This window comes from Arthrobacter sp. Leaf69 (assembly GCF_001422645.1).
In the GTDB taxonomy this organism is placed as follows: domain Bacteria; phylum Actinomycetota; class Actinomycetes; order Actinomycetales; family Micrococcaceae; genus Arthrobacter.
On sequence record NZ_LMLR01000010.1, the window covers coordinates 1 to 115,343 of the forward strand.

Below are 115,343 nucleotides of genomic sequence, written 5' to 3' on the forward strand. Positions count from 1 at the left end.
CCCACCGTCGTACCTCCCAAAACCAGCCAAAAACACCAGACCACACCACGGGGTGGCGGGCCCGGCAAATTCAACCAATTCAATACAATAAATTGGTATCAACAAACTTGGCACACTATTGAGTTCTCAAACAACAGACACACCCGGCACCACCACAACCAATCGGTCGCGGATCGCTCCGGAGCAACTTTTCAAACTTACCGGGCCGCTTCACCCTTGTCAAATCCGCGTTCCGACTCAGTCTCGCCGTGAGGCATCTGGGTCGTCGTGGCGGATCAACTCCGGGGAGCAGCGCGGAAATAAACTCTACCACCACTTTGCCCTGGTGACAAAGGGGCGCCGGCGGGCCCTCCGGTCGAGCGCTGGAAAGCCCGGAATCACGGGGATTCCGGGCTCTTCAGCGACACCCAGGCCAGCGCCCGCAGGGACCGCGGGCCGGCGTCAGCTCACCGGCTTGAAGAACGCGGCTCCCAGGGGAGGCAGCGTGACGGCAAGGGTCGCGGGCTGGCCGTCGGTGCCATCCTCCGTGGCCGTCAGCGTGCCCCCGTTCAGGACACCGGAGCCACCGTACGTGTCGGCGTCGGTGTTCAGCACTTCCTGCCATTCCCCCGCCACCGGGACGCCGAGGCGGAAGTCGGCGTGCGGTCCCCCGGAGAAGTTGAAGGTGCACACCAGCGGGTTTCCCGCGGCATCCCGGCGGATGAAGGTCAGGACGTTGCGGTCCGAGTCCCCGCCGTTGATCCACTGGAAGCCGGCGGGGTCGTTGTCTTGTTCGTAGAGCGCCGGGGTGGCGCTGTACAGCTCATTGAGGTCCTTGGTCAGGAGCTGCATTCCGCGGTGCGCGGGGATTTCGGCCAGCCACCAGTCCAGACCGTGCTGCTCGGACCATTCGGCTTCCTGGCCGAATTCGGTGCCCATGAAGATCAGCTGCTTGCCCGGGTGGGCCCACTGGTAGCCCAGGAAGGCGCGCAGGTTGGCCAGCTGCTGCCAGCGGTCACCGGGCATCTTGCGAAGCATCGAACCCTTGCCGTGCACTACTTCGTCGTGGCTGATCGGCAACAGGAAGTTCTCCGTGTAGGCGTAGACCATGGAGAACGTGATGGTGCCGTGGTGCCAGCGGCGGTTGAACGGGTCCTCGGAAATGTACTTGAGCGAATCGTGCATCCAGCCCATGTTCCATTTGATCCCGAAGCCCAGGCCGCCCTGGCTCGTGGGTGCGGTGACACCCGGGAACGCGGTTGATTCCTCGGCGATCATGACCGCTCCGGGGTGGGTCTTGTAGACCGTGGCGTTGACTTCCTGCAGGAAGGAGATCGCCTCAAGGTTTTCCCGTCCGCCGAAACGGTTCGGCTGCCACTGCCCTTCCTCGCGGGAGTAGTCGAGGTAGAGCATCGAGGCGACGGCGTCCACTCGCAGGCCGTCGATGTGGAATTCGTCGAGCCAGTACAGCGCGTTGGCGACGAGGAAGTTCCGGACTTCGCTGCGGCCGAAGTCGAAGATCAGCGTTCCCCAGTCCGGGTGTTCGCCGAGGTTCGGGTCGGCATGCTCGTACAAGGCTTCGCCGTCGAACCGGGCGAGCGCCCATTCATCCTTGGGGAAGTGCGCCGGGACCCAGTCCAGCAGCACGCCGATGCCGGCCTGGTGGAGTTCGTCCACGAGGTACCGGAATTCGTCGGGATGGCCGAAGCGTGATGTCGGGGCGAAGTACGACGTGACCTGATAGCCCCAGGATCCGCCGAAGGGGTGCTCGGCCACCGGCATGAACTCCACGTGCGTGAAACCGAGCCACTTGACGTAGGCCACCAGCTCCTTGGCCAGTTCCCGGTAGCTGAGGCCTACCCGCCACGAGCCGAGGTGCACTTCGTAGACGCTCATCGGCGAGTTGTGCGGATCCCGTCCGGCCCGGGCCTCCATCCACTCCGCGTCCTTGAAGGCGTAGGAGGGTTCGACGACGCGCGACGCCGTCAGCGGCGGAACCTCGGTGCCGAAGGCCATCGGATCCGCTTTCTCCACCCAGTAGCCGTCTCTGGTCCGGATTTCAAATTTGTAGCACGCCCCTGCTAGAACGCCGGGGAGGAAGAGTTCCCAGACCCCGGAGGAGCCGAGGGACCGCATGGAGTGCTGCCGTCCGTCCCAGCCGTTGAAGTCGCCCTTGACCCGGACCGCCTGGGCGTTCGGGGCCCACACGGCGAAGGACACACCGTCGACGTCGCCCATGCCGGACTTGTAGTGCTGGACGTGCGCGCCGAGCACATCCCAGAGACGCTCGTGGCGGCCTTCACCGATCAAATGCAGGTCGAGCTCGCCAATAGTGGGCAGGTAACGGTAGGGGTCATCGGCCGGCTGCGGCGCCTGGCCCTCGTACGTCACTTCCAGCCGGTAGTCCGGCACATGGCCCTGCTCCAGCGGTTCCAGCACGGCAACCCACACGCCGCCGAACTCATGTGTCATCGGGAAGGTGCCGGCAGCGGTCACAACAGCGACGGCTTCGGCGAGGTGCTTGACCGTGCGGATGGTGACATGCCCGTGGTCATCGAGGTGCGCGCCCAAGACCGAGTGGGGGGCGTGGTGCTCGCCGGCGGCGACCCTCGCCAGGGTCTCCGCATCCACCTGGAGTGGACTTCCGGGACGATCGATACGTGCTGAACCTGTCATTTTGATACCTTCCGCTGCGGCTTCGGCCGGAACGCCGGAGCCTGTACTGCCGAGGAGACGACGTGATGCGTTGACCGGAATGGAGAGCCAGTCCGGCCTGTTCCGTAGTTCGTAGATGACTTCGTAGAGTGCCTTGTCGAGCCACAGTGCCACGAAAAGAGGCGAATCGCGGTCGATACTGCCGGGAATGACGTCCGCGTAGCCGGCCAGGAAGGCCTCGGCGCAGTCGTCGACCCAGGTTTCCGGGACGTCTGCGTCCGGGTGCTCGCGGACGGCCGCGCCGGCGGCGTAGTCAAAGGACCGCAGCATTCCGACGACGTCACGCAGTGGGACGTCCGGGAAATTCCGTTCCGAAATCGGCCGGAGCGGCTCCCCCTCAAAATCGAGGATGGCCCAGCGGGGCGACTTCCCGCGGCCACCCGGAACCTGGAGGATCTGGCCCAGGTGGAGGTCACCGTGGATCCGTTGCAGGGAACCGGCGCCGCTGCCCTCAAGCCGCAGGAGGAGACGGTCCAGCGCGTCGTCGTAGGGGCCGACGGCGGCCCCGGCCTGGGCCCAGGACTGCCGCACCCTCTGGGCGACGCCGGGCGCGATGTCACTTCCCGGGGCGGATTCGGACGCGACGCCAAGCGCCTCGGCCAAGCGGCGGTGCACCGTCGCGGTGGCGGCGCCGAGTGCGTGTGCCTCGGCGGTGAAATCCTGGCCGCGGCTCGCCGCGTTGACGGCCAGCCGCCAGGCGTCCAGTCCGCCGGCGAGGAACTCGTGCGCCACGGCCAGTTCACCGCGAGCGGGGCGGTCGCGTTGTTCCCCGGCCGGCGCGTCCCACTCCCCGGTGACCCACCCCAGGGTTGCCGGCACTTCAAAGGTGCGCCCGGCGGTCAGGGCTGCGCCGATTTCCACTTCCGGGTTTTGGCCCTCGGAGAGCACCCGGAAGAACTTCAGGATCGCGGCCGACTGGCCGTCTTCGACGATCACCGAACTGTTGGACTGCTCGCCGGAGAGGACCTTCACGACGCCGGTGGCCCGTGGCAGGATGTAGCCGGACTCAACGAGGTGGCCTGAGGCGTTCCCGGTCGGAATGGTGCCGCCGAGGCGCATCAGCTCCAGCCACGCGGCGATGAACTCGGGGTCGTGGACGCCGTCGTAAATCCACCGGGCGTCGGGCGCCCCCACGGCGTCGGGCGCCCCGGCGGCCCCGGCGGGGCCCGGTACGGATATCCGCCCGATCAGCCCTGCTTCCGCCCCGCCTAGCGGGGAACGCCGAATGCTGAGCGGGACCTGGACGACGTCGGTACGGGAGCCGTCCGGCGTCGGGTAGCTCACGGCCAGCAGCAGCACCTCGAGTCCGGCCGCAGCTGGTGCGCCGCCGGGTTCGCCGGCCAGGCTCAGGCGCCCGGCCGGCTCGAAGCTGAACGCCGCGCTTTTGACGGGGAACCATCGCTGGCGCGGGAGCCAGCCGCCGAGCAGTCCGCTCAGGGCAGGGGTAAGGGTGGGTCGGGTCATCTCAGCCTTCGATGGACAGGATCGGCATGGCCTGCGTGTAGGGCGACGCCGGGTTGGAGGCGGCCGAGCGGATCCGCAGCCAGAAGAAGTCGTGGCTGCCCAGGGTCAGCGTCAGGGTTCCGTCGTCGGAGATCCCCGGGAACGCCTGGCCGCCGAACACGTCCCGGAGGCCCCGGCCGGCGAACCTCGGTACCCGCAGGGTGGTGGCCACGGGGTGCTGGGACAGATTGAAGGCGCACAGGATGGTCTCACTGTCCTCGCCGGCTGAGTTGCCTTCCTTCAGTTCCCGCAGGTAAGCGAGGACGACGTCGTGGTCTGCTTCGACGTGCTCGAAGCCGCCCAGGCCGAAGGCCGGGTGGTTCTTGCGGACACTGAGGATCTGGCGCGTCCAGCGCAGCAGCGAACCGGAATGGGCTGCTTCAGCTTCGACGTTGGCCATGCTGTAGTTGTAGACCAGCGACTGGATCACCGGGAGGTACAGCTTGCCGGGATCCGCATGGGAGAACCCGGCGTTGCGGTCCGGGTTCCACTGCATGGGCGTGCGGACGGCATCGCGGTCCTCGAGCCAGATGTTGTCCCCCATGCCGATCTCGTCCCCGTAGTACAGGAACGGGCTGCCGGGCAGGGAGAGCAGCAGGGCATTGATGAGCTCGATCTCGGAGCGGGAGTTGTCCAGCAACGGCGCCAGCCGGCGCCGGATGCCGATGTTGGCGCGCATACGCGGGTCCGGCGCGTACCAGCCGAGCATGGCGGCGCGCTCGTCGGCGGTAACCATTTCCAGGGTCAACTCGTCATGGTTCCGCAGGAAAGTGCCCCACTGGGCGCCGTCCGGAATGTCCGGGGTGTCCTTCATCGTCTCGATGATGGGCGCGGCCTTCTGGTCGCGCAACGCGTAGTACAGCCGCGGCATGATCGGGAAGTGGAAGGCCATGTGGCATTCCGGTTCCTCCTGCGTGCCGAAGTACTCGACGACTTCAGCGGGCGGCTGGTTGGCCTCGGCGATGATCACGCGGCCCGGGTAGCTTTCGTCGACCATCTTGCGCAGCTTGCGCAGGAATTCGTGGGTCTGGGGCAGGTTCTCGCAGTTGGTGCCCTCTTCCTCGAAGAGGTACGGGATGGCGTCCGCACGGAAGCCGTCAATGCCCTGGTCCAGCCAGAAACGCACGACGTCGAAGAGCGCGTCGATGACTTTGGGGTTCTCAAAGTTGAGATCCGGCTGGTGGCTGAAGAAGCGGTGCCAGAAGAACTGGCGCCGGATCGGGTCGAAGGTCCAGTTGGATTCCTCGGTGTCCACGAAGATGATGCGGGCGTCTTCGTACTTCTCGTCCGTGTCGCTCCAGACGTAGAAGTCGCCGAAGGGTCCGTCCGGATCCTTGCGCGATTCCTGGAACCAGGGGTGCTGATCCGAGGTGTGGTTCAGCGGAAGGTCAATAATCACGCGCACGCCACGGGCGTGGGCCTCCGCGACGAGGCGCTTGAAATCGCTGATGGTGCCGAATTCGTCAAGCACGGAGTTGTAGTCCGAGATGTCGTAGCCGCCGTCCCGGAGCGGCGACTGGAAGAACGGCGGGAGCCAGAGGCAGTCGACGCCGAGCCACTGCAGGTAATCCAGCTTGTCGATCAGCCCGTGGAAATCGCCGGAGCCGTCACCGTTTCCGTCGGCAAACCCCCGGACCAGCACCTCGTAGAACACCGCCTTGCGGTACCAGTGCGGATCATGCTGGAGGCCGGGCGCGTTCAGTTCAAAGGTCCCCTTCGGGCTGAAGTGCTGGTTGGGGTTTGTCGGGCCGAAACTCACTCGTTCTACCTCCGGATGCTAAGAATGTGTGCGGGTTCTACATGGGCGTCCAGTCGAACGTAGTTGTACTCCCCCCATTCCCAGCTCTCGCCGGTCAGCAGATCATCCACCATAAAACGGCCATTGTGCGTCAGGTTCTCCGGATCCAGCTCGAGCGCTGCCAGGTCCAGGGTCACCGTGCTCTCACGGATGCCGTGCGGGTCCACGTTGACGACGATGATCAGGGTGTCCTTTGTGCCGTCGGGAAGGGTCTTGTGCTTCGAGAAGACCACCGTGGCGTTGTCCGTGCTTGCGTGCACCGTCAGGTTCTGCAGGTCCCCCAGGGCGGGGTGGGCGCGGCGGATCGCGTTGAGCCGGGTCAGGTACGGGGCCAGGCTGCGGCCGGATTCGGCCGCGGCGTCCCAGTCGCGGGCCTTGTACTCGAACTTTTCGTTGTCGATGTACTCCTCGGCGCCGGGCCGGGCCACATGCTCGTAGAGTTCGAAGCCGGCGTAGACGCCCCAGATGGGACTCGCCGTGGCAGCCAGCGCCGCCCGGATCTTGAACGCGGGCGGCCCGCCATACTGCAGGAACTCGGTCAGGATGTCGGGGGTGTTGACGAAGAAGTTCGGCCGGAAGAAAGCCGGCGACTCGTGGCTGACCTCCTGGAAGTACTCCTCCAGTTCCTCCTTGGTGTTCCGCCAGGTGAAGTACGTGTAGGACTGCTGGAAGCCGGCGCGTCCCAGTGCGTGCATCATGGCCGGGCGGGTGAACGCCTCGGCGAGGAAGACGACGTCGGGGTGCTTCTTGTTGACCTTGGCGATCAGCCATTCCCAGAACCACACCGGTTTGGTGTGCGGGTTGTCGACGCGGAAGATCTTGACGCCGTGGCTTACCCAGAGGAGGACGATGCGCAGGATCTCGTTGGACAGGCCTGCGGGATCGTTGTCGAAGTTGAGCGGGAAGATGTCCTGGTACTTCTTCGGCGGGTTCTCCGCGTAGGCGATGCTGCCGTCGACGCGGGTGGTGAACCACTCGGGGTGGCTCGCGACCCACGGGTGGTCCGGCGCAGCCTGCAGCGCCAGGTCGAGGGCGACTTCCAGCCCCAGCTCCCCGGCCCGCGCCACAAAGGCGTCGAAGTCCTCAAAGGTGCCGAGGTCCGGATGGATGGCGTCATGGCCGCCCTCCTTGGCGCCGATGGCCCACGGGGAACCGGGATCGTGCGGTCCGGCCAGCAGGGTGTTGTTCGGGCCCTTGCGGTGCTGGATGCCGATCGGGTGGATCGGAGGCATGTAGATGATGTCGAAGCCCATGGCTGCGACGGCGTCGAGCCGCCTGGCGGCGGTGCGGAAGGTGCCGGAGGTCCACTCGCCGGTGGCGTGATCCTGGACGGCGCCCTCGGACCGGGGGAAGAATTCGTACCAGGAGCCCCGGCCTGCGAGCTCGCGCTCCACCAGCAGGGGGTAATTTTCGGAGACGGTGACCAGTTCGCGGATCGGCTGGCGGTCGACGACGGCGGCCACCTCCGGGCTGAAACCGGCGGCGAGCCGCTCCTCGGGCGTCTTGCCGGCATCGTTGAGCCCGACGACGGCCATCCGCAGCGTTCGCCGGTCGGCGGACGGGCGCGAGGAGTCCTCGGACGCTTCGGTGAGCAGTGCGGCGCCTTCGGCCAGCATGAGTTCTACGTCGATGCCGGCTTCCACCTTGACCTCGGCGTTGTGGTGCCAGGTGCCGTAGCGGTCGTGCCAGGCTTCGATCACGAAGGACCAGTTGCCCGTGGTGGTCGGGGTCAGCAGACCTTCCCAGCGGTCGGTTCCCTTGCCTCGGTCGCCGCGGGGCGGGGCGAGACGGACGCGCTGGCGTTCCTTGCCGCGGGGATCCAGGAGGACGGCGCTGACGCCGAGCAGGTCGTGGCCTTCGCGGAAGGCGGTGGCGCCCACCACCAGGGTTTCTCCCACAACGGCTTTGGCGGGGAATTTCCCGCCGTCAACCGCCGGCTGTACGGCGGTGATCGGAAAACGGCCAAAGCGAAGGCCGTCCGTGATCAGGGCCTTCGGCTTTTGCTTGGACACGGCACTGGTTCGCGAGTTAGTCACAGGCTCGACGTTATCGACAAATCGGCCAGATTGCTAAGGCTGCTCCGTTTTTCCAATGGTTTTCCGGAAGCCTGTCCGTCATTTATACAAAAGAAACTTAAACCGGTTCCGGGCCTCCGACTTGTCCGTTAGTGTTTCGCAGGTGAAGGCAATCCGCAGATTTACCGTCCGAACCGTTCTTCCCGAGCCGATCCGGCCGCTTGCTCGCCTCGCCACCAATCTCCGGTGGTCCTGGCACCGGCCCACCCGGCAGCTGTTCGAGAGCCTGAATCCGAAGATCTGGGCCGAAAGCTCGCACGATCCGGTGAGCTTCCTCGGCCTTGTCAGCCGGGAGGAACTGCAACGCCTCGCCGCGGACCAGGACGTGGTGCGCCGGGTCCATGCTGCCGCCGAAGACCTCGACCGGTACCTCGAGCAGCCCCGCTGGTACCAGAGCCTTGGCGACGGGGCACCGGCGTGCATCGCCTACTTCTCCCCCGAGTTCGGCATCACCGAGGTGCTGCCGCAGTACTCCGGCGGCCTCGGCATCCTGGCCGGCGATCACCTGAAGGCAGCATCGGATCTGGGCGTGCCGCTGATCGGCGTCGGGCTGCTCTACCAGGCCGGCTATTTCAAGCAGTCACTGTCCCGTGACGCCTGGCAGCAGGAAACCTATCCCGTCCTTGATCCGGACGGGCTGCCGCTGACCCTCCTGCGCGAGGCCTCCGCGGACGGCAACGGCAAGCCCCTCCAGATCTCGCTTCCGCTCCCCCACGGCCGCCGGCTGCTGGCGCACGTCTGGCGCGCCGACGTCGGGCGTGTCCCGCTTCTGCTCCTGGACTCCAACGTTCCCGGCAACGACGAAGCCGCGCGCGGCATCACCGACCGTCTGTACGGCGGCGGCGGCGACCACCGCCTCCAGCAGGAACTCCTGCTGGGCATGGGAGGCGTCAAGGCGCTGCGCGCCTTCCAGAAGCTCACCGGCAGCCCCGCGCCTGAGGTGTTCCACACCAACGAGGGACACGCCGGTTTCCTGGGAGTGGAACGCATCCAGGAATTGATGTCCGGGGAGAGTCCGCTGAGCTGGGACGAAGCACTGGCCGCCGGGCGCGCCTCCACCGTATTCACCACCCACACGCCGGTCCCTGCCGGCATCGACCGCTTTGAGGTCTCGCAGATCCAGCACTTCTTCGACGCCGGCCTGGCTCCGGACGTGCCGGTGGCCAAGATCCTGAACCTGGGCCGCGAGGACTACACCGACGGCAATCCGTTCGTTTTCAACATGGCCGTTATGGGCCTGCGGCTGGCACAGCGCGCCAACGGGGTGGCCAAGCTGCACGGCGTGGTGTCCCGCGGAATGTTCTCCGCGTTGTGGCCCGGATTCGACCACTCCGAGGTTCCCATCACGTCGGTCACCAACGGCGTGCATGTGCCCACGTGGGTTGACCCGCGCGTTTCCGCCCTGGCCCGTGACCAGTTCGGTTCCGACGCCGAAGAGCCGGGCCGCTGGGACCTCACCTACAACGTCAGCGACGAGGACGTCTGGGCCCTCCGCCGCGAGCTGCGCGTGTCCCTCGTGGAGGACGTCCGGCGCCGGCTCCGGGCCGCCTGGAAGAAGCGCGGCGCGGCCGACGCCGAGCTCGCCTGGACGGATTCCGTGCTGGACCCGGACATCCTGACCATCGGCTTCGCCCGGCGGGTGCCCACCTACAAGCGGCTCACCCTTATGCTCCGCGAGCCCGAAAGGCTCAAGGCCCTGCTGCTGCACAAGACCCACCCGATCCAGCTGGTCATCGCGGGCAAGTCGCACCCGGCCGACGACGCGGGCAAGAAGATGATCCAGGACCTCGTCCGGTTCACCGACGACCCGGCCGTTCGGCACCGGATCGCGTTCCTGCCGAACTACGACATCGCCATGGCCCGGACCCTGTTCCCGGGCTGCGATGTGTGGCTGAACAACCCGCTGCGTCCGCTTGAGGCGTGCGGCACCTCCGGCATGAAGGCCGCCCTGAACGGCTCGCTCAACCTCTCCGTCCTGGACGGCTGGTGGGACGAGATGTACGACGGCGAGAACGGCTGGGCGATTCCGACCGCCAACAATGGAGCATCCCCCGAGGAACGCGACGACATCGAGGCTGCGGCGCTGTACGAGCTGCTGGAGACGCAGGTGGCACCGCGCTTCTACGGCCTGACGGTGTCCGACGGCGCCGGCGCCGCCGGACCTTCGCAGCCCGGACCGCAGGCTGTCCCCACGCATTGGGTCTCGATGATCAAGCACACCATGTCCCACCTGGGTCCGGCAGTCTCCGCAGACCGGATGCTCAAGGACTACGTCAACGTCCTGTACCGGCCGGCCGCCGTCGCCGGCCGGCGGGCCGTGGCGGACAATTTTGCCGAGGCCAAGGCCCTGGCGTCGTGGACTTCCGCGGTCCGCGCCGCGTGGCCCCAGATCCAGGTGGAGCATGTGGACTCGGTGGGTGTGTCGGAGGACCCGCAGATCGGCGACATGCTCCAGGTAAACGCCTACGTGGCCCTGCACGACCTCACCCCGGATGATGTGTCCGTCGAGGTGGCGTACGGCAAGGCTGAAGACAGCGACGAGCTGGCCGATGTCACGGTGGCGGAGCTGAAGGCGATTGAAGACCTCGGCAAGGGCCGGCACCTTTTCAGCGGAACCGTCGTGATCGACCGGTCCGGTTCCTTCGGCTACACGGTCCGGGTGCTCCCGAAGCACACGGCCCTCGCGTCGAAAGCCGAACTGGGCCTGATCGTGAACGCCTAGGGCCGCCGTTCCGCTAGAGGCAGACGGCGGTGACGGCCAGGTTCTCTCCGGCGTAGCGCTCGGCGTCCTGCAGGACTTCGCAGATCACGCCGAAGGAACGGTCGGCCCGGAAGGCGGCCGGGACCTCCCAAATGAAGGTGATGGGGGCCTGGCCGTCGTCGGCGACGGCATCAGCGAAGTCGTGCAGGGTGTCGTTGAGCGCGTCGAAGTCCACGCCGTAGTCCTCCGGAAAGTCCAGCGTCTCCGCGAACGTCTCCAGGACGGCCCGCTTGGTATCGGCGGCTGGGACCAGCAGAGTCCGCCGGCCGGCGTCGGCCGCCAAGGCCTGCAGCTCCTCGATGGTCCAGGTGTCTGCGGAGTAGATCTTCATGGGTTCCTTTGTTTTGCCTGTTCCGCGTGCCTGGGTGAGCACCGCCGGACTACGTGCGGTAGATGTTGATGGAATTGGCCTGCACCACGTCCCGCTCCCCGGAAGCGACGCGAACGCCCTGGCGCCGGTCGTGGAGCCCGGAGGTGGTCAGACGGAGTTCGAAGATCCGGTTGCCGGTCCCGTCCTCATTGCTCAGCTGCGGCAGCGTGACCTTGATGTCCTTGGCGCCGCCGTTGACCACCACGAGTCCGTCCACGTGGCCGTCGTCGGAACCGAGCAGGAGCTGCACCACCCGGTGTCCCGGATCCTGCCAGCGGTCCCCGGCCATGGGCTCGCCGCGCTCGTCGAACCAATGGAAGTAGGACTGCTTTTCGCGCGTCGGGTAGTCATGCGGCTGCCCGGCAAGAAACTCCTTCCGGAGCCGTATGACGCGCTTGGTGGTGCGCAGCATCGAGTGCGACTCGGGAGTGCTGGTCCAATCGATCCAGGTGATGGGGTTGTCCTGGCAGTAGGCGTTGTTGTTGCCCTGCTGGGTGCGGCCGATCTCGTCGCCGGCGGTGATCATGGGCACGCCCTGGGAGATCATGAGCGAAGCCATCAGGTTGCGGCTGGACTGGGCCCGCCGGGCGAGGATGTCCTCGTCCTCGGTGGGACCCTCGAAGCCGTGGTTGTAGCTGCGGTTGTCGCCGTGGCCGTCACGGTTCTGTTCACCGTTGGCCTCGTTGTGCTTGCGGTCGTAGGACACAAGGTCGGCCAGGGTGAAACCGTCATGGGCGGTGACGAGGTTGACGGAGGCGAGCCGGGACCTGCCGGACGGCTCAAACAGGCTTGCGGAGCCGGAGAGGGCGTCCGCGAGGCGGGCCACCGAACCGCCCTGCCCGCCGGCGTCGATCGAGGCGCGGTCTGCGAGCCAGAAGGTGCGGACGGCGTCGCGGAAGTGGTCGTTCCAGTCCACCCATCCGGCGGGGAAACGGCCGGTCTGCCAGCCCCCGTAGCCGATATCCCACGGCTCGGCGATGAGCTTCGTGGCGGACAGTACCGGGTCGGCGCCGATCGCGACCAGGAACGGGTGCCGGGGATCGAACTCGTTGGCGGCGTTGCGGGCCAGTGTCACCGCGAGGTCGAAGCGGAAGCCGTCGATGTGGAACTCGGTCACCCAGTAACGCAGAGAATCCAGCACGAGCTGGATCACGCGGGGCTCGCCGAAGTTCAGGCTGTTGCCGCAGCCGGTGGTGTCCACGTATCTGCCGTGGCCGTCATTTCGGTAGTAGGTCATCTCGCCCAGGCCGCGGAAGCTGAGCGTCCGGCCGTCCGGGCCGCCCTCCGCGGTGTGGTTGTAGACGACGTCGAGGATGACCTCAAGGCCCGCGGCATGCAGCAGCTTGACCATGCCCTTGAACTCATCCTGGACGGCCTGCGCGCCCTTGGCCTGCGCCGCCTCGGTGGCATAGCCGGGGTGCGGGGCGAAGAACGCGGCCGTGTTGTAACCCCAGTAGTTCGTCATGCCGAGGTTCTGCAGGTGCGGTTCGTCCACGTGGAAGTGCACCGGGAGCAGCTGCACGGAGGTGATCCCCAGCGCAATCAAGTGCTCGATCATGGCCGGGTGCGCCAGTCCGGCGTAGGTGCCCTGGAGGTCTTCGGGGACGTCGGGGTGCAGCTTGGTCTGGCCGCGGACGTGCGCTTCGTAGATGATGGTGTTGCGCCACGGAATCCTTGGACCGCGGTCGGCACCCCAATCGAAGTCGCTCTCCATCCGGACGCTCGTGATGAAATCCTCGCGCTCGTCCACCGCCCGGCCGTAGGGGTCCAGCAGCAGCGGCTGCACGCTGCCGGCGTCGAAATCCGTGGCGGGCATGGACAGCGGGAGCGCCTCGTGGTCCGGCGTCGCCCGGAAGCCGTACCGCGAACCGGCCGGCATGCCTTCAACGATGCCGTGGTGCACGCCGTCGGTCACGTTCGGCAGGGTTTTCACTTGCCAGACAGCCCCCGGCGCCCGGTAGGCGATCTCCAGTGTGGTCACGCCGGGCGCGTAAACAGCCACATTCGCGAAGGCACCCCGAGGATCGTCCGTTGCCGGCGACCCGGTGACCGGAACGCTGATTCCCAGCGGAAACGCACGCGAGGCGTCTACGGTGGAAGCTGTGTCTACGTAGGGCATAACCATTGCTTCAAGTTTAGCCGGGCCGAACAAATAGCCCCGGATTCTGTTTTCCTGACGAAGTGCAGTGTACGGAATAGCGGCGTTGCATACTGGAACAAGCGCCGAAAATGGAGGTAATAGTGCGGATTGCACTCGCTCAAATCATCACCGGACGCGATCTGGCCGGAAATCTGGACCTCGTCGCGGACTATGCGGCCCGGGCAAAATCAGGCGGCGCCGAGCTTGTGGTGTTTCCCGAGGCCACCATGCGCTCCTTCGGCAACTCGCTGCGGGACATCGCGGAGCCGCTGGACGGCCCCTGGGCATCGGCGGTGCGCGCCATCGCGGCGGAGCAGGACATCGTGATCGTTGCGGGGATGTTCACCCCGGGAACGGCGGACGACGGCGGGAAAGTGCGCAACACCCTGCTGGTCACCGGCCGCGGCATCGAGACCAGCTACGACAAGATCCACCTGTTCGATGCCTTCGGCTTCGCGGAATCGGATACCGTCGACGCCGGCACCACGCCCGTCACGTTCGAGTTCGACGGCGTGACGTTCGGCTTGGCCACCTGCTACGACATCCGGTTCCCGGGCCTGTTTACCGAGAACGCCGACCGCGGCGCCGAGGTCAATATTGTGTGCGCCTCCTGGGGTTCCGGTCCCGGCAAGGCCGAGCAGTGGAAGCTCCTCGCCCGGGCTCGCGCCGCGGATTCCACCACCCTGGTCCTCGCCTGCGGCCAGGGCGATCCGGCCAGCCAGGGCATCGAGCCGAAGGGTGCGGCGCCCACCGGCGTCGGGCACTCCGCCGTCGTCTCCCCCTTTGGCGAAGTCCTCGAAGAGCTCGACGGCGCCCCCGGCCTGCTGTTCGCCGACCTGGACCCCGCCGTCGTCAAACAAGCCCGAACCAAGCTCCCGGTGCTAGCCAACCGCCACAAGTTCTAGGCTGCTCCGGTCGTTTCGTTCGCGGTCACCTTCGCCGAGGTCACCGTCCGCGGTCAGCGGCGCCTTGCCGTCGCTTAGCGGTCTGCCCCTTCCTCCCGACGCTTCCTCCGGCCGCGGGCGGCCTGCGAAAGCTCTGGTCGGCGATGCGCTCCTGGCAAGACCCCGCCGCCCGCTCGTATTCGGCCCACCCCGCATCGAGGTACTGCAAAGAAACGACGCTCCCTCACCTTTCGCGATTTATCCGGCAACGCTTCCTCACCTTTCGCCGTCTAAAAGGCAACGCTCCCTCACGAGACGTGAGGGAGCGTTGCCGTAATTTCACCGTAGGCGAGGGAGCGCTTGCCCAATCACCGCAAAAGGTGAGGGAGCGTTGGCTATCCACCCGTTAAAGGTGCGGGAGCGTCAGAGCCGGTACCGGAGTTTTGCAAGGAGCGCATCGCCGACCATAGCGGAGTGAGGCCGTCCGCGGCCGACCGGAGCGTCGGGAGGAAGGGGCTGACCGCTAAGCGACGCCAAGGCTCCGGTTCCGGCGGACCCAGCCACAACTGCGCGACGGCAATGCTCCGGGTTCCGGCGCACCAAACCACGACTTAGGCGACTGCAAACTGAACCGCCACCTGAAGCGAAGTTTACTTGGCGGCGCGCTGGCGGGAGATCTCGTAGAGGGAGATGCCGACGGCCATGGAGGCGTTGAGCGATTCCATCGCCGAGTCGATCGGGATGGAGACGATCTGGTCGCAGTTTTCGCGGACCAGGCGGCTGAGGCCCTTGCCCTCGGATCCCACGACGATGCAGACCGGCTCGGTGGCCAGGGCGAGATCGGGCAACGAGACGTCGCCGTCGCCGTCGAGCCCCAGAACATAGATGCCCATGTTCTTGAACGCCTTCAGGGTGTTGTTCAGGTTGGCCGCGCGGGCCACCGGGACGCGGACGGCTGCGCCGGCGCTGGTCTTCCAGGCCGAGGCGGTCACGCCGACTGAGCGGCGCTCCGGGACGATGACGCCGTGGCCGCTGAAGGCCGAGACCGAGCGGATGATCGCGCCGAGGTTGCGCGGATCGGTGATGCCGTCGAGCGCGACGAAGAGCGGCGCGTTGGAGACGTGGCCCCTCTTCCAGGCTTCGAGGGTTTCTTCGGCCAGTTCGTAGGCGTCCTGGTACTCGTACGGCGGGATCTGCAGCACGAGGCCCTGGTGGATGGCGTCGTCCGTCATGCGGTCCAGCTCGGGCTTGCCGGTTTCGAGCAGCGGGATGCCGCGCTCGGCCGCCAGCTTGAGCGACTCCTTGACACGATCGTCCATCTCGATGCGGATGGCAACGTGCAGGGCCTTGGCGGGAATGCCGGCGCGCAGTGCCTCGACGACGGAGTTGCGTCCGGTGACGACTTCCTCCGTGGCACGGCCCTTGGGGCCGGAGCGGGCACCGGCGTTGCGCGGGGCGCCCGGCCGCTTGGCTGCGGAGCGTTCCGCGAGCTGCTTGTTTTTGTGGGCCTTGTGGTAGGGGCGGTCCTCCGCCTTCGGCGTGGGGCCCTTGCCCTCAAGTGCCTTGCGGCCGTGACCGCCGGTTCCGACGGAGGGGCCCTTCTTCAATTTGACCGAGCGGCGACCGTTGTTGGCCATGAGTTTCACCCTTTAAATACGCGATTCGTTGATAAGTCTGACCTCCAGTCTACTGACTCGAGGTAAATCCTCGACCGGAGGGGACGACGGCGGCCCGCTTCACCGGCCGCCGTCAACGAGGTTCAGCCGCGCTTCAGGCTCCAGGTCGCACCGTCCGGGCCGTCTTCGACGACGACGCCGGCGGCGGCCAGGGTGTCCCGGATGGCGTCGGACGCCGCCCAGTCCTTGGCGGCCCGAGCCTGTGCCCGCGCCTCCAGTTGCGCATCGACCAAGACCCCCAGGGCCGTGGTGGAGCGCTCGTCGGCTGCTGGGGCCGCGGTGTCGTTGAGACCAAGGACACGCAGCATGTCCGTGACGCTGGCCAGTGCCTGCCGGGCGTCGTCGAGCTGGCCGTCGGTGAGCGCGGTGTTACCGGCGCGGACGGTGTCGTGCAGGACGGCGAGGGCCTGCGGGACGTTGAGGTCATCGTCCATGGCCGCCGCGAAGGCATCCGGAACTGTGCCGTGGCTGAAGAAGCCGACGGCGCCGTCATGCGTCATTGTGCTCCGAAGTGCCCGGCTGATGAACCCGTCAATGCGTTCGACGGCGGCGGCCGCTTCCGCCAGGGACGTCGGCTGGTAGTCCAGGACCGAGCGGTACTGCGCCTGCCCCAGGTAGTAGCGGACGACGCGGGCCGGGGCGAGTTCGAGCATGTCGGCCGGGCTGACGGTGTTGCCAATGGACTTGGACATCTTCTCGCCGGCGTAGGTGACCATGCCGTTGTGCATCCAGAAGTTGGCGAAGCCGTGGCCTGCCGCCTGGGACTGCGCCATTTCGTTTTCGTGGTGCGGGAAGCGCAGGTCCAGCCCGCCGCCGTGGATGTCGAACTCGGTGCCGAGGTACTTGGTGACCATCGCGGAGCATTCGAGGTGCCAGCCCGGACGGCCGGTGCCCCACGGCGAGGCCCAGCCCGCCGTCGTCGGCTCCCCCTCCTTGTGGCCCTTCCAGAGCGCGAAGTCGCGCGGGTCCTTCTTCCCCCGGGGGTCGGCGTCGGGAGCCCCCTGCATGTCATCGATCTTCTGCCGGGTCAGGGAGCCGTACTTGGCCCAGGAGCGCACGTCGAAGTACACATCGCCGGAGTCGTCCAGGGCCGGGTACGCGTGGCCGCGGTCGATCAGTTGCTGGATGAGGGCGTGCATTTCCGGGATGTGGCCGGTGGCGCGCGGCTCATAGGTGGGGCGGGAGACGCCGAGGGTGTCGTAGGCCGTGAGGAATTCCTGCTCATAGCGGTAGGCCAGTGCCCACCATTCCTCGTCGCGCAGGGCCCCGGGCTCGTCTTCAAAGTCAGGCCCAAAGGACGCGGCGGACTTGGCGAGGATCTTGTCGTCGATGTCGGTGACGTTGCGGACCGCGGTGACGCGGAAGCCGCGGTACTGCAGCCAGCGGGTCAGCTGGTCAAACGCGATGGCCGAACGGATGTGCCCGACGTGCGGCATGCCCTGCACGGTGGCTCCGCAGTAGTACAGGCTCACCTTGCCCGGAACCAGGGGGACGAAGTCGCGGACTTCGGCGGATGCAGTGTCATAGAAGCGCAGGGTCACCGCTCCAGATTAGCCGATGGGGTCCGGCCCGGGCGCGCGGACCGGTGCGGGCGCCTACTTGCAGTACTCGCCGATCTTGTTCATCTGTTCTGCGAGCTGTTTGGTCTGTTCGTCGCTCTTGGCGCCCAGGGAGGAGCCGGAGACGTCTTCCATGACGTCGGCCATCTTCTGGATGGGGGCTGCCACCTCCGGAGCCACCTTGTCCGCGACCTCCTGGTAATGCTTGGCGATCTGTTCCGCCTGTTGCTGCTGGTTGCCGGTGGGGACAAAGGTGTCCTGGTTGAGGAACGCGCAGCTGTCCGGGACGCTCATTTTCGGCGTCCCGGCACAGCCGGCCAGCAGCAGTCCGGCCACAACTACGACGGCGGGCAGCAGCTTTTTCACGGGGAGTCTCCTGGTGTTTCGCGGGAAGGGATCTGCGTTAAGCCTAGGCGACGGGCTCCGGCGACGCGGATGGGACGGGGTAGACGAGGGCCGTCGCCGTGGCCGAAATGCCTTCGCCGCGGCCAGTGAAACCCAGTCCGTCACTCGTGGTGGCCGAGACGCTAACGGGAGCGCCTGCTGCCTCGCTCAAGACCCGCTGGGATTCCTCCCGGCGGGGGCCGAACTTGGGCCGGTTGGCCACAAACTGCACAGCAATGTTCCCGATCTCGAAGCCCGCGGCACGGACGATCCGCGCGGCCTCGGCCAGCAGCGTCACGCCGGAGGCGCCGGCGTACTCCGGCCGGTCGGTGCCGAAATGCGTCCCGAGGTCTCCGACGCCGCAGGCGGAGAACAGGGCGTCGGCGGCAGCATGGGCTACCGGGTCGCCGTCGGAGTGGCCGGACAGTCCGCGCTCCCCGTCCCAGAACAGCCCTCCAAGCCAGAGCGGCTGGGGCGCGTCCTCGGGAGCGTAGGCGTGGACGTCAATCCCAATTCCGGTCCGCGGGATGACGGGCAGATGCGCGGGCTGGGGTCCGGACATGCTCAGCCTTCCACCCAGCGGGCACCCAGCGGACCTTCGAGGAGCCCCTCGGCGATGATCAGGTCCAGCGGCGTGGTGATCTTCAGTGATTGGCTGGCGCCGCGGACCGCGTGGACGGGGACGCCGAGGAGTTCCACCAGCATGGCGTCGTCCGTGACGGCGGCCGCCTGGCCGGCGTCGAACGCGGCAGCGGCCTCGTGGGCACGGCGGAGGGTGGCAAGGTCGAATCCCTGCGGGGTCTGCACGGCCCGGAGGGTCTCCCGGGCCGCGGTGCCGGTGACGATCTCGGGGGCGATCGCGGCGCCGTCGCCAGTGGACGGTTCCACCGTTTTGACCGTGTCCACCACTGGGATCACCGGGATGACAGCCAGGGCGCCGGCCGTGAGGGCGTGGGCGACACGGTGGAAGACGGCCTCCGGCGCCAGGGCGCGGGCGGCGTCGTGGACCAGGACGGCTTCCGTGGCCGGCAGGAGCGCTGCCAGCGCGGCGCGGACCGACTCGGCCCGGCTGGCACCGCCGTCGACAATGGTCACGACCGGGGGCTGTCCGCCGCCCGTGGCAGGCATACGGAGATGCTCCGCCTTGAGGTCCCGCGCGAAGGCGTCGCAGAGGGCATGGAGCTCCGTGTCCCCGGGAGGAACGGCGACGCAGATCTGCTGCGCTATACCTGCCGCCGCGACGCCCCGCAGCGCGTGGGTGAGGATGGTGTCGCCGCCCAGCGGAACCTTGGCCTTCGGCATGCCGTAGCCCAGGCGCTGGCCGGAGCCGGCAGCCACGACGATGACGGCCACGACGGGACCGGCCGGTGACGTGTTCGTCGGTGCAGTATCCATGCGGACAAGACTACGTCCCTGCGCCCGCAGCATCCCAGTGAGCTATCAGTTTTGGTGCTTCCGGGGCGCTGTTAGGGACCATATGTGATAGCGCAACCCCGGGTGCGGGGGAAGCGGGCAAGAAGAAACCCCGGCAGCCTGAGGCCACCGGGGTTCGATTCTTGTCTGTTCGACGTGTTGCTTAGGAAGCCAGGACCTCGTCGAGAACGCTTGCAGCCTTCTCTTCATCAGTCTTCTCAGCCAGCGCCAGTTCTGAAATCAGAATCTGGCGGGCCTTGGCCAGCATGCGCTTCTCCCCTGCGGAGAGACCCCGGTCGTGATCGCGGCGCCACAGGTCGCGGACGACCTCTGCCACCTTGATGACGTCACCGGAAGCAAGCTTTTCCAGGTTTGCCTTGTATCGACGTGACCAGTTGGTGGGTTCTTCAGTGAACTCGGCCCGCAGCACTTCAAACACGTGCTCCAGACCTTCTTTGCCCACTACGTCCCGGACCCCAACTAGGTCAACGTTTTCTGCTGGAACTTCAATGGTCAGATCACCCTGAGCCACCTTGAGCTTGAGATACATCTTCTCTTCGCCCTTGACAGTGCGCATCTTGATTTCTTCAATTTTGGCTGCACCGTGGTGAGGGTAAACTACTGTCTCGCCGACCTCAAAAACCATGTGGACATTCCCCTTTCCCGCAGACCAGTTTATCACGTTTAAGGCATACGACTGCCATGGAACGCACCCAAGAACCGCATGAATACGCGGAAAATGGCCCCAAACGGCCCTTCAAACCCCTTGACGAATGCGGATATTAGTGCATCACCCCGCCTTTGCCAAGGGCCGGTGGCATCCCTTCGAGCGGCCTGCCGGGTCCGCATCCGAGGGGCAATATGTGCGACCCGAATCATCGTTTGGGACGGATTGCCGATAGGCTATGGCTGAATACTGTTCCAAGACTCTCAAGGAGTGCGTGACGTGGGTTTCACTGCGATGAACCGGGGCCAGCGCGGCAAGCTGGCAATGGCAACGGCGGCTCTGGGCATCGCCCTGCTGTCTGTAACGGGCTGCGGCTACATCAACCCCCAGTCGACCGGCGCGGAGTACGCGGCGTCGGACGGAACGCAGGCCAACGTGGGTCCGCTGCAGCTGCGCAACATGATGATCATCTCCGCCGGTGAGGACAAGCCCGGCCGAGTGATCGGCGCTGTCTACAACACGTCCGGCGAGGACGTAACCCTGACCATCCTCGGTACCGCCGGCTCCCAGACCCAGGTCCCGGTCAAGCCGAACTCCTACACGATGCTCAACGATTCCACGGACGAGGCCATCCTGAGCACCACCGGCGGCGCTCCGGGATCCCTCGTAGAGGTCAGCATCAGCGAGGACGGCACGAACCAGGACACGAAGTTCAAGGTTCCGGTACTGGACGGGACGATCGCCGACTACCAGCAGTACCTGCCGGCAGGCAGCGAGCCCACCGGCACCGCCACGCCGACGCCGTCGCCGACGAGCACCACAGACCACTAGCTTCCACACAGAAGGTAGGGGCACCCGCACTGAGCGTTCAGTGCGGGTGCCCTTCCTTTTCTGCGCTATGCGCGGGCGGGCTGGCGGCCCGGAGCTGGTTTAGGGGTCGAACTTGTAACCCAGGCCGCGGACTGTGATCAGGTGTCGCGGCGCGGAGGGATCCGGCTCGACCTTGCTGCGCAGCCGTTTGACGTGAACGTCCAAGGTCTTGGTGTCCCCCACGTAGTCCGAGCCCCACACCCGGTCAATCAGCTGCCCCCGGGTGAGGACCCGGCCGGAGTTCCGCAAGAGCATCTCCAGCAGCTCGAACTCCTTCAAGGGGAGCGAGACCTGCTCGCCGCTGACGGTGACCACATGCCGCTCAATGTCCATGCGCACCGGTCCTGCCTGCACCGTGCTGGAGACCAGCTCCTCGGGTTCGCCCTGGCGGCGCAACACAGCCCGGACACGGGCCACCAGTTCCCGGGATGAGTAGGGCTTGGTGACGTAGTCATCGGCGCCGAGTTCCAGACCCACGACCTTGTCGATCTCCGCGTCCTTCGCCGTCAACATGATGACCGGGACGGACGAGCGCTGCCGCAGCTGCCGGCAGACCTCAGTGCCGGACTGTCCGGGCAGCTGCAGGTCCAGCAGCACCAGATCGGCTCCGTTGCGGTCGAATTCGATGATGGCGTCAAGTCCGTTGTCCACCACCTCCACTTCGAACCCTTCCTTGCCCAACAGATAGGACAGAGGGTCGCTGAACGACTCTTCGTCCTCGACAACTAGAATCCTGCTCAAGCGGTAGCTCCTTGCTCATGGGCGCCTGCGGCGTCACGTCGTACGGGTCTTGGGTTCTGGGACGAGCCGTGCGCCGCGGACTCCGTGGCCGCGCGGGCCGAGGGGTCGCGCTCCCCGGCAGCGGCGTCATTGTCCTGGCCCTCCAGTTCCGGAAGGCGGATGGTGAAGGTGGAGCCCTGGCCGGGCTGTGACCAGAGAGTCACCTCACCGCCATGGTTGGCGACCACGTGCTTGACGATGCTCAGGCCAAGGCCCGTGCCGCCGGTATGGCGGGACCGTGCCGCGTCCACGCGGTAGAAGCGTTCAAAGACGCGCTCCTGGTCCTCGGGGCTGAGCCCCTCGCCCTGGTCCGTCACGGACACAGCCACCAGGCCGTCCTTGGACCGGATGCCGATCCCGACGCGGGTATTTTCCGGGGAGTAACGGATGGCGTTGTCGATCAGGTTGCGCAGCGCCGTCACCAGCTGGTCCTGGTCGCCGTAAACCATCGCGTCCGCATGCCCGCCGACCACGAGTTCGATGTTCCTGCTCTCTGCCGGCAGCTGCGAGCGGTCCACCGCCTCGGCGACCACGGTGTTGATGTCCACCGCCCGCCCCTGCTGCGCGACGTTGGTGCCCTGCAGCCGGGAGAGTTCGATGATGTCCTGCACCAGGGCGGCCAGCCGGGCGGATTCCTTGTGCGTGCGCCGGGCGAAGCGCCGCACGGCTTCCGGGTCATCCGCGGAGGACTCAAGCGCTTCGGCCAGCAGCGAGATGGCCCCGACCGGCGTCTTCAGTTCGTGGGAGACGTTGGCGACGAAGTCGTTGCGGACTTCCTCGGTGCGGGTGACCTCGGTCCTGTCGTCGGCCAGCAGGAGGATATATTCCTCCGCGATCACGGCCGCCCGCACCTGGACCACGATGGTTCCCTGGCCCAGCGGACCTCGCGGGAGTTCCAGGAGCCGTTCGAGGATGACGCCGTCGCGCCGGACTTTGGCCGTCATTTCCAGCAGCTGCTCGTGGACCAAGGTGTGGCCGCGCACCAGGCCGTAAGCGTACGCGGCGGGGCTGGCACGGACGACGCCGTCGATCGCGTCCACCACCACGAAGGCCCGTCCGACGGCGGCCAGCACCTCGGCGGCGCCCTCGGGAAGCGAGGGGTCCTCGAACTCGACGTCCACCAGCTTGCGCTGCCGCTCGCTGACCCGGAACGCCTGCACTCCGAAGACGCCAAGCGCCAGGCCGATCAGGCCGGCGATCACGCCGATAAGCATTGGATCCACGGCTCCAGCTTATGCTCTGCCCCGCGTCGGAAACTGTAATCTCCCGCTATTGCCGCTCCGGTTCAGCTAACGTTCACCTATTGGGGCGTAACAGTTCACCGGATGCTGGAACACTTGACAGTTGGAGCGCCGCGAGGTGACCGAAATGGGCCCGCCACTGTTGGTGGCCGGCAATATTTCCGAGGAAAGGATGCACACGTGCGCAAGGTTTTTCAGGAAGAGCTCGCCCAAGTGGGGGAACAGCTCGTCGAAATCTCAAAGCTGGTCAGTGAGGCCATCGAGAAAGCCACGACTGCCTTCGACGGCGCCGACATCGATCTTGCCGAGGACGTCATCGCGGCCGATGCGCGGATCGACTTCCTGCAGAACAGCCTCGACGAGCGCGCCATCGATATCCTCGCCCTGCAGGGCCCCGTGGCCAGTGACCTGCGGATGATTGTGGGATCCCTCCGGATGAGCGCCTCCCTGGAGCGCATGGGTGACCTCGCCCGGCACCTCGCCCAGCTCGCCCGCCTCCGCTATCCCGCGACCGTGGTTCCCGCGCAGCTGCGCGAGACGTTCAAGAGCTTCGCCGAACACGATCTGCTGATCGCTGAGAAGCTCACGGTGCTGCTGGAAACCCGGGACCTCGAAGTGGCACGGGACATCATGAAGGCCAACTCGGCCGTGAACGACCTGCACCTGAGCGTTTTCAAGGCGATCGCCCGCAGCGACTGGCAGGAGTCCCCGGCCACAACCGTCGACGTCGCACTGGCCAGCCGCTACTTCGAACGTTTCGCGGACCACGGCGTCTCCGTGGCTCAGAAGGTCACCTACCTGGTCACCGGTGCGTGGCAGCCGAACAGCATCGAGCACAGCTAGCCCTCCCCGGGTCGGGAGAATATTGTCCGGACTCCAGCGCCGGACCGCACAACGTACGACGCCGGCCGGTCACCTTCAGAGGTGACCGGCCGGCGTCGTACGTTCAGTGGTTGCGTGAGCCGAACGCTACTTCTTGCCCTGGTTGGCGACAGCCTGGATGGCTTCGGCCGCGGCCTCGGGATCGAGGTACGTGCCGCCCGGATTGAGCGGCTGGAAGTTCTCGTCCAGTTCGTAGACCAGCGGGATGCCCGTGGGGATGTTCAATCCGGCAATGGCCTCGTCGCTGATGCCGTCAAGGTGCTTGACGAGGGCGCGCAGGGAGTTGCCGTGGGCCGTAACCAGGACGGTCTTGCCGGCCTTAAGGTCTTCCTTGATGTCCGATTCCCAGTAGGGCATCAGGCGGACCAGGACGTCTTTGAGGCACTCGGTGCGGGGCAGGTGGTCACCGAGGTCCGCATAGCGCGGATCGTGGGCCTGGGAGAACTCGGAGTCGTCGGCCAGGGGCGGCGGCGGGGTGTCGTAGGACCGGCGCCAGGTCATGAACTGCTCTTCACCGTATTCGGCGAGAGTCTGGGCCTTGTCCTTGCCCTGCAGGGCGCCGTAGTGACGCTCGTTGAGCCGCCAGTCGCGCTTGACCGGAATCCAGCCGCGGTCGGCCTTGTCGAGGGTCATGTTGGCGGTGTTGATGGCCCGCTTCAGCAGGGACGTGTAAACGACGTCCGGGAGGATGTTGTTCTCCACGAGAAGCTCGCCGCCGCGGATCGCCTCGGCCCGGCCCTGGTCGTTGAGGTCAACGTCCACCCAGCCGGTGAACAGGTTCTTGGCGTTCCATTCGCTGTGGCCGTGGCGCAGCAGAATCAGCTTATAAGTCATGGTTTTCATCCTAGCGGAGCGGCCGCGGGCAGTGCCGTGCATTACATCTCCCCCGCCACAACGCAACGCGGGTCAGTCCGCGCCGGTTCCGCCGGGTGCCTCATGGGCCGGAACTGAACCCGCGCTGGAGGATAAGGTGGGCAGGTGGTGCAGAAGGCTGAGCGGGTGGTGCCCCCGCAGACCCATGTCATGGACAAACGCGGCATGGACAAACGCGGCGTGGCGAAAAGCGGACCCCGCGCCGGCCGCCCGGTGGGCAACATTACCCGCGGCACCACCAACCCCAACCGGATGCGCCGGCTGGACCGCTGGCTGACCGGCACGCAGGCCTGGCGGCTGCGCGCGGCGGCCGATCCCCTGGTCGTGGATCTGGGCTACGGCGCCTCCCCGGCCACCGCCGTCGAACTCTTTGACCGGCTGTCCGCGATCCGGCCCGACGTGCGGGTGGTCGGAATCGAAATCGAGCCTGAGCGGGTCCGGCTGGCCAGGGAACTGGAACGGCCCGGGCTGAGCTTCGAGCTGGGCGGATTCGAACTGCCCGTGGCCGGCCGCCCCGTCCTGGTGCGGGCCTTCAACGTGCTGCGGCAGTATGAGGAAGCCGACGTCGCGGCCATCTGGCGGCTGGTGCAGGGGCGGTTGGCGCCGGGCGGGCTGTTCATTGACGGCACCTGCGACGAAATCGGCCGCCGGGTTACGTGGGTGGCGCTGGACGCCGAGCGGCCGCTGAGCCTGAGCCTGTCCATGCGGTTCGGCAGTTTTGCGCTGCCCTCGGAAGCCGCCGAGCGGCTACCGAAAGCCCTCATCCACCGGAATGTCCCGGGCGAGCGGATTCAGGGCTTCCTGCAGGCCATGGACAAGGCCTGGCTGGAGGCGGCTCCGCTCGCGTCCTTCGGAAACCGGCAACGCTGGACGGCCATGTGTCGGTCACTGCGCGACGGCGGCTGGCCGGTCCAGGACGGCCCGTCCCGGTGGCGGCTGGGAGAACTTACGGTCGGCTGGGACGCGGTGGCGCCGGGTTAATGTGGAAGGGTCACCAGGGTCCGTAGGGGCCCATGTTGCGGCTGCCGCCGCGGCCGGCGTCCTTGACGGCAGGGCGGACGTCGGCGAGGTAGACGGACGCCGCCGTCACGGCGACGAGTCCGAACAGTCCCAGCGGACCCAGTAGGCCACCGCCGCCGCCCAGGAGGGAGAGCAGGCCGACGGCCAAGGCCCCGCCAGTGACGGCCAGCCAGAAAGTCTTGGTGCGCTTGGACACGGCTTCGAAGGCGTTCGCCTTGTGCCGCAGGCAGTCAAAGAACGCCCACACCTCAAGGGCAAGGGCTACCAGGGCCAGGAGAAAATAGATCCCTGTTTCGACATAGTAAATAAGCGCTCTTCCGTCCATCCCCCCAGCCTAACCGCCCAGAGTGGCCAGAGCCTGCTCCAAATCGGCCCAAAGGTCCTCGACGTTCTCGATCCCGACGCTCATCCGGACCAGGTTGTCCGGCACACTGGCCGGCTCGGCCGTGTGCCGCCGCCGCCGTTCGATCAGCGACTCCACGCCTCCCAGGGAGGTGGCCGGCAGCCACAGCTTCAGGGCACGGATCATCCGGTCCGCGGCGTCGGCTCCGCTGAGGCCGCCCACCGGGGCCATTTCAATGCACAGCACCGAGCCGAACCCCTTCATCTGGCTCTTGGCCCGTTCGTGGCCGGGATCGGTGGGAAGTCCCGGGAACCGGATGCTGCCGACCCGCGGATGCGTGCGCAGCCGCTCGGCCAGCACCGCTGCTGAGGCCTGCGACCGCTCAACCCGCAAGGCCAGCGTGCGCAACCCGCGCAGCGCCAGCCAGGCCTCAAAGGGCCCGGCGATGCCGCCGTGGATGGTGCGGTGGTGCAGCAGCGAGGCGCGGAGTCCGGCGTCGGAAGTCACCAGGGCGCCCAGCACGACGTCGGAGTGGCCCGACAGGTACTTCGTCACTGAGTGCAGGACGACGTCGGAGCCCAAGGCCAGCGGTTGCTGCACCAGCGGCGTCGAGAAGGTGTTGTCGGTGACGACGACGGCGCCCGCCGCGTGCGCGGCCGCCGTCAGCGCACGGATGTCCGCGACGCCCAGCATCGGGTTGGTGGGACTCTCCAGCCAGAGCATGCTGGCTGGCCGCCCGCCCGCCGGAGCGAGCTGCGCCAGGACGGCATCGGTGTCCGCGATATCCACGGTGCGCAGCTCCAGGAACCCCTTCTCGGCCAGCTCCGTGGCCATCACCAGGGAGCCTGCGTAGCTGTGGGACGGCATGACCAGCACGCCTCCGGCGGGAACCAGGGAAAGGGCCGAACTGACGGCGGCAAGGCCGGAGGCGTAGAGGAGGCCGGGAAGCGCGGCGCCTTCGAGCTGGCCGAGGGCTTCCTCGAAGGGGTCCCAAGTGGGGTTGGAGTATCGCCCGTAGCCGCGGTCGCCGTCGCCCAGCGGACCCGTCCCGAAATACGTGGAGGACAGCACCAGCGGAGGATTGACAGGTTCGTCGCGTTCGCGCGGCGGGCGGCCGGCCGCCACAACGACTGTTTCTGCGGAAAGCGCGGCTGCCTGTTGTTCGGAAAGACTCATGGTCACAGGGTACTTCGGGGCCCGGCAGGGCGCCCAAGGCGTTACGCCGCGGCGCGTTTCTGTCAGGGATTGTCGGTAGGCTAGAGCAGTGACTACCCAGAACCCCGGACTGTTTATCGCCTTCGAAGGCGGTGACGGCGCCGGCAAGTCCACGCAGGCGGCTGCGCTGGCCGCGGCGCTTGAGTCGCGCGGCCTCACGGTGCTGCGGACCCGGGAGCCGGGCGGCACTCCCATCGGCGAGAAACTGCGTTCCCTGGTCCTGGACCACGGCCACGGCCACATCGACGCGCATACCGAAGCCCTGATCTTTGCGGCGTCCCGCGCCGCCCACGCCAGCCAAATCATCCGCCCCGCCCTGGAGCGCGGCGAGATCGTCCTCACCGACCGCTACATCGACTCCTCGGTCGCTTACCAGGGCGCGGGCCGGGACCTCGGCATCGACGCCGTCCGGGACATCAATCACTGGGCCACGTCGGGACTGCAGCCGGATCTCACCGTGTTGCTCGACGTCGACCCCGAGGTCGGGCGCCGCCGCCGCACCGCGGGCGACGCCGCCGAGGACCGGCTGGAATCCGAGGCCGACGAATTCCACGCCAGGATCCGGACCGCCTTCCTCACCCTCGCCGCGGCCAGGCCGGAGCAGTACCTCGTCCTCCCTGCCCGCCTCCCGGTCGAGGACCTGGCCGCGCGGATCCTGGCACGGGTCGAGGCCCTGCTGCCCCTCCCCCGGAGCGTGCAAGCATGAGCGTCTGGGACGACCTCCAGGGCCAGCCCGCCGTCGTGGACCAACTGCGCCAGGCGGCCCAGGGCGAGGGCCTGACCCATGCGTGGCTTTTCACCGGCCCGCCGGGTTCCGGCCGGTCCAACGCGGCGAAGGCCTTTGCCGCCGCCCTGAACTGCGACCAGGACGACGTCAGCAGGCGCGGCTGCGGCGAATGCGCGGCCTGTCTGACGATCCTGGGCGAAACACACTCCGATGTGGCTTTTGTGCGCACCGAAAAGGTCACCATCACCATCGATGAGGCCCGCGATCTGGTCTCCACCGCCGGTAACCGGCCGTCCTCGGCTCGCTGGCGCATCATTGTCGTGGAGGACGCGGACCGGATGGCCGAGCGCACCACGAACGTGTTGCTCAAGGCGATCGAGGAACCGACTCCCCGCACCGTCTGGATGCTCTGCGCGCCGTCCCCGGCCGATGTCCTCGTCACCATCCGTTCCCGCTGCCGTCCGGTGGCGCTGCGGCTTCCGCCCGCGGCCGACGTCGCGGCGCTGCTGGTGAAGCGCGACGGCGTCGATCCTGCCGTCGCCGAACGTGCGGCCCGGGCCGCGCAAAGCCATGTCGGGATCGCCCGGCGTCTGGCCCGCGATCCCGAAGCCCGTGAGCGGCGGCTCGAAACTGTGCGGTTCCCCTTGGGCCTCCGGGGCGTCACGGCCGCGGTGCTGATGGCCGAAAAGCTCGTCAAGATCGCCACAGAGGAAGCCAACAGCTCCAACGATGAGCGCGACGCGGCGGAGAAGGCTGCCCTGCTCGCCACCCTTGGAGCGCCCGAAAGCGGCACGCTGCCGCCGGCCATGCGCGGCCAGGTCAAGCAGCTCGAGGATGACCAGAAACGCCGCGCCAAGCGTTCGGTGACCGATTCCCTTGACCGCACGCTGACCGATCTGCTGTCCTTCTACCGGGACGTGCTGATCATCCAGATGGGGAACGCCGTGGAGCTGGTCAACGTTGAACTCAGGAGTGAACTCGTGGAGTTCGCCCGCCACTCCTCCGCCGAAACCACCCTCGCCCGCATGGACGCCATCAACAAGGCCCGCAAACGGATCACGACTTCCAACGTGGCCCCGTTGCTGACCATCGAGTCCATGGCCGCCAGCCTCATCTGAGGGACCATCAAGTGACCCCGTCCCGTCAAAGGAGAACCGTATGAAGTCTGCACGAGCCGTGCCCGCCAGATCCCGATCCGCAGCGATCGGCATGCGGGCAGTCGGTGCCATGGCCCTGGCCCTGACGCTCTCCTCGTGCACCCTCTTCGGCGGCGGCAGCGGGGCGAAAGACTCCAGCACGCCGAATCCCGAGATCGCCGCCGCCGCTCCCGCCGAACTCCGCAGCTACTACACGCAGCAGGTCGATTGGGCCCCATGCGAGTCAGACTTCGAGTGCGCCAAGATCAAGGTCCCGCTCGACTACAGCAAGCCGGACGGCGAGAGCATTGAAATCGCGGCGCTCAGGCTGCCCAGCGAGGGCAGCAACAAAAAGGGCAGCCTGCTGGTCAACCCCGGCGGCCCCGGCGGCTCCGGCTACGACTTCGTCCGGGACGCCGGCTCCACCAACATCTCGGAAAAGGTCCGCTCCAACTACGACATCGTCGGATTCGATCCGCGCGGCGTGAAACGCTCGGCGCCGGTCAAGTGCATGACCGACCAGGAGCGCGACGCCTCCCGGGCCAAGGTCTATGAACTGGACACCGACGCCGGGCTGGCCGAGGCCATCGCGGACAACAAGGCCATCGCCGCCCAGTGCGCGGAGAAGACCGGTCCCGTCCTGGGCCACATCGACACCGCCAGTGCCGCCAAGGATCTCGACATCCTGCGCGGCGTGCTCAACGACGCCAAGCTGAACTATCTGGGCTACTCCTACGGCACCTTCCTCGGCTCCACATACGCCTCGCTGTTCCCGGACAACGTCGGCCGCATGGTCCTCGACGGCGCGATGGATCCTTCGCTGAGCTATGAGGAGCTGACCAGCGGGCAGGCGAAGGCGTTCGAGAAGGCCATCCGGGCCTACGTGACTCACTGCCTCGAAGGCAGCGACTGCCCGCTCAGCGGCACGCCGGACGACGCCGTCGCCCAGATCCAGGACATCATCGCGGCCGTGGAAGCGGACCCGCGGGCCGCGAAGGACGGCCGGGTAGTCAACGCCTCCATGTTTGTCAGCGGGTTGATCCTGCCGTTCTACAACGATGACAACTGGCCCCTGCTGACGCAGGCCCTGGACAGCGCGCTGAAGGGCGACGTGACGCCGATGCTCCGGCTCGCTGACTTCGGCGCGGACCGGGAGCCGAACGGCAGCTACTCCGGGAATTCGAGCTTCGCCTTCTCTGCCATCAACTGCCTGGACTACCCGATGGTGACGGACACGGCCGGGATGCGGGCTGACGCGCAGCAGCTGCGCCAGGACTCCCCCACCTTGGGCTCCTACTTCGCCTACGGTGGCACCAACTGCAAGGACTGGCCGTACAAGAACGTCCGGACCCCCGCTCCGGCGGACTACAAGGGTTCCACCGACATCCTCGTGGTCGGCACCACGGGCGACCCGGCAACGCCGGTGGAGTGGGCCGCCGAGCTGCGCAAGCAGCTGGGTACCGCAGCGCTGCTGACGTGGAAGGGCGAGGGCCACACGGCCTACGGCCGCTCCAACGACTGCATCGGCGATGCCGTGGACGGCTACCTCGTCGACGGCAAGACCCCTGCGGACAACACCGTCTGCTGAGGCGTTCCGCACTCATTTTGACCCGGGCCTGAGGACTCTACTACAGTTGTCTCTGGCATGAAGCGGCCGGGCCACCCGGACCCTTCACGCGGTTGCTTCCTTAGCTCAGTTGGTAGAGCGTCTCACTCGTAATGAGAAGGTCGCCAGTTCGATTCTGGCAGGAAGCTCGGAAAGAACCCCCGGAAATCAACGATTTCCGGGGGTTCTGTCGTTGTCCATGATGCCGCCGAGAGATTTCCGCGCGGTGCCACGCGGGCCGCTGGTGCGTTCCTGTCGTTCACGAAAACCCGCCTCCTTGGCGCCCGGCGCGAGCCAGCGGAGTCGAGATACGCCGTCCTCGGCGCGGCACAAGAAAAAGCCAAGGACGCAAGCGCACAGTAAGAGCATGAAATCACTACGAAGCGATGAAGTCGTCGCCGTACGTGGCGTCCTCACCGATACACACTCCGTCGATTTCCATGTACTTGGGGTAACCGGCGCAATTGACCGCTTGACTCTTCCCCTCCGCGAACGCGGCATCGTGGTGCACTTGGAGGCTCCGCACCACGGGATGGAAGTGGACCGGCAATCTGCAACGCTCCTGTACCGGGCGGCGCAGGAGCTCCTCAGCAACGTCTACAATTTCGCCCAGGCGTCAGCGGTGACGATCCGGGTGGGCTGCGTCACCCACGGCACGAGCCACGGCGTCCAGCTCAAAGTGACCGACGACGGCGGAGGTTTCGACGTGCCGGCAACCATGATTGGCCGGCACACCGGTATGGGACTGCGACTCATGCGAGCGTCCGTGGGGCTTGCCGGCGGAGAAATGATCATCGATTCGGCCGCCACGGGAACCTGTGTGACGGTAACGCTGCCCCTGGACTAGCAACGGTTTTTCTGCCAACGCTCCCTTCCGGGGTCCCGTCTGGGCGCGGTCCGTGCCCCTACGATGGATCGGGTGAAGACCACAAAAGGGGCCTCCTACACCGCTGCCGCGGCGCTGATGCTGGCAGCCGTGCCGCTGGTCCTCGCCCCGCCAGCCGCCGCAGGCCCCTGCGATCACATCGGCGGGATCGTCCCGGCACTCATCTGCCCGACGCCCCCGAGCAGTCCGGTTCCCACCGCGACGCCGGCCCCGACATCAAGCGCCACCGCCGGGCCGCCCGCCCCGTCAATCCCGTCCGGAACGGCCCCTGCTCCGCAAAACCCAGGAGTCACCGCCGCGGCGGGCACGCAGGCCCCAACGCAAACCGGCGGCGCTGGCACTCCGACGCCGGCCAAAGTTCCGTCGGCCACGGCCTCTCCCGCTAACAGCACCCCGGCCTCGACAGCGCCGAAGCCGACGCCGGCAGCGCCACCGTCGCCTGCGACAGAGGGCCTCGTGTCCGCAGTGACGCCCGCGTCCGAGGACCTGGCTGCCGGCGGCCTTGCCGGCGCGGTCCTCCTGGCATGTGGTGGACTGCTGGTTATTGCCGGGGCGTTCCTGGATGTCCGGAAGCCCCGCTAGCAGGCAGGGCGTCGCGGGACCCGCGCCGCTAGCCCCTCCGGAGGGCAATTGTGCGGAGTTCTCGTCGAACCACGGCACTGTCGACGCTAAGCGGCCCAGACCGAGGCAGCGCCGGAGTGGCCGGTGATGATGCTCTGGTAGATGAAGAAGGCCCCCACTGCCGCCGAGACAACCAGGAGGGTTATCCGGACGGCGCGGTTTGTCCGCAGGCGGCCCAGGAAGGAGAAGCGCCGGCCGATGGGGTCATAGGCCGCGATCAGCGCCGCGGCGACGACCACGAAGAAGACTACGGAGACGGCCCTGAGCACGTCCCCTTGCTCCGCATGTTCCCGGATGAGGGCCGACGCGGGGCGGGTCTCCTCCAACTGTTCCCCGGCCTCCGCCGTGAGCAAGGACAGGGGAACCAGGCCCAGGGACAGCACTCCCAGCGGCCAGGCCAGGTAGCTGCGCCAGCGGGGCAGCGCGGCAAACAGGATCGCGGCCAGGCCGGCGATCGGCGCCAGCACCACGACGCCGTGGATGAGCAGGATGTGCGCAGGGAGCCCTGCGATGTCGATCATGCGTGCCTAACCTCCTGAATTACCGTCCGGTGGCGCGGCTTTGCCGGGGCCGGGCTTCTATGATTCTTGCATGGAAGAGCGAGGCCTGGCGGACGTTGCGGCGCAGCTCTATGCCCTCCCCTTCGACGAATTTGTTGCCGAGCGGACCGTAGCCGCCAAAGACGCAGCCGCCACGAAAGACCGGTTCTTCGCCGCGGACGTGCGTTCCCTGCCCAAGCCGTCCGTGGCGGCGTGGGCAGTGAACATGCTCACGGCCCGGCGGCCGGAGGTCGTCCGCGAACTCGCCGCGCTGGGGCAGTCGATGCGCGCCGCGCAGTCCGCCCTCGACGCCCCGGAGCTCCGACGGCTGGGACAGGAGCGGCGCCAACTGCTGGTCAGTGCGGTCAAGGCCGCGCAGGCGGTCGCCGAAGATCTGGGCCGGAAGATCAGCGGAACGATTGCGGCGGAGGTGGAGGAGACCTTGCGCGCGGCGACGGCGGATGAGGGGGCCGCCGCTGCCGTACAGTCGGGCCGCCTGCTCCGGGGGCTGTCCGCCGACGGCGTCGACGTCGTGGATCTTTCGGGTGCCGTTGCGCTGCCCGGCCTCGTGGTACCTCCGCGGGGTCCCTCGCTTCGCCCGCCTGCGGAACGCACCGGAACATCCGGCGGCGCCGGAACCCCGGCCACAAAAGACGCGGACCAGCCCCGGCTGCGGGCCGTCCGGCCGGACACGCGGAAATCCACTCCGTCTGCAGTGGAGCGGGCCCGGGCTTTGCTCAAGGACGCGGAAGAAGCATCGAGTGCCGCTGCAACGGAAGCCCGGGAGCATCAGGAGGAGCTGGCATCGGCCACCATGCAAGCCTCGGAGCTCACCGACACCGTAAGGCAACTGCGGGAACAGCTGGCCCGGTGCGAGCAGGAACTCACGGCCGCCCGGAAACGGCGCGAGCTGGCCACCGCCCGGGCCCAGCAGTCAGCCCGGGCAGCGGCCAGAGCCGTGCGCACCGCGGACCTTGCCCGGGAACGGGTGCTGCGGCTTGGCAACACGCCGGACTCATGACCACAAAGTGTCAGAGGCCGGCAGGACACTTAATTCATGGACACCAACCAGTACTTCGAAGTCACGTATCTGGACACTGACTGCGGCCGCATCCGCACCGAGACCTTCGATCACCTCGCGGACGCCGAGCGCTTCGCCAGCCGCCAGGCCGCCGACGAGCACGGCTGGGCCACCATCGACGCGGCGCCGGTACGGGAAAGCCGGAAGGCAGCCTAGCCCGGTCGCCGGGTAACCGGACAGCAGCAGGGCCCCCATCCGGTTCGGATGAAGGCCCTGCTACGGTCTACGCCTCTTCGCCGGGTAAGGCTTAGGCGAAGTCGGAGACTGCCGGGTCGGGGCCGATGCGGCCGGCGCCCTCGGCGGACTTGTCCAGGCCGTTGATGGCCTGCACATCGGTCTCATCCAGGCTGACCTCAAGCGCAGCGTAGTTCTCGCGGATGCGGGACTCGGTCACGGACTTGGGGATGACCACGTTGCCGATGGCCAGGTGCCAGGCGATAACCACCTGCGCCGGAGTGGCGCCGTGCTTGGCAGCGATCTGGGCGATGACCGGGCTCTCCAGCAGCTCGCCGCCCTGGCCCAGCGGCGACCAGGCCTGGGTGAGGATGCCCTTGGAGGCGTTGAATTCGCGCAGCTCGGACTGGTTGAAGAAGGGGTGCAGCTCGACCTGGTTGATGGCCGGCACGACGCCGGTCTCGTCAATCAAGCGCTGCAGGCCTTCCTTGGTGAAGTTGGAGACGCCGATGGTCTTGACGCGGCCCTGCTTCTGCAGCTCGATGAGCGCCTTCCAGGTTTCCACGTACTTGTCCTGCTTGGGCTGCATCCAGTGGATCAGGTACAGGTCCAGGGTCTCCAGGCCCAAGCGCTCCATGGATTCCTCGAAAGCCTTCAGCGTGGACTCGTAGCCCTGGTCAGCGTTCCACAGCTTGGTGGTGATGAAGATGTCCGCGGCAGAGAGGCCCGAGCGCTCAATCGCACGCCCCACTCCTGCTTCATTGCCGTAGATCTTGGCGGTGTCGATGTGGCGGAAGCCGGCTTCGAAGGCCTGGACCACCACCTTCTCGGCGACGTCGTCTTCAACCTGCCACACTCCGTAGCCAAGCTGGGGAATGGTGTTGCCGTCATTGAAAGTCAGTACCGGTGAAAGTGTCATCCAGCCATCCTGCCAACGCCGGCAAGGGACCGCCAGCGCAAAGCCCGCCGCTAAGCTAGGCGCTTAACCGGGAATTTTAGGCGCGGGTCAGGGGCGGTGCAGAGCTCTCAGTGCGCGGCGCCCGCCTCCGCAAGCCGGCGTTCCGCGTCGTTGACCTGCTCCATCACCGATGCGGCACGGCGCCGTACCGACTCCGCGCCGGCCGGGACAGGACCGACGGCGAGGCGGAGCATTGCCGCCGCCTCGGCCGTGGTGGCCAAGGAGTTTCCGGCCGTGGACAGGGCCCGGTGGACCCCGGCCAGGCTACCCGGTATGTCGAGTCCCTCGCTGGGTACACGCCGCTGGGCCTCCATGCAGACCTGCCGGACCCGCCCGGACAGCGCAGACAGCTCATTGGCAATCTCAAGGAGCTCGGCGTAGAGGGCGTCGTCCTCTACCCCCTCGAGGACCTGGTGGTAGCGGTCCAGGCCGCGGGTGAAGCGGTCGTGGGCCCGCCGCCAGAGTCCCTTGCCAAGCTCGGCGTCGTCTTTCCGTCCCTGCCGGGCGGCACTGAAGAGTCCCAAGGCTGCCCTAGAGGTACTGGCCGGGGCCGTGGTCCGGGTCCACTGGTACGGGAGCCTGCCCGGGATCCGCACCCGGTCTGGGCGCCGCGGCCCGCTGGGGCTCGCCGTTTTCGCCGATGATCACGCCGGGGGCGATCACGGTTCCGGGCGGCAACTGGCGGAGCTGCGCCTGCGCGGCAGCGTGGTCCCGGGCGGCATGCTGCGCTGCGAGGGCCGTCTGGATACCGTGGAAGAGGCCTTCGAGCCAGCCGACCAGCTGCGCCTGCGCAATCCGCAGCTCCGCGTCCGACGGCGTTCCGTCAGCGGGGAATGGAAGCGTGATCCGTTCCAGCTCCTCGACAAGTTCCGGGGCGAGGCCGTCTTCCAGCTCTTTGATCGAGCGTTCGTGGATGCCGGCCAGCCGTGCCCGCGCCGCGTCGTCGAGCGGGGCGGTCCTCACTTCGTCCAGGAGCTGCTTCATCATGGTGCCGATCCGCATCACCTTCGCGGGTTCATCCACGAGATCCTGCAGCCGGCTGGGCCGGGCGGGCACCGCCGTCTGTTCCCGCGTCCGCGCCTCCGGGCCGCCGTCGCGCGCCGTCCGGCGGTCTAAGGTGGCGCCTTCGACGGGAACCTCGTCTGCGGGCTGAGTGTCGTGCGGATCGCTCATGGCTTCATACTCTCACGAGCCCGGAGCCGCGCAGGCGGCATCCCCGGTTCAACACATGGCACAGCACACGGCACAACATCTGGCGCAACACACGGCCCGCCAAAGGGTCCAAAAACAGCTGCGGGCGCCGTCGGGCACTCATGTGCCCGGCGGCGCCCCGGCCGGAGGCTAATCGGACCGGTCGAAACCGGTCAGCAGCACCGGCCCTGCGGATTGGCATCCTGGCGGTCCGTCTGGTCCCGCCAGAATTCCCGCTCGGTCATCGGCGGGGAGCCGTGGCCTGCTTCGGCGTGATGTGCCAGGTACTTCGCATACGCGTCCGCACCCATCACACTGCCCAGGTATCGGGAGAATCCCCGGAAGCCCGCAACTATTGTGTTCATTTCTGGCTCCCCGTTAGTGGTGGCCGGCCTTTTCGGTCCGTTTGTCCGCCGGCAACTGGTTCCACTGGACCATGAGCTCACGCTCGGATGCCGTGGGAACCGGGCCGGCCGGGGCGAAGACACGGGCCGGCAGCGCTGGATCCTCGTTGTCTGTGTTGGCCACACCGGCCTTGGCATTGCGGAACGCCTTGTAGGTGGCGATCAGCGCCGTCGTGATGACGATGATGCTGAGCACCACGAAGATGACCGACAGCCAGCCCTGGATCGCGGTGTTGCGGATCACGGCTTCCATCGCCGGGACCGTCTTGGCCGTCCCGAAGGAAGTCTGGCCCTCCGCGAGTGCCTTGGAGAAGGCCGCGTTGTTGGCGAAGTAGCCAACCGCCGGGGTGGAGGAGAAGATCTTCAGGTAGCTGGCCGTGATGGTCACGACCGCCGCGAAGGCCATCGGAATCGCCACGATCCACAGGAACTTGAAGGAGCCCTTCTTCGCCGCGATGGCCAGGCAGACGGACAGTGCGATGGCGGCGAGCAGCTGGTTGGCGATGCCGAACAGCGGGAACAGCGTATTGATGCCGCCCAGCGGATCCGTGACGCCCATCAACAGCACGGCGCCCCAGGCAGCTACCATAACGGCGGTGGCGAGCCAGGCGCCGGGACGCCAGGAGTGCTCCTTGAACTTCGGGATGAAGTTGCCGACCGAGTCCTGCAGCATGAAGCGCGCAACGCGCGTGCCGGCGTCGACCGCGGTGAGGATGAACAGCGCCTCGAACATGATGGCGAAGTGGTACCAGAAGCTCATCATGGCGGTGCCGCCGATGAACTGCTGCATGATGTGCGCCAGGCCGACGGCGAGGGTGGGGGCGCCGCCGGTCCGGGAGACGATACTTTCCTCGCCGACGTTGGCGGCCGTCTCCGCGAGCATGTTCGGGCTGATATTCACGCCGGACAGTCCCAGGCTGTTGACCCAGGCGGCCGCGGTTTCCACGGTGCCGCCGGTGAGTGCCGCCGGCGAGTTCATCGCGAAGTAGAGGCCGCGGTCAATGGAGATGGCTGCCACGAGGGCCATGATGGCCACGAAGGACTCCATCAGCATTCCGCCGTACCCGATGAAACGCGTCTGGCGTTCCTTCTCGATCAGCTTCGGTGTTGTGCCGGAGGCGATCAACGCATGGAATCCCGAGAGCGCGCCACAGGCGATGGTGACGAACAGGAACGGGAACAGCGCGCCCGGGAAGACGGGACCGTTGTCGCGGCTGGCGAATTCGCTGAACGCCGGGACGGAGATTTCCGGGCGGACCACGATGACGGCCAGGGCCAGCATCACGATGACACCGATCTTCATGAAGGTGGAGAGGTAGTCACGCGGTGCCAGGAGGAGCCAGACCGGCAGGATGGCTGCGACGAAGCCGTAAATGATGATGGACCAGGCGAGGGTGACCTTGTCCAGGGTGAAGAGGGCATCGCCCCATTCGGTCGCGGCGACGACGCCGCCGCCGATGATGGCGGCCATGAGCAGTACAAAACCGATCAGCGAAACTTCCATGATCTTGCCCGGACGGATAAAGCGCAGGTAGACGCCCATAAAGAGGGCGATCGGGATGGTCATGCCGACGGAGAAGACACCCCACGGGCTCTCGGCCAGCGCGTTGACGACGACGAGGGCGAGGATGGCGACGATGATCACCATGATCAGCAGGGTGGCAATCAGCGCGGCGGTGCCGCCGATGACACCGAGTTCCTCGCGGGCCATCTGGCCCAGGGAGCGTCCGCCGCGGCGCATGGAGAAGAACATCACCACGTAGTCCTGGACGGCCCCGGCGAAGACTACGCCGATGATGATCCAGATGGTGCCCGGCAGGTAGCCCATCTGGGCGGCGAGGATCGGGCCCACCAAGGGGCCGGCGCCGGCGATGGCGGCGAAGTGGTGGCCGAACAGGACGTTGCGGTCCGTGCGGACGTAGTCCTTCCCGTCCGCTTTGTACTCCGCGGGTGTGGCCCGGCGGTCATTCGGCTTGAGCAGGTAGCGCTCGATGACCTTGGAGTAGAAGCGGTAGCCAATCAGGTAGGTGCACACGGCGGCGAACACGAACCAGATGGCGTTGACCGTTTCACCGCGGACAATCGCGAGCATGAACCATGCCACGGCGCCCAGCAGGGAGATTCCCACCCACAGCCCGATCTTGGCCGGCGTCCATTTGCGGTCTTCGGCGTCGCGCACGGATTCGTCCACTGATGTGGGCGGCAGGGCCGGATCCGGCGTAATGCCGTCCTCGACCAGTACGTTCTTTGGCGTGCCATCTGGCATTTTGCCCATGTCTCCTCCTTGAGAAACCCCGACTGGGGCAAATCCACTCGACAGATGTGCCCCAAGGCACCCTACCAACGGCAGCGATGCATGGGTATGGCTTTGCGCCAGGCGGGCCCGCCGGGGCGACGAGCGGTGCCGCCGGCGAGGAGACTGACTGGCCTGGCTACTGCCGGCGCGTTCCTAGGGAGGGGTTCGCCCGGAAATGGAGCCTAGCCGGGGCCGGCCAACTGCATCAGGCGGGCTTCGCAGAGGTCCAGCCACCGTACCTCGGCCTCGGTCTGGAAGATCAGTGAATCCAGCACCAGCAGGCGGGCGGTGTCCGTCGGCCGCTGGTGAGACGCCATGTCGCGCCGGGCTTTGGTGTAGTCCTGCAGCGCCCGGATGGAGACTGCGCGCTGGGAGTGGATGGCGGCGCCGACGTCGACGCCGGGAAGCGTCAGGGCGAGGGCGAGCTTGATGGCCAGTTCGTTCCGCGGAGGGCTGCTTCGCGGCACCGGCGACGTGAACCAGCCGCGGACCTCGGCACGCCCCTCGGCGGTGATGCTGTAGATGACGTGGCCTTCGCCGTCGGCTCCGTCCTTGCGGACCAGGCTGTCGCGCTCCAGGCGGTCAAGGGTGGTGTAAACCTGTCCGATATTGAGGGGCCAGGCGGATCCGGTGCGGTCCTCGAATTCGATCCTCAACTGGTAGCCATAGCGTGGCCGGTCCTGCAGGAGGGCGAGGAGGCTGTGACGGATGGACATGATGCTCCCGGAGGGTAGCGGGACGACAGCATACACGCGCCCCAAGACGCGTGTATACCGCGTATGGAATTACATTACCGTTATTCTGCGCGCCAAAGCAATTCGGCATATGTCGTATCTGGCATATGTGCTATCTGACCAGCAGAATCTTTCCCACATGGTCGCCGGTGTCGAAATACCGGTGCGCGGCGCCGGCCTGGTCCAGCGGGAAAGTCTTCGCCACCAGCGGCCGGACCCGTCCGTCCGTCAGCAGCGGCCATACCGCATCGCGGACAGCGTCCATGATCACGGTCTTCTCCGCAACGGACCGCGGACGCAGCGCCGTCGCAATGATCGCGGCACGCTTGCTCAGCAGCTTGCCCAGGTCCAGTTCACCCTTGGCGCCGCCCTGCAGGCCGATCACCACCAGCCGCCCATAGTCCGCCAGCGCGTCCACGTTCTGTGTGAGGTACTTCGCCCCGACGACGTCGAGAATGACGTCCGCGCCCTTGCCGCCGTTCTGCGCCCGCAGGCTCTCGGGGAAATCTTCCTCCGCGTAGTTGATCGCGATGTCGGCGCCCAGGAACGCCTTGGCCGTGCCCACCTTTTCCGCGGTGCCCGCCGTGGTGGCCACCACGGCGCCGAACGCCTTCGCGAGCTGGATGGCCATGGTGCCGATGCCGCCGGTCGCCCCGTGGATGAGCACGGTCTCACCCGGCTGCAGCTGCGCCGTCATGACCAGGTTGGAGTAGACGGTGGCCGCAACCTCCGGCAACGATGCAGCGGTCACCAGGTCGACGCCGTCGGGAATCCTCAGAACCTGTCCCGCTGGCACGGCCACCTGTTCGGCGTAGCCGCCGCCGGACAGCAGGGCGACAACCTTGTCCCCGACGGAGAACGGCTTGGTCACGCCGGGGCCGAACCCGGCGATCCGGCCAGAGACCTCCAGCCCGGGAATCTCCGAGGCCCCCGGCGGGGGCGGGTAATGGCCCTTGCGCTGTTGGACGTCGGCGCGGTTGAGCCCCGCAGCGACGACGTCGATCAGCACCTCGCCGGTGCCGGGCACCGGCGACGGGACCTCGCGGACCTCCAGGACCTCGGGTCCGCCGGGCTCTGAGATGTAGACAGCCTTCATGGAGAGCTCCCGATTCCTAACGAACTTCTTGCAGCCTTCTTACAGGGATGCGCCTGCAGCACGCCACGTCCGAAGCGCCTTCTCCCAGAGTAGGCGGAGGACTTACCCGTGTCCGCGAGCGCAACCGCGTTTTTTGTTGCTGCCGACTGCCTATGAAACACTACTCGTTAGGGAAGGTTGTCCGAGCGGCCGATGGAGCTGGTCTTGAAAACCAGTGTGCGGTGACCCCGTACCAAGAGTTCGAATCTCTTACCTTCCGCGAATAATGCCCCTGGTTCTGCGCTTGCCGTGGAACCGGGGGCATTTTTGCGTGCGGGCTGGCACCGTGACGCCGCGGGATGCCGCCGGAGCCGATCACGCGGACCCATTGAAACCGTCAGTGCCCCGGCATAGTCTCACTGTGTCTTGACCACCCATATGATTCCGGCGGCGGGCAGCGCCGCCAAAGGCCATTCCGCCGCAGAGCAGAGCAGGAGCCCACTATGCCTACACCGGACCACACGAACGGCGCGCCATGCTGGATCGATCTGATGACCTCCGACACCGGAAAGGCCAAAGAGTTCTACGGTGAGCTGTTTGGCTGGACCTTCGAGACGGGTGACCAGGAGAAATACGGCGGGTACATCATGGCGGCGAAGAACGGGAAGCCCGTCGCCGGAATCATGCAGAAGCAAGAAGACCAGGCCGGCTTCCCGGATGTTTGGTCCACCTACCTGCGCACCGATGATGCCAGTGCGACTGTCTCCAGTGCGGCGGAGCACGGCGGACAGATCTACCTGCAACCCATGGACGTGCCGGATCAGGGACGCATGGCCATGGTCGCCGATGCCACCGGGGCGTCCATCGGCGTCTGGCAGCCCGGCGAAATGAAGGGCTACGGGCTGGCAGCCGAACCGGGGACCCCCGCCTGGCACGAACTACACACCAAGGAGTACGCCACCGCGGTGAAGTTCTACCAGGACGTGTTCGGGTGGGACACCGACGTCATGAGTGACACCCCTGAATTTCGCTACACCACGCTGGGCGCCGGGGACGCCGCCAAGGCAGGGATCATGGACGCCTCGGGCTACCTTCCCGCGGAGGTCCCGTCCAACTGGCAGGTCTACTTCGCCGTTGCAGATGCGGACGCCTCAATCGCCAAAGCCCAGTCCATGGGCGCCCGGGTGGTCGACGGACCGGACGATTCCCCGTTCGGACGGCTGGCCACCCTGGCCGACCCCACCGGCGCCATGTTCAAAATCGTGGCCGACACCGGGCAGGGGTCCCAAGCCGCCGCGGACGCCTAGCCGCGAAGCGCGGACAGCCCGTTCCCGCTAATTAACAAAATTGTTGTAAGAAATACCGGCCAGCCCCTTTCGCAAGGGCTACTGGCCGGTATTCTGCTGTGGAGCGCCCGGCGAGGTCACCCGGTCGCCACTCACAGGCACCACCTAAAACCCTGACCCGGGCGTTCGAGCCGTTCCGGGGAGGCTGTGACACGTTCCGCTGGGGGGCGTCTCGCCGAATGCACATGCCGTACACATCGTGTTCATTCACCCCTGTTTTGCTGTGCCGGAAACTGCTTGACCAGGAGCAGTGACCGGCGGTCCGCGGGCATCACCCGGACACATTCCACCCAGCCCCTACCCGGGCACCTAATGAGAGTTAGAGCGGATGAAACGCATACCTTGGAAAACCGCGCTCGGCACAGCGCTGTCGGCGGGGCTCATCGCAGCCCCGCTGGCCGCTGTCCCGGCGTTCGCCGTGGAGGTCTCCCCGGCGGCTGGCACTTCGCCAGTCATCATCAACGAGGCGTACCTCAGCGGCGGCAGCAGCGGAGCAGCCTTCAAGAACAAGTTCGTTGAGCTGTACAACGCCTCGGACGCCCCGGTCTCGCTGGACGGCTGGTCGCTCCAGTACCGCTCATCCACGAGCACCACGGCCCCCAGCTTCGCCGCTGCCCTGACCGGCACAATTCCGGCAAAGGGCTACTACCTGCTCAAGGGCGCCGCCAACGGCGGTACTGCCGCCGTCGGCGCCGAACTCCCCGCCGCAGACGTCACCGCCACCGGATTCAACCCCGCGGGCGGGGCGGGAACCATCGTCCTGGCCAAGCAGGCCGCCGCGCTGAACCCGCTGGCGTCCGGCTCGGTAGTCGAATCCTCCAACGTGGCCGATCTCCTCGGCTACGGCACCTCCAACACCTTCGAAACCCAGGCGGCCACCGCTCCGACGAGCAACACCGACGTCAAGAGCCTGAACCGCAGCAACGGTGTTGACAGCAACAACAACTCTGCAGACTTCACGCTGAACGCCACGATCACCCCCAAGGCCGCCAACGGCGCAGCCGCCCCGGTCGATCCTCCCGTCGACCCGGGCCCGGTCACTCCCCCGGCCACCAAGACCATCGCCGAGATCCAGGGCACCGGTACCGCCAGCCCCCTCGTGGGCACCTCGGTCACCACCCGCGGCAAGGTCACCGCCACCTTCCCCACCGGCGGATTCGCGGGTTACTACATCCAGACCCCCGGCACCGGCGGGGACCTGACCCCGGCCAACCACACGGCGTCGGACGCTGTCTTTGTGTACTCGGCCGCAACGGCCGGTTCCGTCCAGGCCGGCGATTACGTGGAGGTGTCCGGCACCGTCAGCGAATTCTTCGACATGACCCAGGTGACGGTGGCCGCCGCGGCGGACATGAAGAAGCTCACCGAGGCAGCACCCGAGGTCAAGGCCACCGGCTTTGCCCTGCCGGCCGAGGAAGCCTTCCGGGAGTCCCTCGAAGGCATGCTTCTGACCCCGCAGGGTCCCATGACCGTCAGCGACAACTACTCCCTGAACCAGTACGGCGAAATCGGCCTGGCCGGCGGCACCACCCCGCTGGAGCAGCCCACCGCCGTCGCAGAGTACGGTTCCGCCACGTACACCGCCACCGTCGCCGAGAATGCCGCCCGCGGCATCAAACTCGACGACGGCGCCACCACCAACTTCCTTAAGGACTCCGCTACCAAGGCCGAGGTGCTCCCGTACCTGACCACGGCGGACCCCGTCCGGGTGGGCGTACCGGTGAGCTTTAAGACCGACGTTGTGCTCAGCTACGCCAACGGCTCGTGGAAGTTCCAGCCCCTGACCCACCTGACCCCCGCCAATGCGGAGTCAGTCCAGCCGGTCAGCTTCGGCGCCACCACCCGTACGGACGCTCCGGCGGCAGTCGGGGGCAACCTCAAAATCGCCTCGTTCAACGTGCTTAACTACTTCCCCACAACCGGCGACACGATCGCCGGTTGCAAGTTCTACAACGACCGCCAGGGCAACCCCATCACCGTCAGCGGCGGCTGCAACGTCCGGGGCGCGGCCAACGCCGCAAACCTCCAGCGCCAGCAGGACAAGATCGTCGCCGCCATCACGAAGTCCGGCGCCGACGTCGTGTCCCTCATGGAGGTCGAGAACTCCGCACAGTTCGGCAAGAACCGTGACGATGCCCTGGCCAAGCTGGCTGATGCCCTGAACATCGCCACGCCGGGGATCTGGGACTACGTCCGCACACCCGCCAACGCACCCCCGCTGTCCGACGAGGACATGATCCGCACCGCCTTCATCTTCAAGAAGGCCTCAGCAGAGCCGGTGGGCGAGTCCATCATCCACAACGACACGGTCGCTTTCGCCAATGCCCGCAAACCGCTGGCACAGGTCTTCAAGCCCGTGGGCGCCGCGGATGACAAGAAGTTCATCGCGATCGCCAACCACTTCAAGTCCAAGGGCTCGGCCGCCACTCCGGAGGACACCGACAAGGGCCAGGGCGCCTCGAACCTCGCCCGCACCGCCCAGGCGAAGTCCCTGCTGGCCTTCTCCGAGGAGCTGCAGCAGTCCAAGGGCACGGACAAGGTCTTCCTGATCGGCGACTTCAACTCCTACGCCAAGGAAGATCCGATCAACGTCCTCACGGCCGCCGGCTACGTCAACCAGGACGAAAAGGCCAAGAACGCCGACGGATCCGCCAAGCACTCCTACCTCTTCGGCGGCCTGGTGGGCTCGCTGGACCACATCCTGGCCTCCCCCGGCGCCAATGCCGTCGTCACCGGCGCCGACATCTGGAACATCAACTCCGTGGAGTCCGTAGCCCTGGAGTACAGCCGGTACAACAACAATGTCACCGACTACTACGCTCCGGACCAGTTCCGGGCGAGCGACCACGACCCGGTGGTGGTGGGCCTGAACCTGCCAGTCACCCCCGCCAGCGTTGAGCTGAACTTCCTAGGCGTCAACGATTTCCACGGCCGCATCGACTCCAACACCGTCTTCTTTGCGGGGACCATCGAGAAGCTGCGGGCCGCGGCTGCTCCCGGCGCCACGGCGTTCCTCTCCGCGGGCGACAACATCGGCGCCTCGCTGTTCGCCTCCGCGATCGCGAAGGACCAGCCGACCATCGATGTGCTGAACGCCTTGGACCTGCGCACCTCTGCGGTGGGCAACCATGAGTTCGATGGCGGCTATGCGGACCTGCGCGACCGTGTGGTCGCGGGCGGCAGCAATGCCAAGTTCCCGTACCTGGGCGCCAATGTCTACAAGAAGGGCACCACCGAGCCGGTCCTGCCGGAGTACACGGTGCTCGACATGAACGGCGTCAAAGTCGCCGTGATCGGAACTGTCACGCAGGAAGTGCCCTCCCTGGTCACCCCCGCGGGCATCGCCGACCTCGAATTCGGCGACGCCGTCGACGCAATCAACCGCGTCGCCGCGAAAATCAAGGCGGAGAAGCTCGCCGACGTGATCATCGTGGAGAACCACGACGGCGCCGGTTCCGGCGCGCCCGAAGGCTCCACCCTGGCGCAGGAAGTCGCCGCCGGCGGCCCCTTCGCCAAGATGGTCACCGAGGTCACCCCCGATGTGGCGGCCATTTTCAACGGCCACACGCACAAGCAGTACTCCTGGGATGCCCCCGTTCCCGGCGTTGAGGGCAAGACCCGCCCGATCGTCCAGACCGGCAACTACGGCGAGTTCATCGGTCAGATCCAGCTCACCATCGACACGAAAACCATGGCGGTCACCGGCTACAAGGCAGCCAACGTCAAGCGGACCACCTCCGCTGACCAGCCGGCCGCCGATCTCGTGGCCAAGTACCCGCGGGTCGCCGCCGTCAAGACCATCGTTGACAAGGCCCTGGCCGACGCAGCAGTGGTCGGCAACCAGCCGGTCGGCGCCGTGACCAAGGACATCACCACCGCGTTCACCCCGGCCACCGCCACCACCCCGGCATCCCGGGATGACCGCGGCAGCGAGTCCACCCTGGGCAACCTGGTGGCGGATTCCCTCGTGGATTCGCTCAAGGCCCCTGAACTGGGCGGCGCCGAGATCGGCGTCGTCAACCCGGGCGGCCTGCGCAACGAGCTGTACTACGCGCCGGACGGGACCGTCACCTACGCCGAGGCCAACGCGGTCCTGCCGTTCGTGAACAACCTGTGGACCACCTCGTTGACCGGCGAGCAGTTCAAGACGCTCCTGGAGCAGCAGTGGCAGACCAACCCGGACGGTACGGTTCCCAGCCGTGCGTACCAGCAGCTGGGCCTGTCCAAGAACGTCAACTACACCTACGACGCCGCCCGCGCAGCCGGTGACCGGATCACCTCGATCCGGATCAACGGCGCACTGATCGACCCGGCGAAGTCCTACCGGATCGGAACGTTCAGCTTCCTGGCAACGGGCGGCGACAACTTCCGTATCTTCACGTCCGGCACCGGCACCAAGGACTCCGGGCTCGTGGACCGCGACGCGTGGATCAAGTACCTGCAGGCACACAACCCCGTGTCGCCGGACTTCGCCCGCCGTTCCGTGGCCGTGGTGAACACCACCGCAGCAGAGGTCAAGGGTGGGGATGCCATTACCCTGGCTGTCTCCAAGCTGGACCTCACCTCGTTGGGCAGCCCGGTCAACACCTCGCTGGCCGCGGAGTTCACGGATGCCAAGGGCACCGTAACGTCCCTCGGCACAGTCCCGGTCTCCGCCGGTGCTGCCACCGTGGCTGTGACGGTCCCCGCCGGCGCAGCAGCCGGCACGGGCACCCTGGTGCTCACCGCCGTCGAGTCCGGCACCGTGGTGAAGGCCAGCGTCCTGGTTGCGGCAAGCACCCCGGTCCCGCCGAAGTGCACCGCGCCGGTCCCGCCGACGAAGTGGTACGACTTCAAGGCCTGGATCAAGTACACGGTCGCCTGGTTCCAGTACCAGAAGTGCCTTAGGGGCTAATCCCTTAGCCCCGCACCAGTGAGCATGCCCTCCCCCGGGCTGCAGCGGTGGACATATTGCGTATATGTCCACCGCTCAGCCCGGACGGAGGGCATGCTCATTCTTTTGCGTCCCGGAACCACGCTCGGGAGTGGTGCCACAGTGACAGGAGGGACACAAGTTGCGCTGGTAGCATGTGCCCGGTGCGAAAAGGAAGATTTAATCGGGCCGTCGGCATCTTCATTGCCCTGACGGCCAGCGGCGCGGCGGCGCTCCTCTGGTTCGCCGTCGCCGCCGGCGGGCCGGAGTTGAGCGAGTCCCCGGCCCAAGGCTTGTTGCTCGGCTTCTGGAGCATCCTGTACAACACGGACGCACCGGCCCCCCGAGTGATCCTGGCCGCCATGGCCCTGGCCCTCCTCATGGCCGCCGGCGTGGCCACAGTGGATCGCAGGATCGCCAACCGCTCACGCCGGTCCCTCGATCCGCTCACCGGCCCGCTGGCCCCCAGAGTGGTCATGTCCGCGACGCGCGGCGTCTATGCCGGTCCGGTGACGGTCACGGTGCTCATCCCGGCCCACAACGAGGAAACCTCGCTTCCCCTGACCATCGCCTCCCTGCTGGAGCAGTCCCGCCGCCCGGACCGCGTCATTGTCGTAGCGGACAACTGCACCGATGCCACCGTCGCCCTGGCGCAGCGGGCCGGCGTCGAGGTCGTCGAATCGGTGGACAACACCCAGAAGAAGGCCGGCGCACTCAACCAGGTGCTGAAGCGGCTGCTTCCCGGGCTTGGCGACAACGACGTCGTGATGATCATGGACGCGGACACCCGGCTCGACGACGGCTTCCTCGCCGCGGCGGTGGACCGCTTCAGTCACGACCGGGCGCTGATGGCGGTCGGCGGCCTGTTCTACGGCGAGGACGGCCACGGGCTGATCGGGCAGTTCCAGCGCAACGAATACCTTCGCTACAGCAGGGAGATCGGGCGCCGGCGCGGCCGCGTGTTCGTGCTGACCGGGACCGCCTCCATGTTCAGGTCACGGGCGCTGCGCACCGTGGCGGAGAGCCGCGGGGCCTCCATCCCGGGCACCCCCGGCGACGTGTACGACACCGCCGCGCTCACCGAAGACAACGAACTGACCATCGCGCTGAAGTCCCTGGGCGGGCTGATGGTCTCGCCCGCGCAGTGCACTGTGGTGACCGAGCTGATGCCCAGTTGGTCCACGCTCTGGGCCCAGCGGCTGCGGTGGCAGCGCGGGGCACTCGAGAACATCGGCGCCTACGGCATCACACCGCAGACCCTGCGCTACTGGGCCCAGCAACTGGGGATCGGCTACGGCGTGATCGCCCTGGGGTCCTACCTGCTGCTGATCTTCCTGATGGTGTTCTCGCTGGATACCTGGATCTGGTTCCCGTTCTGGCTGGGGCTGGGCGTCCTGTTCATGGTTGAACGGGTTGCCACGGTGTGGAGGGGCGGATGGCGGGCCCGGCTTCTCGCCGTGACCCTGTTCCCGGAGCTGTTCTTCGACATGTTCCTCAATGTGGTTTACCTCAAGGGCGTCGCCGACATCTCGCTGGGCCGGACGGCCAGCTGGCAACATGTCACCCATGCCCGTCCGCGCGAAACCATGGGAGCGGAACGATCATGAGCAGTATGGCCATCGCTGTCCCCGCGGGACTGCTGTTTCCCGAGGCGCTGTTGCATACCCATTGGTTCGCTGTTCTTGCCACCTTCGTGGCGATAAACACCGTCATGTACGCCGCACTGGCGTTGGCCAAGATCCTGCCCAAGGTCAACCCCTCAGACTGGATCCGCAAGCGCAATGAGCGCTCCGAGACGCGCAGTATCGACCCCGGCTCGACCCGCTGAGCATGCCCTCCTCCGGGCCGCAGCGAAGGACATACTGCGAATATGTCCACTGCCCAGCCCGGACGGGGGGCATGCTCAGTCCTCGTGAGCCGCGGACAGCGCTCAACTAGCGCCCGAGAATAGCCCGGGCAATCTCGTCGGCGTCCCGCAGCGTGCGCTGGCCGCTGCGGTACACGGGTCCGCTCTTCTGCCGGGCCTCGGCCGCAATGGCCGTTCCCCACTGCACGGCGGACAGCTGCAGCCCGAGGACGTAGAGGCCTTCGGTCACCGAGCCGTTTGCGCCGAGCGGCCGGTAGGGATGCGGGGCGACGTCCAGCCCGGACGTCGGCACCGGAGATCCCTCCACCGTCATCATGAGCCGGGGCCGGACCAGGCCTTCGGCGAGCAACTGCTCCAGCAGCGGTGACTCGTTGACAGCGACCTTGTTGGCTGGCGCCAGCGCCTCGACCATGGCGACGGCGTTGACGACCTCGCCGGCGGCGTTGTCCGTATTGTTCCCCACCCAGGGCGACACCGCCGTGAAGGCCTTCGCCTTGCGGTCCACGCCGAACTTGGGATCCGGTCCGACGAACCGCACGACGCCGGCCCGCACCAGGGCAGCGAGCTGTTCGGCGCGCAGCGCCGGCGGCCCGCTGGCCAGGCCCTCCACAAACGCTTCGAACCAGCCGCGGAGTCCGGCAACCCACGATTCGTCGGTGATCCCACCGTCCGCGACGGCGGTCTTCAGCACCGCCCGGCCGTGGTGCAGGGCGCCGATGGTCATCTTCACCGGGTCGTCCTCGCCCAGAGCGGAACGCCGGGCGTCGTCGAGCAGGTAGTCGACGACGGCGTCGTCGAGTTCCGCGCGGGAGGCGAAAGACCGCCCGGCCAGCGGCGCCGCGAGTCCCAGCAGGTTCAGCCGGTGGGCGGGACGGAGGTGGATCTCCAGGACGGAGTCCACCAGGTCCTCCCATTTCGCAGCGGAGTGCGCATGCGGGCGCAGGGCCCCTTCCAGTGCTGTCAGGAACTCCTTGGGTGCCGTCAGGATGGCACCGGGCTGCGAGCGCGCCAGCGTGGAGTAGTAGGCCCACAGTGCGTCGCGGTGCAGGAGGGGCCAGAGGTCGTGGTCGAAGGCGGGGCGGATTCCCGCCTCCGCGAATTTTGCCAGGGCGTTCTCCGTGCAGTATCTCAGCGTCACGGCGTCGGGGTAGTAGCCGGCGAGGGTCGCCTTGGCCCGGTAGGGGGTGCCGCGCCGCGAGGCCGCGATGATGAGCGGTTCGCGGCCGGAGGGAAGGTAGCTGAGCCCGCCGTCCGCGCCGGGAAGGAACCGGCCGCCGCGGCCTTCTGTCAACTGGCCCATGGCATCAAAGAAGTTCAGCCCCATGCCGCGCACCAGCACCGGTTTGACGGCCGGCACCAGCGACCAGTCGACGTCGGCCGGGGCCGCCGGCGGCAGGTACAGCAGCCCGAATTCCTCCGCCGCCGCCTGCAGCTCGCGCTGCTCGGGGTTGAGCCGCGATTCGAGGTGGCCCAGGGCCAGCACCACGGAATCGACGGTGAGGACCGCGCCGTCTGCCAGTTCGACGTCGAACCGGCCCCTGCCGGCGCTCCCGTCCCCGGCGGCAGCACCGGCGGCGTCCCCGAGTCCGGCAGCGTGGCGGACCGATGTCGCCGTCGTGCTGTGGAAATCCACCGTCACCCCGGCGGGGAGGCGGGCGAGCAGTTCCTCCAAGGTGGCGCGGAGGTAGCGGCCGTACAGGGCCCGGCTGGGGAAGTCGGCCGTGTCCAGCCCGGCGAGTTCGGCGCGCTCCTCGGCTGTGAGGGAGGGGTGGGGCTGCTCCCGCTGCAGCTCGCGCCAGCGGTCGAAGGTGTGGCCGGCCAGCGGCGGTGCGAGGTCCGGGTCCTCGGGGATGACGGTGGAGTAGAACGACTGCGTGTTCATCAGGAAGAGCCGGGACTGGCCCGGCTGCCAGACGTGCCCCGGGCCCGCGGGATAGGGGTCGATGACGTCAATGTGCAAGCTGGCGTCCGGGCCCTCAGGAACCCAGTTGGCCAGCAGCCGCTCCAGCACGCTCGTGCCCCGGGGACCGGCGCCAATCACTGCCGTCCGGATGCTCTGCGATTTGCCCACGGCATCCAGCGTATCCGCAACGGACCCTCAGCCCTGACCTGCCCGGCGCATCCGGGACGGGCTCGGCGGGGCGCCGGCTTGACTTGCTACTGGCGCGCGGATGTTGCTTGGATGGAAAAATGACCACCACTGACGCTGCTCCCCCGCCCGCCTCCGAACCCAACGCCGGGGCCGCCGCCGAGGTGACCGCCCCCGAACCCGTCGACGAGAACATCTGGCTCGAGGAGATCTACGGCGAGGAACAGCTGGCCTGGGTCCGGGAACAGAACGCCCGCACCGAGGAGCTGCTGGAAGACGCGGAGTACGCCGCGCTGGAGGCCAGCATCCTCGAGGTGCTGGACTCCACCGACCGGATCGCCATGGTGGGCAAGCACGGCGAGTGGTACTACAACTTCTGGAAGGACCGGCACAACCCGAAGGGCCTGTGGCGCCGCACGACTTGGGAGAGCTACCGGGGCGGGTCTCCGGAGTGGGATGTCCTGCTGGACGTGGACGCGCTGGCCGCGGCGGAAGGCGAGGAATGGGTCTTCCACGGCGCCAGCTTCCTGCGCCCGGCCGAGGGCGAGGCGCACCGGCTGGCGCTGTTGGCCCTCTCCCCCGACGGCGGCGACGCCAACCGCTACCGCGAGTTCGACGTCGAGGCCCGCGGCTTCGTCGACCCGGCGGCCGGCGGCTTTGACCTGCCGACGGCGAAGGGCAACGCCTCCTGGCTCGACGCCGACACCCTGCTGGTCGCCTCCACCGCCGAAGGCCTGCCCAGCACCACGTCCTCGTACGCCCGGACCGGCGTCAAGCTGCGCCGCGGCGAATCCCTGGCCGCGGCGGAGCGGGTGTTCGAAATCCCCGAAGACCACATGATGGCCCTCGTGGCGCACGACTCCACCCCGGGGTTCGAGCGGACCTTCGCCGTGGACTGGATCAGCTTCTTCGAGAAGACCACCTCGGTGCTGCGCGACGGGGAGTGGGTGCAGCTCGACGTCCCGGTGGACGTGAACCTCAGTTCGCACCGCGAATGGCTGCTGTTCAGGCCGCAGAAGGACTGGGCTGTCGGCGCCACGAGCTACCCGGCAGGATCCCTGTTGGCCGCCGACTTCGAGTCCTTCCTGGCCGGCAGCCGGGACCTGTCTGTGCTGTTCACCCCCGATGAGCACACGTCCCTGCAGTCCTGGAGCTGGACGCGGGACTTCCTGCTGCTGAACCTGCTCCGCGATGTCTCCTCGGAGATCCGGGTCCTTGATCCGCAGGAGCCCGGGACGGACACCGCCTGGGCGTCGACCGTGCTGGACGCCTGCCCGCCGCTGCACGACGTCAATGCCTACGCCGTCGACGACGAGGACACCGCCGGCGGCTCGGACGACGACTCCGACGATGACGGTACCGATGGTGCCGCACCGGTGTCCGAGACCGAGGCTCCCGGGGCAGGGAACGACTTCTGGCTCGTGGCCACCGGTTTTACGACGCCGACCACCCTGAAACGCGGCACCCTGAAACGCGGAGCGCCGAAGGGGGACGCCACGGCCGGCGCCGGTGTGGACAGCACGCACGAGGTGGTCCGGTCCTCGCCGTCGTTCTTCAATGAATCGGACTATGAAGTCCAGCAGCATTTTGCCGTGTCCAAAGACGGCACCCGGGTGCCGTACTTCCAGGTGGCGGCGCGGGACCTGGTCCTGGACGGCCAGAACCCCACGCAGCTGTCCGGCTACGGAGGCTTCGAAATCTCCCGGACCCCCGCGTACAGCGGAGCGATCGGCCGGGCCTGGCTGGAGCGCCGCACGGAGGAATCCGCCGGACACGACGGGGATGCCCCGCACACCCGCGGCGGCGTCTACGTGGTGGCCAACATCCGCGGCGGCGGGGAATACGGGCCCTCGTGGCACCGCGCGGCCCTGCAGGAGAAGCGGCACCGGGCCTACGAGGATTTTGCCGCCGTGGCCGCGGACCTGATCTCCCGCGGCGTGACCTCCCGGGAGCGGCTCGGCTGCGTGGGCGGCTCCAACGGCGGGCTGCTGGTGGGGAACATGCTCACCCGGTACCCGGAGCTGTTCGGCGCCGTGTCCTGCGGGGTCCCGCTGCTGGACATGCGCCGCTACACCAAGTTGTCCGCCGGCTACTCCTGGATTGCCGAATACGGCGACCCGGACGTGCCGGAACAGTGGGAGTTCGTTAAAACGTTCTCGCCCTACCACCTGCTCCGGGACGGCGTGGGCTACCCGGAGGCGTTTATCTGGACGGCCACGTCGGACGACCGCGTGGGGCCGGTCCAGGCGCGCAAGATGGCCGCCCGGATGCAGGCGATGGGCATCCCCAATGTCTGGTTCCACGAGTCGCTGGAGGGCGGCCATGCGGGAGCCTCCGACAACCGCCAGGCTGCGGCCCTGCAGAGCCGCAGCCAGCACTTCCTGTGGCGGGCACTGGCGGGCCGCGGCGCCTGACGCCGGGCGGCCGCTGCTGGCTCCTCCCCCGGGGACAACGCGGGGTCAGGTCACGCCCATGCTCCGGCCCGGGAAGGACGCGATCTGACTCCGCATTGGCCGTTTTGCACTGCATGGCACCTTCTGCGTATCCTTGGTTGGCTAGTTAATAGCAATTGGAGACGTGCCAGAGCGGCCGAATGGGCTTCACTGCTAATGAAGTGTGGGGCACAACTCCACCGGGGGTTCAAATCCCCCCGTCTCCGCGTTTGACCCCGGTCCCTGGACCGGGGTCTTTTGCGTTTCCGGGGACTTTTGCGGGGCTCTGGGGTTAGCGGCACGTCCGGAGGCCGGACACCTGACGCCGTACCGGGGGTCCGGATGGCAGGATGGGCCCATGTCGAGCAACCCCTTGTCGAGCAACAGCGCGTTTGACGCCATCATCGTCGGCGGCGGCCACAACGGCCTGGCCGCGGCAGCGTACCTGGCCAAAGCCGGACGGACGGTCCTGCTGCTGGAAAAACTTGAGCACCCCGGCGGAGCCGCGGTCTCCGCCCAGGCGTTCGACGGCGTCGACGCCCGCCTCTCGCGGTACTCCTACCTCGTGAGCCTCCTCCCGCAGCAGGTCATTGACGACCTGGGCCTGCGCATCCGGCTGGCGCGGCGCCGGTATTCGTCCTACACCCCCGACCCGCACGACGGCGGCCGTGCCCTGCTGATCGACAACGGGGACGACACGGCCACCGCCGCCTCCTTCGCCGCCGTCGGGGCACCCGACGGCGAATTCCAGGCTTTCACCGAGTTCTACGCCGGCTTCCGACAGCTCACCGAGGCCCTGTGGCCCACCATGACCTCGCCGCTGCCGACGCGCTCCGAAGCGAAAGACCTCGCAGCCCGGGCCGGCGCGGGGGCGGCATGGGACGCCCTGACCGGACGGCCCATCGGGGACGTCATCGCCAAGTCGCTCCAGCACGACCTGGTCCGCGGCGTGGTGCTGACCGACGCCCTGATCGGCACGTTCGCCCGGGCCGACGACGAGGACCTGCAGCAGAACATCTGCTTCCTGTACCACCTGGTGGGCGGCGGCACCGGCGACTGGGATGTGCCCATTGGCGGCATGGGCGCGGTGTCCGGGGAACTGGAACGCGCCGCCCGCGAGGCGGGGGCGACCATCCTGACGTCCGCGGACGTCACCGCCGTCCGCCCGGGAGGTGTGGTCAGCTACCGCCACGCCGGGGCGGAACACACGGCCAGCGCATCCTGGGTCCTCGCCAACGTGGCCCCGGTGGTGCTGGACCGGCTGCGGAATTCCGCCGCGTCCGGCGGTACCGCCCCGCAGGCAACACCCCACGCCACCCGGAACCCGAACCATCACCGGGAGGGTGCCCAGATCAAGGTGAACCTGCTGCTGAAGCGGCTCCCCCGGCTGCTGGATGAAACGGTAAGCCCGGAAGCGGCCTTCGGCGGGACGTTCCACATCAATGAAACGTGGTCGCAGCTGGACGCCGCCTACCTCGCCGCCGCGGCCGGAACCATCCCCGACCCGCTGCCCTGTGAGATCTACTGCCATTCCCTCACGGACCCCACCATTTTGTCGCCTGAACTGCAGGCCGCCGGCGCGCAGACCCTCACAGTGTTCGGCCTGCACGTCCCGGACCGGCTGATCACACCGGAGAACAACGAACGGCGCCGGGCGGAGCTGCAGGCGGCCGTCCTGAAATCGCTGAACTCGGTCCTGGCCGAACCCATCGAAGAGCTGCTGCTGACCGGCCCGGACGGACAGCCCTGCATCGAAGCCAAGACCACGCTCGACATCGAACGGGCGGTCGGCATGCCGCGGGGCAACATCTTCCACGGCGGCCTCGACTGGCCCTTCGTCGAGGACAACGCGCACCTGAACACCCCGGCGCAGCGCTGGGGGGTGGCGACGGATGACCCGCAGATACTGCTCTGCGGCTCCGGCGCCCGGCGCGGCGGTGCCGTCAGCGCCATCGGCGGGCACAACGCGGCCATGGCGGTGCTGGAGTCCGACACGCCTTCCCAGAGCTGAGCGTGGTGCCGCGGAGGTCCCTGAATGAGTGAACCCTCGCCGCCTTCCAACGCCGCCGCGGACCCGTGGAGTCCGCGCCTGGCCCTGCTGGTCGCCGCGACGTTTTTTATGGAGTTCCTGGACGGCACCGTCCTGACCACCGCCATCCCCAGCATCGCAGCGGACTTCTCGGTGCCCTCTGCGGACGTCAGCATCACCATGACCGCGTACCTGATGACGGTGGCGATGGGGATCCCGCTCAGCGGCTGGATGGCCGAGCGCCTCGGGGCGCGGCGGGTGTTCTGCCTGGCCATTGCGGTGTTCACGGTGGCCTCACTGCTGTGCGCGCTCAGCCAGGACCTCACCATGCTGACCCTGACCCGGGTGCTGCAGGGCGCAGGCGGCGCCATGATGGTCCCGGTGGGCACCCTTGTGGTGCTCCGCGGGACGGCGAAGAAGGATCTGCTCCGGGCCACGGCCTATCTGGTATGGCCCGGACTGCTGGCACCGGTCCTCGCCCCGCTGGTGGGAGGCGCGCTCACAACCTTCCTGTCCTGGCACTGGATCTTCCTGATCAACCTCCCGCTGGGACTCGCTGCGTTCGTCGCGGCGCTGCGGCTGGTCCCCGGCACCGCGGGCGACGCCAAACGGCGCCTGGACTGGCTGGGCCTGGCCCTCACCACCCTGGGGGTCGGGGCCGTGATGGTAGGGCTGGAGCTGGCCGGCGGCCGCGAGGCCGGCATGTTGGCGGCCATCGGCATCACCGCGGGCCTGATGTTCCTCAGCACTGCAGCCTGGTGGATGCGGCGGGCCCGGCCACCATTGTTCGACCTGGGCGTCTTTTCCACCCGGACGTTCCGCTCCACGGCGACCGGCGGATTCATCTACCGCCTGACCATCAGTGCGGTGCCGTTCCTGCTTCCCCTGATGTTCCAGAACGGTTTCGGCTGGGATCCGCTGCGCGCCGGGGTGCTCGTCGCAGCGGTCTTCATTGGCAATATCGGGATCAAGCCGGCCACCACCCCGCTCATCCGGCGCTTCGGTTTCAAACCGGTCCTCGTGTTCGCCTCGCTGGCATCGGCGGTCACCTTTGCGCTGTGCGCCATGCTCGACGCCGGCACTCCGGAACCGCTGATCTTCGCACTGCTCGTGGCCAGCGGCGCCTTCCGGTCCATCGGGTTCTCGGCCTACGCCTCGGTGCAGTACGCCGACGTCGTGCCCGCCCAGCTGCCGTCCGCCAACGCCGTTTCCGCGACCCTTGTGCAGCTCGCGACGGCGGCCGGGATCGCGATCGGGGCGCTGCTGATCCGGGTTTTCGAGGCCAGAGCCCTGCTGGACGGTGTCGGTGCCAATGCCTCTGCCGCCGCCGGGGATCCGGTGGCACCCTACCGGGCGGCGTTCCTGGCCATTGCGGTGATCATGCTCCTGAGCACCCTGGACAGCCTGACGCTGCCCCGGCACTCCGGAGCCGAGGTCAGCCGGCCTGGCCCAGCACCAGAGGGAGCACCGCGCCGGCGCCCGCGAGCCTGAGGGCGCGGCCGGCGACGGTCACGGTCCAGCGGCTGTCGACCAGATCGTCAATCAGCATCACACTCTGGCCCTGGATCCCGGCCAGGGCTGCCTCCAGCTCCGGCCCCACCACCAGCCGGTCCCAGACGCCGGCAAGCCGGTAGGCGCTGTTGCCGCCGCGCCCGCCGGTCGGTCCGCCGTGTTCGAGCTGCAACTGCCCCAGATAGGGGATCCGGCCGATTTCCGAGATGCCGCGGGCCAGCGAGTCCACCAGGGCGGGCTTGCCACGGGACGGGACGCTGATGATCGCGGCGGGCCGGCCTGCCCCGCTCCAGCCGGGAGTTCGGGAATCGCCGGTACCCCATTCGCGCAGCACCTGGACGCACGCCTGCAGCATGCCGGGGTCCACGGTGCGGTCAGGGGCTCCGGCGGCGAAGGCTTCGCGCAGGGCGCCGCCCCAGCCCAGGTCGGTGAGCCGCGCCAGCGCGCGGCCGCCGGCAACGCTTTCTTCAGGCTTGATCTTGCCCTTCACTGGTACACCCAGCCGGTCCATGCCGCTGGGCCACTGCAGCCGCGGTTCCAGCGGCACCCCTGCGCGGCTGAGTGTCTGGCCGGCGGCTTCGGTGGCCGAGGCGGCAATGTCTGCCGGGAACCACTGGCCGGCGCAGTTGTCGCAGCGGCCGCAGGCACGGGCGGTCTCGTCGTCGAGGACGGAGGTGATGTATTCCATCCGGCAGCCCGCCGTGTCCTGGTAGATCACCATGGAGTCCTGTTCATCCACCCGGGCCTCCGCGATCCGGCTGTACCGCTCGGCGTCGTAGGTCCACGGCTGGCCGGTGGAACGCCAGCCTCCGCCCACACGCTCGACGGCGCCGTCGACCGCCAGCACCTTCAGGAGCAGCTCCAGCGGCGTCCGCCGCAAGTCCACGCGCGCCTCCAAAGCGACCGTGGACACGGCCGTTCCCGCGTCGGCGAGGGCGGTCAGCACGGCACCGGCCTTTTCCTCCGAGGGCATGGACGCGGTGGCAAAGTACTGCCAGATGTCGCGGTCCTCGGACCCGGGCAGCAGGAGCACGTCGGCGTTGGCGGCGCCACGGCCGGCACGGCCGACCTGTTGGTAGTAGGCCACCGGGGATGACGGCGCCCCGAGGTGCACCACGAACCCGAGGTCCGGCTTGTCGAAGCCCATGCCGAGGGCGGATGTGGCGACGAGGGCCTTGACCTGGTTGTCCTTGAGAAGCTGTTCCGCCCGTTCCCGGTCCGCGGGGTCGGTGCGTCCGGTGTAGGCAAGCACCTCGTGGCCAGCCTCGGCCAGGAGCCGTGCGGTGTCCTCGGCCGCGGAGACCGTAAGGGTGTAAATGATTCCGCTGCCGGGCAGATCTTTCAGGTGCGTGAGCAGCCAGCCGAGCCGGTCGCGGGAGTCCGGCAGGCTCAGCACGCCCAGCCGGAGGGACTCACGGCCCAGGGCGCCGCGGATGGTCAGCACTCCGGCGCCGAGCTGCTCCTCGATGTCGTGGACCACCCGGGAGTTGGCGGTGGCTGTGGTGGCCAGGACCGGGACGGAGTCCGGCATCTGGGTGATGAGGTCCGCGATGCGCCGGTAGTCGGGGCGGAAATCGTGGCCCCAGTCGGAGATACAGTGGGCCTCATCGATGACCAGCAGCCCGGTGCGGCGGATCAGCTCGGGCAGCTGGTTCTCGCGGAAGGAGGGGTTGGTGAGCCGCTCCGGCGAGACCAGCAGGACATCGACCTCGTCTGCTGCGAGCTGTTCGCGGACGGTGTCCCAGTCCAGCTGGTTGGCGGAGTTGATGGCCACCGCCCGGACCCCGGCCCGCGCCGCGGCGGCCACCTGGTCACGCATGAGGGCCAGCAGCGGGGACACGATCAGGGTGGGCCCGGCACCGCGCCGCCGCAGGAGCAGGGACGAGACAAAGTACACGGCCGACTTTCCCCAGCCGGTGCGCTGCACCACGAGGGCCCGCCGGCCGCCGTCGACCAGCGCCTCAATCGCCTCAAACTGGCCGTCGTGGAACTCCGCGGCCGGATGCCCCACCAGCTCGCGCAGGACTTCCTGGGCCTGCTCCCGGGTCCCCGGCACGCCGTCGGATGCGGCGGGGGAAGCGGACAGGACTGCAGCGTTCTGGTTATTGGCCATTGCTTCAGTATCCCAGCCCCCTCCGACAGCCACGAAGCGAAGGGCACCGCTATGTGGACCATCACAGCGGATCCGGCGGCGGTCCGGCGGCAGGAGCGCACCGTCAGCGCTCCTCGACAGCCAGATTCGGCTTCCCCGTAAGATAGACGGGTGACTATCGACCAGACCAGGACTTTTGACCTCTCCGCCTCCTTCAAGGCCTACGACGTGCGCGGCATTGTGGGCGAATCCATCACCGCGGAAATCGTCGAAGCGGTGGGCGCGGCATTCGTCGACGTCCTGCAGCTGGAGGGCAAAACGGTGCTGGTCGGCGGCGACATGCGCCCGTCCTCCCCCGAGTTCAGCAAGGCCTTCGCCAACGGTGCCGCCGGGCGTGGAGCCAACGTCCAGCTGCTCGACCTCATCTCCACCGACGAGCTCTACTACGCCTGCGGGTCGCTGAATGCAGCCGGAGCCACCTTCACCGCGAGCCACAACCCCGCCGAGTACAACGGCATCAAGATGGCCAAGGCCGGCGCCGAGCCGATCTCCTCCGAATCCGGGCTCAAGGAAATCCAGGCCCGCGCCGAGGAATACCTCAATGCCGGGTCCATCCCCGCTGCCCCCACCCGCGGCCTCATCGGCGTCCACGACGTCCTGAAGGGCTACTCCGAATACCTCCGCAGCCTCGTGGATCTCCGCGGCACCCGCCCGCTCAAGGTAGTAGTGGACGCCGGCAACGGCATGGCCGGCCTCACCACTCCGGCAGTCCTGGGTGATGCCCTGCTGCCCAAGCTTCCCCTTGAGATCATTCCGCTGTACTTCGAGCTCGACGGGTCCTTCCCGAACCACCCCGCCAACCCGCTGGAGCCGGAAAACCTGCGCGACCTGCAGGCCGCCGTCGTCGAGCACGGTGCAGATATCGGGCTGGCGTTTGACGGCGATGCCGACCGCTGCTTCGTCATCGACGAGAAGGGCGAACCCGTCTCCCCGTCCGCGATCACAGGCATGGTGGCCCGCCGCGAGATTGCCCGTGCCCAGGGCCTTGGCGAGGCGACCCCCACCGTCATCCACAACCTGCTGACCTCCCGCGCTGTCCCCGAACTGGTGGAAAGCCACGGCGGCCGGGCCGTGCGCACCCGTGTGGGCCACTCGTTCATCAAGGCGGTGATGGCCGCCGAGGGCGCTATCTTCGGCGGCGAGCACTCCGCGCACTTCTACTTCCGCGATTTCTGGAATGCTGACACGGGTATGCTCGCCGCGATGCACGTCCTGGCCGCCCTGGGCGAGCAGGACGGTCCGATGTCCGAGCTGGGCCGCGAATACGAGCCGTACCTGTCCTCGGGTGAAATCAACTCCGAAATCGAGGACAAGGCGGCCGCCGTGGAGCGCGTCCGGCACGACTTCCACACGGAGGACGTCGAGGTGGACTACCTCGACGGCAGCACTTTCATCGCCACCGACGGCAGCTACTGGTTCAACCTGCGCCCCTCCAACACCGAGCCGTTCCTCCGCCTGAACGTCGAGGCCACGGACCTGCCCACGATGGAGCGCGTCCGCGACCGCGTCCTGGCACTGGTCCGGGGCTAGGCCCGTGTCGGAACTGCCGGCGGAGGCCGCAACCGAGAACCCTGCTAAGGCTGCTGAGACTGCAGAGTCTACTGAGACTGCTGGGTCTTGGCGCAGCAGCGTCCCGGAGGCCAGCGCTACTGACCTAGAGAATCTGCTCGGCACCGGTGTCGGTGCCGCCCAGGAGCAGCTGGAGCGCAACGGCGGGTTCCTGCCGTTCGCCCTCGTCGTCGAGAATGACGGCGAGGTCCGGCTGGTGGCCGTCACCCCCGCCGACGCGGCCGAGGGCGCTGATGCGGACTTTGACGCGGATTCTATGATCAGCGACCTCACGGAACTGCTGCGCCAGCACCGGGACGAGTTCCGCGCCGCCGCCATCGTGTGTGACATCACCCTCTTGGAGGAAGCCTCCGACGCCATCCACGTGGCCGCCGAACACCGGGACGGCTCCCTGTTTGCCGCTGTCCTGCCGTACGCAGCGAACCCCGCGACCCGCGAGCTGGAATTCGGGGAGCTCTCCGCGGATACCAACGAGCCCGGCGTTTGGGTGGACTAGACCGGCCGTAAACTGGTGCCATGAAGATCAATGCCTTCGCGGACGTGAGCCTGCGCGCCATGATGGTGCTCGCAGCCGCGCCCGACGGCAGCCTCCTCACCACCCAGAGCATCGCCGACGCCGTGGCGACGCCGTACAACCACGTCAGTAAGGCGATGGCGAAGCTGCGTGAGCTGGGCATGATCGACGTCGAGCGCGGCCGGCACGGCGGCTCCCGGCTCAGCAGCGCCGGGCGGGTCGCCACCGTCGGGCAGCTCCTGCGCCAGCTGGACACCCGCACGGACCCCGCCGACTGCGTCGGCGCCGGCGGGACCTGTCCGCTCATCACCGAATGCCGCCTCCGCGGAGCCCTTGCCCGCGCCCGCGAGGCCTTCTACAGCGAACTGGACAATATCGTCGTCGCGTCCCTGCCGACCGCCCGGCAAATGGCGCCGGTTTTCGAGGCGATCGGCCTGCGCCCCGGACTCTGATCCGGAACCCTGCCGGGCCCAGGCCCGGCCGGGCGACCCGCAAAATCACCACCCGCCACGCCCGGGAAACACCTCGATTTGAAGATGTTTTCTACGCCATGTAGAACTGAGGTATAAATACTTGTATTTGAAATGCATGTATTTTCGTCGGCCCGGGTGCAGACCCCGGGCCACTATCTCAGGAGTCACTATGCTCTCGGACAAGTCCTTCCCCGTCATCGAGGCCACCCTCCCGCTGGTCGGATCCCGGATCGGTGAGATCACCCCCAAGTTCTACGCCCGCCTCTTCGCCGCGCACCCGGAACTTCTGGACGGGCTCTTCAGCCGCTCCAACCAGCGCAACGGCAACCAGCAGCAGGCACTGGCCGGAAGCATCGCCGCTTTCGCCACCCACCTGGTGAACAACCCCGGCACACTGCCGGAGACGGTGCTCGCCCGCATCGCCCACCGCCACGCCTCCCTTGGCATCACCGAACCGCAGTACCAGGTGGTCTATGAGCACCTGTTCGCCGCCATCGCGGAGGATCTGGCCGAGGTCATCACCCCGGAAATCGCCGAGGCCTGGACCGAGGTCTACTGGCTGATGGCCGACGCACTGATCAAGCTCGAAAAGGGCCTCTACGCCGCCCAGGCCAACAGCACGATGTGGAGCCCGTGGCGGGTCGCCGCCAAGACGGCCGCCGGCACCGGTTCCGTGACCTTCACCCTGGAACCGGCCGACGACACCCCCATCACCCCCGCTCTCCCGGGCCAGTACGTCAGTGTGAAGGTCACCCTTCCGGACGGACTGCGCCAGGTCCGCCAGTACTCGCTGTCCGGCGAGGCCGGCACCAGCCGCACCTTCACCACCAAGAAGGACGACGGCGGCGAAGTCTCCCCCGTCCTGCACAACAACGTCCAGGTGGGCGACATCCTTGAGATCTCCAACCCCTACGGCGAGATCACCCTCAAGGACGGCGAAGGCCCCGTTGTCCTGGCCTCCGCCGGCATCGGCTGCACGCCGACCGCGTCCATCCTGCGCTCCCTCGCGGACTCCGGCTCGGACCGCCAGGTCCTGGTCCTGCACGCTGAGAGCGATCTGGAGTCCTGGGCGCTGCGCTCCCAGATGACCGACGACGTCGAGCGCCTCGACGGCGCCGACCTCCAGCTCTGGCTCGAGCGGCCGGTCGAGGGAACCAAGGAGGGCTTTATGACCCTGCGCGAAGTGGACCTGCCGGCCAACGCCTCGCTGTACCTCTGCGGCCCGCTGCCCTTTATGAAGAGCATCCGCAACGAGGCCATCAACGCCGGCATCCCGGCCACCAAGATCCACTACGAGGTCTTCGGCCCGGACATCTGGCTCGCCAGCTAAGGTCCCGGCGCGGCCGGTGGGCAGATCAGGAAGCACAAGGCACGACGGCGGCCCCGCACCTTTCGCAAGGCGCGGGGCCGCCGTCGTGGTTAATCCGGCAAAGCGGCCCGGCACGGCTCAACTCGCGGGAGGCGCCCCGGTGATCGCGTGGCCGAAGCGCAGTAGGTTGTCCGGGTCGTAGCTGGTCTTCGCGGCCCTCATCCGCTCGTAGACGGCGGGCGACCACGCCCTCGCCCGGTCAGCCTCATCGCCAGGCTCGCCATGGAAGTTGACCAGCGTGTAACCCGTCGAGTGGGGAGCCATCTCAGCCAGGACGCCGCGGATGGATGCGGCGACTTCCTCGGCAACCGGTGGCATCTTGAACCCGAGCAGGAAGAGCATGAACGCCGAGTCCCGCCCGGACACGGCGTTCGGCAGCACCCCGGCGCGGGCCAATGCTCCACCCAGCGGCCGGATTTCTACGAGCAGCAGAGGACAGTCGGAGCCTTCGCCGGTGAGCTGCAGCAGGTCCGCGAGAGTCTCCTCGCCGAGATCCTGTAGGAGCGCCCCACCGGCCATGAAAGGCAGCGGATCCGCCGGATCCATGTGGATCTGGTCAACGTCGAGATAGTTCATGGGCCCGGCCGTATCCATCAAGGGGGTCGAGACGGCGCGCATCGGGGCCAGCAGCGCGTCGCCGGCATCCCGGTTCCCCATCAGGGCGAAGCGGAGGTGCACCACAAACTGGCCCCGCAGCGGCGCGGGGACGAACTCCATCTCCGGAAGCCGCAGCAGCGAGATCGAGGGTGAGGCGTGATCCGGCAGCGTGGGCAGCCACTCCCGGAAGGCAGCCAGGATGAGTGCCGCATCGGCGCCCGGATAGATGATGCCGCCGCCGTAGAACTCACCCAGCGGAAAGAGGCTGAACTCGAGTTCGGTGACGATCCCGAAGTTGCCCTTGCCACCGAGCATCAACGCGAACAGCTCGGCCTCGGCCTCGGCGTCGATCCGGCGCAGCGCGCCATCGGCGGTCACGACCTCCATGCTGCGGACATGGTCCGCCGCAAAGCCGTGGGCGCGCCCCAGCACCGGAAGCCCGCCGCCAACCGTGTAGCCGACGACGCCGACGTCGGTACTTGAACCGTGCAGTCCGACCAGCCCGAGCGGCACGCTGGCTTCCAGGACGCTGCGCCACTTCACGCCGGCCCCGACGCGTGCGGTGCGTTCAACCGGATCGATCTGCAGCGCCTGCAGGCGCCGCGTGTTGATGAGCAGGCCGCCGGTCACCACCGAGTCGGCGCCGTGCCCGGTGGACTGGACCGCCACCGGGAGCCTGCGTTCTGCCGCCCATTTCACCCCGGCAGCGACATCCTGTGCGTTCTGGGCCCCGAGGACGACGTCGGGCCGGTGGACTGTTGCGGCGTTGAACGCGAACGTCTCGGCAGCGAATTCGGGGCTGTCCGGCAACGCGACAGTGCCACTGACGGCAGTGGACAGGGCCTGGATGTCGTCGGTGACAAGCATGATGCGCTCCTGAGGTCTCGCGGTTTGCGAGCAGGTCGGGGGCGCGGCGGCGCACGTGTGGCTGGTCCCCAGCACCCGCTCCAGTCCGCGGACGGCCCGGCTGATGAATGCGCTTGAGCCTAGGGCGCCGACTTTGGGGTCGTCTAGGGACCTAAGTCCCCTGCGGCCGGCTCGCCAGGAAAAGTCTCGTCGGTTGCACGACGGCGGCCCCGCACCTTTCGCAAGGTGCGGGGCCGCCGTCGTGCTGTCAGCTGGCTGCTACTGGGCTGCCAGGCGTTCCTTCAGGCCGTCGAGCTCGGAGCGCAGGGCCGCCGGGAGCGAGTCGCCGAACTGGGCGTACCACTCCTCGATCGAGGCCAGCTCGGCCGCCCATTCCTCGGCGTCCACGCGGACGGCATCCTCCACGTGGGAGTGCGTCAGGTCCAGGCCGGTGAGGTCCAGCGAACCGGGCGCCGGCACGTAGCCGATGGGGGTCTCGACGGCGTCCGCCTTGCCCTCGATGCGCTCGATGGCCCACTTGAGGACGCGTGCGTTGTCACCGAATCCGGGCCACGCGAAGCCGCCGTCGGCGGTGCGGCGGAACCAGTTGACCAGGAAGATCTTGGGCAGGCGTTCCTGGTTGGCCTTGGCGGAGAGGTTGACCCAGTGGTTCAGGTAGTCGCCCGCGTCGTAGCCGATGAACGGCAGCATTGCCATCGGGTCGCGCCGCAGCACGCCCACCTGGCCGGCTGCAGCCGCTGTGGTCTCCGAGGACAGCGTGGAGCCCATGAACACGCCGTTGGACCACGTGCGGGACTGGGTCACCAGCGGGATGGTGGTCTTCCGGCGGCCGCCGAACAGGATCGCGGAGAGCTCAACGCCGTCCGGGCTGAAGTACTCCTCGGCCAGCATGTCGATCTGGGAGATCGGTGTGCAGAACCGGGAGTTCGGGTGGGCAGCAGGCTGGTCCGAGTCGGGCGTCCAGGAGTTGCCCTGCCAGTCGGTCAGGTGCGCGGGAGTCTCTTCGGTCATGCCCTCCCACCACACACCGCCGTCGTCCGTGAGGGCCACGTTGGTGAAGATGCTGTGGCCCTTGGCAATGGCGCGCATGGCGTTGGGGTTGGTGCCCCAGCCGGTGCCCGGGGCGACACCGAACAGGCCGGCCTCCGGGTTGGTGGCACGCAGCTCGCCTTCCTTGCCGATCCGCATCCAGGTGATGTCGTCACCGAGGGTTTCGACCTTCCAGCCCTCGATGGTCGGATCCAGCAGGGCGAGGTTGGTCTTGCCGCAGGCGGAGGGGAAGGCCGCGGAGACGTAGTAGTTCTTCTTCTCCGGCGAGGTCAGCTTGAGGATGAGCATGTGCTCGGCAAGCCAGCCTTCGTCGCGGGCCATGACGGAGGCGATGCGCAGGGCATAGCACTTCTTGCCCAGGAGGGCGTTGCCGCCGTAGCCGGAACCGAAGGACCAGATGGAGCGCTCTTCGGGGAAGTGCACGATCCACTTGTCCGGGTTGCAGGGCCAGGCGACGTCGGCCTGGCCGGGGGCCAGCGGTGCGCCGAGGGAGTGCAGGGCGGGGACGAAGAAAGCGTTCGTGGCGGTGATCTTGTCCAGGACTTCGGTGCCGATCGTTGCCATGATGCGCATGGAGGCGACCACGTAGGCGCTGTCCGTGATCTCCACGCCGAACTTGGGATCCTCGGCGTCGAGGTGGCCCATGACGAACGGGATGACGTACATGGTGCGGCCGCGCATGGAGCCGCTGAACAGTCCGCGCAGCTTCTCCTTCATCTCCGCCGGGGCCATCCAGTTGTTGGTGAAGCCTGCATCGCGTTCGTTTTCGGAGCAGATGTAGGTCTGCTCCTCGACGCGGGCCACATCGGCGGGGTCGGAGAATGCCGCGAAAGATTTGGGGAACAGCTTCTCGTTCAGGCGGGTCAGCGTGCCCGCGGCGACGAGCTCGTCCGTGAGCCGGGTGTTCTCGTCCTCGGAGCCGTCTACCCAGTGGATCCGGTCCGGCTGGGTCAGTTCGGCTACCTCTTCAACCCATGCCAGCAGGCCGGCATGTGTGGTGGGTGCCTTTTCAAGCAACGGCAGTCGCGCCAGATCTCCCATTACGGTTCCCTTCCTCGGGTTCAGTGGTGTTTCCTAAATGTAGGGCTAGATCACCCCCCGAAATCGGGGCGAGATGTCAGACGTCCGGGCGCCGGGAAATCGAAAACCGCGGAAATCCAAGGAACACCCGCCACGAAAAGGCGACAATTTGTGACTAAGGTCACGTAGACCGGTCTAGTAGTCCAGATTACACCCGTTTCGATTTGTATCTGCGGCCCCACCTCGCGTAAAGTAATTCGAGGTTCGGGGAGCGAGAAGTTCCAAGAACTGAGAATGCGCCCATAGCTCAGCTGGATAGAGCGTCTGTCTACGGAACAGAAGGTCAGGGGTTCGAATCCCTTTGGGCGCACAGAGAAAAGATCCGCACCGGTCCGCCGGTGCGGATCTTTTGTTTTCCGGCTCGATCCGGAAAACCGCGGCGGCTTCGGACAAGCGCGTGCCGGATCCAGGCCGCGTCGGTCGCAAACCGTAGCGAAACCCGGGCAGCGGCTCGGCGCCTACTCCCCCGCGGCAGCCGCGATCCGGCCGCGGATGCCGTCAAAGTGGCTACTGAGCCGCTGGGCCGCGAGGACCTTGTCTCCGGCCGCGACGGCCTCATAGATTCCCCGGTGGAGGGCTGCCGCCGGGAGACCGGGCCCTTCGTCTCCGGCCAGCTCCATCTGAAGCCGCCGGTAGACGCCCCGGAAGACGCCCAGCAGGCTGACGAGCAGATCGTTGTTGAGCGGCTCGAACAGCCTGCGGTGAAACTCGGCGTCAGCCTCGAGGAAGCTCTCCCCCGAACCAGCCAATGCTTCCATCCGGAGCACGGATTCCTCGACGGCCAGCAAGCCCTCCGGGGTCATCAGGTCCATGGCGCCTGCAATCAGCCCGGACTCCAGCGCCTGCCGCACCTCCACGAGCTGCAAGGCTTCCTGTCCGTGATGCCGCAGCGATAGCCGGCCACGGAAGGTAAGCCCGTCCGCCAGGGCATCAAAATTGCTGGGTGCCACGAACATGCCGAAGCCATGACGGATCTCAATCACGCCCAGGGCCTGGAGGACCTTCAAGGATTCCCTCAGGGTGTTCCGGCCGACGCCCAGCTCAGCGGATAGTTCGTGCTCAGTCGGCAGCGCGTCCCCGGCTTCCAGCCCGCGCTCCAGGATGAGTTCCATGATGTCGGCCTGCAGGGCCTTCAGCCGGGCCTGCGCGCTGAACCTCGCCGGTGGCAGGGATCTGCCGACAGCCGCGCCCGCGCTGCCGGCGGCAGGTCCGCCTGCGGGCAAAATCCCTGGCGCCATCGCCTTCCCCTCCCCCAAAAGATGATCCCAACAGTAGCGGTGGTCCCACGTCCTGCAAAGGGTCGGCGCGGACGTTCACGGTCACGGCTCCGGGCGTAGGCTTTTGCCATGACGGAACAGTTTGAGCGGGAATTCGATGTCATTGTGATCGGCGCCGGCGCCGTGGGCGAGAACGTGGCGGACCGCGCAGTGCGGGGCGGACTCACCGCAGTGCTCATCGAAGCGGAACTGGTGGGCGGCGAATGCTCCTACTGGGCCTGTATGCCGTCGAAGGCGCTGCTGCGTCCCGGCACCGCACTCCACGGCGCCCAGACTGTCCCCGGCGCCGAAGAAGCTGTCACCCGCACCCTGGATGCGGCCGCCGTCCTGAAGCGCCGCGACTACTTCACGTCCAACTGGCAGGACGATAGCCAGGTCACGTGGGTCGAAGAAGCCGGGATTGAGCTGATCCGCGGCCACGGCTGGATTACGGACCGCCGAATGGTTGAAGTCGCGGGACTGGATGGCAACAGCTACGTCCTCACGGCACGGCACGCCGTGGTGGTGGCCACCGGGTCCGCGCCCACAGTGCCGCCGGTCGAGGGTCTGTCCGACGTGGACTACTGGACCACGAGGGAGGCGACGTCCGTCCGCGATATCCCGGGCCGGCTGGCAGTCCTGGGCGGCGGCGTGGCCGGTACCGAACTCGCCCAGGCGTTCGCCCGGCTCGGCGCATCGGTGACGCTGGTGGCCCGCGGCCGCCTGCTGGGAGCTTTCCCGGAGGAAGCCGCCGCGCTGGTAGCGTCCGGGCTGCGTGCGGACGGCGTGGATCTGCACCTCCAGACCGGCACTAACAGCGTCCGCGAGAATGACGATAACTCCCTCACCCTCGAGCTGGAGGGCGGCGCCACAGTGACGGCGGACAGAGTCCTGGTCGCCACCGGCCGGCACCCCGCCCTCGAGGGCCTGGGCCTGGAGAGCATTGGCCTCGCCGCCGCGGAGGGGAAAGAACTCCGGCTCAGCACCGATCCCACCGGCCTCGTCGCGGGCGCCGCCGGGAACGACGTCGACCCGTGGCTGTACGCCGCGGGCGACGCCGCCGGGACGGCCATGCTGACCCATCAGGGGAAGTACGGGGCGCGCGCCACAGGTGACGCCATCGCCGCCCGGGCCAAGGGCGACCTCAGGGGCGAGGCCGCCCGGTGGAGCCGTTACGCCCGGACCGCCGACGACCACGCGGTGCCCAACGTTGTGTTCACCGATCCGGAACTGGCCAATGTGGGCCGGACGGTGCGGCAGGCGGAGCGGGACGGCGTCCGGGCGTCCTCCGTCGAACTGCCCATCCAGGTGGCCGGGTCCTCATTACACGCCGAACGGTACGAGGGCTGGGCCCAGCTGGTGGTCGACGAGGACCGCAGGGTGCTGTTGGGCGCCACATTCGCCGGCCCCGACGTTGCTGAGTTGCTGCATGCCGCCACCATCGCCGTCGTCGGCGAAGTGCCGCTGGACCGGCTGTGGCATGCCGTGCCCGCCTACCCCACCATCAGCGAAGTCTGGCTGAAGCTGCTCGAGGAGTACGGGCTCTGAGCAGGCCAACGGACCGGGCCGCGGTCTGCTTGATCACACTATTTGAACTGACCGGTCAGTTTAGTTAGCCTTGTTGTAGACATTCATCTGCGAAAGGCTCCCCTTGCTCCTCGTCCAACAGCTCTCCGTGAACGGAAGACGGGACAAGCTGCTGCCCGCCACGTCCCTTCAGGTCCGGCGCGGGGATCTCCTGCTGGTCTCCGGCACCCGCCAGGACCAGCGCACGGCCCTGGCCCTGGCCCTCAGCGGACGCCTCAAATCCTCCGCCGGCCACGTTGAGTGGGACGGGAGGCCGGGGATCAAGACCCTGCGGCAGGCGAGCGCCGTGGTGGACTCCCCCGGTGTGAACGAACCCGAGCAGCACCTCAGCGTCCGTGACTTGGTCACCGAGGACCTGTCCCTGATCCCGCGGCGGCACCGCGGACCGCTGGCCAGCAAGCCCTGGCTCAAGGTCAACCGCTTCGAGGACATCGCCGGGCTCTGGACCGAGCAGCTGCCCGCCGACCGACGGATCCAGCTGCTCACGGCACTCGCACTGGCGAACCCGCAGACGGATCTGCTCGTGGTGGATTCCCCGGATCGCCACGGCGATCCCGGTGACTGGCTGCCGCGGCTGGAGGAGTTGGCATACGACGCCGGCCGGCCCCTCGCCGTCGTCGCCACGGTCATGAGCGTCCCGGCGGGCTGGACCGGCCCGGTGGCGGCGATTGGCAATGCAGCCTCCTGTTCCGACGGTGACCTTCCCCCCGAAGATCTTCCCGCCGGACCCCTTGAAGTATCCACGGCTCCTGTTAGTGAGGACGCCAAGTGACTGTGCTGCGGCTGGCCCGCTCCGAACTCAAACGCATGAGCGGCGGCCTGTTGCCCAGGCTCACCATTCTGGCGCTGACCATGGTCCCGCTGCTCTACGGCGCCGTGTACCTCTACGCCAACTGGGATCCCTACGGAAAGCTGAACCAGATCGATGCGGCCCTCGTGGTGGAGGACACCGGCGCCACTTCCGCCGACGGCGCCCGGCTCGAGGCCGGACGGAAGGTCGCCGACAGCCTCGTGGACGGCCACGTCTTCAACTGGCAGACAGTCTCCGACACCGCGGAAGCGGATGAGGGCGTCAGCACGGGCAAGTATGCCTTCGCCTTGAAGATCCCCAAGGATTTCTCGGCAAACCTGGTCTCGCCCGGCAGCTTCGACGCCGCCAACCGGGCCATGCTCAATGTCACCACCAATGACGCGAACAACTATCTGCTGAGCACCATCGTGGACAAGCTCACCACCGCCGTGCACACCACGGTGGCCACCGAGGTCGGCGAGGAAACTGCCAACCAGCTCCTCACCGGTTTCGGGACCATCCACTCCCAGATGCTCAAAGCTTCCGACGGCGCCGGGCAGCTCGCCGACGGGGTGGCCAGTCTCCACGACGGGACGGTCACCCTCCATCAGGGCACCGGCGATCTCAAGAACGGCGCCGCCGATCTCTACACCGGCCAGCTCAAGCTCCGCGACGGCGCGAAGTCCCTCAGCAGCGGGGCCGGGCAGCTCAGCGCGGGTCTGACCCAGCTCGAAGACAAGACGGCCGCGCTGCCCGCCGACACCCGGACGCTGGCGGACGGCGCCGCGAAGGTGGCGGCCGGCAACGCCGCACTCAACACCAAGGTGCAGGGCCTGGCCGGCCAGCTGGCTGCCTCCGATCAGGCGGCCGCCCAGGCACAGCGCAGCCGGGTGGTTGCGTCCAACAGCCGGCTGGTCGCCGCCGGGACCATCACCCCGGCCCAGGCGGACGCGATCCTGGCGGACTTCGACGAAAACGCGGCTCCGCCCGCGTCCGCAGGCCCCGCAGCTGCCCTGAAGTCCGCTGCAGGTCAGATCCAGCAACTTTCGGACGGGTCCGCTGCCGTCAGCGCGGGCGCGGCCCGGCTGGCCGGAGCCACCCCCGCCCTCAGCGGCGCCATCACCCAAGCGTCCACCGGCGCGGACCAGCTGGCTGGCGGAGCCGCCACCCTGGCCGCCGGACAGCAGAGCGCACTCGACGGCGCCGGAAAACTCTCCGACGGCGCGCAAAAACTCGACGAAGGCGCGGCCCGGCTGGAAAACGGTGCGGCCACCGCCTCCGACGGGGCCGCGACGCTCGCAGCTGAACTCGCCAAGGGCGCCGGCCAGGTCCCCAACCCCAATGATGCCCAGAAGGACAGCATTGCCAAGGTGATGGCGGACCCGGTGGCCGTCAGCAACGTCTCGCAGGCCAAAGCCGGCTCCTACGGCGCCGGGCTGGCACCGTTCTTCCTCACCCTGGCCCTATGGATCGGAGTCTTTATGCTGATCCAGGCGATGCGGCCCGTCACCCAGCGCGCGCTGGCGTCGAACGCCCCGGCGTGGAAGATCGCCGTCGGCGGCTGGCTCCCGTTCCTGGCCGTCTCCGCCGTCCAGGCGAGCCTGCTCACGCTCGTGGTGGACGTGGGGCTGGGGCTCAACCCCGCCCACCCCTGGCTGATGTGGTTCCTTATGCTGGCCGCCGCCATGGCGTTCAGTGCGATCATCCAGGGCGTCGTCGCCCTGCTCGGATCCCCCGGCAAGCTCGTGGTGCTCATCCTCCTGGTGCTGCAGCTGGTCTCCTCCGGCGGAACCTTCCCCTGGCAGACAACGCCCCAGCCGCTCCACGTGGTGCACCAGCTCCTGCCGATGGGGTACGTGGTCAACGGCATGCGGCATCTGGTCTACGGCGCGGACCTCACCGTCATCATGCCCACCATGCTGGGGCTGTTTGGCTACACTTTGCTGGGAACGGCACTGTCCACCCTGGCCGTCCGGAAACACAAATACTGGACCCTGAAGACCCTGAAACCGGAGATCGCCGTATGAGCAGCCGCACGGACAGCACGACGGCAGGCGCCGGAGGCGTGAAGACCGGCGTGAAAACTGCCGTGGAAACTGAGGCTGAGTCGCCGGCGGAAACCGCTAAAAAGCGCCGGCCGGCCCGCACCAACGCGACCAAGCAGAAGCTGTTCGAGGCTTCGATGGAGCTCATCGGCGAGCGCGGCGTGGCAGGAGTGACGGTCGATGAGATCGCGGCGGCCGCCGGGGTCTCCAAGGGCACCGTGTACTACAACTTCGGCAGCAAATCGGACCTGATCGCCCAGCTGCTGCGCCACGGAGTGGATATCCTGCTGGGCCGCCTGCTGAGCGTCAGGGACGATTCCGCGGATCCGCTCGCTGCCATGGACGAAATGATCGGCCAGGCCATGGACTTCATGGACGAGTATCCGTCCTTTGCCCGGCTGTGGGTCAGCGAAAACTGGCGGATCCCCAGCGAGTGGCAGGATACCTTCGCCGAACTCCGCGGACGGCTGCTCGCCGTGATCGGCGCGGCGGTCGATGGCGTGGCGGCCGTCTACCCGGTGGATCCGGCGGTGTCCCGGGGCAGCCTGGAAACCGCAATCTTCGGGGCCTGCTTCGTGGTGGGCCTGGACCGGCAGACTTACAACCCGGAGCGGACCCGCGAGCAAAGTGTCACGGCAATTATGGCCTCCATGCGCGGCTACATCGTGAAGTAGCCCCCGCTCGGGGATGATGATTCACATGGGCCACATGGGTAACAGCGGCAAGATTGCCATCGCTGCGTTTCTTGCCGCTCTGGCGCTCCTGGCGCTGACCGGCATTACACTGCACGAAACCGTCTTCCTGTGGTTTCTGGCGGCCGCCGCGGCGGCCTATGTGGCCTGCGTCGCCGAGGTAGTCATCCGCGGGCGGCACCGGACCCTGGCAGCCAGCGGAATCGGAAGCATCCTGTTCATCGGTTTCGGCATTGCGTTCTTGCGGCAGTGGGGCTTGGCCTTCAACCCTGATCCGGACGCGCTGTCCACCCGTGTGGATGCGGAGCACCCGGATCTCTACTTCTACCTGGCCGCCGCCTTCGGCGCAGCCACGCTGCTCCTGCTGGTCGCCGGAACTGTCCTGCCGGGCCGGGGCAGGCGTCCGCGTACCGCCGGCCCAGCGCCGCGACGGCGCCCGACGCCGGCCGCGAAGCGCCCTGCACAGAGACGCCCAGCCCCCAGGAGCGCACCGTCCCGGACCGCCGCGCCGCGCCCGGCCCCGAGGTCCGCGGCGGGCAGGCAGGTCCAACCGGCCAGGCCCCAGCCGGCCAGATCTCAACCGGCCAGGTCCCAGACGGCCGGGTCTCAGTCGGCCCGGGTTCCCGCCCCGCGGGCGGCATCCTCGGGACTCAAGCGGCCAGCGTCCTCCGCCGGAGGGACGTCAACTGCCAAGTCCCCTCCAAAACCTGCAGCGCGTCCCTCGGAACGGACGTCGACCCGCCGCTGATCCAGCGCCCGCCGGTCCCGCCGCCGGCCGGCCATCGCTCGAACATTCCAGGGGCGCAGCACAGCCGTCGCCACCCCGGCGAGCAGCAGGAGCCCGCCGATCACCTCGGCGGGGGTCGGCACCTCGCTCAGGACAAGCCACGCCGTCGTCATCCCGACCACCGGAACCAGCAGCGTGAACGGCACCACGGCTGATGACGGGTAGAGTCCCAGCAGCCGGTTCCAGATTCCGTAGCCCACAAGGGAACCGAAGATGGCCGTGTAGAGGGCGCTCAGCAGAGTGACGGGTTGGACTTCCACCAGGGCCCGCGCCACGGCCGACGGCCCGTCAACCAGCAGGGACAGGCCCAGCAGGGGCAGCGGCACCACGGCCCCCGACCACACCACGAGCCCCAGCCCGGACGCTGCCTTCGCTTTGCGGGCCACGATGTTGCCCGCCGCCCAGGACAACGCCGCGGCGAGCACGATCATCAGCGGCAGCACGGGTGCCACCAGGCTGCGGCCGACGGCCACCACCGCGAGACCGGCCACGCCCAGCACCACGCCGGCGAACTGCCGCCGGCTCGGCCGCTCGCCAAGGAAGCCCGCCGCGAGGAGCACGGTCAGCAGCACCTGCGCCTGCAGGACCAGCGACGCCAGGCCCGCGGGCATGCCCAGGGCCATGGCCAGGTACAGCAGGCCGAACTGTCCGGCGCTCATCAACAGCCCGACGCCGACAATCGCCTTCCAGCCCACGTCGGGCTTGCGGATGAAGAAGATGCAGGGAACGACCACCAGGATGAACCGCATGGCCACGAACAGCAGCGGCGGCATCTCCGCCCCGTCCGGGTGAAGGCCAAGGTCGATCGCGACGAAATTGACGCCCCAGAGCACGGCGACGAGCAGGGCCAGGGCGGAATGGCGAGTGTTCACACTGCCACTATGCCGGTTTTGGACCTGCTCCGCCGACGAACCGGGCCTGCGTGCCGGGGATTAGTCTGCGGATGAGCGGTCAGAGGTTGCGGGGGTGGTCGCCGCGGGGTTCATCGGTGCGGACCTTCTCATCGGGGACCTGGGCATCGGAGGCCGGCTCGGTGTGCGCCGGGCTGCCGGGAACCTTGCCGTCGTCGGGATGGGTGGTCTGCCCGCTGGCTGCAGGGTTCCGGTCGCTGCGGTCGCGGCGGAGCTCCCCGTTGCCTGCGGCGTCCCGGGGCATCTGCTCTCCGTGGGCGGCGCGCTCGGTGGTGACAACATCAGGGTCCAGCTCGTCAGCCTTCCGCAGCTGGTCCTGCACACCGGACCGGACCTGCTCGGCTTCCTGCTGCCGTCCGCGGGCTTCCATCCGCAGCCGCTCGGCATCGACTTCCGCCTGCTTCGCGTCGGCTTCGGCGCGGGCAGCCTGCGCCTCGCGCTCCCTCGCGCCGATCTCCTCGGCCTTGGCCTGTTCACGCATTTCGACTGCTTTGGTGCGGTCCGCTTCCACCTTGCGCTTGCGGCTGACCATGGTCACCGCCGCGATGATCGCGAGCACCACAACGACGCCGATGATGATCCCGATAAGCTGTCCTGAATCCACGATGATTCCGCCTTCTCTCTCGATCGCCATAAGTCCACGAGTAAACAGCATCAGTAAACCGCAGATTCTCCTGCATGACTATGCATCGGGAGATCGCGACGATGCATCGGGAGATCGAGAAGGGCACAACCGGCCGTGCCGGACCGCAGGGGCGCTATTTGCCCCGGGGAACCTTGAAATGCGTGAGCCTGGCGTCCTGGCCGTCCAGTTCCGCCCAGGTCTTTTCCGTCTCCATGACGGTGAGCGCACTCGTGGGGTACCGCGTGGCGGCGTCCATGTAGGCGTCGTGGTCGGAGTCCCGGGAGGCAAGGTGCATGGCGAGGTCCTGCACACCGGGCATGTGCGAGATCACCATGAGGGTGGTCACGGTATCCGGGACGTGGTTGATGACCTTCAGCATCCGGGACGCCGACGCCGCATAGAGCCCCTCCTCGAGCTTCGGCGTCGGCGCTTTGTCGCCGAGTTCGTTGCACACCCAAGTGCACGTCTGCCGTGTGCGCAGGGCGCTGGAGCAGAGGATGAAATCGGGGACCATGCCATGTTTCAGCAGCCATTTTCCGGCCTGCGGGGCGTCGCGGTGGCCGCGCTCTTCGAGCGGCCGGTCGTGGTCCGCAACCCCGCCGGGCCAGTCCGACTTGGCATGGCGCATGATCACCAGCCGTTTGATGTGATGCGCGCTCATGGCTCAATCCTAGTGCGGCGGTTGGTCCCCGGGCGCGCATCCCGCCAGCGGTCGATCAGTCGTCAAGGACGAAGGTCACTTCCAGCACCACGTGCCAGGCAACCACCGCGCCGTCGCTGATTTCAACCTTCTGTTCCTTCACCCACGCCCCCGTGACATTGCGCAGGGTCTTGTTGGCCCTGTCGACGCCCTCCTTAATGGCGGCATCAAACGAGGTCTTGGAATTCGCGCTCAGGGTAGTAATCCGTGCAACAGACATGTCTTCCTCCCAGTAGTCGGCCCAACGATCCGAGACTACGCCGGACCCAAGGAACGCAACAGAGTCAAACCGCCACCCAACAGCCGCGGAGGCCAATACCCGTCAGCCAGCCCACGAAACCCGCCCGCACTCCAACGCGGCGGCGGTGCGTCGCAAAGGGAATCGGATGACTGCGGCAGGCGACGGACGCGCGACAGCGGCGTTTTGCGTAGTGCCGCATCGCCGACCGAGGAACGAGGGAGGTGTCTAAGGCACGGCAAAATGCCGCTGTCGCGCGTCCGGTGAGGCAGGCTCCGAGGGATCGTGCCGCGAAAGCGAAAGCGCCCGCCCCAGTTAAGGAACGGACGCTTTGCGTGGGCTAGAAGCTAGATCGAGTATTCCGGAGCGGCCCAGACGACAACTTCCGGGTGCTCGTAGAAGCGGTAGCCCTGGCCGCGCACGGTGCGCACGGTGTTGGCGAGCCTGCCGAGCTTGGAACGCAGGCGGCGGATGTGGACGTCGATGGTCCGCTCGTTGGGAACCTCTTCGGCGTTCCGCCACAGGCCTTCGAGGAGCTCGTCGCGGCCCACGGTGCGGGTGCCGTTCTCCACCAGGTAGTTGAGGAGCTCAAACTCCTTGAACGTCAGGTTCAGGGATTCGCCGTCGAGCGCCACCTCGCGGCGGGCGAGGTCAATCAGCACACCGGAGGGGCGCGGGTCCTGCGGCTGCTGCAGCCGGGCCGTCTCGGACCGCTGGCGGGCTCCCACGGTGGGGTCACCGAAGGTGGAACGGACGACGTCGAGCGCGGAACCCGGGGCGCTGGCCGGGGCGACGGCGACGGCGGCGTAGCTTTCGGCGCCGGAAACCAGGGTCTGCGCGTAGGCCCGGATCTCCTGGGCCAGCTTGGCAATGGAGGTCCCGGCAGCCTGGGCGGTTTCCTCGTCGATCCCCATGTAGAGCACAAAACCCCGGGCGACATTGTCGGTCGGGACGGGACGGACGGTGGTGCCGTCACCGGGGGCAATCACGGGCGTCGGGGCCGTGGCGGGCGCTGGGGGAACGGCGCGGAGCTGCCCATAGGAGTTGGGGTTGTATCCCTGCGGCGCGTAGCCCGGGGCGGGGTAGCTGTTGCCGGATCCGGCGGGAGCGAGGGACGCCCGGCCGCCAAAGCCCTGGCGGATACCGGAGGCCTGGCCGGCTTTGCTGGCGTTTCGGACGGAGATGTGGACGTATCCGGATGCAACTGACATGGATTGCTTACCTCAATGTGAATGGCCGTCATCGCGGCTCGAATGCTACTTTTCCCCGCAATGAAACTGGGGAGGGACGCCCTACGCTGGGCTGGGGGCGAATGCCTAGAAACCTTTGGGGTGTAAAAGTTAGGCGTGCATTCGACAACAGTGCTTCTCAGTACCGGCGGGTGCGCCGGTCCAAAAAACTGCGGCTGCAGGTGCTGTTGAGTTCTTGTTCACAAATGAAGTGTGCAACGTAACAATGAAAACTTGCAAGTAACAATGGACCCGAAAGTCCACCATATGAGACGAAGCCGGGAATTGTAGCGCAGATCACAATTCTGCCCCGTCGATAAAATAACAATCGTTTTGGTATTAAGGGATCTTTTTGTGGGTCCAGGCCGAAGATTCTTCGGAAGCAATCGCCGTATGCTCGAAATGATTCACTATAAGCCGAAACTGCGAAACGGTTCGCCTGCTTAGTTTCGGCTCCCCGCCGTCCCACAGAGTGGTCACCCCGGATTCCGGAGAATCGGGGCCGGGCCTGCGATTCCGGGGATGTCCAGCTCGCTAGGCTGGGATTCACAGGTGCCGCACAGTATCCCCAAAGCCGCGCCCAACCGGCAGATCGGAGAGTAGTCCCATGGCCACCTCGCACTCCATGACCAACAACCTCCCCCAGCTCTCCCATCCGGATGGCTCCCCCATCCGCGCCCTGGTCGTGGACGATGAACCCAGCCTCTCCGAGCTCATGAGCATGGGCCTGCGCATGGCGGGCTGGTCAGTGGCCGTCGCCGCCGACGGGCCCGAAGCAGTGAAGCTGGCCAAGGAATTCCGCCCCGACGTGCTAGTGCTCGACGTGATGATTCCCGGCTTCGACGGCGTTGAGCTGCTTGGCAGGATCCGCGCGTTCGCGCCGGAGGTGCCGGCCCTGTTCCTGACGGCCAAGGACGACGTCCAGGACCGTATCACCGGGCTGGCCGCGGGCGGGGACGACTACGTGACCAAACCGTTCAGCATGGAGGAAGTGCTGCTGCGGCTGCACCGTCTGGTGCAGCGTTCCGGAGTGGCCGCCATGGATACCGCCGAACTGGTGGTCGGGGACCTCGTCCTGAACATCGACACCAGGGAGGTGCGGCGCGCAGGCGACGAGCTGCACCTCACGGCCACCCAGTTCGAGCTGCTGCGCTACCTCATGGAGAACCCGAAACGCGTGGTGAGCAAAGCCCAAATCCTGGACCGGGTCTGGGACTACGATTTCGGCGGGCAGGCCAACATCGTGGAGCTCTATATCTCCTACCTCCGCAAGAAAGTCGATGCCAGCCACCCGCCCATGATCCACACCGTGCGCGGCGCAGGCTATGTCCTGAAACCGGCGGACTGATCCGTGCCTGAACGCTCCGGCACTGTCCGCCCCACCGGGCTCAACTGGCGTGATCCGTCCACGTGGCACCTGCGCACCCGGCTTGTCCTCGTCGCCATGGCCCTGCTCGTGGCGATCTGCGGAGCGATTGGCATCGTCAGCTACGCCTCGATGGACTTCTTCCTGACCAGGCAGCTCGACAACCAGCTGGCGCAGGCATCCGCCCGTGCCCGCGATTTTGGCCGCGCAGGCGGCCGCGCGGACCCCCTTGAAGCACGTATCGGCACCCTGAACGCCAGGATCGATGACGACTCGGTCCGCAGCGCCGGGTTCCTCGCGGAGGACGGCACCCGCGAGTCGCTCACCGACGACGATGACGAGGTCCTCCTTGAGCTCACCCCGCGGAGCGCGCCGGAGGACCACGTGCTGTCCGCCGGCGCGTACCGGCTGGTCGCCGCGGAGGCTCCCGACGGCGACGTGATCGTGACCGGGCTGCCGCTGTCAGAAAAGCAGAACACGCTGGCCTCCCTCGTCTGGACCACGGTGATCGTGTCCGCCGGCGGCCTCGTGGTAATCGGCCTGGCCGGGACGGCGCTGATCCGCCGGACCATGAAGCCCCTCGATCAGCTCTCCGAGGTTGCCACGCAGGTCTCGCGCCTCCCGCTCGACGCCGGTGAAGTGGGACTGGCCGTCCGTGTGCCGGCCTCAGCCGCCCATCCGGGAACCGAGGTGGGCAGCGTCGGTCACGCCCTGAATCTGATGCTGGACAACGTCTCGAACGCGCTGGAAGCCCGGCAGGAGAGCGAGATGAAGGTCCGCCAGTTCGTGGCGGATGCATCCCACGAGTTGCGCACACCGCTGACCGCCATCCGCGGGTATACCGAGCTGATGCGGATGACCGAACATTTCACGCCCGACGGCGAAAAGTCCCTGGCCCGCGTGCAGAGCCAGTCCGAGCGGATGACCACCCTGGTGGAGGACCTGCTCCTCCTCGCCCGGCTGGATGAGGGCCAGCCGCTCAAAATCAGCGACGTAGACCTCACCCAGCTGGCCGTCGAGACAGTCAGCGACGAGAAAGTGATGGCCCCGGACCGGGTCTGGCAGTTGGAGCTTCCCGAAGAGCCTGTGGTGGTCCGCGGGGACGCGACCCAGCTCCACCAGGTGCTGGCTAATCTCCTCTCCAACGCCCGTAAGCACACGGGCCCGGGCACGACCGTGGCGACCGGCGTGCAGCGCGCGCCCGACGGAAGTGCCGTGGTGACAGTGACGGACAACGGCCCCGGGATCGCCCCCGAATTCGTGGGCCGCGTCTTTGGGCGTTTCACCCGGGCGGACGCCGCCCGCAAGAATCCGGCGGCCGTCACGACGCCGTCACGCACCCGGCAGCCCGTGCCGCACCTGCCGCTCCGCCCGCCGCGGCTGGCGGCCACTTCCTCCGCTGCGGCCGCGACCACCGCTTCCGCCGCGTCTGCGGAGGGAACCAGCGGGCTGGGACTGTCGATTGTGCAGTCGATTATTAACGCCCACGGCGGGACTGTGGGCGTGACATCCGTCCCGGGCCGGACGGAGTTCACGGTGCGGCTCCCCGCGCCCACGGCGCAGGCCTGAGCACGCCACGCGGCGCAAGCCGCCTCACCGCTGTCGTGATTTCCGTTACCCAAATGTGACTTCTCGGCGCAGGTCCTGTACGGTTTTTAGGGTGCGGCCATCACTGGAGCCGCATATCCGGATGCACGCCAAACTCTGCCGCCTCCCGGATACCGCTGGACGAGGCAGAGGCGGGGGACCCAGAGTTCCCGGGCATTTTCTGCATCATGCACCCTTGGGGTGAAGCCGACACGTGAGATTCCGTGCGGCCGGATGTCCTCATCCGAACCCGACAGCTAACTCCGCAGGCGTTGAGAGGCACTCATGACTGACTTCAAGGCACAAACACGCCGTGACGGCGATGCAAGGAACACCCACTCCGAGCCGTCGCGTCACCGCGCCGAACCAGCCAAGCCCGCTTCGGCCCTGTCCCGGTTTGCCCGAAACTTCGGCGTCACCGGCCGCCGGACGGCCGTTGTTGCCGCCGCCTGCGCGGTGCTGGTCGGGGTCGGCGCCGCTGGCCAGGCTGCCGAGACATCCGCCCGCCACGCCACCGCGAGCAGCTCCACGAAGGCACCCACCACGGCAAATCCCCTGACGCCGCTCGATTTTGAACGCGTCCGGGCCGATAACCAGGTGCCCACAACCGGCGCTGTGGCGGCCAAGTCCCCCGCGGCAAAGCCCGCCAAGGCCGCGGCACCCGCTCCGAAGGCCGCGCCGAAGCCTGCGCCAAAGCCTGTGAAGAAGCCCGCACCGAAGCCTGTGAAGAAGCCTGCCCCTGTGGCCGTCAATGATCCGGCCGGCGCGCAGGCCTACGCGGCCAGCAAGCTGGGCTCCTATGGCTGGGCCCCCAGCCAGATGCAGTGCCTGCAGAAGCTCTGGACCAAGGAATCGGACTGGAAGACAACTGCAACCAACCCGACCAGCGGAGCCTACGGTGTGGTCCAGTCCCTGCCGGCCGAAAAGATGGCCAGCGCGGGCGCTGATTACCGGACCAACTACCGGACCCAGATCAATTGGGGCCTGACGTACGTCAAGGACCGCTACGGCTCCCCGTGCGAGGCCCTGAACTTCCACTACGCCCACAACTGGTACTAAGCACCCGCCCCAGCCGGCTTAGCCGTTCGGGCGGTGGGGAATGTACTGCACAGCCCATTTATTGCCGTCGGGATCGGCGAAGTAGACAAAGTGACCCCAGTCCTGGACGTCAACGTCGCTGACATCCACGCCGTTGTCCTTGAGCTGCCGGTGGGCGGCCTGAATGTCGCTGACTACCAGTTGCAGGCTGGGGGCAGTGCCGGGTGGGGCATCCGAGAGGCCCTCACCAATCGCGATCGAACACGCGGAGCCCGGCGGGGTCAGCTGGACGAAACGGATGCCGTCCATGGGACGCTCGTCAAAGTCGGGGTTGAAGCCCACCTTATTGACGTAGAAATCCTTGGCGCGGTCCACATCGGACACAGGGACAAACACAAGTTCGAGTTTCCAGTCCATGGGGCACAGGCTAGTCCCGGACGGCGGTTTCCGGTAGGGCAACCCCGGGCCCGCCAAACCCGCCGCGGGCCGGTTCCACGCCCGGGAGCTGGTTACCCGGCCACTCCGTAGAGGCGGTCGCCGGCGTCGCCCAGGCCCGGGACGATGTAGGACTTCTCGTTGAGTTTCTCGTCGATCGAGGCGAGCACAATCGTCACGTTGGCGTCCGCGAGTTCTTCTTCCAGCTTCGCCAGGCCCTCCGGGGCGGCCAGCAGGCAGATGCAGGTGACGTCCGAGGCGCCGCGCTTGAAGAGGAACTTGATGGCCTCGCGCAGTGTGCCGCCGGTGGCGAGCATGGGGTCCAGGACGAAGATCTGACGGTCGGTGAGATCCTCGGGGAGACGCTCGGCATACGTAATGATGTCCAGGGTCTCTTCGTCGCGGGCCATGCCCAGGAAGCCGACCTCGGCGGTGGGGACCAACTTGGTCATGCCCTCGAGCATGCCGAGCCCGGCCCGCAAAATGGGGACCACCAGCGGCGTTGGTTTGGTGAACGCGGTGCCAATGGTGGTGCTGACCGGCGTCTCGATGGTGACCGGTTCGGTGCGGACTTCGCGGGTGGCCTCGTACGCCAGGAGCGTGACGAGCTCCTCGGTGAGCTGGCGGAAGACCGGGGACGGAGTGTTCTTGTCCCGCAGAACGGTGAGCTTATGGGCGACCAGCGGGTGGTCCACAACGAAAGTGCGCATGGGTCAAAACTATCACCCGGCGGCTGGGGGCCCGCCCGTGGGACCGCGGGCGCCGACGTCGTCCTTGCGCCCCGGAGCGCTACTGCCGGCGGCGCCGTCGCGCAGGTGGACCTCGTTGTCAAAAGTCGGTGCGGGTCCGGCCTGTTCCCGGTGCCGCAGGACGTGGAAGAGCCGATGGGCCAGGATCACTATCCCGACCCAGGCCAGTCCCAGCACCCATCCAATGATCACATCGGTCATCCAGTGGTGGCCCAGATAGACCCGGCTCATGCCCATCGCGAAGATGAACACCGCCCCCGCCGCTATGAGGCTGACCCGGGCCAAGGTGCGCTTGATCTGCAGGCAGGCGAGGTACACCACCAGCCCGATCACCACGGTCGTGTTGAGCGTGTGGCCGCTCGGGAAGGATGGCGAGGTTTCGTAGGGGGGCACGGCGTCGGCGTGGTCCGGGCGGGTCCGGCCGATCAGTTTCTTGCCCACGGCAGTCGCTGTCACGGAGACGGCGGCAGCACCGCCGATGAGGATCAGCGGCCGCCAGGTCCGGCCGGCCCAGATGAGCCACGCCGTGAGGATACTGGCCAGGATGGGCATCCCGATCCCGCCGCCGATGTTGGTGAACCCCGTGACAAACGCATCAAGGCCGGGGCTGCGCAGCTGCTCCATCATCCCCAGGGTGGGCTTGTCCAGGTTCGCCAGGCCGGCGTCGTCCACGACGTTGTCATAGACCTCGGCGCTCACCAGCGCCAGGGCCAGCACCACTGCGCCGCCGATGAGCATCGTGATCCACAGCGCCGCGTAGGGCACCACCCATTTGCCCCAACGCTGCGTCAACCAGCTCTCTGTCCCGGTGTTCACGGTTACTCCCGAATGTCGTTGCCGGTATGGTTGCCGGGCAGCCGTGCTGCACAGCTTGCTTAGTGTTCGAAACTATCATTGAGCCATGACTTCCCCCGAGCCGCGGCATGCCGAATGGATGGGCCTGGCCCTCGCCGAGGCGCGTGCCGCGCTGGCGACGGCCGACGTGCCGATCGGCGCCGTCGTCATTGGTCCCGACGGCGCCGTGCTCGGCGCCGGGCGCAACGAGCGGGAAGCGCTCGGGGATCCGACGGCGCACGCTGAGATGGTGGCCATCCGCGCCGCTGCGGCGCGGCTGCGCGAACTCAGTGCCCAGGGCGGCAGCGCAGGTGACGGTTGGCGCCTGGAGGACTGCACCCTGGTGGTGACGCTGGAACCCTGCGCCATGTGTGCCGGGGCCGTGGTGCTGGCCCGGATTCCGCGGGTGGTGTTTGGCGCGTGGGACGAGAAGGCCGGGGCCGCGGGCTCCGTGTTCGATGTCCTCCGCGAGCGCCGGCTCAACCACTGGGTGGAAGTGTATGGCGGGATCCGGGAGCAGGAGTGCGCGACGCTCCTGCGGGATTTCTTTGCCGGGCATCGCGGCACCTGAACCCTGAACCCTTGCCATCGCGACTTGCCGGCGGTGTTCCCGCCGAGCTATCTGCCGGTGGCGGTACCTGCTGCGGCTGCCGCCAGCCCGTCGATCCGCTTTTGCCGGGTGGCCGGTGAGTCGAGGCTGAAGGCGCGGAAGTCGCCAAGGTCCTCGCGGATCCAGTCCTCGACTTCCGCGATCCGCCTGGTCACAGCGTCAGTCGGCCCGTGGAACAGCCAGGGCACGATCCGTTCCGTGCCGGGATCGTACTGCCACAGCCCGATGATCCGTCCCCGGTCGACGATGGGGTGGTCCGGCAGATCCGCCTGGAGCGCCAGCGAGCCCAGCGCCTTGATGTGCGGGTCCTCGTCGCCCAGCAGTTCGGCGGCGTTGCGCCGCAGCAACGCGAGGGAGTCCGTTCCGGCGAGCAATTGGATCTGCTCGGCGGCCGGTTCCTCGAACGCGGCGAGTTGTTCGACGTCGTCGGGCAGCATCCACAGCGTCTCCCCGGCAGCGGTGGGAACCTCGACGGCGCCGGCCGCGGCCAGCGCCGCCTTGCTCTGGGCCACCGTGAACGCCGTGAACCACTGCGACTGCTTAAACGTGGCACCGCCGGTCCACCCCAGGTAGCGGCGGATCAGCTCGGTGCGGGCTTCGTCGGCGTCGAGCGGACTCGGGGGCAGATTCCAGAGTTCGTAGGCGTAGCGCTGCTGGTCCAGGCGCCCGTTGGCCGGGACCCGGCGGATCCTGCCCTGCGACTGCAGGATGCCGAGGGCCGTGGGCAGCGTGGTGGTGGCACCCTTTTTCTTGCCTTCATCCCACAGGTTTCGGACTGATTCGCCGAGTTCGTCCTTGAGCTGGCGGGGGTCCAGCGGGACTGCGGCCTCCGCGAGGGTGTGCAACACCTGCTCCTCCAGCAGCGCGATTTCGCCGCGGTCCACACCGAGCCTGCCGACCACTTTGACGGCGGCCTCGGCGGCGTCCTGTCCGAGCTGCAGGGCCCAGGCGAAGTCGTCCCGGCCCAGGACGTAGGTGCAGCCGCGCGCCGTCGGAAGTTCCAGGATCCGGTGTGCCAAAACGTCGGCGTCCACCCGTTCGCGGCGGATGCCGGCGCGGGCGAAGAGCGTGAGGTAGGGGTTGGCACCGCCGACGGAGCGCGCCCAGCCGGCCCGGGCGAAGACCTGCTCCGGGGTGCAGCCGGCCAGGGAGCCGTCCAGGCCCTGCTTGTGCCAGGCCCAGGCGCGGAGCCGCTCCCGGGTGAGCGTCCGGGCCGGCGGCGCGTTCGCTGTCAGTGGCTGCGTGGTCAGGGGCTGGGGCGTCATTAGGTCATTGTCCACCCGTGTGGTGCGGCAGGGGAATGTTCCGCCGCCGGATTTCCTCCGGCGCGGCTGCCGGCTGGCCGGCCGGGTGGTCCGGGGTCACGGCTGCCAGCACGGTCCGGGCTGTGGCGTCCCAGCCGGGCAGCCGGTCCCGGGCATCCAGCGCGGCGGCCCGCCAGCGGGTACGGACCCCGGGGTCGGACAGCCAGCGCCGCAGCGCCTCCGCGAGGGGAGCCGGGTCTGTGCCGAGGGCGACGGCGGTGCCCGGCAGGGCGGCTGTACTGTCCGCCGGTGCGGCCGTTGACGCCTCCGGTGGCGCGGGCGTACCGGCTGCGAGCGCTTCCACGGCACCGGTGCCCGCCCGGACCACTACCGGGACACCCCGCGCAATCGACTCCGTAACCACGAGTCCGTAGGTCTCGGCACGCGAGATGAGCAGGCTGAGGTCGGCTGCGGCCCATTCCGCGTCGAGCGCCCCGCCCCGCAGCTCCCCCGGGATCCGGGTGCGGTCCCGCAGGCCCAGCCGGGCCACCGTGCCCCGTAGCTGCGCGGCGTAGGCAGGGTCCGCGGTGTCGGAACCGACCAGCGACGCCGTCCACGGCAGGTCCGTGAGGTGTGACAGTGCGGCAAGGAGCAGCGCTTGGTCCTTGTTCGGCAGCAGGGCAGCGACGGCCAGGAGATGCGGCGGCTCCGATCCGGCGGCCAGCGCGGCGCTGTCCGTCCCGGGCAGGGCAACCAGGACATCATCCAGCCCATGCCTGGCCCGGATCCGGGCCGCAGCCGATGTGCTGGTGCAAATCACACCGGCCGCTGCCAGCAACGCCCTGCGTTCCAGCCCGGCTTCGTTCGAGCCGGTGTCATCCAGCGGCATGTGGAGCAGGATCCAGGCGGGCCTGCCGGCGGCCGCGGCTGCTTCCAGCTCGTCGGGCGCTCCGCAGGCGAGGAGCCCGTCAACAAGCGTGACGGTGTGCCCGGCATCGGTATTCCGGGCGGCACCGGCCGCGCTCCCGGCGGCTGTGCCGTCGTCGCCCAGCCGCGCGGCCAGCCGCTTCCGGTCCGCCGCGCTGCCGACGGGCCAGCCGCCGTAGACCGGGCAGGTCTCCACGTCAACGCCCAGGACCGCAAGCTCGCGGGCAAGGGCGGCGTTGTAGACGTTGCCGCCGGAGTTGTGGCGCACGTTCGCGGGCACCACGAGCCGGAGGCTGCCGGGCTGGGCCGTTTGCCTGGCCGGCACCGCAGTCCTAGCTGGCTTCGAAGTCGAGCGAATACCTGGCCCAGGCGTCGGGTGTTTCGCGCAGGGTGACGTCCAGTCCGGCCAGCTCCCGGCCGTCGGCGCCGGACCGGATCTTCGTCGCCACGGCGTCGGCCACGTACTGGGCCAGCGCTTCGGTGGTGCTGAGCCTGCCGGCGAAGTCCGGGTGCTCGTCCAGGTTCTTGTAGTTCAGGCCCTCGAGGATCGAATCCAGCACGTCGCCGGCCTCGCCGATGTCCAGGACGATCGAGTCTTCGTTGAGGGTCCGGCGTCGGAAGGTCACTTCCGTGACGAAGGTGGCGCCGTGCATGCCCTGGGCGGGGCCGAACGCGGGGCGCGGGAGGCTGTGGGCGATCATGAAGTTGCGGCGGACGGTCAGGCTGAACACGTAGTTACCTCGGGCCTTCTGTTGTGGCGGGATCGGTGGAGGAGTAGTCGATGACGGGGTATTCGATGACATGGCAGAGCGCGTCCAGCGTGCCGTCGGAGAGCTGCTGGACGACGTCGGGCAGCTCTCCGAGGGCGGAGGAGCCGGTGAGGAACACGTCGAACCCGGGATCGCGCAGCAGCGAAACTGCGAGCCGGAGCCGGTCGGCGTTGGTGCGGCGGTGGCGGCGCGCGCGGGCCACGACGCCCACCTGGCTGGCACGGATGGAGAGCCGGCGGGCGTGGAAGTCCTCCCCGAGTGGCACGGTGACTTTGCGGTCGGCGTACCAGGACATTTCGATGACGTCGCCGTCGTCGCCCGCGAGCTGCAGGGCGCGCGCCAGGCCCGCCTCCGAGGCGGAGCAGTGGATGACGATGTCGCAGTCCGGCAGGGCGTCGTCGGGGTGGCTGAACTCGACGCCGAGTGCTTCGGCGAATGACCGCTTGGCGGGGTCGACGTCCACCAGCTGGAGCCGTCCGAGCGGGAATCCGGCCAGGAGCTTGGCCACCATGCCACCGACGAGGCCGGCGCCGATCACGGCGACGCGGTCGCCGAGGCGGGGCCCGGCCTCCCAGATTCCGTTGATAGCGGTCTCCACGGTGCCGGTCAGCACGGCGCGGCGGGCGGGAACGTCCTCCGGAACCTCGGTGAGCGACTCCACCGGGACGACGTAGCGGTCCTGGTGCGGGTACAGGCAGAAGACCGTTTTGCCCAGCCAGTCAGCCGGGCCGTCCTCGACGACGCCGACGGAGAGGTAGCCGAATTTCACCGGGGACGGGAACGAGCCTTCCTGGTTCGGCGCAGCCATTTCCTCCGCCACGCATTCCGGGACACGGGCGTTGTGAACCACCAGTTCGGTGCCTTTGCTGATCCCGGAGAACAGGGTGCGGACGAGCGCTTCCCCGGGGCCGGGGGCCGGCAGGTCCTCGTGCCGGAGCTCCCCTTCCTCGGGGCCGACGGTCCAATATGCGGTAGCGGTGGTGTGCTGTGCGGGTAGCTGGTCTGAAGTACTCATCTTGCTGATGAATCTAGTCCCCCGCCCATGCGCGGGGAAGTGCCGGCGGCCCCGGGCGCGCCGCCGGTCGCGGTTTGCTGCGGGCCGCCTGCTGTCCGCGGCGGGCTGCGTCCGCGGGCTTCGGTGGCTGCGTCCGCGGGCCGCGGGGCCGCCGTTTTGTGGATGAGCGCTTTGCTCCGGTACCCTAGTCAGGTTGGTGACGTGTCCGAGCGGCCGAAGGTGCAACACTCGAAATGTTGTTTGGTGTAAAAGCCAACGTGGGTTCAAATCCCACCGTCACCGCCAGATAGCGAGGCCCCTGCTTCCCTTTGTTTACAAGGGAAGCAGGGGCCTTTGCTTTGCCCGACTCTGGATTATTGGCAAAGAATTGGCAAAACTTGCTAGTGCCTCCCCCGCCCGCCAACTTTGCGCTTCAACTCAGACGTCGAACCCAGGTCCTCCCCGCAGCCTCTGACATTCCTCGCCGGACCCATCCAACCCGGGGTAATCAACGGCACTGCGCTGGAAACGCTCCAATCCGCAGAAGGGCTCAGAGAAGAATGCGAATGAGGCGAGCCCAAGGCGACGACTCATCTAAACCGAGACGACCACCATCGACGGTCGGCTCCAACTCAGTCGATCAGGGTCCTGTTATGGACCGGAGGAGACATCAGGATCGTGGTGTTTTATGCGGCCTCTTCCATCGATGAGCCCAGATCGACCGTCGTTTCGGATCGCCACGGGGCCCGTCAAATTTTCCGCCCACCTTGTTGATGCACCGCGCCATGAACTGTGTGCCTCGGGAACCATCAGTGGCGGCCTTGCGGGGCGGACCTCATGACCGGGGTCGTTCGAGTGCCGGAAGCAGGTTCGTGTGGGGCAATCCGTTAGTCTGACCGAATGGAAAACGGCATGGGGGTATGGCTCGGGGGCGAAGTCGTCGACGAGCCTTCGAGCGATCAGAGTTCGGAACGAATCAAATCTTGGCTGGCAGCTTTGCTCGACGGCGAGCATTTGTCGCTACTTACCGGCAATGGCCTAACCACCGGGGTTGCCTTCAATGCAGGGATCGAAGCACCGTCCATGGCTGGGGAGCCAGAGTTTGGAAAGTACACCAAACAAATACTTGACGATGCAGCTGCCACGTCGGCCCAGATGGGGCGGGGCAACAAGCCCAACATTGAGGACAAGCTGCGCAGCGCCCAGACCGTTCTAGACGGACTCGCAATCATCGAGCCAGACCAAACCGACACCCAAGCCCTTAGGGCTTGCGTCGAAGCTCAGTTTGAGTTGCTCTTGAAATCGGTCCTAGGTTTCGAGCATGACCTTCGAAGTGCAATCGGAACGGAGAAGTACCAAACGGCGCTCAATTCAGCTGCCCGATTTCTTCTCGCTTTCGCGGCACGCCCGGGCGGCCGCGAGCGTCTAAACCTTTTCACCACAAATTACGACCGACTCCTTGAGCATCTATGTGATCAACTAGGCATCCGGCCGCTTGACCGCTTTGTAGGCGGACTGGAGCCCAAGTTTCGCGCTTCTCGACTCGACGTCGATATGCACTACAACCCACCAGGTGCCCGCGGCGAACCACGTTATCTCGAAGGCGTCCTTCATCTTGGTAAACTCCACGGCTCATTGGATTGGAACTGGTCCGAATCTCAGGGAGTCCACAAAGCCATGGTGCCATTCGGAGCGAAGCTAGCCACTTCACCCAGCCCATGGTCGAAGAACGTTCTGATATATCCGCGAAGCACCAAGGACATCGAAACCCAGTTGTACCCGTACGCCGAGCTCTTTCGAGATTTCGCCTCGGCCGTCTGTCGGCCGCACTCAGTGCTGTTCACCTTCGGATACGGATTCGGTGATTCGCATGTCAACCGCATAATCCAGGACATGTTGACCATCCCCTCAACACACCTGGTTGTCTGCAGTTTTGACGCATCCCAATCCATCGACAGTTGCCTCGGCGAATTCATCGCCAATCCGCAGATTTCGGCGTTTATCGGTCCTCATTACGCAACGATTGATGCAATCGGAAGGTTGCTTCCGAGGCTTTCGTCTGAACCACTAGTTCGCCGGCAAGGAAACTATCGTTCCATCGTCGATGCGACAAAGCCTTCCTTTGCTAATTCTTCACGAGATGCCGGCGGAGACTCATGAACACGCCTGTCTCCGAGGCCGCGGCCCGCGTCATCGGCCGAGTGGAATCAGTTCGTGCAAGTGAGATTAAGGTACTCCTCGAGACCGAGGCTCCGCAGGCAACTGCATTCGGCCCGAGCATTCAACGCTTTCCGAGGATCAACGGCTACGTAGTCATCCCCATTGGATCGGGACTGCTGGTCGCGACAGTTACGGCCATTTGGATGGACCCTGCCACAGTTCCACCTCGCCGAAACACAGACCAGAGCATTATTGATCTCCCGTTTCCTGTTCGCAGGCTTACCGCTAGCCCTATTGGGACGCTCCAATTCGCCGACGGGGGAGATGCATTGCGGCTCAACCGCGGAGTGTCCACGTTCCCGCCGGTTGGCTGCGAGGTCGCACTACCGACTAGCGCCGAGCTGAGGGCGGTGGTGGGAACGTCCGGCCATGGCAGGGTTCACATCGGCACCGCACCACTAGCAGATTCAACGAAAGTGTCGGTCGATCCCGATCGCCTATTTGGTCGCCATCTGGCTGTTCTCGGCAATACAGGCAGCGGAAAATCGTGTTCCGTGGCCGGCCTCATCCGGTGGTCACACGAAGCGGCCAGATCGTCCATGAACGGTGAACCACCGAACACCCATTTCGTCGTCCTGGACCCTAACGGCGAATACGCAACCGCATTCAGAGACAACGACCATGTTCGTTTGTTTCAAGTATCGCCAGACACTGCTGGAACTGATGACGGGGAGGGTGGCACGGCAGGAGCAACCACTGGCTACTTCGATCTGCCAAGCTGGATGTGGAACTCCAAAGAATGGGCAACGTTCGCGGGGGCTGCGTCAGCCACTCAACGACCGGTGCTCCATCAAGTTCTGAGACACCTGAGATCGGGGGCAGCTGTCGTCGATTCAGCGAATCGCTCTCTGTTCTCAAAGCTCAGGGCCTACCGGCAACTCCTGTGGACAATGATCGAGAATGGGCCCGCTTCGGTCGCGGACTTCCCTGGGAAACAGAACTGCGGCCAGCTTCTCAAGGCCCTAGCGGAGGACCTGCAGCCTCATCAAGGAGAGGACGAACGAATCATCCCGATCGTCCGTGCCGCTACGTCTCTGTATCAATCACACGAATCGGTCAGTAAAGGTGGCACCTACTACTCGGCGTTCTCCGTGCAGTCGCTCACAAGATTCTTGCCTCACATTGACGCCATCGTCGCAGATCTGGAATCCGATCCCGTCCAGTACGACATCAACATCGACTCTCCGGTTCCATTCCGGCTGGAGGATATGCCGGGGCAGCTCAATGCCTTGCTCACCACCACTGACGTGGCAGACAATGCAAAGTACATGTCCGGCCTGACACTTCGAATCCACGAGATCGTAGGAGACCGACGGCTCAAACCCATAATCGACCCGGAAAATGACAGGGATCTGGCCAAGTGGCTCGAAGATCACCTTGGCCTCGTGAACTCGCCCAAGGGGCAGATCACGATCATCGACTTGTCCTTGGTTCCGTCCGACGTATTGACCCTCAGCATCGCAGCATTCGCCCGCCTCACCTTTGAGGCGTTGCAGCGCCTTCGACGGCTCGACCAGGAGACACTTCCAGTCGCTATGGTCCTCGAAGAGGCCCATAACTTCATTCGCAAACCGTCTTCGGAGGATTCCGGAGAACTGTCTGCCGCCACTCTGTGCCGGGAAACTTTTGAGAAGATCGCCCGCGAAGGGCGCAAGTTCGGTCTTGGGCTTGTTGTTTCCTCTCAACGGCCTTCCGAACTTTCGACCACGGTGCTGGCACAATGCAACACGTTTCTGTTGCACCGCTTGGTGAACGACCGCGATCAGGATCTCGTCCAGCGGATGGTCCCGGATAGCCTTGGGGGCATATTTCAGGAGCTACCAAGTCTGCCCTCACGCCAGGCGATTCTTCTGGGATGGGCCACCGAATTGCCTGTTCTGGTTGAGATGCGCGAGCTGGCCGAAGACCATCGGCCGCGTTCGTCCGATCCTGAATTCTGGAATTCCTGGATTCGACAGACGGTCCCAAATACGACCTGGCAGCAGGTCGCCGACGACTGGCAAAAGCCTTAGGGAGTACCGCCGCCGAACAGTTCAGGACGCGTCATGGAGTCTGCACGGACTTCGTCTTGTGCGCGGCGCCGCCCAACGCACACAAAATAACAGGCATTATGTTGTGGGTTGCCTGCGCACTGTCGGCCGAGCAAGCGGCCGGCAGTCGGTGGGCTGTGTTTGCACGACGACCTGCCGGTCGCGGAACATGCGCCGACAGGGTTTTGCCGGCGGGTGCCGCGGGAGGATGGGCTCACCTCCATCGAGCTTAACGTCGCCTCGTACTCCGTACTAGATCCGAAGAGCCCGCCCCTTGTGCAATGGCGAACGTCATGGAAAAGTGCGGCCATGATCGAATCCGATGCTGAAGTCGCGCGCACCCTCAGCACAATTCCAGTTCGTGCGTCCCGCCAAATGACCGCCACCGAGTATCAGGTGCGCGTGGCCGAGGTCCTCAACCTTTTTGACATCGAAGCGGTGGGCGACGAAACGGGAATTCGTTACGGGGGCGAGGGCGTTGAGCTGGAAGATCAGCCTCTGGAAGCGGCCGTCCGCATACTCGTTGGGAAGCGATTCGGCATCCCGGAAGCTCTACGGTAGCCCAACAGTACGGATCCTTCGGATCTAGTGTCGCGTTCCTGAGTCTTCGTCCAGATCAAGGGGTGGCATCGATCGATCCAGCCGGGACCCCGGTCCCGAATCAAACTGCCATATTCACATGGCCCGGGCCATAGGGGTTCCGCCAGGTTCAACCCCGCAGTTATACGGAGTTCTAGGGGGTCTAGGGTTTTCCGTAGAACCCCCTAGAACTCCGTATAAGTGGAAAGAGTTGGGGAAAGGGAGTGTCTCAGGGCGGTGCTGGCTTGGGTGACGATGACTGGTCTGGATGTCCTTGTCGCACCGGGGTGGACGCCGGACAACTGGCGCAGCGTCAGAGTCACGACCCGTGAGCATCAAAACATTGCCCCAAACGGTGGACCGTTCCGGGCCGGCCCCGTGGCAGGATGAAACCACCATGGACAGCAAGTTGCGGCGCGCTCCTGACGCGGAATGGGTGTTGATGTTCCGGCTCGGGCTGAGCCGGAAACGCATCGCTGAGCTGGTGGGGGCCGAACCCGCCACCGTCGGATACCATCTGGTCATCGCCCGCCGCCAGGACCCGGGGCTCGAGGCGGAACATCTTGCGTCCGCACGCACCAAGTCCAGACGCTCCCCAGTGGACCTCGCCCGCATGCAAGAGATCATCAGCTGGGTTACCGATGAAGGCCGGTTCCCTCGGGACCGCTCTGGCGACAAGGGTGAACGGTCAATGGCACGGTGGCTGTCCGCACGCCGGCGCGAAGCAGCCGAAGGCACCCTTGACCCGGCCTACAACCAAGGTCTGGCCCACGTGCCAGGGTGGACCGGAACCCACAGGGAAATGGCGGATGAAGCCCGCTGGCACGACCGCTTGGCCGAGCTCGCGGCTTTCCTGGAGGAAGGCCACGACTGGCCACGCCACCACCACTATGACTCCGAGCGCGAACACACGCTGGGCGTGTGGATCCACACCCAGCGCTACAAACGGCGCCGCGGCGACCTCGAACCTGTGAAGGTCAACCTGTTGGACACCACCGTTCCCGCCTGGCAGACCGGGAGGACCAGAGGCCGCCCTCCCCGGCGGTGACCGGAAGATCGCGCCTCCCGGCCTGTTGAACTGGTCTCCGATCGGTGAAAGTCCAGCCCGCCATGGGCAAGTCCAAGTCCGATGACGCAGTAAGGGGCGCCGTCCAAAAAGCGAACTCCATGAAGTTCGAGTCAAGTGCCCGCCGGCCGCAAACTCTTCGGCAGCATTTCCTGCACGTAGCAGGTGGTGCGAGCCCAGCTGTACTTTGTGCAGTCTGTAGACAGTATTCTTTATTGATGATCCTGCAAGAAAGCCTCGTAACACTCGCCGCGCATGAAATCAGGAAGTTGCTCGTGAGTGGAGAACTGGGCCCGGGCGATAAATTGAACGAACCTCCACTGGTCGAGCGCTTGGGCATCTCCAGGCCACCGCTGCGTGAGGCCCTCCGCGTACTCGAGAGTGAGGGACTCCTGGAGCAGACCCCGCGCAGGGGCTACCGCGTCGTCAACATGACCGATAAGGATGTCGAGGAGGTCTATTCCCTCCGGCGGGCCCTGGAGGCGTTCGCCGTAGACCTGCTGCTAGCACAAGATAAACCCCCGTCATTCGACGCCTTGAATCCGATTATGGCCTCCATGCGGGCGGCCGCCAAGCGAGGTGACAGCGCCGGGGTTGTGCAGGCAACCGTCCAGTTCCACACTGGTATCGTGGCAGCGGCAGGGCACAGTCGGCTGACCGACGTCTATCGCTCCCTCATGCTACAGATGCAGCTCAGCATGGCAGCCAACGTACGCAGCGAGGCCCGCACCAAGGGCGATCTCAGCAAGGGCTGCGATCGCCACGCCGCCTTGCTGGAATGCCTGCGCACCGGCGACGCTAGCAGCATTCGTCACGAATTCGCGGAACATGGCGAGCGGGACTACCTGGACCGGAAACCGGCGTTAGACGTAGAAACTGAGGCGGTTTCCCGATGAAACGCTCGCTGCTGGCGGTACTCAATTCAGCCTTCCTCGACGCCACTGCCATCGCGGAACAGGTCCGTGACGGCTCCCGCAAGGCTGCTGAAGTCTTGGCCGAAGCGCGGGCCGCCGCCACGAGCGCCCGATCGCTCAATGCATTGATCACCGAGGACTGGGAATCAGCGGCACTTGCTGCAGAGAACCTCGACCGCCGCCGTGCCGCCGGCGAGCGACTCGGCCCCCTGGCTGGCGTCCCGTTCAGCGTAAAGGACGTCATTGCGGTGGCTGGCCTTCCCGTCACGGCTGGCAGTCTAGCCTTCGAAGGGAATGTTGCCACAACCACGGCCCCGGCCGTACAGCGCCTCGTAGAGGCGGACGCGATTCTGGTAGGCAAAACGAACTGCCCAGAGTTCGCCTTCAGCATGACCTCCGACAGCCCGCTCCTGGGCAGGACCGCCAACCCGCGTTTTCCGGAGATTACCCCCGGCGGATCTAGTGGCGGCGAAGCAGCCTCCCTCGCCGCGGGCATCTCCGCGCTAGGCATAGGAACAGACTTCGGCGGCTCGGTACGGTGGCCAGCCCAGTGCGTGGGTATTGCTGCGCTGCGACCCGGACTGGATGCGCTGCCCGGTGCCGGCCAAGTTCCGGGCATAGGCGGAAACTTCGGCGCAGACGAAACCATCCCGGTCATGGGTCCTGGAATGCAGGGAACCTTCCAAACCATCGGTCCGATGGCACGCTCCGTCCGTGATCTCCGCACGGCCTTCCTCGTGATGTCAGGGGCCCGGGATGCTGAAGCCGCCGTGCCAGACCTGAAGTCCGGTGCGCAACACCTACGCATTGCCTGGACTGACGGCTCCGACCTCGGGCCCGTACGCCAGGAGGTCACCGCCTTGATGGAACGACTCGCGAGACAGCTGGCTGAGGATGGTCACAATGTCCTGCACGAGCCAACATTGTTCAACGACTGCCTGCCTAGCTACAACACCCTGCGGGCGCTCGATCCCATGGTTGACCTCGCAGCCGCGGTCGCGGGCCGCGAACACCAGATCACAGCAACGAACCTCCGCACCATTGAAGTATCGCTGTCGGCAACGCCAGCGGCGGTCAAACAGGCCTGGGAGTCGGCAGAAACCGCCCGGACTGCGGCCGTCGACCGGATAGAGGCCTTCGACGTCGTCCTGCTGCCCGTTGCCGGAGGGCCGGCGGCGGACCCCGACGGGCGGCTGGACATAGACGGCAGGCTCACCGAAGGCTGGGAAATCATGGGGCACTGCCGCGCCGTCACTCTAACGGGGTGCCCCGTTGTGTCACTGCCGGTGGCACTTTCCGCCCAAGGCTGGCCATTGTCGGTGCAGATTGTGGCTGGCCCGGCCGGCGAGCTTCAGGCGCTGAACTTCGCGGCATATCTGGAACGGCTCGGCATCTGATGAGCCCCGTTCGGCCCCCTCCCGCTATTCGTCAAGAGGGTGTTCAATCGTAAAACTGTCTACAGAATGCGATTTATGTCACAAACGAGAAATTGCGTGTTAGTGTTCACCACATCATTGGCAAAGAGATCACTGAAAGTGGGACGCACCGCATGATTTCACTCAAGAGCAAGGCCGCCCTAGTAGCAGCGCTGGCTGCGCTGGCCCTATCTGCGACGGGCTGCTCTGCCAGCTCCGGTGCCGCGGCTAATTCGCCTTCCAAAGAGAAGTTCACGATCGCCACTAGCGGGACCTTCCGCCCGGTCACATTCTCCGACGGCGGAAAACTCACGGGGTTCGACATCGAGGTCGGGACCCTGATCGCAGAAAAGCTGGGCATGCAGGCCGAATTCGTCGAGGGCCAGTTGACAGGCCTGCTGCCTGGTCTCAATAGCGGGAAGTTCGACGCGGTCATGTCTGGTCTCATCATGACCGATGCGCGCAAGCAATCCGTCACTTTCTCCACCCCGTACCTCGCCGACGGCACAGTGGCAGTCGTCTCCAAGAACAGCACCGTCCCCGACGTGACCAAACTCGCTGGCCTCAAGGCGGGAGCAATCGGCGGCTCAGGCACCGAAACCGATGTCAAGGCTATCGGCGGCTTCAGCGAACTGAAGGCCTACCCGGGTGCGAATGAAGGATTCTCCGATGTCGCCGCCGGTCGGATCGATGTCTTTGCCACCACGCGCATCGCCGCAGAAGACTTCCTTAAGAACTCGCCTACGGCCTCGGGGTTGAAGATCGTCGGGGATGTCCATGGAATCAAGACCGCCGGGGTTGCTCTGCCAAAGAATGACACCGAAATGAAGCCCAAGGTAGATAAAATCATCACCGAACTCAAGGCGGACGGAACCCTCGAGAAATTGAACCAAAAGTGGTTCGGCTTCTCAGTCGAAATCCCGGCCCCGTAGCCGTCACCATGGGCATCTCTGAACCCGGCGCTGTCGCCGCCGAATACTTCCCGATCTTTTTGAACGGCGCCCTGACCACCCTTGCAATTGTGGCTGCAGCGATCGTCTGCGCAACGGTCCTGGGATATTTGGTCGCCACCATGCGACTCTCGCGGAACCGGGGCCTGCGGATCTTTGCAGCAGCCTACGTCTGGCTCTTCCGCGGACTGCCGCTGATGCTGTTGCTGTTCTTCTTCTATTACACCCAACCGTTCGGGCTGACCCTGGACGCCTTCACGGCGGGCCTCGTGGCCATGAGCCTGAACTCGGCGTCGTTCTTCTCCGAAATTATCAGGGCCGGACTCAAGTCGGTCAACGCCGGGCACCTGGAGGCCGCAGACTCCGTCGGTATGAATCCAGTCCAGAAATTTCTGCGTGTCACGGCCCCTGAGGGGATCCGGCTCATGACTCCGCCGTACATCAACAACTGCATCATCATGCTCAAGGAATCGGCTCAGATCTCGGTCATCACCGTGCCGGACCTTATGCTTCAGGGCCAGAAGGCGTACAACTCCACGTACAACGTGATGGAGACCCTGGGTGTTGTCGCTGCTATGTACCTCTTGATGACGAGCCTGCTCATGGTCTTGCAGATCGCCATCGAGAAGAAGACCGGTCGCAAGCTGGGCACGACTAAATCACTGCGCGAGTCTGTAGGGAGCATGGCATGATCAGCATCACCGGATTGACCAAGAGCTATGGTTCCAAGGCAGTACTCAAAGACGTGGACCTGCGAATCCTGCCGGGCGAGGTGGTGGCGATCATCGGCCCCAGCGGCGCAGGAAAAAGCACACTTCTGCGGTGCATAAACATGTTGGAAGTTCCGGACTCCGGGCAGATCCATGTGGACGGCCGGCAGGTCTTTTACAAACCCAATGTGCGCGGAAAGCTGGGCCTACTGGACCAATTCCGGCTGACCTGGCTGCGGCAGGAAATCTCCATGGTGTTCCAGCAGTTCAACCTCTGGCCGCACCGGACTGTGCTGGAGAACCTGTTGGAGGGGCCGGTCATTTCCAAACGTGAAAAGCGGCCCAGCGCCAAGCCCCGCGCACTAGACAAACTTCGCTCCGTTGGCCTTGAGGAAAAGGCCGATGCTTATCCCGCTGACCTATCCGGCGGACAGCAGCAGCGCGTGGCAATCTGCCGGGCGCTGATGATGGACCCCAAAGCCATCCTCTTCGACGAGCCGACGTCAGCCCTGGATCCGGAGCTAGTCAACGAAGTCCTGGACATCATGACCAAACTTGCCCGCAGCGGTATGACCATGGTGATCGTGACGCATGAAATGAAGTTCGCACGGGAAGTGGCGGACCGGGTGATCTTCATGGAACACGGCGGCATCGTCGCCGAAGGGCCACCGGCAGAGGTCTTCCAGCACCCCCGTCTCCGCGTCTACGCCTCGCACCTCAGCCACTAACCTGGGGGCGGCATTCAGCGGGTGGACGCCCGCACGAAACCAACACCCCTCGGATGAGGACATAGCTTGTAAATCACGATCAACAGTCTCCTGTGCCCCACTAACTAGGGAATCCCTCATGATCAAGCCACTCCACGGAATCACCGTGGTTGACCTCAGCAGAGCCCTCGCTGGCCCGTACTGCACCGCGTTGCTTGCAGACATGGGCGCCAAAATCATTAAGGTCGAAAGCATCAACGGCGGTGACACTGCGCGCCAATGGCCGCCGTTCCAGAACAAACACAGCCTCTACTTCGACTCCGTGAACCGTAACAAGACCTCGATCTGCCTCGACTTCTATTCGCAGGAAGGGCAGGAAATTCTGGGCAGGCTGATCGCCGGGGCAGACGTCCTGGTGGAGAACTTCAAGCCGGGCACACTGGAGAAAATGGGACTGGCTGCAGAGCGCCTCAAGGAACATAACCCCCGGCTCGTCGTAGGGTCCGTCACCGGCTTCGGCACTGTCGGCCCGCTCAAGGACGACGCTGGCCTGGATCAGGTAATCCAGGGGATGTCGGGACTCATGTCCGTCACCGGCGCCGATCCAGGGAACACCTACCGTGTCGGCGTACCGATCGTCGATATCACTTCAGGAATGGTCTGCGCATTCGGCATCGTTGCAGCCCTGCTGGGACGCAGCAATGGCCACGCCGTCAGCCGCATATCAACGTCGCTTCTTGAGACGGCCCTGAACCTATCGGCATTTCAGGGCCAGAGGTCCCTCAGCCTCGACGAGACACCCACCCCCCAGGGAAACGACCACCCGGTGATCTCCCCTTACGGCATATTCAAGACCGCCACAGAACCCATCACCATCGCAGTCGGCAATGACAAGCAGTGGCGGGCATTCTGCGAGTTGCTCCAAATCCCCTTAGCGGTCGAGGATCCCCGGTTCATCACCGGCACGGACCGCTCGGTGAACAGAGAGCAGCTGACGAGGCTTATTGAATCGAAGCTGTCTCTAAAGGCCGCAGCTGAGTGGGTCCCGATGATCAGCCTGTCAGGCATCCCGTGCGGTCCGATCTACGACTACAGCCAAGCCCTGGCATCCCAGCAGGTGGCCGCTCTGGGTCTGGTCCAGCAGACCCAGCGGCGCGACGGGTCCGCACTGCCGCTTCTACGGGGACCGGTCAGTCTCGACGGCGAAGCCAGCGAGATCCTGGCACCACCTCCCCTCCTAGGCGAACACACCGCCGAAATCCTGCAGGAAATCGGATTCTCCGACGAGGACATCGACCGACTGGAAGCCAACGGCCACCTGAAGACCAACAAGGAAACGGCGGGTGCAAGAGGATGAGCAAACCTGCACCCAACCGCAGAATAAATGTCAGCATCGCCAACGGCGTGGCATCGGTCGAGATCGACAATCCCACCCAGCGAAACGCCCTGACCAAGGCAATGTGCCTGGAAATTCAGGACTTAATGCCACGGCTTGATGCCAATCCGGACGTCATCGTCGTGGTCCTTCGGGGCATTGGCAATACATTCTGCGCGGGCGCGGCCATTAGTGAACTGTCCTCAGTGCTTCTTGATCGGCAGGACGATGACACCAGCGTCGACCAACTTAGCCGAGCCGACCAGGCCATCACATCGATCACGAAACCCACCGTCGCAATGGTTGACGGGGCTTGCATGGGCGGGGGCTGGCAGATCGCCTCAGCATGCGATTTCATCATCGCTAGCGAAAGCTCCGTATTCGCCATCACCCCTGCAAAGATCGGCATCATTTACCCCCGCCCCGGGATCGAGCGACTCGTGCGTCAGGTGGGACACGCCAACGCAAAGTTCATACTCCTTACCGGCCAGGCCTTTACCGCTGCCCGAGCGCAGGCTCTCGGCTTGGTGACGGAGGCCGTTCCCGACGATGAATTTGGGGAGCGATGCAGCTCCATCCTGAACTCCCTCCTGAACAAATCCCGATTTTCAGTACATGCCATGAAACATCTGGTGAACCTCACGGATATCAATCACTCTGGCATCGACAAAGAATGGGAAGACGCCTGGGCAGCCATGCCAGAGAGCCCCGACATGGGAATCGGCATCGCCGCCTTTCTGAACCGGGAGCAGCCGAGGTTTATCTGGCACCCCAGCAGGACGCAAGCGGACCGTGCTGGCCCTCGATCAGGAGCCACCCGGCTCGCCACTATCAAGCCGCACAACCACCCGATGGACACGAGATCGCCTTCCTCCAGATCCTGGGGCTAAATTCTTCATCCAACACCTGTTGGGTCTGTACGAGCGGGGCGATCAGGTGGTGGGGTAACGACTGTGGTCGCTGGGGTCGCAACATCCACCACTCGCTTCACCTGTGGAGACACACCAAAAACGTTCCACCTTCTCAAGGAGTCTCTATGTATAAGGAGCTACTCGCTCGGGCCGACAGCGGCGACGAGGGTCTCGGCACTATCGAGTTTCAGATTGAGGCAGACGTTGCCGTGGTTGTGCTCTCTGATGCCCCCGCGCGAAATGCGCTCAGCCTCACGATGTGGACACGCATCACAGAGGTCTTTCAGAAGCTCTCAGCCACCCCCGGACTTAGAGCAGCTGTCATTCGCGGGTCAGGGACGGCCGCCTTTGCAGCCGGCGCCAACATCGCAGAGTTTCCCGAGATTCGCCTAACAGCTTCCGACGCCACGTCATACAACGATCAGCTGGCGCGAGCACTTCGCGCCGTCGCCAGCATCGAGGTGCCGACAATAGCGATGATTCGCGGCTTTGCGGTAGGCGGCGGATGCGAGCTCTCCGCCGCTTGCGATTTGCGAATCGGTTCGGACACATCGCAGATAGGGGTTCCGATCGGCCAGTTGGGAGTCATTCTTGGCCTGACTGAGACGAGACTGCTAACACGACATCTAGGCGTCAACGGACTTAAGCACGTTCTGTTCAGCGGCCGGCTCTTCGATGCCAACGAGGCACTGAAAATTGGGCTACTCGACGAGGTCGTGCCGGACGCGGATCTCGTCGCGCATGTCTCATTACTCCTCGAGACGATCAAGAACTCTTCAGCCGTGACGATGCGGGCGGCAAAAATCATCACAGACTTCGCGGGAGCACTGGACGATGCAGCAGCGGACCGAGTACAGCAACTGCACGTGCAGGCCTATGACGGGGAGGATCTCAGGGAAGGCGTCGCCGCGTTCCTTAATAAACGCCGACCTGTTTTCTCGGGCGGGGGTTCCATATGAGCACTCTTGACGGACTCGTTGTTCTAGATTTATCCCGATACATTGCTGGCCCGACTGCAAGCATGATGTTGGCCGACCAAGGCGCAGAGGTGATTAAGGTCGAACCGGTGCCGCTGGGGGACCCTTCCCGCCAATCTGGTCCGTTCGATCAAGGTCACAGCGTGTACTTCATGTCGGCAAACCGGAACAAGCGTTCACTTGCCCTGGACCTCCGCAGTTCCGCAGGACTCGCTGCAATCAAGAAAATCGCCGAAACTGCAGATGTGTTCATCGAGAACTTCAAACCGGGAACGACTGAAAAGATGGGGATCGCGTCGGAGCATCTCCTCAAAGCGAACCCTCGGCTGGTCTATTGCTCCATCACCGGATTCGGCGATGGCCCCGTCGGCGCCTCCATGGCTGGGTTTGACCAGAATGCTCAGGGGATGAGCGGCCTGATGAGCGTCAATGGGATCTCGGAGGCTGGCCCCATGCGCGTGGGCGTTCCCGTTGCAGACTCGACAACCGGACTCATCGCCAGCTTCGCCATATTGGCGAAACTACACGAACGTGCTCGCACCGGCGTCGGCGGGCTTGTCTCAACTTCTTTGATGCAGAGTACCAACTTCCTGCTTACCTATCAGGCACAGAAATACCTCAGCCTTGGCGTCGTCGCGGTCGGTGAAGGCAACGACCACCCACTACTCTTCCCACAGGGGACATTCGCGACTCGAGACGGGTACCTAACAATCGCATCTGGAAACGAGCGCATGTGGCGTCAACTTTGTGGCGCTCTAGGACTTCACTCATTCGCGGAGGATCCCCTTTACTCCACAAACGAAGGTCGACTAACAAACAAACACGAGCTGCGCCGGCTAATGGAAGAGAAGCTCGCCGCGCGAGACTCCCATGAGTGGATGCAAGTCATAAATGCAGCTGGCGTACCGTGCGGGCCTGTGCTTGGAATAGACGAGGCATTTGAGCATCCCATTGCCGAGGAACTACGCCTGGCTGAAACTGTGGAACACCGAGATCTTGGCGAGATCCGGGTGTTAGGCCGCCCGGCAATGACCGGAGATGAAAAGTGGCTTCGAACTGCCCCGCCTGTACTCGGGCAGCATAGTGCTGAAATCCTGTCCGAGTACGGGGTATCCGAAGTGGACCTTGAAGCGCTCATCTCGAGTGGGTCCGTAATCCAAGGATGAAATCGGTTGTGAAAGATGCACCTGACTGCCCGTTACATTCTGGGTTCCGACAGCTGGGACATGGTCGCGGGATGCGGCGTGACTTTCTTACAACCGGCTAAACACGACTCCAACGCCGACGCTGTCTTTTTTCGAAAGGGGCTGTCCTGAACGGCGTCCCGTAAGCATCGGTCCTCGAGCGGTCGCGAGTCGGAGTTGCGGTCAGGCGTCGGTGCATCGTGAAATGTAGTCCGCCATCCCGGGGACGGTGAACGCCACCCGACCGAGCGCCGGCGGGTAGATGATGCCCTTGCGGATCAGCGAGGAGCGTGTCATGGTCATCGAGCTTTGCTTCTTTTGCGCCCTGGTGGCCAGGTCTGCGGTGCTGGACCCCTCGTCGCCGTCGACGGCCATGAGCTGCAGGTAGGACTTCTCGGCCTTGGACGCCCGCTCCCAGCGGGACGGAAAGAAGCCCTGGTCAAGCTGCTGGCGGCCGATTTCCACGGCAACCTGAGCGTCGCTGAGGGTGATGACCTTCTCGGGTGCGGTCTCCCACACGGCGTAGCCGTATTCCTGCAGGAAGTACGGATAGCCGCCGGAAGCGTCCAGGAGCAGGTCTCTGGCAGCCGGCTCGAAGGATGCGCCGAATTTCGCGGCGGGGACAGTCAGGGCGGATTCCGCCGCCGGGCGCGGCAGCGGGCCGATGCTCCGGTAATTGAACAGCCGCTCGGCGTAAGAGCGGGATTCGCTGAGAACAGAGGGCAGGTTGGGCAGGCCGGCGCCGGCGATGTAGAACGGCCATTCCCGCTGGTTCGCCAGATGTTGCACGCTGAGCAGCGCCGCGATCAGGGGCGCGTCAAGGTCCTGCATCTCGTCGATCACAAAGACCAGGCCAGACCGTTTCTCTGCCAATGCCGCGCAGAGATCCTCGACCAGCTCTTCAAGGTCAACCTCGATGGATCCCGAGTCCGCTCGGCCGCGGTTGAGTGCGACGCCGATGTCGATACCGGTAACCCCCAGTTTGGCGGAGAAGGAAGCCACGCTGCCCAGGGCCGATTTCAAAGTGGCCCCGGCACTCCTGTTGTTGAGCTTTCGCCCAGCCTGGAGAAGATTCCTCGCCAGCTTCGCCCTGACGGCGTCCGGGCCGCCGTCCGCGTCCCGGCCTTCAAGGGTGACCACCATGAATTCCGCGCGTTCGGCCTGTCGTCGGAACTCGTTCAGCAGTACGGTCTTCCCGACGCCCCGGAGCCCGTGCAGGACAATCCCACGATCCGGTCGACGCTGGCGTGCCTTGGCCATCAACAGGTCGAATGCGTCCACCTCGTCCTGCCTGCCGGCCAGCTCCGCCGGACGCCGCCCCGAGCCGGGCGAATACGGGTTCAGTGCGCTTTCCATATCCGCAAGCATAAAGCCATATCCAGAAACATGGATAACAGCTTATGAGGTCTTATTGAGACTCTTCGATGGGAGCTAGAGTCCGCTGCTGCCCTTCCATTCATCGGCCGTCACGCGCTTGATGCTAGCCGACTGCGCCCAGCCCAGGTGGTACTTGCCGGAGACGTCCAGCCACTCGATCAGGCCGTAGTTGTTTGACCAGGCGACGGCCTTGCCGTAAATCCCGTTGACGCACACCAAGGGTCGGCCGTACTTCGGGAAGTCCCGGATCGGCGAGCTGTCGTCCATCGGCCGGACCTTGTCGGCGTCCAGGCGCGCCATAATCCGCTCCATATCCTCCGAAGAGCCTGACCTGATCACGGCTCAATTTTAGAACGAATCCGGACCTTTTCGAGCATACGTTCTCCACAGGTTCCTCCACGTGTGGACATGTCTTCGATTGCAGCCGCGAGCAACTGCGATGACCGCGGGGCGCGTGGACATCTGACGGGCTGGCAAATCCCACAGCCATTAGCGTGAGCGATTCTGGTTCCGGGCAGACGGCTACCACTGTCTTCACCTACCCGTCGGGACGTCCAGGGGTCCCCAACTCAGCCGATAAACTTGGAGGGCCAGCACTACCGGAAGAGCAGGTCGCCATGGGTGTCACGAAGAAGCGCGGCCTGGCGATAGGCACGGCGGCCGAACCAGCTGACCGCGTCCTGACCCCGGAGCAGAAACGCGAACTCACCATCGACACGATGGCCAGCTGGGCCCTGGAGGGTATGGAACCCAGCCGTCAGACCGTCGAAAACATCAATGCGTTCTTGCGCGGCGAAGTCACCATGGATGAATACCTGCGGAAGTTGAAGGGATCGTGCCCGCGGTAGAGGCTTGCAGGGGCATCGGAATGTCCCCCACCAAGACCTTTGAGCCGCGCCGTGGCCGGATGATGACGCCCGCAATGGACGGGCCGTTGTCGCTGCCGCGCCGTATGAAGAATGGGGGTCGATGTTTCCGCTCAGGCTGGCCCGAATCGAATTGCTTTCACATGGCCTGCGCTTTAGTACCCTAGGCCGACGCATGCTCACGCGTGCCTACTAGCTGTGCGCCATCGGTAGACGAGGGCCGGGCGGAACGGGGGCTTCGCAGACCATCCTTTTATACAGCTTTACATTTTTTATATTCTTTATATTTTATAAATATGCCCATCCAGCCGCCTTTGCGACTCCTGACGAGCATCACCCTTCGGCCCCTGTCAGGCGATTTGCGAAGTTATATCCACCGAGGACCTCTCCAAGCCATCGCAGTGGCAAGATGACACCCATCATGGACAGGAAGTTGCGGCGCGCTCCTGACGCGGAATGGGTGTTGATGTACCGGCTCGGGCTGAGCCGGAAACGCATCGCCGAGCTGGTGCGCGCCGAACCCGCCACCGTCGGTTACCACCTTGTCATCGCGCGCCGCCGGGATCCGGAGCTTGAGGCGGCACATGTGGCCGCCGCCGGCACCAAGGCTGGCCCCTCCCCCGCGGAACTTGCCCGCATGGAAGTGATTATCGCCTGGATCAAGGCCGAAGGCAGGCTCCCCCGGGACGGCTCCGAGGACAAGAAAGAACGGTCTATGGCCCGGTGGCTCTCGGACCGACGCCGCGAAGCGGCCGAGGAGACCCTTGACCCGGGCTACCGTGACGGTCTGGCCCAGGTGCCAGGGTGGCAGAAAAACCGCAGGGAGTCCGAGGACGAAGAACGCTGGCACCGCCGTCTCGCCCAGCTCGCGGCCCACCGCGAGGAAGGCCACGACTGGCCCCGCCACAAGGACTGCGATTCTGAGCGGGAACATACCCTAGGCGTGTGGATCCACACCCAGCGGTACAAACACCGCCGCGGCGACCTCGCTCCCGACAAGGTCAAGCTCCTCGACGGCGCCGTCCCCGGGTGGCAGACCGGCAGGATCCGGGGCCGCCCACCCAGCAGGTAAACGAGAGACCTGCACCGCGCCGGCGGAGTCGTCGCACAAGTCATCACCCGCCGCTACGGGCGCGACTCCATCTCAGCGACGCTGGGAAAGCCATGTATCGAAGTCGTGAATCTTGATCTTGTGGGCGTCCGTCGGTTTGTGTCCCCATCGCGACATCTGATGGTGGAGGTATTGCAGATAGTCACAGGCATTGTCCCACCAGACCGAATCGTGAGCCGCTACAGGATGGTCCTCGGGAACGGAGAAGAGATTCGACGTTCCGATCGCACCGAAGTGCTCCCCCAGCGCGGAAGCGACGCTTCTCCTGACATGACGCCAGGATCCAGGGAGCAAAGTCTCATGCCTGCGGTACGTGGTCTCCCAAAGCGCGACCGCCTCAAAGATCTCCTGAGACGGGACGGGGTGGATCTCCGAACGCACGACGAGCTTTTGAAGGCTATACAGTCTCTCGCAGAGGGAGGCCGCCGCCTCGCGCTCCACCGCCCGTCGATCGCTCCTGTCCTCGCGCCTCAGAGTCCACCTATGAGTGAGGAACGCCGCGGTCAGAACGCCAACGGCGGCGAGGACCGCTGCAATGAGCGGGACGGCCAAACTCTCGTTCATGCTCCTCCTTCATGGGGTCGGCGTGCGGGCTATTCCTGTACCAGTTGGTAGAGCGTGCCGTGCTTGCTGGCCATCGTGGACTCAACAGACCGGGCGAGAGCGGAGTCTTGTACGAGAAGGCCGAATTCGATGTTGCGGTTCTCGGCGCTGAAGGAGAAGTTGGCGCTGGTCAGCAACAGCATTTCATGGTCAATGACGACGAACTTCGCATGACTGACCACGGGTTTGCCGGTTGGCAGAACGGCGGATCTATATACAGTCGCACGCCCGAGATGGGCTTTAATGTTCACGGCGTCGGCCTTGTCCCCGTCGACGTAGACGGTGACGGTGACGCCGGGCTGTTCGGCGCTTTCCCGGAGCACTGTCCACATCTTCGAGGTCTTCTCGAAGTTATACGTTGCGCAGGTCACGGACTGGCGGGCGGAGCGGACGAGCCGGTGGAACTCGCCCGTGAGGTGGCCGATTTTGGCTTCGTTGCCGGGCATGGTCCAGACAGGGGTCAGGTCCCGATGGACGGTCTTAGCTCCAGCGACAGCCTGTAGGACGGCAACCGAGCGCTCGACGTCAGTGTGCCCAAGGCCGGCGGCTGTAAGGAGTCCGCGGGCCCGTTCACGACGGGAGGCACTGACCGCTCCGAGGGCCTTGGCGAAGTGCTGGCCCGTGGCGAGCTGCGCGGCAAGTCCCCCGGCTTCGGCAGCTGTGAGGAACTCGCCGAGCGCCGCAAAGGGGTCAGACGGCATCCACGCTCCCAAAGAACCCGGGCACGGTTGGACCCATGGTGGTCGGCAGGTTGAGCAGGAAGCGCCGGTCCAGGAACCGGTTCGACTTCTCGCACGAGGTCTCCGAGGCGAACGTACAGCAGTGGCAGGCCGCACCATGGAGGAAGTCCTCCGGGTCGCTGGGAGTGCGCACCGCACAAACGGGGTCCGAGGAACACCGCGACGCCCTGCGCAGAGCCGAGATGACGAGGCCCTCCAAGCGCGCAGGTTCGGAGAGTGCGACCAGCCCGCCGAGCGTTCCCTCGCTGTCGGAGGCGGTGGTGCAGATGAGCAATCCGGCGGCCGCCTCGCGCTGCGGCCCCGCAGGCCATCCGTAGATGCGTTCGGTGAGGCTGGCAGCGCCGTAGCCACAGGACATAGCCATCTCGCGAATGAGCGTGTGGGCGAAGGTGTGCAGGAGCCAGTACCGCGGGCCAGGCAGCCGGGTGTCGGGATTTACTGATGCGGCGGTCTCCGAAAAGCGGCGGGAGAAGTTCAGTCGGTGTGCCTGCTGATGAGCCGTCCATAGCGGGGAGTCGAGGATCTTCTTTTCCCACTCGTCCACGGCTTTCAGGTCGAGCTGAAGGAAGATTCCCTCGCCGCGGTCTTCGGTCGCCGGCACCCAAGTTGGTCTGCCTTTGCGCGTTAGTTTGACGAGGCGGCTGGCAAGGTCGTTCACCCGGTCCATCTCGTCGAGCCGGGTAAACCCGAGAACGGCGTTGATCTTTTTCATGCGGTTGACGGCGACGACTCGCGCAATGCGCGCGTGTAGGTTCTGCCCTCGTTGCATCTCGGTGACCATTAGGCCGCTGGAGTTTTGCTGCTGCGGGAACAGAGCTGGCTTTTGCAGGTACCGCCATTCCGGCACGAGCAGCTCCACCGGGTCCCAAGTGGCGAGCTTCTCCTGGCGGACCTCCTCGGGATCGACGGGCGCGAGGACGTCCGCGACGGCGGCCGCAAGGCTCGGGTCAGAGACATCCTTGAGGTCGATCTTTCCGTCTGCCACGTCCCTGAGGGTGTCCAGATCGGAGGCGTACTTGGCGATCTTTTCGATTCCCACCGCAGCGCGCAATTGGTCAGCGAGGGCTTCGGCTTCTTCAGCGTCGGTGCGGGGCATGACAATGACCGACTGGGTGGAGGAGAACCAGAGGTTGGATGCCCCCATCATGATCAGGGTGGGACGGGCGCCGCATTCGGCGTCGAAGGCGTTCAGGTGCGGGTGTCGTCCACGGCATTTCTGCGGGAGTTTGTCCCGCCCGGCTGCGCCCTGGGCTTCGGCCATGCCACGGGATGCGCCGCAAGAGGCGCAGCTGATGACGGAGCCGATGCTCTGACCGATGTTCGCGTCCCGCATCTTCAGGTCGGGTGCCTCGGCTTTCGGGCATATTCCGCCGCGGTGCACCCATAGTGTGTAGGGGAACTCGTCGAGGTGGCCGTTGGTGCAGGTCAGCAGGTGCGGGGCTGGAACGGCCGGGCTCTGGCGTTTCCCTCCGGCTGCTCCGGCCGCTTTCCTGCCACGGCCCGGACAGCTCTGGTGGGTGAACTGGGCCAAGTCCGGGCGGAAGGGATGGGTATTCGTGTAGCTGAAGCGCGGCAGAGGTCCGAGGTAGTCGCAGCCGGTGCAGCGCAACCACTGCGGGAAGACGCGCGCCGGAACGCCGAGGTCGGATCCTTCCTTGGACATCGCTCCCTTCTTCGGCTGCCACGGGAACGGGCGGAGCGAGTCAACCTGAGGCCCGAGGTGAAGCCGTACAACATTCAGCAGCCGCGGTTCGACGATGGTCGGGGTGAATTCCCGGCGCTTCCAGATCGGTTCCCAGTCGTCGAGCCCGGCCGGCATCACAGCAAACCCTGGGAGGTCCATGATCGCGCCTGGGCCATAGGTGTAGAGCAGCGAGGAGGGGCGTGCGGAGCCGACCTTTGCACGGTTCTTGACCGTGCCCTCTTCGGCGTCAGTCAGCGGGTCGAGCGTCTGCCCGGGATCGTGGAACATGGCGAGGCTGTTTAGCGGCTCCGCATCGTCTTTATCGGTGGAGATGGTTTCGGCCATCAATCGTCCTCTCCCATTGGCAGGGCCCACTTCGGGGCTCCCTCGGGTGCCCGCGAGAACAGCCGCTCAGACAGCGGGCTGACCAGCACATTAATTTCCGGCTGCACTTCACGCATCGAATTGGCAATAACGAACGGCGCCTCGGAAGACCCCCCTACCGATGCCCTGGCATTCTCGGGGCTGATGATCAACGGCAGGTACTTGTCGCCTTCTCCGGTGCGTTCGTACACCAGAGTCTTGCTCATCTCCGCGGCCCGCTTCGCACGCTGATTCCAGCGGTCAATGCGGTTCACAAGAAGGTCACTTGCCTTCTTGGCGATGTCCTCGTTTTGAGCAGCTGCCGCGATGCGTTTTTTCAGCCGATCCGCCAGCGCTTCGAGCGCCTCTGGCTGCTCCTTGATCCGCCAGGCGCTGCGTTCCGGGGAGAGCCCATCAGCCACGGGAGCCTGGAGCACCCGTGCAACGCTGACCAGCAGTCCGTCGATGCCGCGCTCCAGCGAGGTCGGTGAATACGGGGTCACTGAGAGTGCCTCGACCTGGGCGTAGAACGTGTTGTGGTAGTTCCGGAACTGCTCGAAATGAGCCAGGTCACGTGGGCGCGCCCAGTTCCCGAGGGCGACCACGAGACCGGGCCGGTCAGAGGGATCGCGGCCGACGCGCGAGGATGCCTGAATGTACTCTGCGGTGTTCTTCGGCTGCCCGACCACGAGCATGAGCCCCAGTCGCTGCACGTCCACGCCGACTTGGAGCATGGAGGTCGCCAGGACGACGTCGAACGGCGCGTCTTTCCTGCCGGCAGGCTTCTTGTTGTCGCGGATGGCGGCTATGCGGGCCTGGACAGCTGTGGTCGTGTCAAAGTTGGAGTCGAACTCCAACCCGAGCCGGTCCAGAGTCCTGCTGATCTCGGCCGAGGCGATCCGGGAGGTCAGCTCGGCAGTGTGGAGGTTGCCGAAAGCTGCGCCGTATCGCTTGGGGAAGCCCGAGTCCTTGCGCGGGTTACCCACCCTGTTTGCCACATCGTCGGCGATATACCTCGCCATGCCCGCGAGTTCACGGGTGGCATTGAAGTAGCCGACCAGCGTCATGTACGGGTCTGCAGCGCTCCCGGCCCTGTCGAAAAGGAGCTGGCTCGCCAGTAGGAGTACCTCGGCGAGCCGGATTTCCGCACTGGAGAGGCGCACACCCTGGGCACTGACACCAAGGTACCGCCGCCCCGGGTTCTCCCGACTGACCGGAACCTCCTGGGAGAAGTAGGTATCTGCGACGTCGAGCACTTGCGGGGGGAAGATCTCAACCTGCCGCCCGTAGAGTCCCCGCACTTGATCCTGGGCGTTGCGCACGGTCGCTGTTGAGGCCACGATCAAGGGTCTCACCGGTTTGCCGGCTGATGTTTCCCATGAGGACAGGGTCTCCACAGCTGCCTCGAAGAGGCCGACAGCTGTGCCGAGGGCCCCGGTGATCAGGTGCAGCTCGTCTTGGATGATCAGGTCCGGCGGCCGCAGCCGGTTCACGGTCTGCACGGTCGCTGCCGGGTGCCCGTACTTGTCCGCCGGGTGCGTCGTCGTGATGTCGCAGTTGCTGTAATCCGGATGGACGTACCCGTGGCGGCCGCACCTGCGGCTGACGTATCCGAACAGTGAGGCGGCCTCGCCCTCGCGGGCGAGTCGGGCGAACTTGTCCACGGTCGCGATAACAAAGGCGGGGGTGAGGCGGTAAATCTCCTCGTCGACGGTGAGTACCGGCAATCCTTCATTGACGAGTCCGCCCTTGGAGAAGGGGCAACGGGCGAGGTCGTCGCCGCAGTAAACGAATACCCGACGGACTGTCGCATCAGTCTTGACCTGGGCCGCGGTAATGGGCGTGCCACACCAGGGGCACCGCTGAATCTGGAGGACCGTCAGCCGGTGGGAACCGTATTCGTTGGCCTTGGTGAGCTGCTCGTCCGCTTCCTCGAACCGTTTCGGGCTCACGTCGGTCCCTACCCACAGCCCGATGCGGAATGGCTCGACTCCCCAAATCTCCTCATTTTCGCGGCGCGCCAGCTCGGCCGCGCACATCAAGGTCGTTGCCCGCTGGAACTGCTGGGCGGTCAGCAGCCGCAGGGTGTACCGCATGAGAACCGCTACGCCATCGCGCCCGTCGAGCTGGCCGTCAGTCGAGGAGACCAGGCCCTGGCGGCGACGGATCGCGAACGTGTAGGCGGCAAGGCCGAGATAGGCCTCGGTCTTGCCACCACCAGTGGGGAAGAACAGCAGCTCAACGCGAGCAAGGTGGTCGGCGCTGCGGAATTGTGCTGTCGGATCGGTCAGTGCCCCGAGCTGCATGAGGATGAACGCAAGTTGGAACGGACGCCAGGAGGCTGCGCCCGGACCCTTTGCGGCAACTGCTGCCTGTGCCTGCTCGATCGTCACTGTTGGATCAGATGCCCGCAGGGCTGCTACCTGGGAGGCGATGCGCTGATCGCGCATCACGCGGTTCATGAACTGGAAGCAGCGCAGCGCTTCAGGATCGCTGGCGATGTGTTCGAGCCCGTCGGCAAGCCGTTGGCGCGCCTGGGCCGCATCCCACAGGACCGCCTCGGCGGTCTCCTGAAGATGCGCCGGAAGACTCTTCGCAGTTGCCCCCTGTTCGTCGAGCCACGCACCGTAACCCGAGACCATGGGGGTCAGGCCCGCCTTCAGTCCCTCTGGTGTCACTGTCGAAAGCGCATCCATCGACAGCAGCGCGTCTTTTACCGATCGTGCGCGTGTCTGCGGCGTTTCAGCGACAGGAAGCCACGTCGTAGAAACCTCAGCTGCCCGCCGTGAACCAGTGCGCGCCACCCAATCCACCGAGCAGGTGCGACCGATCGCGAACTCCAGGCGGTTGCGGTACTGGAGGTTCAACCGCTTGACCTCGTCGTCATACTCCGGCCAGTCCTGCTCCAGCGCATCCCGCACCGGGAGAAACACCTCCGCCCCGCCGGCGTTCACGCGGAGCTGGGTCTGGAACAGCCACATGTTCACCGGGATCGGCATCGGCGTCTCCCGGTCATTGCATAGGGCAATCTCCACCAGAACCCGGCCGAACTGCGGATCGTCGTACCTGTCCACCCGCAGGCAAATCGAATCCCGCAACGTTATCGTCGCAGTCTTCCCCGGGGTCAGCTCAGCGAGCGTGATCGTGCGGGGTTCTTCGACGGGAGTGCGCTGGTAGTGACGGATGGGGCGGCCGGCTTTGGTGACCTGGTCGGTCTCGACCGTCGAGTACGTACCCCATGATGCAGTAACGGTGAACGAAGCCAGGTCTGCTGGCACCTGGAACCGTAGTCCCATTGACGCCGGGATCATCAGCCCCTGTTTCGGGGTGCGGTCCTCCGTGTCATCGTCGTCGGCGTCCGCAGTTGTCTCGTCGGCGGCGAATGCCGGAACACCGCGCTGCTCGCGGGCAGCGTCACCGTCCAGGCGGGCCTCGACGATGTGCCCGCGCTCTGGGGCGCTTTCGGATTCGCCGTCTTTCAGGGCCTTGCCTGTGAGCTTCACTGGAGCGATGTGGCCCACCAGATACTGGGAGCGGGGGCTGAACGGCAAAACTTCTTCAGGTCCGTGGATCGGCCCGAGCAGTTCCCGCTCCAAGATGTCGGCCAGATTCTCGCGCACCATGAATGACGAGCCATCCAGCTCGTGGTTGAGCTCGTACGGCTTCTGTGGTGAGCGCGTTGTCGTGGTCTCGCTCATGAGAAAAGTACCTCCGCCTGCTGCGACACAGCCTTTGCTTTTCTTCCATTCGCAGCTTTCTTAGGACTCGCCGCGGCTTCCGCGGCGGCACGGCGGTGGTTCTCCTCCAACAACCGACGCCGCAACTCATCGCGTTGAGCGGAGTCGCATGTAAAGCGCAGAACTCCTGCCAGTTCATGGAATCCGTGGTGAAGCTCGACATCGCTCCACCCATAACTCGCTACTACCGCGGCGTCAAGAGCCGTCTGTGCCTCTCGAAGTCGAGAGACTACATACCCGCCCGCACTTGGATCGTCCAGAAGGTTGTAAAGCTTCGTCGGCGAAGTGATCTCTGACAGCGCCTTGTCCCGCGCTGTAATGAACTCGTCCGCAGCGATCAAGACATTCGGATTCTCGAGACCGGGAAAGGGGAATGTGCGAAGACAGCGGGACACAACATAGTTGCTTGTGGTGCCGCGGCCAGTGCGAGTGCGCTCGAACCAAGCGGAGTGTACGGTCGATGAGAGAACACCCAAGACGGAGGCAGAAGCAGACGCGATCACTACGACCTTGTGCGAGAGGAGCGGACGGTGATCGTGCCTGAACAGGAAGACTGGCACGCGCGTGTCCCCCGCCAGCACTATGAACCGGTCCAGTTTTTCAACTTCCCGGAAGAGTTCCTCGCGTTTATCCCAAAACGCCCAGTATCGATGCTCATGTACCTGGCTTGTGATCGCATCCCTGACAGGCTTGACCGTCAAACGGAGATGCTCAAACAGGGTTGGCATTTCCCTGCGAAGCGAATTTTCGTCGACGTAGGTCCCAACATCGATCACATTCCGTCCTGATGGAACTCCTGACATCAATGTCTGCCCATTGACGAACGGGCGCAATGCAAGTTGCTCCGCCTCATTGAGACTCGCCAAGATCGGGGCGTCTGCATCAAGAACGAATCCTTCGCCATAGGCCTGGATTCCCCTACCGGCAAGGAAAGGAAGCTTCATTGGCGAGGCCGATGTGATATCCGCCTCGCCCGCGTCACCTAGTGCCGGAGATACCGCCGCGACGGCACGGCCATCAAGGACTGGTGGAATTTCTGAGGCATCGGAACTTCTTTTCGATGCCCAAATAATCGCCGCGCCCGTTGACACTTGCCCTGGCCAACGAAACGCCGACACCGCTCGAAACAGCGTGCCTTGTTCCACCAAGAGCTGGGTACTCATCAGGGCAGTGTCGCCCTGCCCAATTCGATCAGTGGCTATCAGCCCCAACGATCCACCGTCAGCCAGTAGCAGCCACGCTCGACGAATGAAATGCGCGCTCATGTCTGCCGAACCTTTCAGCCCGCTCAAATCTGCCTTGATCCAGCTTTCAATGTCAGAGCCATTTGCGATAGCAATCTTCTTCCCTGCGAGGAACGGGGGATTCCCGATGATGGCGTCAAAGCCACGGTGATCGACCATGACGTCAGGGGTTTCGAGCACCCAGTGGAGAGGCAACCAACGCTCGTAATCGGTTTGCACAGTCGGCGTGAGCCCGTTGTCGATGATCGCGTCGAGCCACGTACTGTCAGTCTCCCCATCAAGGGTTCCCACGTGCGCCTTCTTCACGGCAGCCCGCAGATTCTCGTATGCCTCATCGAGCGCCCTGCCTGGCTTGCCTCCGTGGGGCAAGCCAGCGGCGATCACGCCGTCGGCGATCGCCCGCAAGGATACGGTAACCTCGCGAAGCTCCCGCAGCTGCCGGTGCTTTGCGGCACTGCTGCGGGCAGGGTCGTCTTCATCGATCTCCGTCGCGAGCCGTTCGCGCAAAGCCACTGCCTTGCGGACGATGACGTCGATGTCGACGTGGAAGATGTCGAGCATCTCGCCGGGCGTCACGCGCGTGGTGTCGATGTGGAGTTTGTGGAGCTGATCGAGATTGGTGAGACCGAGCAGGGAGTTACCGACAAACACCTTGTCGTCGACAAAGGAGAACGGCATGTCGCGGTCGAGGGATACGAGCCAGAGTGAGAGCTTGCACATCTCGACGGCCAT

The 115,343-nt window shown here is 66.1% G+C and carries 94 protein-coding genes, 5 tRNA genes and 1 riboswitch (1 of these 100 running past the window's edge); of the genes, 51 read left to right on the forward strand and 48 right to left on the reverse strand.

The annotated features are described in order from the left end of the window. Window positions 1–441: 441 nt before the first annotated feature. Genes ASE96_RS05380 through ASE96_RS05390 form a run of 3 tightly spaced genes read right to left on the reverse strand, consistent with a single transcriptional unit; the run spans window position 442 to window position 8,031 of the window. Window positions 442–4,158, reverse strand: a complete 3,717-nt coding sequence (locus ASE96_RS05380) for a 1,4-alpha-glucan branching enzyme (protein WP_056427193.1) — start codon at window positions 4,156–4,158, stop codon at window positions 442–444. A 1-nt stretch (window position 4,159) separates the two neighbouring features. Next, window positions 4,160–5,956 (reverse strand): maltose alpha-D-glucosyltransferase, encoded by a 1,797-nt coding sequence (gene treS, locus ASE96_RS05385; RefSeq protein WP_056427195.1) that lies wholly within the window; start codon window positions 5,954–5,956, stop codon window positions 4,160–4,162. A gap of 5 nt (window positions 5,957–5,961) precedes the next feature. Further along, complete coding sequence (locus ASE96_RS05390; RefSeq protein WP_326951834.1) at window positions 5,962–8,031, reverse strand: alpha-1,4-glucan--maltose-1-phosphate maltosyltransferase; 2,070 nt, start codon at window positions 8,029–8,031, stop codon at window positions 5,962–5,964. A gap of 142 nt (window positions 8,032–8,173) precedes the next feature. Between ASE96_RS05390 and glgP the strand changes: the two genes are divergently transcribed. After that, the gene (gene glgP, locus ASE96_RS05395) at window positions 8,174–10,792 is read left to right on the forward strand and encodes an alpha-glucan family phosphorylase (RefSeq protein WP_056429161.1); all 2,619 of its coding nucleotides are present in this window, start codon (window positions 8,174–8,176) and stop codon (window positions 10,790–10,792) included. A gap of 13 nt (window positions 10,793–10,805) precedes the next feature. Here glgP and ASE96_RS05400 read toward each other — a convergent pair whose 3' ends face one another. After that, a complete protein-coding gene (locus tag ASE96_RS05400) occupies window positions 10,806–11,162 on the reverse strand; it encodes a barstar family protein (protein WP_056427199.1) in 357 nt (118 codons plus the stop codon). Window positions 11,163–11,211: 49 nt separating this feature from the next. Continuing rightward, window positions 11,212–13,326 (reverse strand): glycogen debranching protein GlgX, encoded by a 2,115-nt coding sequence (glgX, locus tag ASE96_RS05405; RefSeq protein ID WP_056429162.1) that lies wholly within the window; start codon window positions 13,324–13,326, stop codon window positions 11,212–11,214. A gap of 116 nt (window positions 13,327–13,442) precedes the next feature. Between glgX and ASE96_RS05410 the strand changes: the two genes are divergently transcribed. Next, window positions 13,443–14,246: a carbon-nitrogen hydrolase family protein gene (locus ASE96_RS05410; RefSeq protein WP_056427202.1), complete on the forward strand. Its 804-nt coding sequence runs from the start codon at window positions 13,443–13,445 to the stop codon at window positions 14,244–14,246. A 629-nt stretch (window positions 14,247–14,875) separates the two neighbouring features. Here the strand turns inward: ASE96_RS05410 and rlmB are convergent. The 6 genes from rlmB to ASE96_RS05440 form a co-directional block, all read right to left on the reverse strand. After that, the gene (gene rlmB, locus ASE96_RS05415; RefSeq protein WP_056429164.1) at window positions 14,876–15,862 is read right to left on the reverse strand and encodes a 23S rRNA (guanosine(2251)-2'-O)-methyltransferase RlmB; all 987 of its coding nucleotides are present in this window, start codon (window positions 15,860–15,862) and stop codon (window positions 14,876–14,878) included. A 122-nt stretch (window positions 15,863–15,984) separates the two neighbouring features. Then, a complete protein-coding gene (gene cysS, locus ASE96_RS05420) occupies window positions 15,985–17,442 on the reverse strand; it encodes a cysteine--tRNA ligase (protein ID WP_056427206.1) in 1,458 nt (485 codons plus the stop codon). Window positions 17,443–17,496: 54 nt separating this feature from the next. Continuing rightward, on the reverse strand, window positions 17,497–17,826 hold the full coding sequence (locus tag ASE96_RS05425; RefSeq protein WP_056427209.1) for a hypothetical protein: 330 nt from the start codon (window positions 17,824–17,826) through the stop codon (window positions 17,497–17,499). Between the two features lie 43 nt (window positions 17,827–17,869). Then, the gene (gene ispF, locus ASE96_RS05430) at window positions 17,870–18,406 is read right to left on the reverse strand and encodes a 2-C-methyl-D-erythritol 2,4-cyclodiphosphate synthase (RefSeq protein WP_056427212.1); all 537 of its coding nucleotides are present in this window, start codon (window positions 18,404–18,406) and stop codon (window positions 17,870–17,872) included. Window positions 18,407–18,408: 2 nt separating this feature from the next. Continuing rightward, on the reverse strand, window positions 18,409–19,239 hold the full coding sequence (ispD, locus tag ASE96_RS05435; protein ID WP_056427214.1) for a 2-C-methyl-D-erythritol 4-phosphate cytidylyltransferase: 831 nt from the start codon (window positions 19,237–19,239) through the stop codon (window positions 18,409–18,411). A gap of 181 nt (window positions 19,240–19,420) precedes the next feature. Beyond that, window positions 19,421–19,903 (reverse strand): CarD family transcriptional regulator, encoded by a 483-nt coding sequence (locus tag ASE96_RS05440; RefSeq protein ID WP_024367191.1) that lies wholly within the window; start codon window positions 19,901–19,903, stop codon window positions 19,421–19,423. A gap of 315 nt (window positions 19,904–20,218) precedes the next feature. Between ASE96_RS05440 and ASE96_RS05445 the strand changes: the two genes are divergently transcribed. Next, window positions 20,219–20,755, forward strand: coding sequence for a hypothetical protein (locus tag ASE96_RS05445; RefSeq protein WP_056429167.1), 537 nt, complete (start codon window positions 20,219–20,221; stop codon window positions 20,753–20,755). Window positions 20,756–20,854: 99 nt separating this feature from the next. Here the strand turns inward: ASE96_RS05445 and ASE96_RS05450 are convergent, their stop codons facing one another. Together ASE96_RS05450 and ASE96_RS05455 are read right to left on the reverse strand one after the other, a co-directional pair. Further along, window positions 20,855–21,535: a response regulator transcription factor gene (locus ASE96_RS05450; RefSeq protein WP_056427215.1), complete on the reverse strand. Its 681-nt coding sequence runs from the start codon at window positions 21,533–21,535 to the stop codon at window positions 20,855–20,857. Further along, a complete protein-coding gene (locus ASE96_RS05455) occupies window positions 21,532–22,788 on the reverse strand; it encodes a sensor histidine kinase (protein ID WP_056427218.1) in 1,257 nt (418 codons plus the stop codon). The genes ASE96_RS05450 and ASE96_RS05455 overlap by 4 nt, the downstream gene beginning before the upstream one ends. Window positions 22,789–22,995: 207 nt before the next feature. Here ASE96_RS05455 and phoU point away from each other — a divergent pair, with 207 nt between their 5' ends. Continuing rightward, complete coding sequence (gene phoU, locus ASE96_RS05460) at window positions 22,996–23,658, forward strand: phosphate signaling complex protein PhoU (protein WP_056427221.1); 663 nt, start codon at window positions 22,996–22,998, stop codon at window positions 23,656–23,658. A 126-nt stretch (window positions 23,659–23,784) separates the two neighbouring features. On the opposite strand, the gene ASE96_RS05465 is transcribed toward phoU, so the two are convergent. After that, on the reverse strand, window positions 23,785–24,531 hold the full coding sequence (locus ASE96_RS05465; protein WP_056427224.1) for a phosphoglyceromutase: 747 nt from the start codon (window positions 24,529–24,531) through the stop codon (window positions 23,785–23,787). A gap of 204 nt (window positions 24,532–24,735) precedes the next feature. On the opposite strand from ASE96_RS05465, the gene ASE96_RS05470 reads away from it, so the two are divergent. Further along, window positions 24,736–25,551 (forward strand): class I SAM-dependent methyltransferase, encoded by an 816-nt coding sequence (locus ASE96_RS05470; RefSeq protein WP_056429170.1) that lies wholly within the window; start codon window positions 24,736–24,738, stop codon window positions 25,549–25,551. 10 nt (window positions 25,552–25,561) lie between these two features. On the opposite strand, the gene ASE96_RS05475 is transcribed toward ASE96_RS05470, so the two are convergent. Both ASE96_RS05475 and ASE96_RS05480 read right to left on the reverse strand, forming a co-directional pair. After that, the gene (locus ASE96_RS05475) at window positions 25,562–25,915 is read right to left on the reverse strand and encodes a DUF2516 family protein (protein ID WP_056427227.1); all 354 of its coding nucleotides are present in this window, start codon (window positions 25,913–25,915) and stop codon (window positions 25,562–25,564) included. A 9-nt stretch (window positions 25,916–25,924) separates the two neighbouring features. Next, entirely contained in the window at window positions 25,925–27,109 is a 1,185-nt protein-coding gene (locus tag ASE96_RS05480; protein ID WP_056429172.1) for a trans-sulfuration enzyme family protein, read from the reverse strand. Window positions 27,110–27,197: 88 nt separating this feature from the next. Between ASE96_RS05480 and tmk the strand changes: the two genes are divergently transcribed. The 6 genes from tmk (at window position 27,198) to ASE96_RS19105 (ending at window position 32,085) form a co-directional block, all read left to right on the forward strand. Next, a complete protein-coding gene (tmk, locus tag ASE96_RS05485) occupies window positions 27,198–27,854 on the forward strand; it encodes a dTMP kinase (protein ID WP_056427230.1) in 657 nt (218 codons plus the stop codon). Then, complete coding sequence (locus tag ASE96_RS05490; RefSeq protein WP_056427233.1) at window positions 27,851–28,993, forward strand: DNA polymerase III subunit delta'; 1,143 nt, start codon at window positions 27,851–27,853, stop codon at window positions 28,991–28,993. The genes tmk and ASE96_RS05490 overlap by 4 nt, the downstream gene beginning before the upstream one ends. Window positions 28,994–29,033: 40 nt before the next feature. Next, window positions 29,034–30,599, forward strand: a complete 1,566-nt coding sequence (locus tag ASE96_RS05495) for an alpha/beta hydrolase (protein ID WP_056427237.1) — start codon at window positions 29,034–29,036, stop codon at window positions 30,597–30,599. Window positions 30,600–30,693: 94 nt separating this feature from the next. Beyond that, window positions 30,694–30,766, forward strand: a tRNA-Thr gene (locus tag ASE96_RS05500). 218 nt (window positions 30,767–30,984) lie between these two features. After that, a complete protein-coding gene (locus ASE96_RS05505) occupies window positions 30,985–31,464 on the forward strand; it encodes a sensor histidine kinase (RefSeq protein WP_056427240.1) in 480 nt (159 codons plus the stop codon). A 72-nt stretch (window positions 31,465–31,536) separates the two neighbouring features. Continuing rightward, window positions 31,537–32,085, forward strand: a complete 549-nt coding sequence (locus tag ASE96_RS19105) for a hypothetical protein (RefSeq protein WP_156367518.1) — start codon at window positions 31,537–31,539, stop codon at window positions 32,083–32,085. Window positions 32,086–32,171: 86 nt separating this feature from the next. Here the strand turns inward: ASE96_RS19105 and ASE96_RS05510 are convergent, their stop codons facing one another. Next, complete coding sequence (locus tag ASE96_RS05510; RefSeq protein ID WP_056427243.1) at window positions 32,172–32,645, reverse strand: hypothetical protein; 474 nt, start codon at window positions 32,643–32,645, stop codon at window positions 32,172–32,174. A 70-nt stretch (window positions 32,646–32,715) separates the two neighbouring features. On the opposite strand from ASE96_RS05510, the gene ASE96_RS05515 reads away from it, so the two are divergent. Then, window positions 32,716–33,684 carry a hypothetical protein gene (locus tag ASE96_RS05515; protein WP_056427246.1) on the forward strand — a complete coding sequence of 323 codons (969 nt, stop codon included), beginning with the start codon at window positions 32,716–32,718 and terminating at the stop codon, window positions 33,682–33,684. Between the two features lie 36 nt (window positions 33,685–33,720). Next, entirely contained in the window at window positions 33,721–33,900 is a 180-nt protein-coding gene (locus ASE96_RS05520) for a hypothetical protein (RefSeq protein WP_056427249.1), read from the forward strand. A gap of 91 nt (window positions 33,901–33,991) precedes the next feature. On the opposite strand, the gene ASE96_RS05525 is transcribed toward ASE96_RS05520, so the two are convergent. The 7 genes from ASE96_RS05525 to ASE96_RS05555 form a co-directional block, all read right to left on the reverse strand. Next, a complete protein-coding gene (locus ASE96_RS05525; RefSeq protein WP_056427252.1) occupies window positions 33,992–34,837 on the reverse strand; it encodes an aldo/keto reductase in 846 nt (281 codons plus the stop codon). 107 nt (window positions 34,838–34,944) lie between these two features. Beyond that, window positions 34,945–35,400, reverse strand: coding sequence for a hypothetical protein (locus ASE96_RS05530; protein WP_056427254.1), 456 nt, complete (start codon window positions 35,398–35,400; stop codon window positions 34,945–34,947). 7 nt (window positions 35,401–35,407) lie between these two features. Continuing rightward, window positions 35,408–36,049, reverse strand: a complete 642-nt coding sequence (locus tag ASE96_RS05535) for a bacterial proteasome activator family protein (RefSeq protein ID WP_056427257.1) — start codon at window positions 36,047–36,049, stop codon at window positions 35,408–35,410. A 191-nt stretch (window positions 36,050–36,240) separates the two neighbouring features. Further along, window positions 36,241–36,432 (reverse strand): YbdD/YjiX family protein, encoded by a 192-nt coding sequence (locus tag ASE96_RS05540; protein ID WP_056427260.1) that lies wholly within the window; start codon window positions 36,430–36,432, stop codon window positions 36,241–36,243. Between the two features lie 13 nt (window positions 36,433–36,445). After that, a complete protein-coding gene (locus ASE96_RS05545; protein ID WP_056427264.1) occupies window positions 36,446–38,746 on the reverse strand; it encodes a carbon starvation CstA family protein in 2,301 nt (766 codons plus the stop codon). A 203-nt stretch (window positions 38,747–38,949) separates the two neighbouring features. Then, a complete protein-coding gene (locus tag ASE96_RS05550) occupies window positions 38,950–39,483 on the reverse strand; it encodes a PadR family transcriptional regulator (protein ID WP_056427267.1) in 534 nt (177 codons plus the stop codon). Between the two features lie 130 nt (window positions 39,484–39,613). Next, window positions 39,614–40,597: an NAD(P)H-quinone oxidoreductase gene (locus ASE96_RS05555; protein WP_056427269.1), complete on the reverse strand. Its 984-nt coding sequence runs from the start codon at window positions 40,595–40,597 to the stop codon at window positions 39,614–39,616. Between the two features lie 171 nt (window positions 40,598–40,768). On the opposite strand from ASE96_RS05555, the gene ASE96_RS05560 reads away from it, so the two are divergent. The 5 genes from ASE96_RS05560 (at window position 40,769) to ASE96_RS05580 (ending at window position 48,662) form a co-directional block, all read left to right on the forward strand. Then, window positions 40,769–40,856 (forward strand) — tRNA-Ser (locus tag ASE96_RS05560). A 223-nt stretch (window positions 40,857–41,079) separates the two neighbouring features. Further along, window positions 41,080–41,883 carry a VOC family protein gene (locus ASE96_RS05565; RefSeq protein WP_056427272.1) on the forward strand — a complete coding sequence of 268 codons (804 nt, stop codon included), beginning with the start codon at window positions 41,080–41,082 and terminating at the stop codon, window positions 41,881–41,883. A 367-nt stretch (window positions 41,884–42,250) separates the two neighbouring features. Then, the gene (locus ASE96_RS05570; protein ID WP_200913000.1) at window positions 42,251–46,816 is read left to right on the forward strand and encodes an ExeM/NucH family extracellular endonuclease; all 4,566 of its coding nucleotides are present in this window, start codon (window positions 42,251–42,253) and stop codon (window positions 46,814–46,816) included. Between the two features lie 182 nt (window positions 46,817–46,998). Next, window positions 46,999–48,441 carry a glycosyltransferase gene (locus ASE96_RS05575; RefSeq protein ID WP_235500145.1) on the forward strand — a complete coding sequence of 481 codons (1,443 nt, stop codon included), beginning with the start codon at window positions 46,999–47,001 and terminating at the stop codon, window positions 48,439–48,441. A gap of 5 nt (window positions 48,442–48,446) precedes the next feature. Next, window positions 48,447–48,662 (forward strand): hypothetical protein, encoded by a 216-nt coding sequence (locus ASE96_RS05580; protein ID WP_235500146.1) that lies wholly within the window; start codon window positions 48,447–48,449, stop codon window positions 48,660–48,662. A gap of 106 nt (window positions 48,663–48,768) precedes the next feature. On the opposite strand, the gene ASE96_RS05585 is transcribed toward ASE96_RS05580, so the two are convergent. Then, a complete protein-coding gene (locus tag ASE96_RS05585) occupies window positions 48,769–50,772 on the reverse strand; it encodes an FAD/NAD(P)-binding protein (protein ID WP_056427279.1) in 2,004 nt (667 codons plus the stop codon). A gap of 119 nt (window positions 50,773–50,891) precedes the next feature. Here ASE96_RS05585 and ASE96_RS05590 point away from each other — a divergent pair, with 119 nt between their 5' ends. The 4 genes from ASE96_RS05590 to ASE96_RS05605 all read left to right on the forward strand — a co-directional run bounded on the left by ASE96_RS05590 (window position 50,892) and on the right by ASE96_RS05605 (window position 56,742). Beyond that, window positions 50,892–53,204 (forward strand): prolyl oligopeptidase family serine peptidase, encoded by a 2,313-nt coding sequence (locus tag ASE96_RS05590; protein ID WP_056427283.1) that lies wholly within the window; start codon window positions 50,892–50,894, stop codon window positions 53,202–53,204. A 157-nt stretch (window positions 53,205–53,361) separates the two neighbouring features. Further along, window positions 53,362–53,449, forward strand: a tRNA-Ser gene (locus ASE96_RS05595). 131 nt (window positions 53,450–53,580) lie between these two features. Next, on the forward strand, window positions 53,581–55,233 hold the full coding sequence (locus ASE96_RS05600) for a phytoene desaturase family protein (protein WP_056427284.1): 1,653 nt from the start codon (window positions 53,581–53,583) through the stop codon (window positions 55,231–55,233). A 24-nt stretch (window positions 55,234–55,257) separates the two neighbouring features. After that, window positions 55,258–56,742 carry an MFS transporter gene (locus tag ASE96_RS05605; protein WP_056427286.1) on the forward strand — a complete coding sequence of 495 codons (1,485 nt, stop codon included), beginning with the start codon at window positions 55,258–55,260 and terminating at the stop codon, window positions 56,740–56,742. Here the strand turns inward: ASE96_RS05605 and ASE96_RS05610 are convergent. Continuing rightward, window positions 56,687–58,876 (reverse strand): RecQ family ATP-dependent DNA helicase, encoded by a 2,190-nt coding sequence (locus ASE96_RS05610; RefSeq protein WP_056427288.1) that lies wholly within the window; start codon window positions 58,874–58,876, stop codon window positions 56,687–56,689. The two genes, ASE96_RS05605 and ASE96_RS05610, sit on opposite strands and share 56 nt — an antisense overlap. Before the next feature lie 150 nt (window positions 58,877–59,026). Between ASE96_RS05610 and ASE96_RS05615 the strand changes: the two genes are divergently transcribed. From ASE96_RS05615 to ASE96_RS05630, 4 genes are all read left to right on the forward strand, one after another. Further along, the gene (locus ASE96_RS05615; protein ID WP_056427291.1) at window positions 59,027–60,445 is read left to right on the forward strand and encodes a phosphomannomutase/phosphoglucomutase; all 1,419 of its coding nucleotides are present in this window, start codon (window positions 59,027–59,029) and stop codon (window positions 60,443–60,445) included. 13 nt (window positions 60,446–60,458) lie between these two features. Further along, entirely contained in the window at window positions 60,459–60,980 is a 522-nt protein-coding gene (locus ASE96_RS05620; protein WP_056429179.1) for a hypothetical protein, read from the forward strand. A gap of 20 nt (window positions 60,981–61,000) precedes the next feature. Beyond that, complete coding sequence (locus ASE96_RS05625) at window positions 61,001–61,450, forward strand: RrF2 family transcriptional regulator (protein ID WP_056427294.1); 450 nt, start codon at window positions 61,001–61,003, stop codon at window positions 61,448–61,450. A 190-nt stretch (window positions 61,451–61,640) separates the two neighbouring features. Beyond that, window positions 61,641–62,801 (forward strand): globin domain-containing protein, encoded by a 1,161-nt coding sequence (locus ASE96_RS05630; protein WP_056427296.1) that lies wholly within the window; start codon window positions 61,641–61,643, stop codon window positions 62,799–62,801. Between the two features lie 117 nt (window positions 62,802–62,918). On the opposite strand, the gene ASE96_RS05635 is transcribed toward ASE96_RS05630, so the two are convergent. Together ASE96_RS05635 and ASE96_RS05640 are read right to left on the reverse strand one after the other, a co-directional pair. Beyond that, on the reverse strand, window positions 62,919–64,304 hold the full coding sequence (locus tag ASE96_RS05635) for an FAD-binding oxidoreductase (protein WP_056427299.1): 1,386 nt from the start codon (window positions 64,302–64,304) through the stop codon (window positions 62,919–62,921). A 258-nt stretch (window positions 64,305–64,562) separates the two neighbouring features. Beyond that, window positions 64,563–66,395 (reverse strand): phosphoenolpyruvate carboxykinase (GTP), encoded by a 1,833-nt coding sequence (locus ASE96_RS05640; protein WP_056427302.1) that lies wholly within the window; start codon window positions 66,393–66,395, stop codon window positions 64,563–64,565. 275 nt (window positions 66,396–66,670) lie between these two features. On the opposite strand from ASE96_RS05640, the gene ASE96_RS05645 reads away from it, so the two are divergent. Then, window positions 66,671–66,744, forward strand: a tRNA-Arg gene (locus ASE96_RS05645). Window positions 66,745–66,892: 148 nt separating this feature from the next. Here ASE96_RS05645 and ASE96_RS05650 read toward each other — a convergent pair. Then, complete coding sequence (locus ASE96_RS05650; protein WP_082492600.1) at window positions 66,893–67,672, reverse strand: FadR/GntR family transcriptional regulator; 780 nt, start codon at window positions 67,670–67,672, stop codon at window positions 66,893–66,895. A 108-nt stretch (window positions 67,673–67,780) separates the two neighbouring features. Between ASE96_RS05650 and ASE96_RS05655 the strand changes: the two genes are divergently transcribed. From ASE96_RS05655 to ASE96_RS05670, 4 genes are all read left to right on the forward strand, one after another. Then, window positions 67,781–69,238, forward strand: coding sequence for a dihydrolipoyl dehydrogenase family protein (locus ASE96_RS05655; RefSeq protein ID WP_056427304.1), 1,458 nt, complete (start codon window positions 67,781–67,783; stop codon window positions 69,236–69,238). A 103-nt stretch (window positions 69,239–69,341) separates the two neighbouring features. After that, complete coding sequence (locus ASE96_RS05660; RefSeq protein ID WP_056427307.1) at window positions 69,342–70,049, forward strand: hypothetical protein; 708 nt, start codon at window positions 69,342–69,344, stop codon at window positions 70,047–70,049. Next, the gene (locus tag ASE96_RS05665) at window positions 70,046–72,094 is read left to right on the forward strand and encodes a YhgE/Pip family protein (protein WP_056427310.1); all 2,049 of its coding nucleotides are present in this window, start codon (window positions 70,046–70,048) and stop codon (window positions 72,092–72,094) included. Before ASE96_RS05660 ends, ASE96_RS05665 begins: the two co-directional genes overlap by 4 nt. After that, window positions 72,091–72,786 carry a TetR/AcrR family transcriptional regulator gene (locus ASE96_RS05670; RefSeq protein ID WP_235500147.1) on the forward strand — a complete coding sequence of 232 codons (696 nt, stop codon included), beginning with the start codon at window positions 72,091–72,093 and terminating at the stop codon, window positions 72,784–72,786. Before ASE96_RS05665 ends, ASE96_RS05670 begins: the two co-directional genes overlap by 4 nt. 624 nt (window positions 72,787–73,410) lie before the next feature. On the opposite strand, the gene ASE96_RS05675 is transcribed toward ASE96_RS05670, so the two are convergent. The 5 genes from ASE96_RS05675 to ASE96_RS05695 all read right to left on the reverse strand — a co-directional run bounded on the left by ASE96_RS05675 (window position 73,411) and on the right by ASE96_RS05695 (window position 77,276). After that, the gene (locus ASE96_RS05675) at window positions 73,411–74,463 is read right to left on the reverse strand and encodes an EamA family transporter (RefSeq protein WP_056427313.1); all 1,053 of its coding nucleotides are present in this window, start codon (window positions 74,461–74,463) and stop codon (window positions 73,411–73,413) included. Between the two features lie 79 nt (window positions 74,464–74,542). After that, window positions 74,543–75,136 (reverse strand): DUF6479 family protein, encoded by a 594-nt coding sequence (locus tag ASE96_RS05680; RefSeq protein WP_056427314.1) that lies wholly within the window; start codon window positions 75,134–75,136, stop codon window positions 74,543–74,545. 124 nt (window positions 75,137–75,260) lie between these two features. Then, entirely contained in the window at window positions 75,261–75,788 is a 528-nt protein-coding gene (locus ASE96_RS05685; RefSeq protein ID WP_056427316.1) for a SixA phosphatase family protein, read from the reverse strand. A gap of 55 nt (window positions 75,789–75,843) precedes the next feature. Then, window positions 75,844–76,047, reverse strand: coding sequence for a dodecin family protein (locus ASE96_RS05690; RefSeq protein ID WP_024366200.1), 204 nt, complete (start codon window positions 76,045–76,047; stop codon window positions 75,844–75,846). 365 nt (window positions 76,048–76,412) lie between these two features. Further along, window positions 76,413–77,276, reverse strand: a complete 864-nt coding sequence (locus tag ASE96_RS05695) for a winged helix-turn-helix domain-containing protein (protein ID WP_056427319.1) — start codon at window positions 77,274–77,276, stop codon at window positions 76,413–76,415. 625 nt (window positions 77,277–77,901) lie between these two features. Between ASE96_RS05695 and ASE96_RS05700 the strand changes: the two genes are divergently transcribed. The 3 genes from ASE96_RS05700 to ASE96_RS05710 all read left to right on the forward strand — a co-directional run bounded on the left by ASE96_RS05700 (window position 77,902) and on the right by ASE96_RS05710 (window position 81,306). Further along, window positions 77,902–78,642, forward strand: a complete 741-nt coding sequence (locus ASE96_RS05700; protein WP_056427321.1) for a response regulator transcription factor — start codon at window positions 77,902–77,904, stop codon at window positions 78,640–78,642. A gap of 3 nt (window positions 78,643–78,645) precedes the next feature. Beyond that, window positions 78,646–80,229 (forward strand): sensor histidine kinase, encoded by a 1,584-nt coding sequence (locus ASE96_RS05705; protein ID WP_056427324.1) that lies wholly within the window; start codon window positions 78,646–78,648, stop codon window positions 80,227–80,229. Between the two features lie 143 nt (window positions 80,230–80,372). Continuing rightward, window positions 80,373–80,531, forward strand: a riboswitch (cyclic di-AMP (ydaO/yuaA leader). A 1-nt stretch (window position 80,532) separates the two neighbouring features. After that, complete coding sequence (locus ASE96_RS05710; protein WP_056427326.1) at window positions 80,533–81,306, forward strand: hypothetical protein; 774 nt, start codon at window positions 80,533–80,535, stop codon at window positions 81,304–81,306. Window positions 81,307–81,324: 18 nt separating this feature from the next. On the opposite strand, the gene ASE96_RS05715 is transcribed toward ASE96_RS05710, so the two are convergent. The 3 genes from ASE96_RS05715 to ASE96_RS05725 all read right to left on the reverse strand — a co-directional run bounded on the left by ASE96_RS05715 (window position 81,325) and on the right by ASE96_RS05725 (window position 83,285). After that, complete coding sequence (locus ASE96_RS05715) at window positions 81,325–81,702, reverse strand: VOC family protein (RefSeq protein ID WP_056427329.1); 378 nt, start codon at window positions 81,700–81,702, stop codon at window positions 81,325–81,327. 92 nt (window positions 81,703–81,794) lie between these two features. Further along, window positions 81,795–82,430 (reverse strand): uracil phosphoribosyltransferase, encoded by a 636-nt coding sequence (upp, locus tag ASE96_RS05720; RefSeq protein ID WP_056427332.1) that lies wholly within the window; start codon window positions 82,428–82,430, stop codon window positions 81,795–81,797. A 12-nt stretch (window positions 82,431–82,442) separates the two neighbouring features. Next, complete coding sequence (locus tag ASE96_RS05725) at window positions 82,443–83,285, reverse strand: phosphatase PAP2 family protein (RefSeq protein WP_056427335.1); 843 nt, start codon at window positions 83,283–83,285, stop codon at window positions 82,443–82,445. 85 nt (window positions 83,286–83,370) lie between these two features. Here ASE96_RS05725 and ASE96_RS05730 point away from each other — a divergent pair, with 85 nt between their 5' ends. Next, window positions 83,371–83,874 (forward strand): nucleoside deaminase, encoded by a 504-nt coding sequence (locus tag ASE96_RS05730; RefSeq protein WP_056427339.1) that lies wholly within the window; start codon window positions 83,371–83,373, stop codon window positions 83,872–83,874. Window positions 83,875–83,921: 47 nt separating this feature from the next. On the opposite strand, the gene ASE96_RS05735 is transcribed toward ASE96_RS05730, so the two are convergent. The 4 genes from ASE96_RS05735 to ASE96_RS05750 are packed head-to-tail and all read right to left on the reverse strand — an operon-like array spanning window position 83,922 to window position 87,869. Continuing rightward, on the reverse strand, window positions 83,922–85,178 hold the full coding sequence (locus tag ASE96_RS05735; protein WP_056427342.1) for a DNA glycosylase AlkZ-like family protein: 1,257 nt from the start codon (window positions 85,176–85,178) through the stop codon (window positions 83,922–83,924). 4 nt (window positions 85,179–85,182) lie between these two features. Further along, window positions 85,183–86,409, reverse strand: coding sequence for a glycosyltransferase family 4 protein (locus tag ASE96_RS05740; RefSeq protein ID WP_200913001.1), 1,227 nt, complete (start codon window positions 86,407–86,409; stop codon window positions 85,183–85,185). A gap of 7 nt (window positions 86,410–86,416) precedes the next feature. Continuing rightward, window positions 86,417–86,815 carry a 6-pyruvoyl trahydropterin synthase family protein gene (locus tag ASE96_RS05745; RefSeq protein ID WP_056427345.1) on the reverse strand — a complete coding sequence of 133 codons (399 nt, stop codon included), beginning with the start codon at window positions 86,813–86,815 and terminating at the stop codon, window positions 86,417–86,419. 4 nt (window positions 86,816–86,819) lie between these two features. Continuing rightward, a complete protein-coding gene (locus ASE96_RS05750) occupies window positions 86,820–87,869 on the reverse strand; it encodes a dehydrogenase (protein WP_056427347.1) in 1,050 nt (349 codons plus the stop codon). Window positions 87,870–88,064: 195 nt separating this feature from the next. Between ASE96_RS05750 and ASE96_RS05755 the strand changes: the two genes are divergently transcribed. The 14 genes from ASE96_RS05755 to ASE96_RS05815 all read left to right on the forward strand — a co-directional run bounded on the left by ASE96_RS05755 (window position 88,065) and on the right by ASE96_RS05815 (window position 102,868). Further along, window positions 88,065–88,154, forward strand: a tRNA-Ser gene (locus tag ASE96_RS05755). Between the two features lie 594 nt (window positions 88,155–88,748). Then, window positions 88,749–90,008 carry an SIR2 family protein gene (locus ASE96_RS18745; RefSeq protein WP_235500148.1) on the forward strand — a complete coding sequence of 420 codons (1,260 nt, stop codon included), beginning with the start codon at window positions 88,749–88,751 and terminating at the stop codon, window positions 90,006–90,008. A gap of 203 nt (window positions 90,009–90,211) precedes the next feature. Continuing rightward, window positions 90,212–92,080 (forward strand): ATP-binding protein, encoded by a 1,869-nt coding sequence (locus ASE96_RS18750; RefSeq protein ID WP_268753750.1) that lies wholly within the window; start codon window positions 90,212–90,214, stop codon window positions 92,078–92,080. Window positions 92,081–92,407: 327 nt separating this feature from the next. After that, window positions 92,408–92,659: a hypothetical protein gene (locus ASE96_RS05765; RefSeq protein WP_056427353.1), complete on the forward strand. Its 252-nt coding sequence runs from the start codon at window positions 92,408–92,410 to the stop codon at window positions 92,657–92,659. A gap of 346 nt (window positions 92,660–93,005) precedes the next feature. Then, window positions 93,006–93,725 carry a helicase associated domain-containing protein gene (locus ASE96_RS05770; protein ID WP_235500150.1) on the forward strand — a complete coding sequence of 240 codons (720 nt, stop codon included), beginning with the start codon at window positions 93,006–93,008 and terminating at the stop codon, window positions 93,723–93,725. A gap of 236 nt (window positions 93,726–93,961) precedes the next feature. Then, the gene (locus ASE96_RS05775; RefSeq protein WP_056427359.1) at window positions 93,962–94,639 is read left to right on the forward strand and encodes a GntR family transcriptional regulator; all 678 of its coding nucleotides are present in this window, start codon (window positions 93,962–93,964) and stop codon (window positions 94,637–94,639) included. Further along, window positions 94,636–96,054: an amidase gene (locus ASE96_RS05780; protein WP_056427362.1), complete on the forward strand. Its 1,419-nt coding sequence runs from the start codon at window positions 94,636–94,638 to the stop codon at window positions 96,052–96,054. The genes ASE96_RS05775 and ASE96_RS05780 overlap by 4 nt, the downstream gene beginning before the upstream one ends. Before the next feature lie 152 nt (window positions 96,055–96,206). Then, window positions 96,207–97,004, forward strand: coding sequence for a transporter substrate-binding domain-containing protein (locus ASE96_RS05785; protein ID WP_056427365.1), 798 nt, complete (start codon window positions 96,207–96,209; stop codon window positions 97,002–97,004). Window positions 97,005–97,012: 8 nt separating this feature from the next. Beyond that, complete coding sequence (locus ASE96_RS05790; protein WP_056427368.1) at window positions 97,013–97,714, forward strand: amino acid ABC transporter permease; 702 nt, start codon at window positions 97,013–97,015, stop codon at window positions 97,712–97,714. Beyond that, on the forward strand, window positions 97,711–98,460 hold the full coding sequence (locus ASE96_RS05795; protein WP_056427371.1) for an amino acid ABC transporter ATP-binding protein: 750 nt from the start codon (window positions 97,711–97,713) through the stop codon (window positions 98,458–98,460). Before ASE96_RS05790 ends, ASE96_RS05795 begins: the two co-directional genes overlap by 4 nt. A gap of 118 nt (window positions 98,461–98,578) precedes the next feature. After that, window positions 98,579–99,796: a CaiB/BaiF CoA transferase family protein gene (locus tag ASE96_RS05800; protein WP_056427373.1), complete on the forward strand. Its 1,218-nt coding sequence runs from the start codon at window positions 98,579–98,581 to the stop codon at window positions 99,794–99,796. Beyond that, window positions 99,793–100,704 (forward strand): enoyl-CoA hydratase/isomerase family protein, encoded by a 912-nt coding sequence (locus tag ASE96_RS05805; protein ID WP_082492604.1) that lies wholly within the window; start codon window positions 99,793–99,795, stop codon window positions 100,702–100,704. Before ASE96_RS05800 ends, ASE96_RS05805 begins: the two co-directional genes overlap by 4 nt. Before the next feature lie 146 nt (window positions 100,705–100,850). Beyond that, window positions 100,851–101,684 (forward strand): enoyl-CoA hydratase/isomerase family protein, encoded by an 834-nt coding sequence (locus ASE96_RS05810; RefSeq protein WP_056427376.1) that lies wholly within the window; start codon window positions 100,851–100,853, stop codon window positions 101,682–101,684. After that, complete coding sequence (locus ASE96_RS05815) at window positions 101,681–102,868, forward strand: CaiB/BaiF CoA transferase family protein (RefSeq protein ID WP_056427379.1); 1,188 nt, start codon at window positions 101,681–101,683, stop codon at window positions 102,866–102,868. The genes ASE96_RS05810 and ASE96_RS05815 overlap by 4 nt, the downstream gene beginning before the upstream one ends. Before the next feature lie 201 nt (window positions 102,869–103,069). Here the strand turns inward: ASE96_RS05815 and ASE96_RS05820 are convergent, their stop codons facing one another. Both ASE96_RS05820 and ASE96_RS05825 read right to left on the reverse strand, forming a co-directional pair. Next, window positions 103,070–104,242 (reverse strand): ATP-binding protein, encoded by a 1,173-nt coding sequence (locus ASE96_RS05820; protein ID WP_056429185.1) that lies wholly within the window; start codon window positions 104,240–104,242, stop codon window positions 103,070–103,072. Between the two features lie 75 nt (window positions 104,243–104,317). Further along, window positions 104,318–104,602 carry a hypothetical protein gene (locus ASE96_RS05825; protein WP_162238815.1) on the reverse strand — a complete coding sequence of 95 codons (285 nt, stop codon included), beginning with the start codon at window positions 104,600–104,602 and terminating at the stop codon, window positions 104,318–104,320. A gap of 278 nt (window positions 104,603–104,880) precedes the next feature. Here ASE96_RS05825 and ASE96_RS05830 point away from each other — a divergent pair, with 278 nt between their 5' ends. Next, entirely contained in the window at window positions 104,881–105,111 is a 231-nt protein-coding gene (locus ASE96_RS05830; protein WP_056427385.1) for an antitoxin VbhA family protein, read from the forward strand. A gap of 439 nt (window positions 105,112–105,550) precedes the next feature. Next, a complete protein-coding gene (locus ASE96_RS05835; RefSeq protein WP_056429186.1) occupies window positions 105,551–106,201 on the forward strand; it encodes a helicase associated domain-containing protein in 651 nt (216 codons plus the stop codon). 72 nt (window positions 106,202–106,273) lie between these two features. Here the strand turns inward: ASE96_RS05835 and ASE96_RS05840 are convergent, their stop codons facing one another. The 5 genes in view from ASE96_RS05840 to ASE96_RS05860 are tightly spaced (at most 29 nt apart) and all read right to left on the reverse strand, a layout consistent with a single transcriptional unit that may run on beyond the window. Next, window positions 106,274–106,804 (reverse strand): hypothetical protein, encoded by a 531-nt coding sequence (locus ASE96_RS05840; protein ID WP_056427388.1) that lies wholly within the window; start codon window positions 106,802–106,804, stop codon window positions 106,274–106,276. A 29-nt stretch (window positions 106,805–106,833) separates the two neighbouring features. Further along, window positions 106,834–107,544 (reverse strand): DISARM system phospholipase D-like protein DrmC, encoded by a 711-nt coding sequence (gene drmC / locus ASE96_RS05845; RefSeq protein ID WP_056427390.1) that lies wholly within the window; start codon window positions 107,542–107,544, stop codon window positions 106,834–106,836. Then, window positions 107,534–109,612, reverse strand: coding sequence for a DUF1998 domain-containing protein (gene drmB / locus ASE96_RS05850; protein WP_235500151.1), 2,079 nt, complete (start codon window positions 109,610–109,612; stop codon window positions 107,534–107,536). Before drmB ends, drmC begins: the two co-directional genes overlap by 11 nt. Next, a complete protein-coding gene (gene drmA, locus ASE96_RS05855) occupies window positions 109,612–113,328 on the reverse strand; it encodes a DISARM system helicase DrmA (protein WP_056427393.1) in 3,717 nt (1,238 codons plus the stop codon). The genes drmB and drmA overlap by 1 nt, the downstream gene beginning before the upstream one ends. Continuing rightward, a protein-coding gene (locus tag ASE96_RS05860; RefSeq protein ID WP_056427396.1) for an Eco57I restriction-modification methylase domain-containing protein crosses the window boundary here: on the reverse strand, window positions 113,325–115,343 show its end. 2,061 nt of this gene lie beyond the right edge of the window; 2,019 of the gene's 4,080 nt are visible here — the last part of the coding sequence; the start codon falls outside the window, past its right edge; it ends in the stop codon at window positions 113,325–113,327. The genes drmA and ASE96_RS05860 overlap by 4 nt, the downstream gene beginning before the upstream one ends.

Bases quoted from the DNA above. Each gene is read 5' to 3' on its own strand.
- ASE96_RS05670 (WP_235500147.1), top strand. From the start codon at position 72,091: ATGAGCAGCCGCACGGACAGCACGACGGCAGGCGCCGGAGGCGTGAAG.
- ASE96_RS05630 (WP_056427296.1), top strand. From the start codon at position 61,641: ATGCTCTCGGACAAGTCCTTCCCCGTCATCGAGGCCACCCTCCCGCTG.
- ASE96_RS05445 (WP_056429167.1), top strand. From the start codon at position 20,219: ATGAACCGGGGCCAGCGCGGCAAGCTGGCAATGGCAACGGCGGCTCTG.
- ASE96_RS05840 (WP_056427388.1), bottom strand. From the start codon at position 106,804: ATGAACGAGAGTTTGGCCGTCCCGCTCATTGCAGCGGTCCTCGCCGCC.
- ASE96_RS05835 (WP_056429186.1), top strand. From the start codon at position 105,551: ATGGACAGGAAGTTGCGGCGCGCTCCTGACGCGGAATGGGTGTTGATG.
- drmC (WP_056427390.1), bottom strand. From the start codon at position 107,544: ATGCCGTCTGACCCCTTTGCGGCGCTCGGCGAGTTCCTCACAGCTGCC.
- ASE96_RS05690 (WP_024366200.1), bottom strand. From the start codon at position 76,047: ATGTCTGTTGCACGGATTACTACCCTGAGCGCGAATTCCAAGACCTCG.
- ASE96_RS05640 (WP_056427302.1), bottom strand. From the start codon at position 66,395: ATGGGAGATCTGGCGCGACTGCCGTTGCTTGAAAAGGCACCCACCACA.
- ASE96_RS05440 (WP_024367191.1), bottom strand. From the start codon at position 19,903: ATGGTTTTTGAGGTCGGCGAGACAGTAGTTTACCCTCACCACGGTGCA.
- ASE96_RS05790 (WP_056427368.1), top strand. From the start codon at position 97,013: ATGGGCATCTCTGAACCCGGCGCTGTCGCCGCCGAATACTTCCCGATC.
- ASE96_RS05800 (WP_056427373.1), top strand. From the start codon at position 98,579: ATGATCAAGCCACTCCACGGAATCACCGTGGTTGACCTCAGCAGAGCC.
- ASE96_RS05400 (WP_056427199.1), bottom strand. From the start codon at position 11,162: ATGAAGATCTACTCCGCAGACACCTGGACCATCGAGGAGCTGCAGGCC.
- ASE96_RS05605 (WP_056427286.1), top strand. From the start codon at position 55,258: ATGAGTGAACCCTCGCCGCCTTCCAACGCCGCCGCGGACCCGTGGAGT.
- ASE96_RS05545 (WP_056427264.1), bottom strand. From the start codon at position 38,746: ATGGGCAAAATGCCAGATGGCACGCCAAAGAACGTACTGGTCGAGGAC.
- ASE96_RS05475 (WP_056427227.1), bottom strand. From the start codon at position 25,915: ATGGACGGAAGAGCGCTTATTTACTATGTCGAAACAGGGATCTATTTT.
- ASE96_RS05780 (WP_056427362.1), top strand. From the start codon at position 94,636: ATGAAACGCTCGCTGCTGGCGGTACTCAATTCAGCCTTCCTCGACGCC.
- rlmB (WP_056429164.1), bottom strand. From the start codon at position 15,862: ATGGCCAACAACGGTCGCCGCTCGGTCAAATTGAAGAAGGGCCCCTCC.
- ASE96_RS05785 (WP_056427365.1), top strand. From the start codon at position 96,207: ATGATTTCACTCAAGAGCAAGGCCGCCCTAGTAGCAGCGCTGGCTGCG.
- ASE96_RS05600 (WP_056427284.1), top strand. From the start codon at position 53,581: ATGTCGAGCAACCCCTTGTCGAGCAACAGCGCGTTTGACGCCATCATC.
- ASE96_RS05805 (WP_082492604.1), top strand. From the start codon at position 99,793: ATGAGCAAACCTGCACCCAACCGCAGAATAAATGTCAGCATCGCCAAC.
- ASE96_RS05710 (WP_056427326.1), top strand. From the start codon at position 80,533: ATGACTGACTTCAAGGCACAAACACGCCGTGACGGCGATGCAAGGAAC.
- ASE96_RS05700 (WP_056427321.1), top strand. From the start codon at position 77,902: ATGGCCACCTCGCACTCCATGACCAACAACCTCCCCCAGCTCTCCCAT.
- ASE96_RS05470 (WP_056429170.1), top strand. From the start codon at position 24,736: ATGGACAAACGCGGCGTGGCGAAAAGCGGACCCCGCGCCGGCCGCCCG.
- ASE96_RS05685 (WP_056427316.1), bottom strand. From the start codon at position 75,788: ATGAGCGCGCATCACATCAAACGGCTGGTGATCATGCGCCATGCCAAG.
- ASE96_RS05635 (WP_056427299.1), bottom strand. From the start codon at position 64,304: ATGCTTGTCACCGACGACATCCAGGCCCTGTCCACTGCCGTCAGTGGC.
- ASE96_RS05495 (WP_056427237.1), top strand. From the start codon at position 29,034: ATGAAGTCTGCACGAGCCGTGCCCGCCAGATCCCGATCCGCAGCGATC.
- ASE96_RS05830 (WP_056427385.1), top strand. From the start codon at position 104,881: ATGGGTGTCACGAAGAAGCGCGGCCTGGCGATAGGCACGGCGGCCGAA.
- ASE96_RS05715 (WP_056427329.1), bottom strand. From the start codon at position 81,702: ATGGACTGGAAACTCGAACTTGTGTTTGTCCCTGTGTCCGATGTGGAC.
- ASE96_RS05465 (WP_056427224.1), bottom strand. From the start codon at position 24,531: ATGACTTATAAGCTGATTCTGCTGCGCCACGGCCACAGCGAATGGAAC.
- drmB (WP_235500151.1), bottom strand. From the start codon at position 109,612: ATGGCCGAAACCATCTCCACCGATAAAGACGATGCGGAGCCGCTAAAC.
- ASE96_RS05625 (WP_056427294.1), top strand. From the start codon at position 61,001: ATGAAGATCAATGCCTTCGCGGACGTGAGCCTGCGCGCCATGATGGTG.
- ASE96_RS05480 (WP_056429172.1), bottom strand. From the start codon at position 27,109: ATGAGTCTTTCCGAACAACAGGCAGCCGCGCTTTCCGCAGAAACAGTC.
- ASE96_RS05695 (WP_056427319.1), bottom strand. From the start codon at position 77,276: ATGTCAGTTGCATCCGGATACGTCCACATCTCCGTCCGAAACGCCAGC.
- ASE96_RS05680 (WP_056427314.1), bottom strand. From the start codon at position 75,136: ATGGCGATCGAGAGAGAAGGCGGAATCATCGTGGATTCAGGACAGCTT.
- ASE96_RS18745 (WP_235500148.1), top strand. From the start codon at position 88,749: ATGGAAAACGGCATGGGGGTATGGCTCGGGGGCGAAGTCGTCGACGAG.
- glgX (WP_056429162.1), bottom strand. From the start codon at position 13,326: ATGGTTATGCCCTACGTAGACACAGCTTCCACCGTAGACGCCTCGCGT.
- ASE96_RS05735 (WP_056427342.1), bottom strand. From the start codon at position 85,178: ATGACGCCCCAGCCCCTGACCACGCAGCCACTGACAGCGAACGCGCCG.
- ASE96_RS05590 (WP_056427283.1), top strand. From the start codon at position 50,892: ATGACCACCACTGACGCTGCTCCCCCGCCCGCCTCCGAACCCAACGCC.
- ASE96_RS05525 (WP_056427252.1), bottom strand. From the start codon at position 34,837: ATGACACTTTCACCGGTACTGACTTTCAATGACGGCAACACCATTCCC.
- ASE96_RS05550 (WP_056427267.1), bottom strand. From the start codon at position 39,483: ATGTCCATCCGTCACAGCCTCCTCGCCCTCCTGCAGGACCGGCCACGC.
- ASE96_RS05655 (WP_056427304.1), top strand. From the start codon at position 67,781: ATGACGGAACAGTTTGAGCGGGAATTCGATGTCATTGTGATCGGCGCC.
- ASE96_RS05730 (WP_056427339.1), top strand. From the start codon at position 83,371: ATGACTTCCCCCGAGCCGCGGCATGCCGAATGGATGGGCCTGGCCCTC.
- ASE96_RS18750 (WP_268753750.1), top strand. From the start codon at position 90,212: ATGGACCCTGCCACAGTTCCACCTCGCCGAAACACAGACCAGAGCATT.
- ASE96_RS05565 (WP_056427272.1), top strand. From the start codon at position 41,080: ATGCCTACACCGGACCACACGAACGGCGCGCCATGCTGGATCGATCTG.
- ASE96_RS05765 (WP_056427353.1), top strand. From the start codon at position 92,408: ATGATCGAATCCGATGCTGAAGTCGCGCGCACCCTCAGCACAATTCCA.
- ASE96_RS05555 (WP_056427269.1), bottom strand. From the start codon at position 40,597: ATGAAGGCTGTCTACATCTCAGAGCCCGGCGGACCCGAGGTCCTGGAG.
- ASE96_RS05815 (WP_056427379.1), top strand. From the start codon at position 101,681: ATGAGCACTCTTGACGGACTCGTTGTTCTAGATTTATCCCGATACATT.
- ASE96_RS05515 (WP_056427246.1), top strand. From the start codon at position 32,716: ATGGAAGAGCGAGGCCTGGCGGACGTTGCGGCGCAGCTCTATGCCCTC.
- ASE96_RS05540 (WP_056427260.1), bottom strand. From the start codon at position 36,432: ATGAACACAATAGTTGCGGGCTTCCGGGGATTCTCCCGATACCTGGGC.
- upp (WP_056427332.1), bottom strand. From the start codon at position 82,430: ATGCGCACTTTCGTTGTGGACCACCCGCTGGTCGCCCATAAGCTCACC.
- ASE96_RS05610 (WP_056427288.1), bottom strand. From the start codon at position 58,876: ATGGCCAATAACCAGAACGCTGCAGTCCTGTCCGCTTCCCCCGCCGCA.
- ASE96_RS05535 (WP_056427257.1), bottom strand. From the start codon at position 36,049: ATGAGCGATCCGCACGACACTCAGCCCGCAGACGAGGTTCCCGTCGAA.
- ispF (WP_056427212.1), bottom strand. From the start codon at position 18,406: ATGTCCGGACCCCAGCCCGCGCATCTGCCCGTCATCCCGCGGACCGGA.
- drmA (WP_056427393.1), bottom strand. From the start codon at position 113,328: ATGAGCGAGACCACGACAACGCGCTCACCACAGAAGCCGTACGAGCTC.
- ispD (WP_056427214.1), bottom strand. From the start codon at position 19,239: ATGGATACTGCACCGACGAACACGTCACCGGCCGGTCCCGTCGTGGCC.
- ASE96_RS05570 (WP_200913000.1), top strand. From the start codon at position 42,251: ATGAAACGCATACCTTGGAAAACCGCGCTCGGCACAGCGCTGTCGGCG.
- ASE96_RS05810 (WP_056427376.1), top strand. From the start codon at position 100,851: ATGTATAAGGAGCTACTCGCTCGGGCCGACAGCGGCGACGAGGGTCTC.
- ASE96_RS05520 (WP_056427249.1), top strand. From the start codon at position 33,721: ATGGACACCAACCAGTACTTCGAAGTCACGTATCTGGACACTGACTGC.
- ASE96_RS05490 (WP_056427233.1), top strand. From the start codon at position 27,851: ATGAGCGTCTGGGACGACCTCCAGGGCCAGCCCGCCGTCGTGGACCAA.
- ASE96_RS05510 (WP_056427243.1), bottom strand. From the start codon at position 32,645: ATGATCGACATCGCAGGGCTCCCTGCGCACATCCTGCTCATCCACGGC.
- ASE96_RS05750 (WP_056427347.1), bottom strand. From the start codon at position 87,869: ATGAGTACTTCAGACCAGCTACCCGCACAGCACACCACCGCTACCGCA.
- ASE96_RS05580 (WP_235500146.1), top strand. From the start codon at position 48,447: ATGGCCATCGCTGTCCCCGCGGGACTGCTGTTTCCCGAGGCGCTGTTG.
- ASE96_RS05455 (WP_056427218.1), bottom strand. From the start codon at position 22,788: ATGCTTATCGGCGTGATCGCCGGCCTGATCGGCCTGGCGCTTGGCGTC.
- ASE96_RS05505 (WP_056427240.1), top strand. From the start codon at position 30,985: ATGAAATCACTACGAAGCGATGAAGTCGTCGCCGTACGTGGCGTCCTC.
- ASE96_RS05380 (WP_056427193.1), bottom strand. From the start codon at position 4,158: ATGACCCGACCCACCCTTACCCCTGCCCTGAGCGGACTGCTCGGCGGC.
- ASE96_RS05795 (WP_056427371.1), top strand. From the start codon at position 97,711: ATGATCAGCATCACCGGATTGACCAAGAGCTATGGTTCCAAGGCAGTA.
- ASE96_RS05650 (WP_082492600.1), bottom strand. From the start codon at position 67,672: ATGGCGCCAGGGATTTTGCCCGCAGGCGGACCTGCCGCCGGCAGCGCG.
- ASE96_RS05775 (WP_056427359.1), top strand. From the start codon at position 93,962: ATGATCCTGCAAGAAAGCCTCGTAACACTCGCCGCGCATGAAATCAGG.
- ASE96_RS05820 (WP_056429185.1), bottom strand. From the start codon at position 104,242: ATGGAAAGCGCACTGAACCCGTATTCGCCCGGCTCGGGGCGGCGTCCG.